Source organism: Pontibacter mucosus, assembly GCF_003054055.1.
In the GTDB taxonomy this organism is placed as follows: Bacteria; Bacteroidota; Bacteroidia; order Cytophagales; family Hymenobacteraceae; genus Pontibacter; species Pontibacter mucosus.
In genome coordinates this window covers 230,687-322,496 of sequence record NZ_QBKI01000007.1, presented here as the reverse complement: position 1 = coordinate 322,496, position 91,810 = coordinate 230,687, and the positions used below count along the sequence as shown (strand labels likewise).

Here is a 91,810-nt window from a genome sequence, read left to right as displayed (position 1 = left end):
GCCGCCCTTGCCAATGCCTCAGAGAGCTTAACACCTCCTCGGTCTACCTGATCGACTGCTTCCCCGTGGCCGTGGGTGACAACATCCGCATCCCCTGCTGCCACCTGCTCCAGGGCAAGGCCCACCGCGGCAAGTGCGGGAGCAAGCGGCGCTACTTCTACGGCTTCCGTGTGCAGGTGATCACCACCTCGGACGGGGTGCCGGTCCAATTTTACATCCATGCCGGCTCTTTTGCCGACGTCACTGCCTTCAAGGCCATGGAAGTAGACCTGCCTCCAGACAGCCAGCTTTACGCCGACGCCGCCTACACCTGCTATGAGGTGGAGGACCTGCTCAGAGAATGCGAGCAGGTGGAGCTTCGCTGCTGCCGCAAGGCTAACGGCAAGCGAAAGGATGAACCCTACATGGCCTTTCTCAAGGACTACTACCGCAAGCGCATCGAAACCACCTTCTCCGGCATCACCGCCTTCTTCCCCAAGAAAATCCATGCCGTCACAGCCGAAGGCTTCATCCTCAAACTCATCCTCTTTATCTTCGCCTATACCCTAACGCAAGTCATCGACTAGCTCGCAACTTGGGTTAATTAGAATTGAAAATACAAAACCAATACACTTATGCGAAATATTTAAATTGAAACTATATCTTGTCCTAATTTTATACTATAATTGACTTGTGTCATCTATGCAGTAAGGTTTAAATATATGACAAGACAATCTATTACTATACGTCTACAGTATTCCCGGACACTTTTCTGTATAAGCCTGCTCTTAGCTCTAAATTTATTTATGCTGGCAGGTACTTGGGTTGCCCAATTGTCAGAAACTGATCATAAAACAATGCTGCACCTGCTAAACCTAGCAAAAGAAAACACTATTGCCACATGGTATTCATCTAAGCTCCTCCTGCTAACTTCGGCTATATCGGCTGTTTGCTTTATGGCCGATCGGCAACGTGCAGGCTCCCTGCGGGAGAAAACACTGAGCTATGGCTGGGTATTTTTCAGCATTGTTTTCCTGCTTCTTTCTCTTGATGAAATTGGCTCTTATCACGAAACCATCGGGGATGCTTCTGTCTTTAACTTGTTTGGCAAACAAACAGGGTGGACGGTGTTTTATATTCTAATTCTGTTGGTGGGCGGGTTTATGCTTTCATTCAGTGTCGTCATCCTTGTCCGTTCAAAGCGTACAGCGCTGCTTTCATTTATTGGTCTGTTGCTGTTACTTAGCAACCCGCTGCAGGAAAATTACGAAATAAACTCCTACAGAGCTGCCCCCGATCCGGCCCAATGGGTAAGGCCCCTGGGACTGCTCTTACTTGAGGAGGGCTCAGAGATATTTGCCTCAAGCTGTTTTCTGCTCTCCACAGTTATCTACCTGCACTATGTAAGCCGACAGCAACCAAGCAACCAGGCCCTACCCACACCCTACATCAACATAAACCTACTGTTTAGCAGTAAATTAGCAAGAACCCTTGTATTTTGTGGTACAGTGCTGCTCACTGCCGGTTTGGTGGCCGTAGAGGTAGGTATCGGTGAAACCACCATCAGGGATGAAGGGATACCAAAGAACTGGTTTCCCAGTACATCTGCCTTTGCCGCATCCATAATTAGTACATACCTTTATCATATATCCCGCCAAGAGAAGGCCGTAATCAGGTATACTTACCTGCTATTGGCTGCACTCAGTATGTATATAGCCATGCTCTATGGCAGCAACCTTTATGCGCACAATTACTGGCTCACAGAAAAGGGAATGCTACTTGAAAAAGTAGCAGAGGCATTAAGTATAGCGGCAGCGGCATTTCTGTGCTACCGGATGTTGCTTTTATCAGAAGGAGCATGGAGTAGAACAGGAACTTTGGCTTGGACGCTTCTGGTGTCTGCTGCCTTTCTTTTAGAAATTTCGTATGCTGTTCCGCTAACTTTTTTGGCTTACGCTTGCCTGATGCCCCTACTTGTAGAACATGTTTATCGCTGGAAGCCGGAAATAAATGAACTCCCATCTGTGGCGTAAATGTCACAAACCGGGCAAAGCATAGCACTTTCAACTTCTGAAACTTAAGCCCCTTTGTCGTGAAAGTGCTATAGTTTCTGCCTGGCCCGATTTGTGACGTGTACTATTCCTCCCTAGGCACCATAGGCTGGGCGTTGTATTAATCCAGATCCCGATCCCCGCGCTTGAGCTCCTCTACGGAGCGCATCACCTTGTCCTTCAGGCTGATTTTATACTTCTCCAGCTTGTCGGCCACGGCTGGGTTGAAGGCGCCAACAATCTCAGCGGCCAGTATACCGGCATTGAGGGCACCATCCAGCGCCACGGTTGCTACCGGAATGCCGCCGGGCATCTGAAGTATACTTAGTACCGAGTCCCAACCATCGATGGAATTGGAGGATTTTACCGGCACGCCAATAACAGGCAGCGTAGTAATAGAGGCCACCATACCCGGCAAGTGAGCAGCCCCGCCTGCTCCGGCAATGATTACCTTCAGGCCGCGCTTGCGGGCGTTTTCGGCATACTCAAACATACGGTGCGGCGTGCGGTGCGCTGAAACAATGGTCAACTCATACGGTACACCCAGCGTTTCCAGGATCTCGGCGGCGGCATCCATCACTTTCAGGTCAGACTGGCTCCCCATGATGATGCCTACAAGTGGTTGTGTGTTCTTAACTTCTTCGGCCATGCTTATGCAATTACTTTGATGACGTTTTTAACGGATTCAGCACGTTGCTGCGCCTCTTCTATACTTTGCCCTAATACGGTAATGTGTCCCATTTTGCGGGCTGGTCGGGTAAATTTCTTGCCGTACAGGTGAATGTACACGCCTGGCACTGCCAAGGCTTCCTGCAGCCCCTCATATTTGGCCTCACCGTCGTAGCCCGGCTCGCCCAGCAGGTTCAGCATCACGGCGGCGCTCTGGATTTCGGTAGAGCCCAGCGGCAGGTTCAGGATAGCGCGCAGGTGCTGCTCGTACTGCGACGTATAGTTGGCTTTGATGGTATGGTGCCCGCTGTTATGCGGACGCGGCGCCACCTCATTCACCAAAATCTGCCCGTCTTTGGTCAGGAACATCTCTACGGCAAGTATACCTACCATGCCGAAGGCCTCAATCACACGCGTGGCAATCTCAATGGCGTGGCGCTGCAGCTTGTAAGCTACGGTGGCCGGGGCAAAAAGCGAATCCACCAGGTTGTGCTCCGGGTGAAAGCTTAGCTCTACTACCGGAAAAGCAGTCACTTCGCCGTTTTCGTTACGGGCCACAATCACGGAGATTTCCTTCTCAAAATCCACCAGTTTCTCCAGCACCGACGGCTCTTCAAAGGCTTTTCCAAAATCGGCCTCACCGGTCAGGCGGGTAACGCCACGGCCATCGTAGCCCTCGCGGCGCAGCTTCTGGAAGGCCGGCAGGAAATCTATACTTTGCTCCAGCTCCGACTTATCTTTCAGAAGTATAAAATCTGAGGTGGGAATGTTATGCAGGCGGTAAAACTCCTTCTGCAGCCCCTTGTCCTGAATGGTGCGCACGGTTTTAGCGTCCGGGTATACTTTTACCCCTTCCTGCTCCAGCTTTTCAAGCGCGTCGGCGTTTACGTGTTCTATCTCAATAGTGAGGATGTCGCACTGCTTGCCAAACTCATACACGGTGTCAAAATCGCGGAAGCTGCCCACATAAAACTCGTTGCAGATGTCTTTGCAAGGCGCATTCTCATCGGGATCAAGCACCAGGGTATAGAGGTTAAAATCGAGCCCAGCCTGCATCAGCATGCGGCCCAACTGCCCACCGCCCAGTATGCCCAGCTTTACTTCTCCTTTCATGTAGTGTAACGGTTTAGTTGATCTTCCCTCAAAAATACGGATTATGAGCGGAGCGCGAAGACAAAAAGAAACATTTCCCGACTACAGCCGGCATTCTTTTGATTTACATCCGTAATAGCCTATATTTAATGCTGCCCTATACTTTAGTAGCTGTTTTATACATGGAAATCATACTTGCCACTTTCACCGCGCTTTTTTCTGTAGTTAACCCTTTCGGAGCGATGCCGGTGTTCCTCACCCTGACGCAAGACGACACACCTGCCTACAGAAACCAGCAGGCGCTAAAGGCTTGCCTGTACATGGTGGGGATCCTGGCGGTGTTTTTTCTGGCGGGGCAGTATGTGCTCAACTTCTTCGGCATCCGCATCCACGACCTGCGCATCGCCGGCGGACTGATGATCATGCGGGCCGGTTTTGAGCTGCTCTCTCCGGGCGCCAGCAAGAAAAAGATTTCACCGGATGTGGTGGAGGAAGGGCAGCTGAAGGAGGATATCTCTTTCACGCCGCTGGCCATGCCCATGCTCTCCGGTCCGGGCGCCATTGCGGTAAGTATAGGTCTGTTCACCACATCGCTCTCCTATGTCGACATGGTCATGATCCTGATCGGGATTATACTTCTGGCGGCGGTCTCTTACGTCATCCTGCGCTTTTCGCACCAACTCACGCGCTACATGGGCAAGGCTGGCCTCTCGGCGCTATCACGCATCATGGGCTTCATCGTGCTTTCCATCGGGGTTAATTTTATCGTGTCGGCGCTGACGGCCTTGTTTTTTGCGGAGCGGTAGGTTTCCCGAAAGATAACCAGGTCCAACCACCCCTGCCCCTCCTTGGCTAAGGAGGGGAGTCTGTAATTACTTGGGCTGAAGTATAAGTTTCATAGCTTAAGCCTTTGCGCGGACAGGTCACGACCTGTCCCTACAAAGTATAAACCCACCTCCGGCCCCTCCGAGGATTGGAATTGTCAGCAACCGATTACATCCCCCTACCCCCTTCAAAGGGGGACTTTGGTCGAAGCTCCGTTAGCCATGGCTATCGAATACTTCCCAGCCTTTGGGTTGAGCACCTTGTGAGATCCGGTGCCCGTCAAGGGCATGCTGAGCGCGAGCGAGGCAAGGAGGGAACACAGCGCGATGCCCGAAGGCGAGGCCTCCCGGCCTGGGAGGGCAGAAAGTCAGCGATGCAACGTTAGGTTTGTGGGAACTAGAGGAACAGCGGTGTTTTGAAAGAATAGCTTGTGTCATGTTGCAGGAAGCAGCGGCTAGGAAAGTATAAAGTATAGGTTGGCAAGTATAAAAGTATAGCCAAAGTAAGGTATGGCTTTTCAAGCCAGTTGGGTTGCAAACCTAGCACCATAGTAGGCACGGGTTGCAAACCCGCGCCTACTATGGGTGGATAAATATAAACATCCTGCTCCCCAAGAATATATAATTCCCCCTATTCCACAGACAAAACCCACCCATTCGTCTAGAAGAAAACACGATCGCTTTGCTGCCTTTGCACGTACAGCCCAATTTGTGTAGTTTTATCAGGTATAAAGCCTTTGGCAAAAGGATTAAAAACTAAACCAAAAACAATGAGAAACAGATTAGTAGCCCTGTTGCTGCTCCTGGCTTCAGCCCTCACCCCGGCCCTAGCCCAGCAAAGCAGCCAGAACGACAAAATCCTGCCCTACCCTATCCACCAGAAAAAACTGGATAATGGCCTGAACGTGGTGACCGTGCCTTACAACAGCCCTGGCCTGGCCGCTTTCTACATCGTGGTGCGCGCCGGCTCGCGCGAGGAGGTGGAGAAAGGCAAAACCGGTTTCGCGCACTTCTTCGAGCACATGATGTTCCGGGGAACTGATAAGTATAGCAAAGAGGCCTACGGCGACATCATGAAGGAAATGGGCGCTGCGGCCAACGCTAACACCAGCATCGACCGCACCGTGTACCACATGACCGGCAACGCCGAGATGCTCGACAAGATGTTTGAGATTGAGGCCGACCGTTTCCAGAACCTGAAGTACACCGAGCACGACTTCAAAACCGAGGCCGGCGCCGTGAAGGGCGAGTACACCAAGAACTCGGCCAGCCCCTACATGCAGCTGTATGAGAAAACAGTGAGTACCGCCTTCAAAAACCATACATACGCCCACACCACCATGGGCTTTTTCGAGGATGTGGTGGACATGCCGAACCAGTACGACTACTCCCTCACCTTCTTCGACCGTTTCTACCGCCCGGAGTATTCCACTATTGTAGTGGTGGGCGATGTAACGCCTGAGCGCGTAAACAGCCTGGCCCAGCAGTACTTCGGCGACTGGAAGCGCGGCAGCTACAAACCCGAGATTCCGAAGGAGCCGGCCCAGAAAGAAACACGCTACGCGCACGTGCAGCAGCAGGGCTTCCCGCCTTACCTGAGCCTCAACTTTAAAGGCCCCGCTTTCTCCGACAAGGACAAAGACCTGCCTGCCCTGAGCATCCTGACCACCATCCTTTTTGCCGAGAACTCCGACCTTTTCCGCAAGCTGGTGGTGGAGGAGCAGAAAGCCCGCTTTATTGGCGGCGGTCCGCAGTTTGCCCGCGACCCGAACCTGATCCAGGTGTCGGCCTCCGTGCTAAAAGCCGAGGACATGCAGTATGTAAAGGATGAGCTGATGAAGGCGCTGAACGAGGCCAAAACCAAGCCGATAGACAAGCAGAAGATCGAGGACACCAAGTCGCGCATCAAGTATAGCTTTGCCATGAGCATGGACAGCCCGGATGCCATTGCCAACTCCCTGGCCCGCTTCATCTGGCTGAGCGGCGATCCGGAGTCGCTCAACAACATCTACAAAGTATACGACTCCATCACGGCGCAAGACCTGATGAACGTGGCCAAGAAATACTTTGTAACCCAGACGCTCACGGTAGGCACTATCGCCCCAACCGAGAAGTCTCCGGTAAAATAAGGCCTGGCCATACTTTAAAGTATAAATGACAAAGATTCGAGAAAGCATGAAAAAAATAGCTGCCTATATACTGCCTGTTGCCCTGCTGGCCGCCTCCTGCGCCAAGCAACCGCAGGTATCCCAGCAAACCACCGAAACAAAAACGGAAACCGCCGCACCTGCCACCGCCTTCGATGCCAACACGGCCTTTGGTCCGGACAAGGTGGTGGAGCTGCGCCAGCCGGAGTCTAACAAGGTCATCATCAAGCTGATGTTCAAAAACGGCTCCATGGCAGACCCGAAAGGCAAGGAAGGCCTGACCTACACGACCGCCCAGATGATTACCGAGTCGGGAACGAAGGAGATGCCCGTGTCGGCGATAAAGGACAAGATATTCCCCTGGGCCGCTGAGTACTACAGCAACGTGGACAAGGAGGTAACCACCTTTACCTTTGCCGTGCACCAGGACTTTATCAACGATTTCTACCCGATTGTGCGCGGTCTGATGCTCTCCCCTGCCTTTGCCGAGGAGGACTTCAAGCGCGTAAAATCGAACCAGCAGAACTTTGTGGATGAGGTGATCCGCGCCTCATCGGATGAGGAATACAGCAAAAAGGCGCTGGAAGACCTGCTGTTCCGCGGCACGAACTACCAGCACATGGTGGAGGGCAACTCGGCCAGCGTGCCCGGCATTACCCTGGAGGATGTGCGGAACCATTGGCAGAACTACTTCACCAGAAACAACGTGATGATTGGCATTGCCGGCAACTACAGCTCTGATTTCCTGAATAAGCTGAAAGCCGACGTGGCCCAACTGTCCGGTACACAGCCCAACATTCCGGTGGCCGGGGAGCCTAACCAGCCGAAGGGCGTTCAGGTAGAGATCATCCAGAAAAACAACGCGCTCGGCTCGGCTATTTTCACCGGAACGCCGATGCCCGTTACCCGCTCCGCCGACGACTTTGCCGCGCTGATGGTGGCCAACTCCTTCTTGGGCGAGCACCGCAAGAGCTACGGAAAACTCTACGACAAGATCCGCACCACCCGCTCCATGAACTACGGCGACTACTCCTACATTGAGTGGTACGACCGCGGAGGCTCTTTCCAGCTGCCAAACCCGGGTGTGCCGCGTACTTCTAACTACTTTGCCCTTTGGATCAGGCCGGTACAGATTGCCGAGGGCCTGAAGCAGCAGTATACCGAGCTGAGCGACATCAACGTGGGCCATGCCCATTTTGCCCTGCGCCTGGCCATCCGCGAGGTGGATAACCTGATTAACAACGGAATGACGCAGGAGGAGTTTGAGCTGACCCGCACCTTCCTGCGCTCCTACATGAAACTCTATATTCAGACCATGGAAAAACAGCTCGGCTTTTTGATGGACTCCCGCTTCTATGGACGCGAGAACTATATTGAGGAGATGGACCAGTTGCTGGCCAACCTGACGGTGGAAGAGGTAAACCAGGCCGTGAAGAAGTACTGGCAGACGGACAACATGTTCGTCACCATTGTAACTGACGACAGCGAGGCCGGTCCGCTGCGGGAGGCACTGCTCAACAACACGCCATCGCCGATGAGTTACTCTAATCTGGTGAAGGAGGGGCTGCCGCAGGAGGTTTTGGCCGAGGACGACGCAATCGCCAAGTATAAACTGAATGTAACCGAGGTGAAGATTGTGGACAGCAAGGACACCTTTAAGTAAGCCATACTTTATAACTCAAGTTGCGATTAACCCACCCCTAACCCCTCCCAAGAGGGGAATAATATTACACTTGCAGGAATTCCCCTCCTTGGAGGGGCGGGGGTGGGTTTACTCCTTCCCCTTCCCGCCAAAGTAAATCGCAACTTGGGTTTTATACTTGCCCGCTAAGTATAGAAAAGCCGAAGATGATACGTCTGCGGCTTTTTTGTTTCCCTATACTTAACTTCTTCAGCCTCAGACTAAAATTATCTTAATATAGAATATTCTATATTTGATTAAATCATATTTTTTAAGGTATTTACAACATTATTTAACACCAAGCTCCTAACACCTTATACTTATCTAACTGTTTAACTCATGAAAAAAGCCTTGAAAGTTACCGGCTATGTGGTCGTGGTGGCTATGATAGCCATTGCCTCCGGTATCATTTACCTGCAGTATGCCTTCCCGAGGGTGGATGCGGCCCCCAACCTGATCGTGGAGGGAACCGCAGAGCAGATTGAACGCGGCCAATACCTGGCCAACCACGTCACCGTCTGCATCGATTGCCACTCCACCCGCGACTTTTCGCTCCCCTCGGCCCCCCCTGTTCCCGGTACACTGGGTAAAGGCGGAGACAAGTTCGACCACTCCCTCGGCTTCCCGGGCGTGTTCTATGCCAAGAACATCACCCCCGACAAGGAAACCGGCATCGGTACCTGGTCAGACGGAGAGCTGTATCGTGCTATGACCATGGGCGTTAGCAAAAACGGAGACCCGCTTTTCCCGATGATGCCGTACGGCGCCTATAAGAACCTGACGACTGAGGATGCTTACGCCATCATCGCCTACATCCGCACCCTGGAGCCTATCCGAAACGAAGTACCCAAGTCCGATCCTGATTTCCCCTTCAACCTGATTCTGCGCACCATGCCATCCAGCGGCGTGTCCCATACACCCAAGGAGGCTGTGCTGGATAACGAGCTATCGCGCGGCAAGTACCTGGTAACGATAGCCGGCTGCGGCGACTGCCATTCCCCTAAAGATGCTGGATTAGGCGCCTTTGCCGGCGGCATGGACTTCCAGTTCCCCGACGGCTCCATCCTGCGCGCGGCCAACATCACCCCTGACAAGGAGACAGGCATAGGCTCCTGGACAGAGGAGGCCTTCCTGCTGCGCTTTAAAATGTACCAGGATGCTGATTTTGCCGATCGGAAACTGGGACCGGGCGAGATGCAAACGCTGATGCCCTGGAAAATGTACTCCGGCATGAAGGAGGAAGACCTGCGCGCCATTTACAAATACCTGCGAACACAGGTGCCGGCTAAAAACAAGGTAGAGCGCTTTACCCCGGCTGCTAAATCATAAAACAGCAAAAAAGAGACTATACTCCGAAAGCTGCCTGCACCTGCGGGCAGCTTTTTTTGTTGCAGGTCTGCCGGGGATGTCGTATCATCGCTGAAGGATAACTTTTACGCATGCAACTTTACCAAAACGAGGAGTCCAGGGCTCCTATAAACCTGGAATACGCCAGCTTCTGGAAACGGATGGCGGCTTTCTTTACCGATACGCTGATTATCTCCTTTTTCATGAGTCTCTTTGTGCTGCCCGTTATCGGCATCGACACCATCCCGGAGCTTACGGATATTGAAGGGCGGCTGAAACTGCAGGGACTGGTGTTCCTGGTGGCCTGGTTATACTTTGCCAGCTTCGAGAGTTCCTCCAGGCAAGCCACGCTGGGCAAGCAGGTTTTCGGCATTTTTGTAACTGATACGGAAGGCTACCGCCTCTCCTTTTTAAGGGCATCCGGCCGCTACTTCGGCAAGGTTGTCTCCAACCTCACGCTGTTGATAGGCTACCTGATGGCCGCTTTTACCCGCCGCCGCCAGGCCCTGCACGACAAGATTGCCGGCACACTGGTACTGCAGCACCCGGGCTATACCCCTGCAAAACCAACAGAAGAGTAACCCCTAATACGCCGTAGAGACTAGCAACATCGGTTACACTTTATACTTTGCGCTTGTTTAAAGTATAAAGTATACCCCGGAATTACCGTAACCCAGGCGGCATGCGTAAGTATAAAATACTACTCACCTGTTTTATACTTACGCATGCAGACTATCTATACCCAAAGCAAGTACAGGTCCGGGCTGGCTTCCCTGAGCACCCGCCTGCTGGCCTTTGGCCTGGATGTATTGCTACTTTTAACCTTGGTTGGAATAGTGGATTACTTTACGTTCAGCAGCAACGAAGAGGCTTTTTTGCTGAAGCCGGAGCGCTTGCTTTACGTGCTTCTGGCCTGGCTATACTTTGCCGGAACCGAAACCTGCCCCTGCCAGGGCACACTGGGCAAATACCTGCTCAACCTGCGCGTGGTTACTCCTAATGGGGAGCGCATTCGCTTTCGTGCCGCCACGCTGCGGTTTCTGCTCCGGCCCATCTCCGCCTTGCTTATCATCTTCCGGTTTATAACCGGTTATGGCCACAGCAGCCGCCGCACGTTCCACGACAAACTGGCCGGTACGCGGGTGGTTACAGCATAATCCCTTCATTTAGGCAAGCAGGCTTTTAGCATATAGTGACAAAAACAGCCCCTGCAACTCAGAGGCTACAGGGGCTGTGTCAAAAAGTATAAAATGCTGTTGAGATGAACCTACCCCCTACCCCTCTAAGCATACAAACCCTTACGTTACGGCTGGTACTCCCTTGAGGGGGCTACAGGGGTGTAAAGCCAGTGGCATTAGTATTCTACATAACCAACACCCCTCTAACTCCCCTCAAGGGGAGAGTCTAAAGATTACTATCCGAAGGTGCAGAGCCAAGAACTGAGGATTAAGTTACAGAACTTCACCTCTAACCGTTGCCTAGGTGCTAAGGGCTGCGTTGCACCCTCACGCAAGTATGTAAATCAACCTGAGCTATAGTATAGCCCTTTAGGGATTAACGCTGTAATGATCCGTTTCTACCGTAGCTTTTCCGTCCGGGGCTAACGTTACCTTGAAGAGGTAATCATACTCCTGCTCCGAAATATCAGGTACCGGGCGCTTGGCACCGAAGGCCTCCAAAATAGGCAGCAGCGTGTTCGAGTGCCCCGCAACTACCACCGTCTGCCCTTGGTGGTTTCTCAGCACGCGCTCTTTCAGACCTACAAAATCATTTGCCTCGTACTGCAGAATCTCCAGCGAGAGTGAATCCGATAAGGGCTTTAGCGTATGCTGGGTGCGGATGTACTTGGTGGCATACAAGGCACCGATGGGCTGCTCCTTTAACAGGTTGCCCAGCGCCTCGGCGCGCGCAAATCCCTTGGCAGACAAGCCAGGGTTCTGATCTTGGAGGTCAACAGTCTCTTTTTCGGCGTGGCGCACCAGGTACACCACAGTGGGTTGGGCAGCGTTATCCACAGGGTCCACCACGGCGCTGCTGCCTTCATGCAGCTCCGGCGACTGACGACAGGCTACCGTCAGCAGCAGCATCAGGAAAAATACGGGTTGTTTGAGTAAATTTTTTTTCATGTAAACGATTGTAGGTTAGATAATATAGTTGGCTTGTTTGTTCAGGAATGTACCAGTTGCTCGCCCGCTCCGGCCACATCCTCGGCATCCTGGGTGCGGCCTTTCTTCTGGAGCAGGCGTATCAGGCTTTGGCGCACCTCCAGTTGGTAAGGGTACAGCAGCAGCGAGTTTTCATAGGCCTGGATGGCTCTGTTTACCTTGCCCTCTGCCTCATACAAGTGTCCCTTTGCCGTCAGCACTTTCGCGCTCTCTACCACTGTTGCTGGTTTTGGCAGGGACTTCAGGGTAGTTTTCGCTTTATCGCCCTGCCCCAGCGCAGCAAACAGGGGCACCAGCAGGTGGCGGTCCGCCTCTTGCAGGGTTTTCTTGCCATCCAGCAGGGTTTGCGCAGCGGCACGGGCGGCCTCATTGCTCTGCAGTTGCAGCTGATACGTAGCCATCAGCGCCATGTAGTCTGTGCGCGGGTTGCCAGCCGCGGTAAGGATGCGCTGTGCCTCGGCCAGTGTTTCGTGGGCTTCCTTATACTTGCCTTGCGTCGCCAGCACCTCGGCATACTGCCGGCGCAGTTCGTAGTTCTGCGGTTTCAGGGATACCAGCCTTCTCAACTCCTGCTCTGCCTCCGGGTTAATGCTGGTGGTGCCCTTCAGCCAGTTGGCATAAGCCAGTGCCTCATCGCGGCGGTCGCGGAGGTAGGTGGAGATAGTCGGGGCGTTCTCTACGTAAGCCTGTGCCACGGCAATGGCCTCGGGCACCATGCCGTAGTGCACAAAAAACTCCCGGAAGCGCTGGTTCACCTGCGCCTGCATCAGCAGGTCGTCTTCCAGCTCAGCGGCTTTTTTGTAGAGCGCCATCTGGCTCACCAGTGCGTCGTGGGCGTTGAGTTTGCCATTGCGCTTCATGGTTTCCTGCAGCTCGGCCTCTGCCAGGTAAATGGGGGCATAGTCCGGGTTGATGCCTTTGGCTTTCTCCAGCCAAGCCTGGGCCTCCTTATACTTTTTCTGCCGCTGCTCCACGCCGGCATAGGCCAGCAAGGCTGGCTGGTAATTTTTATCCCAAACCAAGGCACTGTCTAAGTATAAAGTCGCTTTCTGCAGCTCGTTCTGCCGCTGTGCCCGGGTAGCCAGGTTCAGGTATACTTGCGCCCAGTTACTAGCCATGGCCTGTTTGTCGCCAGCCAGATAGGCCTTTTGCCGCTGCACCAGCCCATCCAGGAACGTATAAAGCTCCGGGTCCTTGGCTTTTAAATCAGCGGTGGTATTGATGGATTTATGGTTGAGCGGGTGCACCTTCACAGGCTCAAAATAAGCCGGGTAGGTCTGGGCCAGGTACTCGTGCTCGTTATTGGCCGAATAGTAATCCAGCGTGCGGCCCTGCTCCATGGCATTGTAGTAGAGGCGGCGCACGGCACGGTTCTCAGCATCGGTAAACACGCGCCCGTGGAACAGGTGCACATACTCATGAAGCACCACGTTGCGCTCCAGGTATGATCCGCGCACTACGTACTCAATGGCTGCGGCTCCGCTGCCCACACCCCGGATGTCCATCCACTGGCGGTTATCAAAAGTGGTAGCCTGCCTAAAATAAGGCGATTTCATGGCAATGGCCAGGTCCACGTGCAGCGGCGGAATCACAAACGTTTCGCCTTGCTTGGAGAGGAACGGAAAGTATACGATGCTCTCGTAAAGCTGCGACCACACCATCTTCTGCACCTCCTCGCCGGGGTAATAGGTCACATCCGGGAAGACCCTGGCAAAGTTTACCGGGTCTTTGATGACGGTCTGTTGTACCACCTGCTGCAGCGAGTCGTAGTTGTGCAGGTAGGTGAGTTGCTTTTGCTTGATAACGGCAGCCAGGGCATTGTGCGCCGGTCCATAGTGTTTCTTTTTCTGAAGGATACGCTGGAAAACAGCCTCGGCCGAATCCAGGCGCGCCTGGCGGTCCATCCCGAAGGCCATGTAATAGGCGGAGCCGCGCAGCATGGCCGGCAGCACCGAGGTTTTATACTTTTGCTGTACCTGCTCTATCTCCCCCAGGGCCTCTTTCAGCTTGTTCTCGGACAGGAGTTTATCCGCCTGCTGCAGCTCCTGGCGCACCTGCTCGTCCTCCGGCTGGGCGTAGTCGGCGTAGGTGAGGTTAGTATGGCCGTTGCCCCAATGCCAGTGCGTGACGTAGTGCAACGGGTTGAGCTCCAGGGCCAGCTCCCACTGCGCGGCCATGGCGTTGAGCTGGGTGGCATCCACGCGGCGCCAGATGGCGTAGCCGTAGTTAAAGCGTGCATCGGCATTGAAAGGGTTCAGGGTAAGGCTGTTGATAAGCGGCTGCTCGGCCAGCTCGGGCTTCTGGTTCCAGAAATGCACATCCGACTCCAGTAGCCAGGCCCCGGCACTGTTGCGGTTCCAGCCCTGCACCTTTTTGGCCCACACCAGCGCCTCGTCATACTTTTTCTGCAGCATCAGCACACGCCCCACCATCAGGGCAGCCTCCTCATCGGTCGGATTTTTTGTGAGCAGCTGCTCCGCCGTAGCCTTCGCCTTCTCCAGTTCCCAGGCCTGTACCTGCAGCCTGCCCTGCAGCAACAGCGCCTCCCGCTGCTGCGGACTTTCCTCCAGCACCTGCTTTACCAGTGCTTCGGCCTCGGCAAACCTGTTTTCCAGCATGGCCACCTCCGCCTGCGCCAGCTTTGTCGCGGTGCCGGCGGGGGCCTTTGCCAGCACCTGCTTTGCTTCCTGCAAGGCGCCCAGCTCCAGCAAGCGCAGGGCTTTTGGGGACGGGTCTATACTTGCCGCCAGCGCCTGCCGCCGCTCCTGCTGCAGCTTTTGCCGCACCGCCGCCACCTCGTCGGGGTGTTGGGCCAGGGCAGGCAGTGTTAGCAGAAATCCGAAAGTATAAACCAGTAATTTTTTATGGAAAGTCAACATGGGTATGGGGCACTATGCTATTGAATGCTAAAAGTATGACTTTCCGGCATTTGATAAAAGCATGCAGCCATTATCTTCCTGAGGACCGCAGCTGTTTCCCTATAATTCCCTCCTGCCGGTTTGCTTCGTAATGTTGTCACGGGCCAGCAATTCATCAAATTTTTTATGCTCTTCTATGTAGAACTCTTCACAGTAATTAGGCGTTCTAATATTCTTAAAGTTCAAATAAATATAATATTATTACATAATCTAAATATAGTAGAAATACCAGAAGTTCTTCAGAATTGCTACAGATTCCTGCCTGAATTTTGACCTCGTTTTTAGCTGCCACCTCTAAAGCATACATATGGGTGCAATACGGCGCATACTCGTTACCGGCAGTGCCGGGTTCATCGGCCATCACCTGGTGCTGGCCCTGCAGCAGTACGGCCACACGGTGGTGGGCGTGGATAGCCTGAACAGCTATTACGACCCGCAGCTAAAGTATAAACGGCTCGAGCAGCAGGGATTCTGCATAACTTCTGTAGCCCCTGAAACTCCCATCCAGAGTATAAAATCACCAAACCTATACTTCCAGCAGCTCGATATTTCAGACGCGGCGGCCCTGGAGCAGCTGTTCGCTGGCCAAGAGTTTGACGTGGTGGTGAACCTGGCGGCACAGGCCGGGGTGCGCCACAGCATCGACCACCCGGAGGAGTACGTAACAAGCAACCTGGTTGGCTTTGCCAATGTGCTGGAGTGCAGCCGCCGCTATCAGATAAAGCACCTGCTGTTTGCCTCTTCCAGCTCGGTTTATGGGCTTAACGAGCAGACGCCCTTTAGCACCAGCCACTGCACCGATGCGCCTATCTCGTTTTATGCTGCCACTAAAAAGGCCAATGAGGTGATGGCCCACAGTTACGCCCACCTGTACGGCATCCCCACCACCGGCCTGCGCTTTTTTACCGTGTATGGCCCCTGGGGCAGGCCTGACATGGCCTACTACAGCTTTGCCAAGGCCATTGTAGCGGGCACGCCTATCCGCATCTTTAACCATGGCGATATGCTACGCGACTTTACCTATGTGGACGACGTGGTGGAAAGCATCGTGCGGCTGCTGGACGTGCGGCCAGAGGCGAGTCCTGTGCCATTTAAGCTCTATAATATTGGAAACCATAAGCCCGAGCAGCTGCTAAACTTGGTAGCCATACTCGAGTGCCTGCTGCAGCGCAAGGCCAGGCTGAACCTGCAGCCCATGCAGCCGGGCGACGTGCAAACCACTTATGCCGATGTGGAGGAACTGGCCAAGGCAACTGGCACCACGCCGCACACCACGCTGGAAGAAGGGCTGAAGCGGTTTGTGGCCTGGTTCAGGGAGTACCATGGGGTGCCCGCGCTGGCAGTGCCCTGACGGCTTATACCTGCTGCTCATACTTCCTGCTATAGCTAGCCTCCAGGCGGCGCATGAAGTATAAAGAAAGCATCAGCCAGAGCAAACCGATTGCGTAACCGGCCAGCACATCGGTGGCATAGTGCACCCGCAGGTAGATGCGACTAAAGCCGATGAGCAACACGAGCAGCGTGAGCAAGAGCGTCAGCACCCAGCGCCATACTTCCGCGCGTACCGTGCGCCAAACGATGTAAATCAGAACCCCATAGAAGGCTCCGCCAATCATGGCATGCCCACTGGGGAAGCTCATCCCCGACTGCTCGAGCAGGGCTGTCTCGGGACGGGGACGCTCAAAGTAGCGTTTGAGGAGTTGGTTGAGGATGGAGGTGGAAAATGAGATGAGCAGTACCTTGAGCGCCAACCAGCGCCAGCCCCTGAAAAAGCTGAACACCAGCACCACCAGCGGCGGCACGACCAAAAGGTACTCAAAAGAGGCAAAGAAAGAGACGCCCCGCATTACCTGTGTCATGGCAGGCGAGGAAAACCGGTCGGCAAATGCGAAAAGGGCGGCATCGAGGGTATTGTCGCGGGCGACGAACACCAGGTGCGCCATAAAGAAAAAAAGCGCCAGGCAGAGCAACATGGCCAGGCCCAGTACCAGCACCTCGGCGGTGAGCAGCGCCAGCAGGCGCAGGAAAGTCTGGGTTAGCCGTTGCCTCATATTGTAGGAGGATACGGGCAGCGAAATAATGTAGTTAAAGTATAAACTTAGCTGCTGCAGCTGCTGTTTAAAAACATGCATTAAACCATAAATAAGTAGGCAGAATGCTTCATCGGAACACAGAGCAAATAACACTGACGGTACTGGTACCGGTTTTTAACGAGGAGGGCTGCCTGCAGCGCTTCCGCGAGGCCATGGATGCTTTTCTGGTGCAGGCGCCGGTGCCCACGCAGGTACTCTTCATAAACGATGGCTCTACCGATAGCAGCCTGGCGCTCATCCGCCAGATCTGCCAGGGCAGTGCGGGTTACAGCTACATTTCCCTGGACCGCAATCACGGTCTCAGCACGGCCATCAAGGCCGGCATCGACCACAGCCAAACCACGCACATCGGATACATCGACTCCGACCTGCAGACCTCGCCGCTGGACTTCCTGCTGTTGCTTGAGCATGTGCCAGATCATGAGATGGTGATCGGCATCCGGGCCAAGCGCAAGGATACGTTTATCAAGAAGATCTCCTCCAGAATTGCCAACGGTTTCCGCCGCTACATGATAAACGACGGCATTGTGGATACCGGCTGCCCGTTAAAGATCATGGACGCCGCCTTTGCCAAGCGTGTACCTTTTTTTGATGGCATGCACCGTTTCCTGCCCGCACTCATACAACTGCAGGGTGGCAAGGTGAAGCAGCTGCCGGTGCAGCACTTCGAGCGCTTTGCCGGTTACTCCAAGTACCACCTTTTCAACCGCCTCTGGGGCCCGCTCAACGATACGTTTGCCTTCCGGTGGATGCGCAAGCGCTATATAAAGTATGGTATTGCCGAGGAGTTTGAGAACCAGCCTGTAGCCAATGGACATCTCTGAGATGCTCATCTACGGCGTGGGCCTGCTGGCGCAGCTGCTGTTTTCGGCGCGCATCCTGATACAGTGGGTATCCTCGGAGCGGGCCGGGCGCGTGCTTTCCCCCGCCTCCTTCTGGACCACCAGCATGGTCGCCTCCATACTTTTAATGGCTTACGGCGCACTGCGCAGCGACATCGTGATTGTGGGCGGGCAGCTGATCTCCTACTTTATTTACCTGCGCAACATCAAGCTCAAAAATGTATGGGACGAGCTGGCCTGGCCCATCCGCTGGGGAGCACTGCTTTTCCCGTTCGTGGCTGTTGGCTGGCTCCTCTGGAGCGATACCTATAGCTTCAGCTATATCATGGAGCACAGTAAAATCTCCGGGGCGCTCATCGCCTGGGGTGGTGCCGGACAGCTGATCTTCACGCTGCGCTTTGTGTACCAGTGGTGGTACTCGGAGCGGCTGCAGGAGTCGGTTATCCCCATCGGTTTCTGGGTTATCAGCCTGGTAGGCAGCCTCATGATCATGTCCTACGCCGTGCTGCGCCTGGACCCTGTGCTGTTTTTAGGTCAGATATTTGGTGTAGCCGCTTATACTCGTAACTTTATGCTTGGGCTGCGTGAGCAACGTTCGGCCCCTGAACACTCTACACCTAACTAGCCCTGATGCTGCTTATCCGCAAAACGAATGCAGACCGCTCTTTGCTTGGCCTGCTGCTTGTGTTATTGCTGCTTCTGTTGTTTAACCTGGGAGGGTGGGGCGTGGTGGAGACCAGCGAGGCCCGCTACGCCGAGATTAGCCGCGAGATGTGGCAGAGCGGTGATTTGCTGCACCCGCGCCTGCTAGGCATTCAGCACTACCACAAACCCCCGCTTACCTACATCATCACCTCCTTCGGGATGGAGCTGTTTGGCCCTGATGCCTTCGGGGCGCGCATTTTCCTGCAGTTCTCGTTGCTGTTGCAAGTATGGCTCGTTTACCTGATTGCAAAAGTGCTTTTCGGAAATCCGCGGCAGGCCCTGCTGGCGGCTGTTTTATACTTTACCATTCCGGCCGTGCTCGTCTCAGCCCGCAACCTCACAACAGACTCCTTTCTGGCCACCTTTGAGCTGGCCGCCATTTTGGCCTGGCTAAGGTATAAAACTAGGGCAAAATCGGGTTGGCTATACTTTTTTTACCTGCTGCTGGCGCTGGCCTTCCTTACCAAGGGGCCTGTAGGGCTGATCTTTCCGGTACTGGTGGCCATTGGCCTTGGGGGAAATTATACTTCGCCTGACAACCATACTTCCCGATGGCACCACCTGCCGGCGCTGCTGCTCCTCCTGGCAGTGGGCAGCTCCTGGTACATCTACCTCATGGTTAAGGATGCGCAGTTTGTAGATTACTTCCTGTTTAAGCATACTGTGCAGCGCTACGCCAACCCCGAAACCTTTGGCCGCTCCAAGCCCTGGTGGTTTTACCTGGTACTGGCTCCCGCCCTGAGTTTGCCTTGGTCGGCTATACTTTTTGCACGCTTCCGGCACCTGCTGGAGATGCCGCGCCCGCTCAAGCGCCTGTTTATACTTTGGATACTGGTGCCGCTGGTCTTTTTCTCCTTTTCCGGGTCCAAGCTTATACTTTACATCCTGCCTATTTTTGCAGGTCAGGCGCTGCTGACTACCTGGCTTCTCATCCACATGCCAGAGAAAACCGCCAGAAAGGCCATGAACTATGGCCTGCTGTACCTGGTGGTGCTAACGGTAGCGCTGTTGGTGGCACCGCTGCTGCCTGTCGGCATCACGCTGCCCTGGCGGGTGCTCACCTTTCCGGTGCTTATACTAGGCGCCCTGGCAGTGCTCTGGACCGGCGAGCGGCTGCCGCAGCAGAAGCTGGTGTACGGTGCCCTGGTATTCACGGCGCTGCTCCTGCCCTACTCCACTAAATTGCTGGAGCACAACCCGCAGTTTACGAATGGCAGTCGCCCCATTGCCGAGGTAATCCTGGAGCACAACCTGGAGCAGCGGCCGGTGCTGGTGTATAACAGGCTGCTCCCTTCGCTGGCCTTCGAGCTTAACAAAAGTATCGTTTCAATTGATGACGGCAGCGACAAACTGGTGCGGGAAGTACAGTTTGAGAGCGACGAAAAGTGGCGCCAGGAGCTGCTGCAACTGAACCGCCCGGAGTCTATGCAGCGGCTGCAAGATCTGCTACAGCAGGAGCCGGTGCTGGTGGTAAAAAACGAGCTTCCCGAGGAGCGGCGATGGATGCTTAAGTACTTTGACGAGCAACGGCAGGTGGGTGAGTGGACGGTGTATTATTAAGGATGACATCGACACTTGCGCATTCAATTTGGAACAGCTCGGTGATTTTGTTTGCATTTACCGGGTCCAACCACCCCTAACCCCTCCTTATCCAAGTCGGGGAGTTTGTAGTTACTATTCCTAAGGTATAAGTTTCATAGCCTCAGTTCTCGCGCGGACAGGTCGCGATTTGTCCCTACAAAGTATAAACCCACCCCTTGCCACTCCCAAGAGGGGAATCTCTGTACACGATTACATCCCCCTACCCCCTTCAAAGAGGGACTTGGTTCAAGTTGCATGGCAAAAGCTATCGAATGATTCCCAGCCTTTGGGTTGAGCGCCTTCTAGATTTCCGGTGCCTGAAAGGCATTGCGACGTCAGGAGCAAAGGAAATGTAGACAGCGCGATGCCCTTATCGAGGGCCCCTACCCCCAAGGCGAGGCCTCCCGGCCTAGGAGGTCACCAAAGCCGGAAATGCAACGAGACGCTTGTGGGAACTAGAGGATGAACGGCAGCTAGCAAGGATAGCTTGGTTCGAGTGGAAGGGAGCAGCGGCTAGGAAAGTATAAACTGACAAGTTTAAAGTATAGCTTACGCGGACTTGGAAGTCCGCAGCAGCATTGGTTTCGGACAAGGATGTCCGAAACAGCGGTATAGCCGAAGTACAAAGTAAGGCTAAAGTATACCAGGCTATAAAAACAAAAAAGGCTGACCTCGAAAGATCAGCCTTTTTATGATTTAGTGTGCGCAAGAAAGGACTCGAACCTTCACACCTTGCGGAACTGCCGCCTGAAGACAGCGCGTCTACCAATTTCGCCACTTGCGCTTGATGCACTATATCAATTAACGTCCCAAAACCCTTTAACCCTTTGTTTATTGGGATTGCAAAAGTAATAGAAGCTTTCAGATAAGTCAATACCCAAACCAAAAAAATTATTCCTTTTCCTCCGTCTCCTCCAGCACCAAGGGCGTAATCTCCTTGCCCGAGTAGCGCTCCAGCCGGCGAAGCAGCGTCAGCCCGATCACAACCCACAGAAAACCAGCGGCAAAGCCGGCCAACACATCGGTGGCGTAGTGCACGCGCAGGTAAATGCGGCTGAACCCAATCAGGACTACAAAAATAATCAACAGCGCGATCAGCAGGTTACGCAGGTGCACATCCTTTACATTGTGCCACACCAGGTAAATCAGCAGCCCGTAAAACGAAGCCGCCACCATACTATGCCCGCTCGGGAAGCTCAGCCCGGAGGCGTCCACCAAGGGCGACATAGGCCGTTCGCGGTCAAAGAAATACTTCAGGAGAATGTTGAGCGTGATGCTGCCCAGCGCCACCACCGGCACCCTCACGGAATTCCAGCGGTGCTTGCGGATAAACAGGTAATAGGCCACCAGCGCCAAAGCCGCAGGCGTCAGAAACTGCCGGGATGCGAAAAAGGTAACGAACTTAATAAGCCCGTCCATGAAAGGACTGCTGAGGCTTGCCGCAAAGCCAAAGGCCGCCTCATCGAGCCATACTTCTTCGCCCTGCATTATCTCCCGGCCCAGCCACAGAAACACCACAATGCAGGCGATAAACAGCGCCCAAATAAAGACCAGCTCCACGGTAAAAAGCGCCGCAGAGGCCACCATCCGTTTATAGAAAGTGCGTATCATACTATCACGTTATCATCTTAGAAGCGTATTTAAATCCTGTTTCCTACAGAATACCATCATACGTAAACTATGAAAGAGAGCATCAGGTTATTTGTGGCTGCCCCTCTTCCGGCCGTTTTGCTGCAGGAACTGCAGCAGCATCTGCAGCAATTTACACACCCGGCGCTGCGCTTTTTGCCGCCCCAGAACCTGCACCTCACGCTCTTCTTCATCGGCAACGTGCCGGCGGAGGAACTACCAAGTATAAAAGAGCGGGTAGCGCGCGTGGCCCGGCAGCACCAGCCCTTTACGCTGCAGTTCGAGCAGACGGAGCCCAGCCCCAAACCCAGGCACCCGCGCCTGATATGGGCACGATTTGCCCCGCATACTTCCTTTGAGGCCCTGAGCAGGCACCTGACCAAAGAACTGGCTGCGCAGCCCCCAGCAAACCTGAAGGCCATTCCGCATATTACGCTGGCCCGCTTCCGGAAAGACAGCCAGCTGCCCCGGGAGCTGCCGCTGGTCATCTCAGAAAAGCCGCTGGAGCTGCCCGTGCAGGAGGTGGGCCTGTGGCAATCGGTGCTGGGCTCGCCCCATCCTACTTACTCGGTGCTGGAACGCTACCCGCTGGGCCACAACCCGCAGCTGCCAAATACAGTACAACAAGCTGCCATTTAAGTTTCTAACAAGCATATATGAACCAAGCAGAACTTACCGAGCTGGTAATGGGATTGAAGGACAAGGGCCTGACCGTGGCATTTGCCGAGAGTTGTACGGCCGGCATGCTGGCCTCGGAGTTTGTGCGGGCAAAGGGCAGCAGTGATGTGCTGAAAGGCAGCCTGGTGGTGTACCAGCCGGAGGTAAAGCAGAAGCTGCTGGGCGTTAAGAAACAGACCCTGGACCTCTATACGGCAGAATCGCAGCAGGTGACCAACGAGATGGTGATGGGCCTGAAGAAGATGCTGGGCGCCGACATCAGTGTGGCCACTACCGGCCTGGCCGGGCCTGGCGGCTCCGAAACCGAGGAAAAGCCCGTGGGCACGATGTTCGTATCCATACTTTATAACGGCAAGGCCGAGGAGTTCCGGGAGCACTTTGAGGGCAACACCGACAGTATACGCAAGCAGCTGGTCGATTACATCTTTCAGAAGTTACAGGGTATCCTGGAGCAGCATTACAAACGCTAATCCTTACCTTAGCGCCCGCACCAATCACTTATACTTTGCCCCAACTCCCTGATAGCGGATTTAATCGGGTTGCCCCTTTTTACGATGCCCTGGCGCGGCTGGTGTATGGCAATTCCCTGGAGCAGGCACAGCTGGCCCTGCTTCCCTTCGTGCCGCCACAGGCGCGCGTGCTGGTGATTGGCGGCGGCACGGGCTGGCTGCTGGAGCAGCTGCTGCAAACCGGCAAGAAGCTCGATATTTTATACGTAGAGGCCGCCCCGGCCATGCTGCAGCGCGCCGAAGGAAAGTATGGCAAGTATAAAAAACCGCATCCGTGCCAAGTCACCTTCCGTCTCGGCACCGAGCAAAGTATAAATCCCGGGGAGCAGTTCGATGTCATCTTCACTCCTTTTCTTTTAGATCTTTTCCCGCCGCAGCGGCTACAGGAGCTCATGAGCAGATTGGCAGCCGCTTTATCACCGGGTGGCCAATGGCTCTTCGCCGACTTCTGGCCCATGCAGCAGCCTACCCCCTGGTGGCAGCGGCTGTTAATCCGGGGCATGTATACGTTCTTCGGATGGCTCAGCCATGTGCAGGCCACGCAATTACCCGACTACAAAGCCCACTTCACCGCCTTAGGCTTCCGCGAGAAGTATAGCCAGGCTTTTTATGGGGGGATGGTGCAGGCAAAAACGCTGGAGAGAGTTAGAGAGTTAGAGAGTTTGGGAGTTTGGGAGTTGTAGAGACGCAATACCTGGCGTCTCTGGAGTTAGAGAGTTAAAAAGTTAGAAGGTTAGAAAGTTGAGAGGGTGTGGAGACGTTATACGGTGCACTCTATGGCTAAAGCATAGCAGAACAATTATCAACAATCTATTGATAACTGATAACTGTTAATTGCTAACTGATAAGAGTTGCTCCCCTATTTACCAATCCCTATATTTAACTTTCCAACTACACTGACCTTATAAATGAAACCAAAAGTATATGGCCTGTTGGGGCTGGCGATGGGGCTGATGATGCAACCGGCGCTGGCGCAGCAGCAGGTTACTTATGACTTGTCTTTTCCGAACGCAGCGCACCACGAGGCCGAGATAAAAGTTACATTCTCTGATATTCAAAGTGATACCCTGAAGGTACTGATGCCGCGCAGCTCGCCCGGACGCTATGCCCTGCACGAGTTTGCCAAGAATGTGTACAACGTCAAAGCCAGCAACGCGCAGGGGCAGCCGCTGCAACTGGTGCGGCTGAACGTAAACGAGTGGGGTGTACTCAACCACCAGGGCAAGGCCACTGTCAGCTATACTTTGTTTGCCGACCAGGCCGACGGCACCTATGCCGCTGTAGACGAGACCCACGCCCACCTGAACGCGCCGGCCAGCCTGATGTACGCGCGCGAGTTCGAGGAGGCACCGGCTTACCTCACCTTTCACATCCCGCAAGGCAGCAACTGGAAAGTGGCCACGCAGCTGCGGCATGAGCAGGGCAACACCTACTTCGCCCCCAACTTCCAGTACCTGATGGACAGCCCCATGGAGCTAAGCAACTTCGACTTTGCGGAGTGGACGGTGAATAGCGGCGGCAAGCCGCAGACCATACAGGTCGCGTTACACCACCATGGTACCAAAGAGCAGTTTGAGGAGTACGTGGCGCACACTAAGGCCATCGTAGCTGAGCAGCAGGCCGTGTTCGGGCAGCTTCCGGCGTTTGATTTTGGCCGCTATACCTTCATCGGCTGCTATCTTCCGCAGGCCTCCGGCGACGGCATGGAGCACCGCAACTCCACTATCCTGACCAGTTCGCGCCCGCTGGCCACGGCCATGGGGCCGCTGCTCAACACGGTGTCGCACGAGTTTTTCCATGCCTGGAACGTGGAGCGCTTACGTCCAAAATCGCTGGAGCCGTTCAACTTTCAGGAGGCCAACATGAGCGAGGCGCTGTGGCTGGCCGAGGGCTTCACGAGCTACTACGGTGACCTGACCATGGCCCGCGCCGGCATTTTCGACCTGAAAAAGTATGCTTCTGACCTGGCCGGAGACCTGAACTACGTGCTGCTCTCGCCGGGCGGACAGTACCACAGTTTGGTGGAAATGAGCCAGCAGGCGCCTTTTGTGGACGCCGCCCGCTCCGTGGACCCTGTGAACCGCCACAACACCTTTATCTCCTACTATACTTACGGCAGCATGATTGGCATGGGCCTGGACTTGACGCTGCGCCGTGACTATAACAAAACGCTGGACGACTTTATGCAGGCGCTCTGGCAAAAGTATGGCGCCACCGAAAAGCCTTATACCATGGCTGATGTGGAGGAAACGCTGGCACAGGTAACCGGCGATGCTGCCTTTGCCCGAAAGTTCTTCGCGGAGAGCATCTTAGGAAGTGAATTGCCCGATTATGCTGCACTGCTCGCGCTGGCCGGGCTAGAATTGAGAAAGTCCAAGCCGGGTGAGGCTACGGTGAGCATGCTTAACTTCACCTACAAGGATGGCGCGGCCACCATTGCCAACGGCACGTTTGTGCACACAGGCGCCTACAAAGCCGGCCTCGAGAAGGGCGATGTGATCCTGACCTTTGACGGGCGCAAGCTTAAATCAGAAAAAGAGCTGGAGAAAATTCTCAAAAAGCACAAACCCGGCGATGTAGTACCGGTTACCTTCACACGGCATGGCCAGACCCGCACCACCAGTTTTGTACTGGATGAAGTGCCGCTCTTCGAGGTAGTGCCTTACGAAAGTATAGGCAAGCAACTGACGCCGCAGATGCAGTCCTTCCGCGCGGGATGGCTGGGGGCAAAAGCTAAATAGCAGTGCCCGTATACTTTATGGCGGGCCGTCGCGTTTTGCATTTGAACCATCTAAGCCGTACCTTAGTATAAGATTTTATACTTGAGCCATTTCCACGTGAAAAATATACTTAGAACCCTACTGGTTGCCGGATTGCTGTATGCCGGGCCAGGCTTGGCGCAGAGCGTAAAGCCGAGCCTGGAGGCTGCGCCCGAGCCGGCTCAGACCACGCCTGTCCCGACGGCCACCGTAGAAAAGGAGCAAACAAAGGCGGAGAAACCCGCCTGGCAGGGTCCCAAGTTAAGCTACGGCCTGAACATGGGCGCCAGCTTCAGCAACGGCCTTGGCAGCGCCACTTACATGGAGCCTTCGGTGCGCTACCAGGTCAGCAACCGCTTTAGGATAAACACCAGCCTGGCTTACGTGCATACTTCCGGCTACAACGTGCCGGTTACCGGTCCTGAGGGCACCACGGTGCTTTACCGCAACCGCGGCGGCAGCCACTACATCGGCAGCGTGGGCGTGGATTACCTGGCCAGCGACCGCCTGATCCTGAGCGGCAACATCTGGCGCGATTTCTCCAACCTGCCCACCAACGACTTCAGAGGCGGCCTCTACAGCCCCGGTCGCATGGGCGCTGACTTCCGGGCCACTTATAAGATCACGGAGCACCTGAGTGTAACAGGCGGCATCCGTTATACCGACGGCGCCTCGCCTTACGGTAACCCATACTATGGCCCGGGCTACGGCAGCCGGTACGGGTACTGGTAAAGGGCAGCAGCCTCGAAAAAAAGTATAGCACGCTTCCCTGTTTTGGCGGGGAAGCGTTTTTTTCAGCCTTATAAGGCCTTATCCTAACCAAACTGACCGTTTTAGAAGTATACAGAGGGAATGAACGCAAAACGGAGAGCCTGGGCAAAGGTTTTAGCTACAGGCACCGCTCCCGAACGACTACTTAACGAAGACAAACGTTGCAACAGCATAACACACTTATCCGCCACCTGAAAAACGAGCGCCTCGAAACCATAAAACCCGGCTACCGAGGCAACAAGACCATTGATGGGCGCTTCGCCAATGGCAGCGAGCTCTATAACCCCGACTTCAGCAAAGTGCTGCGCTGGCAGCTGAGCCGCAACCCGCAGCGGGAGCAGAAAAAGCTCGACCACTACACGCCGCATGTGCAGCAGGGCAAGGCGTTTATCCATGATGACCGGGATATGCTCGTGTGGCTGGGACATTCATCCTTTTTCCTGCGCCTGGGCGGCATCACCTTTCTGACCGACCCCGTGCTCTTCGACCTGCCGCTGCTGAAGCGCCGCGTGGGGCTGCCCTGCCAGCCGGAGGACCTGCGCAACATCGATTTCCTGCTGCTCTCGCACGCCCACCGCGACCACCTCGACAAAAAATCGGTGCAGGTGGTTTTCCAGCATAACCCGCAGCTCAAGGCCCTGGCCCCGCTCCGTGTCGGCGACATCCTGCGAAGTATAGACCCGCACCTGCCTTACCAGGAGGCCGGCTGGTTTCAGAAGTATGACCTGGTGCCTGATGAGGTGGAAGTATACTTTATGCCTGCCTCGCACTGGCACCGCCGTGGGATCCGCGACATGAACAAGGTGCTGTGGGGAAGCTTCGTGCTGAAGACCAGGGAGCACACGCTGTACTTTGCCGGCGACACGGGCCTTGCCCCCCACTTCGAGGAGATAGAGCAGCTGCTGGGCCCTATGGATGTTTGCATGATGCCGGTGGGAGCCTACAAACCCTCGTTCCTGATGCAGAAAAGCCACCTCAGCCCGCATGAGGCCGTGAAAGCGTACAACCTGCTGCGCGGCGGCACCTTCATCCCCATGCACTACGGCACCTACGACCTCAGCGATGAGCCGCCAAGCGAGCCGGTGCGCCTGCTGGAGCAGATTGCCGCCTCCGGGATGCTACAGGGCCTGCGCATGCCGGCCATTGGCGAGCCGGTGCTGCTGGATGAGCTAATTTAGGGGTGGTGCCGGAACATAGTTTTGCTATATTTGTGGATTATAACCTCTAAGAACCTATAGCTTAACCATGTCCCCTACCCTTATCATAGGCCTTATTCTAGGCTATTTCTGTATTCTGATTTTCATCTCGTACCTCACCAGCCGCAACACCGACTCCGAGACTTTCTTTCTGGCGAACCGCTCCTCGCCGTGGTATGTGGTGGCTTTTGGTATGATTGGCACCTCCCTGTCCGGCGTTACTTTCGTGTCGATACCCGGCATGGTGGCAGGGGCGCAGTTCTCCTACCTGCAGTTTGTGATGGGCTATCTGCTGGGCTACCTCGTGATAGCCACCGTGCTGATGCCACTCTACTACCGCATGAACCTGGTATCGATTTATACTTACCTGGAAGACCGGTTCGGGTGGTGGTCCTATAAAACGGGGGCGGCTTTCTTCCTGCTCTCGCGCACGCTTGGGGCGGCCATTCGCCTGTTCCTGATTGCCGGCGTGCTGCAACTGGCCGTTTTCGATGAGCTGGGCATTCCCTTCTCCGTTTCCGTGCTGATCACCATTGCCCTGATCTGGGTTTATACTTTCCGGGGCGGGATGAAGACAATCATCTGGACGGATACTTTCCAGACCACCGCTATGCTTACCGCTGTCGGGATTACGATCTGGTTGATTTCCGACGAGCTGAACCTGGGCTTCCAGGGACTGGTGGATACAATCACGGCCAGCGAATACTCGCAGGTATTTTTCTGGGATGGCAAAGACAGCAAAAACTTCTTTAAGCAGTTCTTCTCCGGTGCCTTCATCACCATCGTAATGACTGGCCTGGACCAGGACATGATGCAGAAGAACCTGAGCTGCAAGAACATTGGCGAGGCCCAGAAAAACATGTTCTGGTTCAGCATCATCCTGTTTGTGGTGAACATCCTGTTCCTTTCGCTGGGTGCCCTGCTTTACATTTATGCACAGGCGAAGGGTATTGCCCTGCCGGAGAGAGGCGACGATGTGTTCCCATTCCTGGCCCTTAACCACTTCTCAGCCTTTGCCGGCATCGTATTTATACTGGGCATCATTGCTATTACCTACGCCTCCGCCGACTCTGCCCTTACGGCACTGACCACCTCCTTCTGCGTGGACTTCCTAAACTTCAAGGATCGTCCGGAGCAGGAGCGTGTACGCCTGCGCTATATCGTGCATGGTGGCATTTCCCTGGTCATGGGCTTGGTTATCATTATTTTTGAGATCCTCAACAACGACAGCGTGGTAACGGCCGTGTTTAAGGTGGCTGGCTATACCTATGGCCCGCTGCTTGGCCTGTATGCTTTCGGCATCTACACCAAGCGTGCCGTGCGCGACAGGCTGGTGCCGGCCGTCTGCATCATCGCCCCGCTGCTTACCTTCATTATCAGCTACAACTCAGCTGACTGGTTCTGGGGCTACGAGTTTGGCTTCGAGGTGCTAATCCTCAACGGCTTCCTGACATTTGTTGGCCTGATGGCCGTGTCGGCCGGGAGAATAGACGAGCTGGAGCTGGCACGCGAGCAACAGACGGCGTAATACTTACTTTATATAATATAAAGCGCCACCGCCTTCTTCTGTTTTCAGGGAAGGGCGGTGGCTTTTTTATACTATAAGACCTTTAGAACTGTATGAGGGTTTTGCAAAACCAAGACAACCGGTGCCTGCTAGACCCCAGCCCTCCCCTAAGAACAGGGAGGGAGTTTCTGCAATACCGGGTCCAACCACCCCTAACCCCTCCTTAGCCAAGGCGGGGAGCCTGTGATTACTATTCCTAAGGTATAAGTTTCGTAGTTGCGGATATTGCGCGGACAGGTCGCGACCTGTCCCTACAAAGTATAAACCCACCCCTAGCCACTCCCAAGAGGGGAATCATTTGCTGACGATTACATCCCCCTACCCCCTTCAAAGGGGGACTTTGGTTGAAGCTCCGTCAGCCACGGCTATCGAAACTGTTCCCAGCCTTTGGGTGGGGGTAGGGGCCCTCGTATAAAGAGCGCCTTGTGAGATCCGGTGCCCGTCAAGGGCATGCTGAGCGAAGCGAGGCAAGGAGGGAACACAGCGCGATGCCCGAAGGCGAGGCCTCCCGGCCTAGGAGGGCAGAAAGCAGGAGATGCAACGATAGGTTGGTGGGAACTAGAGGGATAATGGTGATTTGAAAGTATAGCTTGGTTCGGGATGGGGGAAGTATAGACCGGAAGTATAAATGCATTTCAGAAGCATAAAGTATAAGCTGGAAGTATAGCCAAAGTATAAAGTATGGTTTCTCAAGCCAGTTGGGCTACAAACCCAACATCATAGTAGGCACGAGTTGCAAACTCGCGCCAGCAGAAGAAGAAGGGTATAAAAGTATAGCCAAAGTATAATGCATGCTTGGGCCGTGTACCCAAGCATCCGGCTCCCATCCGCAACCCATCCAAGCCTCCTGAACAAACCCTCCTTACTTTCCCACATATTCCGTACCTTTGCAGTATTTTGCAGAGAGGTGGCATCTTATACTTGTTTTAACTGTTGTTATAGCGCCACACCTCTAAAGCGCCACGCCCCAGCTACAGGGGCGGGCGGGGCATTTAAACACTTTAAGCAGCTTACTATTAATGGCAAAACGCGGATTCGGGTCTGGCGGAGGCGAACAGGATAAGGAAGGCAGAAAGAAGATCACCAAGGAAAGCTTTCGCCGGGGCCTGAGGATTTTCAGCTACGTCCTACCTTACAAGTATAAATTTATTGTCGGCCTGGTGTTTCTGGTATTGTCCAGCCTCACGTTTATGGCCTTCCCGTACCTGGTAGGCAAGCTTTTCGACTCCTCAGCCGGCAACACTACAGGTCTGTTCCAGGACATCAACATGATTGCAATGGGCCTGTTTGCCGTTATTTTGCTGCAGGGCATTTTCTCCTTCTTCCGGGTATACTTCTTTGCGCAGGTGAGCGAGAACGCCGTGGCCAACATCCGCCGCGACCTCTACAGCAAGTTTGTGCAGCTGCCAATCTCGTTTTTCGAGAAACGCCGCGTGGGTGAAATCACCAGCCGCATCACCACCGACGTGGCCCAGGTGCAAGACGCGATGTCCATCACCCTGGCCGAGCTGTTCCGCCAGACCACCACGCTTATTGTGGGCGTCATCATCATCATGTGGACCTCCATCAAGCTGTCGCTGTTTATGCTGGCTACCTTCCCGGTGCTGGTGGCGCTGGCGCTGGTATTTGGCCGCAAAATCAAGATGCTCTCCAAGAAAACCCAGGATGAGCTGGCCAACACCAACGTGATTGTGGAGGAGACGCTGCATGCGATAAACACGGTGAAGGCCTTCACCAACGAGATGTTTGAAGTGGGCCGCTATCAAACCACCCTGAGCAAGGCCGTAAAAACAGCTATTGCCGGAGCCTACTACCGCGGGGCCTTCATCACCTTCATCATAGTGGGCCTTTTCGGCGGGATTATACTTGTGATCTGGTACGGAGCTACCCTGGTGGCCAACGGCGATATCGAGCAGGGCGACCTGGTTTCTTTTGTGCTTTATACTGTGTTTATCGGTGCCTCGGTGGGTGGTTTGGGCGATCTCTACGGCAAGGTGCAGGCCGCGCTGGGAGCCACCGAGCGTATCCTGGAAATACTGCAGGAGCAGGAGGAGCCTACCGATAAAAGTATAAAAGCCCTGAGCGAGATACCGCGCGTGAAAGGCGACATCAGCTACCAGAACGTGGCCTTCTCCTACCCTACCCGCCAGGACATTCAGGTGCTGCGCGACATTAACTTCAGCGTAAGGGCTGGCGAAAAAGTGGCCCTGGTTGGTCCGAGCGGTTCCGGTAAATCCACCATCATACAACTGCTGATGCGCTATTACGATGTGCTGGGTGGAAGTATAACCGTGGACGGAAAAGACATCCGCCAGATGAACTTGACGGAGCTGCGTGGCAACATTGGCGTGGTGCCGCAGGAGGTGCTGCTGTTTGGGGGCACTATCCGCGAGAACATTGCCTACGGCCGCCCGGAGGCTACAGAAGCAGAAATTATTGAGGCCGCCCAAAAGGCCAACGCCTACGACTTCATCAAGACGTTCCCGGAAGGGTTCGACACGCTGGTGGGTGAGCGCGGCATTAAGCTCTCCGGAGGCCAGCGCCAGCGCGTGGCTATTGCCCGCGCCATCCTTAAAAACCCCGCCATCCTTATACTTGACGAAGCCACCAGCGCCCTCGATTCCGAGTCAGAAAGCCTGGTGCAGCAGGCCATGGACGAGCTGATGAAAGGCCGCACCACCATCGTAATCGCTCACCGCCTGGCCACTATCCGCAAGGTAGATAAGATCCTGGTGATCGAGAACGGGGAGATTGTGGAGGAAGGCTCGCATGAGCAGTTGTCGCTGAACCCGGAAGGCATGTACGCCAACCTGCTGCGCCTGCAGTTCGAGCTAAGCTAGGGAAGTTAGAGAGTTGGGGAGTTTAGGAGTTTGAGAGTTGTAGAGACGCAATACCTTGCGTCTTTGGAGTTAGAAAGTTAGAGGGTTAGAAAGTTAAAAAGTTAGAGCTGGACGAAGTATAAAAGCCGCGGATCAGCTTCTGTTCTGTTACCATCCTGAAAGGATCTTGGTGGCTGGCAGAACAGGTTTAACAACTTGAGGAAGGGTCTCGCTGCTATGGGTTTTTTATACTTTAAGCTGATTCTGTTTTCATACTTGTCATATCTATAAAACATAAAATCCTGCTGCGGCACCGGCTGCAGTAGGATTTTATGTTTTATAGATATACTTTAGGCGATATTTTCGAATAAGCGGCCCATGCACCCTGTTATTAGCTCAGCTCTAAAGTATAGCACCCTTCTGTTCTCGTTTCTGCTACTGGCCCAGGTGGCACAGGCCCAGCGGCGGCCGGGTACCTTTACCGCCCGTAACGCCTATTACCTGGAGGTAAGCGGCTCCTCCGACACCTACTCCCTCAACTTCGACCGCATTGTGTACCAGTACTATAACTTTAAGGCCGCAGTGCGTGCAGGCGTCGGTACTAACCTGTTTTTTCAGGAAGGCGAGCCGGGAGTATACCCCATTGTGCCGGTAGAGGCTTTGGGCATGATTGGGGCTACCCAGAACCACGTGGAGTTTGGCCTGGGCTATACCCGTCGCTTTACCGATCATCCCGACCTGATGCAGAACATGTACTTTGCCCGCATCGGCTTCCGCTACCAGGACCCGCGCGGCGGGCTGCTGGTCAGGCTGGCTGTTACGCCTTTCGTCTCACCAGAGAACAAATCCGACACGCCTGGCCTGGCAGTGGTGCCTCGTTTTGGGTTAAGTATAGGCCGTAGCTTCTGAGACAAAGTATAAACTGTTACTCCAGGGCGGTCAGCTTATTCCTTCAGCAAAAACGGCTGCTTTTCAGCCTCCTCCAGCGTTAGCCCCCACTTTTCCAGGATCGGTGCCTCCAGTGCTTTTTCTCTATACTCATCGGGTGTCATAATCGGGATGCCGTACACAATCGGGTAATACCGCTTACAAGAAGGGCAGGTCAGGAGCCCCTCCAGAATATCCCCGTTCTCGTGCTGCGCAAATACCTGCGACTTCAGTTCATGCTTGTCCATGGGACAGCATAGCTTCTCTAAAAAAGACAGTTTCATACCTTATACTTGTTTATTGCTTCCTTATAAGCGGCGGTGGCTTTTTGGGCAGAAGCCGCGCTCAGTATCCCTGAGATTACTGCCACGCCGTTAAAATCGAGCTCCTGTAGTTTATCTATATTCTCGGTGGTGATGCCTCCGGAAAGGAACAGCGGCATCTGTGTGATTTTCTTGGCCTCCCGGATCGTGTCGGGCTGCACCAGTTCACAACTTCCGGCTGAGGGCGAGGGAAATACGGCGCAGAAAGAGACATAATCCAGTTGACGCTCCTCGGCCCACCGCACTACCTCCAGGTTGTTGCTGCAAGTAATGCCGCAGATAAAGTCCCGCCCAACCGCGGCTTTTATACTTTCAAAACACTCCGGGATGCTATCGAAGTGAGTGCCCGCCAGCCCCGTATCCTTCAGGAGTTGCCACTCCTCGTTTATCAGCACCGGCACCTGGTAGGCAGCAGCCAGGTCTACTAACTCCTGTATCAATAGCAACTTATCGGGGTAAGTATAGCCGACGGGCCAGTTGTTCCAGATCTGCAGCACGCTGGCGCCACCGTCGAGCGCTTCTCTTACCTTCTGCAGCAGCAGGAGCTTGTCCATACTTGGGTCCAGCACCAGGTATACCCCGCCGGTGATAGGTTTATACTTTCTCATTTCCAGCCAGCTTTAAAAGCGTTAAAAAATGCCTCCCAGTAGGGGTCCATGCCAGTAAAGGAAAGCGGCTTCTCCTCGTCTTGCTCCACAATTCTAAATCCTTCTTCCTTGGCGGTCAGTTCTCCCACCACTGTTGCCCTAATGGCCTTGGTTGCCAGATGGTTTATCAGCTTCTGCTCGCCTCCCCGCTTCACAGCCATGATCATGGAGCCGGCACCCACGCTAAAACGGTGGTCTATGCCGAAAAGCCCGGCAATTTGCTCCTGCGCCTCCCCCACCGGCAGGGTATCGTTATAGAGCCGCAAGCCACAACCGGCCGCATTGGCCATTTCGCAGATAGCGCCCACCACGCCGCCTTCGGTTACATCGTGCATGGCCTTCAGCTCCATATGGCTTTGAAGCACCTCTTTTGCAGCCAGGGCATCGGGCAGCGAGGAGGTCCGGTAAAAGTTCTCGCAGCCCTGCTCCCATACTTCCTTGCCGAGTTTATTTTTCACCGTTTCCGGAAAGCTCATGGCCAGTATAGAAGTTGATACCAGGGCCGTTTCCTTTGTCACGATCAGGATATCGCCCGGCTCTGCCCTGTTGCTGGTGAGGATCTCATCCAGCGGAGCCGTCAGAAACATGGTGCCGCCGCCGGAGATGGTGGAGTTCTGCCCCTCGATCTGCCCCGTGTGGCCGCCGGTGATGGAGACGCCAATCTCCTGGCAAAACCGGTGGATGTAGGTCCAGTATTCCCTGAAGTCTTCCAGCGACAGGCTGGTGGGCAGGTTGAGCACGAACTGCGCGTACATGGGGGCAAAGCCAGTGGAGGCCATGTCGTTGGCCAGCAGGTGCACCGACAGCCAGGCCGACTCCCTCAGCCCCAGCGAGGGAATAAGCGAGAGCGGATCGCTGGACACGGCCATGCCTAGGTTATTTCCCAGGTTGATGACAGCCGTATCTACCCCGAATTTCGGGCCTACCAGTACCTCCGCGCGCCTTGCACCGCTAAAAGGCAGCAGCACATCCTTAAATGTAGTAGCAGCTATCTTTCCGGAATTATCATCAAAAGCACTCATTTCACATTGTTTAAGCGTACATGCAACCCGAAGAAATCGCCGTAAGGCTGGTGCCACTGCTGCACCGGGAACCACTCCGGCAGCCCCGTGGCTGTCCACTCAACGGTGTAGTCCCGGTCGTGCAGGGCCTCGGCAATCACGGCCATCAGTTTTTTTGGCGTGTAGAACGTGGCCGTTACGTAGAAAGGGTTCTTGCCGAAGAGCTCCTGTATCCTTCTTCGGGCCACTTTGGGGGAGTTGCGGTTCATCATGCCGAACACGATGCCATACTTGCCCACCCGCGCCGCCTCCCGGATTACCTTCACCGGATCTTTGTAGTACTCGAAGGTGGTGATAAAAGCCAGGGCATCGAAGGTGTGGTCTTTGAAGGGCATGTGGTGCGAGTCAGCCAGCACCAGGTCGCCATCAAACAGGTGCACGCCCTGCCCCAGCATAAAGGGTGAGATGTCGCCGCCGCTGGCCTCAATGCCAATCTCCTTCCACCAGCGGGTGAAACGGGTGGTGCCACAGCCGAACTCGAGCAGGGTCTTCACGCGCTCGTCTTTCTTGATCAGCTGCCCGATCACTTTCTTCTGCCATACTTCGGCCCGCTTGTAGCGGCCTTCATACCAGAGTTCATAAGTGTCGGTGTGGTCGCGGTTAAAGAACCACTCCTCACGGCCCTGCCACTTGCGCAGGTCGCGGGTTACCAGGTCGAATTTTTGTTGTTGCAGATTGCTCACAGCAGGTATTTTAGGGTTATAAAATAGCCTGACTGTTTAAAGCAGATAGGAAAAGGGCAGGATAGCACCTCGCTAAGGCGCTAAAGGTTGATACATTTCCTACGCTGGCATTATCCAGATCAGGTGGCGGGTGTTATCTCAGCCTGGCAGCATTGTATGCCAAGCACCCCGTGTACTTTTGCTAAGATACGGAATTTATTTGGGAAAAACAGCCCTGCCCTCGGGAGGTTATACTTACGGCAACGGCACTCCTTCACCCTCAACTACTTTTTCTGATACAGGCCACCTTTTTTATACTTCACCGGCTGCCCCAACAGCAAATTTCGCTGGTTAAAGTATGAGATATTCTGTAATATTACTTCCTGAAAAAACCTATCCAAACAAAAGTATAAACATGAAAAAAGCATTATTCGGTATTGTCTTATCGGCGGCGCTTATGCTGGGCGCAGGCAACGTGCAGGCGCAGGGTATTAAGATGCCGGCTGCCAGCCCAAGCCAGAAAATTGAGCAGGCCGTGGGCCTTGGCACCATCTCGGTAGAGTATTCCCGTCCTGCCGTGAAAAACCGCCAAATCTTCGGCGACCTGGTGCCTTACGGCAAAGTATGGCGCACAGGGGCCAACGCCTCCACCAAAATCAAATTCTCGGAGGACGTAACCGTTGAGGGCAACAAGGTGCCTGCCGGCGAGTATGCGCTTTATACTATTCCGGACAAGAACGAGTGGACGGTGATCATCCACAAGAACACCAAGCACTGGGGCGATGGTGGCCAGGACTACAACCAGGCCGAAGACCTGGTGCGCTTTAAGGTGAAACCGGAGCAAAACCCGCGCAAGGCAGAGTCTTTCACCATCAATTTTGCCAACCTTACCGCTGATGCAGCCGACGTGGAAATCATGTGGGACAACGTGGTGGTGCCGTTTACGGTAAAGGCTGATGTGGACAGCAAAGTGATGGCGCAGATTGACGAGTACGTGGTAAAAGGCACCAACGTGAACCCGAACCTGTACGCGGCGGCGGCAAGCTATTACCTGGACAAGGGCCACGACCTGAAGCAGGCGCATGCGTGGATGAAGAAAGCCAACGAGAAGGACCCTAAATTCTGGAACGTGCACGCGCAGGCTAAAATCGAGGCGCAACTGAAAAACTACAAGGCTGCCATCAAAACCGCCGAGAAATCGATGGAACTGGCCAAGGCTGCCAACAACCAGGACTATGTGCGCCTGAACGAGAAGGCCATTGCCGAGTGGAAGAAAATGAAGTAAAGCGAGAGCCGCTTTTATCGTATAAAAGCCTCTGGGAGCGTACTTCCAGGGGCTTTTTGTTGTACCCTAAAGTATAAAGCAGTTGGAAGAGAAGAAGCATTCTGAAGAGCACCTGGGCCCGGCACGGGAGTACTGGTGGAACGAGGATTACCTGGAGTTGCTGGCCGAGCGCCTCTACATCCCCTACACCCAAACGCTGGTAGACATTGGCTGCGGCAAGGGCATGATGGGGTTCAGGTTCTCGAAGTATATGCCGGCTGGCGGAAAAGTATACGGCGTGGACTACGAGCCGGGCTACATAGCCGAGGCGCGGCAGCGGGCGCAGAGCGAGTTCGGGCACACCAACATCGATTATGAGTTTAAGGTGGGCTATGCCGATGATATTCCGCTGCCCGATGACATAGCCGACGTTACCCTCTGCCAGACGCTCCTTATCCACGTGAGAAACCCGAAGCAAGTCATCGCTGAGATGATGCGCGTGACCAAACCCGGTGGCTGGGTGGTGGCCCTGGAGCCGAACAACCTTGTGCCCAACCTCATGTTCGACCGCTACGGCGAAACCGACTACAACGTGGAGGCCATGCTGGAGGTGCTGGAGGTGAAGCTGCGCATCGAGAAAGGCAAGAAGAACCTGGGCGAAGGCTTCAACTCGCTCGGCGACGTGGTACCGGATCTGTTTCTGAAAGCCGGCCTGAGGGACGTGAAAGTATGGATCTCTGACAAAGCGCTTTCCATCATCCCGCCCTACGACACGCAGGAGAAAATCATGCGTGTGGAGCAGATGCTGAACTGGATAGAAACCGAGGCCATGGGCTACGACTACCAGGACAACCTTAACTACTTTATGGCCGGCGGCGGCGACAAGGATAAGTTCGACGCGTACTGGCAGAAGCTGCTTTACAACAAGATCATGCTGAAGGAAAAGCTTCAGAAGGAGGAATACGTGTCGGCGGGGGGAAGCTTGGTGTATATTGTAGCGGCGCAGAAGCCGAGGTAATGGGGTTGAGATGCCGATTTGTACTTTGGCTATACTTTCTGAGCTGCTGCTGGCGCGAGTTTGTAGCTCGTGCCTCAAATTTATACTTCCCTTAGCCGCCGCTTTCCGCAACTGAAACCAAGCTATCCTTTCTAGCTACCGTTCATCCTCTAGTTCCCACTTACCTATCGTTGCATCTATACTTGGCTCCCTCAAGGCCGGGAGGCCTCGCCTTCAGGCATCGCGCTGTCTACATTTCCTTTGCTCCTGACGTCGCAATGCCCTTTCGGGCACCGGAAATCTACAAGGCGCTCAACCCTAAGGCTGGGAACAGAATCGATAGCCATAGTCCTTACCATGCAACAAGTATAAAGTGTCCCCTTGAGGACAAGTGAGAACGGGAGTTCGAAACTTGCGAGCAAAGCTCATTAGGGGTGTTTACTTGTAGCGAAATCTTTTGCAATTGGCTTTACACCCCTGTGGTCCCCTTAAGGGGACAGTTCTGTAAACTTAACAGTCCTCTTCCCAGGAGAGGCTAGGTTTATACTTTGTAGGGACAGGTCGCGACCTGTCCGCGCGAGAACGGAGACTATGAAACTCATACTTCTGCCTAAGTAACTACAGGCTCCCCTCCTTGGATAAGGAGGGGCAAGGGGTGGTTGGACCCGGGACTGTTTTAGACACTCGCGGGACCTTTGAACACCGGAAAGCCTACTGTTTAAAGCAAGCGCAGCGCTGGAGTCTAGGAGTAGTCGGGCCCGGGACTGCAAAAGCGTTCTCCCCTCCTACGCAACCAACTCCTTCTCTTTCTTCCCAATCAGCGCCTGAAGTATAAACCCGAAGATTACCACCGCCACACAGCCGATCACGTTGAACCAGAGGAAGGCGATGTCGGTGAAGAAGTAGCAGTAGAGCACGACGGCCTCGGCCAGTATGGCACCGTAAAATACCGCGTTTCCTTTGATGCGCTTGAGGTAGAAGGCTACCAGGAAAATGCCCAGGATAGTGCCATAAAAAATCGAGCCGATGATGTTCACTGCCTGGATCAGGTTATCGAGCAGGGAAGCGTAGGTGGCGAAAAGTATGGCAATGAATCCCCAGCCTGCGGTAAAGAGTTTGGAGGCTTTCACATAATGAATTGGACTGCCATCCTGCTGCACCGAGCGCTTGTAGATGTCAATCACGGAAGTGGAGGCCAGGGCGTTCAGCTCCGAGGCAGTGGACGACATCGCGGCCGATAGGATCACGGCCAGCAGCAGCCCCACCAGTCCGGTGGGGAGGTACTTCATGATGAAGGAAATAAATACGTAGTCCGTGTCCTTGGTCTCGGCATCGGGCACCGCTTTCTGAATAACGCCTTTCACCTCCTCACGCACCTGCTTGCCTGCTAAAGTATAAGTATTCACCTGCTCCTGTGCGGCGGCAATGGCAGCTTCGTCCTCTGTTTTCAGAGCATCCACCAGCCCATGTACTGCCTGCTGCTTTTGCTTAAAAATGTCGTTATACTTTGTCTCCAGGCTGCGCAGCTCGTCGGCATGGGCGGTGGCGTATACTTTGCTTTTAGTGCCTTCGTTAAAAAATACCGGCGGCTGGTTAAACTGGTAAAACACGAACACCATCACCCCGATAAAAAGGATGATAAACTGCATTGGGATCTTGAGCAAGCCGTTGAACAACAGCCCCAGCCGGCTTTCGGCAATGGACTTGCCGCCCAGGTAACGCGCCACCTGGCTCTGATCGGTGCCAAAGTAAGAAAGCGACAGGAAAAGCCCGCCCGTAATGCCCGACCAGAAGTTGTAGCGGTCGTTCCAGCTTGTTTTCCAGTCCCAGGAGAAGTCCACCACATTCATTTTGCCCATCTTGCCGGCCACGGCCACGGCCTCGACAAAGCTAACGTTATCGGGCAGGTAGCGCACCACCATAAAGCCGGCGATGATCATGCCGCCCATCATCACGGCCATCTGCTGCTTCTGCGTCACGCTCACCGCCTTGGTGCCCCCCGACATGGTATAGGCAATTACCACCAGGCCTATTACCATGATGGTGGCCGTCAGGCTCCAACCCAGCATCGTGGAAAGTATGATGGCCGGGGCGTAAATGGTGATGCCCGCCGCCAGGCCACGCTGTATCAGGAAAAGCACGGCGGCCAGCGAGCGTGTTTTCAGGTCGAAGCGGTTCTCCAGGAACTCGTAAGCCGTGTATACTTTCAGCCTGTAAAAGATAGGGATGACCGTGATGGAAATGATGACCATCGCAATGGGCAAACCGAAGTAGAACTGCACAAAGCGCATCCCGTCTTCGTAGGCCTGCCCCGGGGTGGACAGGAAGGTGATAGCGCTAGCCTGCGTGGCCATAATCGACAGGCCGATGGTCCACCACTTCATGCTGTTGTCGCCCTTCAGGTAGCCTTCTATGTCTTTGCTGCCGCGGGTTTTCCAGATGCCATAGATAACGATAAAGCCCAACGTGCCCAGCAGCACTATCCAATCAAGAGGTCTCATTCGTAAAGTTTGGTGATGATGTAGAACAGCACAACCGTAAAAGCCAGGTTGCCCAGCACCAGCCAGTACATCCCGTTCCAGGTTTTAAAGAAAGGCGGCTTCTCAATGGGCGGCTCTTCGTCTACAGGGTGATTTTTCATTTTTGGACAAAGGATTTTGTGACAATAGACAAAGGACCGAGCTATAATAATAGTCTTTTGTCCTTTGTCCTAAAGTCTTATGTCATATCATTTTATACTTGACTTTGCTGCATTGCCGGAGTCTGTGCCTTTGCCCAGCGAGATCAGGTTGGCAAACAGGCGGTAAGCGCCGGGCACGCCGGCCGGTAACTCCCGGAAGAAGGAGTAGCCGGTGTAGATGTAGTGTCCCTCACCATACTTTGCCACCAGCAAGCCACCGTCGCGGGCCGGCTCGCCGGGATCGTTGGAAGAAAGGATAGCCTCATACTCTGAGCTCCACTCGTTCGGGAAGTATAAGCCGCGCTCCTGCACCCAGCCTTCAAAATCAGCCTTGCTTAGCTTGTTGGGCGTGTTCAGTACCGGGTGGCCGGGCTTCAGGAAGCGCACTTCGGCGTCCTCCACGGTTACCCTGTCGCGGGAAAGCTTGAGGGGATAAGGGCCAACCTCCGGGATGACGAGGGCATGGTTGGTATTATACTGCACGATCAGATTACCTCCCTGCCGCACATACTCCAGCAAAGTGGGTTGGTAGTGCCGTATCCTTTCCACAGTATTGTAGGCCCGTACGCCAAGTATAACTGCATCAAACTGCTTCAGGTAAGTCAGGTACATGTCGCTGTCCTTGAGCAGGGTTACCTGGTAACCGATCTGTTGCAGGCTGGCCGGGATGTCGTCGCCGGCTCCCATCAGGTAGGCCACTCGCTCCCCGCGCCTCTGCAGATCCAGCTTCACGATCCTGGTGCTGGCCTCCGGGAAGGTAACCTGCGCCGGGATATGCTTGTAGTTGATCTCGTTCAGCCCTTTGGTGTAGGCTTTACCATCTACAGTAGCAATGGCCTTTAGCTGTGCCTCCTGCTGCTTTTTAGGCGGATACACCATAAAGTTGATACGTTGCTCCCCCCCTTTGGCAGCCAGTTCGAAAGAGGCCGATGCGGGCTCGGTGCGCCAGCCTTTGGGCATTTCCAACCGCAGGTCGCCTTTTACGTTTTGCTTGCCGGCCTTCACCAGCACCTGCACCTGCTTCGGCTCCCCGTTAGCAAACATGAGCACCCGCTCGCTCAGGTTCACATAAACCGGGGGCGTGACCACAAAGGGCCTGTATACTTCGCCGTCCACCGGGTCGGTGCGCTTATACACCACCGGCACGGCCACCTGCAGCGGCTCCCCGGAGATTTGCAAGTGAAACGTCACTTCTGCCGCCGGCCTGTTCTCCGGCTGCCCCACCAGCTGCTGCTCGCTCACGGCAAACATCCCCAGCGAGCCTGCCTCCCGTAGCCAGTAAGGCTGTGAGTAAGGTGTGTTTTGGGGTAAGGTTTTGCCGGTGCTATACTTTAGCGGCTCGTTGTTTTTCAGGGGGATGTTCAGCGTGGTATCTGAGGCGGCAAAATTATACTTTATACTCTGCAGCGTCACCGGTACCTCCGAGCGGTTGATGGCCTCTACCTGCAGCCGCACCGGCAGCCCCGGCGCCATGCTATACTCGCTGGCGGTAACTTCCAGGAACAGCCCCATGGTCTGCTGCAGCACCTGCTCCAGCTCCTGCAGCTTGGTTTGTTTCCAGTAGCTCTCCGGAAGGCGCTGCATCTCTTTTCGGGCGGCAAGCAAAGCCGGCACGACGGCGGCAGGCTTTGTCGCATCAAAAGAGCTGATGGCCTGCTGCAGCAGCTGCTGTACCTTATCGCTACCCTTCACACGGCTCCAGCTGGTGTTGATACCCTCAAACAGCTCCTGCTGCGCCTTCTCCCCTGCCGTGTGCTGCAGGTACTCTATACTGGTGCCGCGGGAGCTGGCCGCTCCGAAGCCCTGGCTTTTGTGCATGCTGCGGCTGCGCGCGGCCACCTCGCCGTACGATTCGCCCAGCAGCGGGCTGTAACCGCCCACATCTACCTTCAGCAACTCCTTGCCATACTTCTCAAACTCTTCCTGGCTCCTGAACGACCATACGCCCGTGTTCCAGAGCAGGCGCTTGGGTTTCCATACCTCCAACTGTTTTAACTGCTCCGGAAAGCGCTTCGGGTCTGCGGCGGCCTTGAATGCTTCTTCGGCAAGTATAGCCGAGGCGCTGTGCTGCCCGTGCCCGGCACGCTCATCGGGCGGGAAACGGGTTATCATCACATCAGGCCTGAACTTGCGGATGACCCACACCATGTCGGCCAGCACCTGCTCCTTATTCCAGATCGTAAAGGTTTCTTCCGGGTTCTTGGAGAATCCAAAGTCGTTCGCGCGGGTGAAGAACTGTTGTCCGCCGTCTGTGCGCCGTGCCTGCAGCAACTCCTGCGTACGAATGATGCCCAGGTTCTCGCTGATTTCCGGACCAATGAGGTTCTGTCCGCCATCGCCGCGGGTGATGGAAAGGTAGGCGGTCGTATAAAGTTTCTCGTTGGCCAGGTAGGCAATCAGGCGGGTGTTCTCATCATCGGGGTGGGCCGCCACATAAAGCACCCGGCCCAGCACGTTTAATTTTTGCAGTTCCTGCAGCACGTCGGCGGCCGAGGCCCGTTGGGGAGCCTGCGCCTGCAGCGGCTGCCATAACATCAGCCCAAGGGAAAGAAACAGAAAACGGAACAGTAGGCGGTGTATCTTCATAGAGTTGTATATGAGCAGCTGATCGTGCGCCAGGCATAGCAAGGCCTTGTAAATCTAAGCATTTCTGTGAAAGTATCGTAGACACTCTTGTGCAGCACTTACAAAGTATGCAGGGCGTAAAATAACCGGCGGCATTTTGGGCGCCTGCCTGCTAGCCAGAAAGTGCATTAAAAAGGACTGAAAGCTATTTTTGGCAAATCAAGAAAAAAAACGAGAAAAAGTTAGATTAAAATCAGTAATCATCTATATTTGTACGAACTGAGCCCGCTGCTTTGTCTTTTTTGATTAACATTTGCTTTGTGCTTGCGTAATAGAACGCCTTAAAAACGTACCTTTGCAAGCGCGTTACATACCGCTTTATCTACCTATGTAACCAAGATATATGCCCAGCCAGCAAGCAAGCAACATCAACGACTTTGCGTTTGACTACCTGCGTAGCCACTACACTGCCCGCTTCGGGGCTAAGCTTGTTTTAGTTGATAAAGACGAACAAACCAGGCAGGGCCATGCGGCACAGGGCCTGTTCTCCCTCAAAAAGCAGGACAATACACCATTTATAGCCTCCCTTCATACCTTTAACTCTCCCCGGATTGCCACGGCCCTTACTACCTATAAAAAGAGCGGCCTGAGCAAACTGCGCTATGCCACTGCTTTTTTTGTTGCGCTGCTGGCACTGGCTGTGGGCTGGAGGCTGGGCTACACAGTTGCCGGGGCTATACTTGCCGTTGTGCTTTCCGGTGCCACCTTTATGCTGCATACGTACCTGGAGCAAAAACTGCGGATACACCGCCTGCTTCACCTGCTCGACGACCTGAAGAAAACTCCTGCCGATGAGCAGTGGCTGGGCCTCTCCATCAGCAGCATTACCCTCCGGCACAACCCGTTAGCCAAGCATTTTTTAGCTGCCTGTGAGCGGCGCGGCATCGGTATTATTACCGTGGGGCAACGGGCCAAGGTAGTGCTGATAAAAGAGCCAAAGCCAGCTGTTTGCCGCCGTGGCGACTTCCTTTCCCATTACCAGGCGGATAGGCGCATCCGGAAGGCGCTTCTGGGCGATTCCGTGCTCCGGGTGGCCTGATTTTATTTTAGCCTCGCTTTCCATAGTCCCTGATGCTGCCGTGCAATAACAGGGAAGCTTGCTGAGTACAAGTACAGAACCCTGCGCCTGGCCGCAGGCATACGATACGTATACCCTGTTGCTGTTTTCTGCGATACCATATGCGGCGTAGACGCTGATATACTAACTCCTTTGCCTGCCTATGAACATCCCGTTTATACTTTCCTTTTTGCGGCAACTGCAGCAGCACAACAGCAAAGTATGGATGGACGGGCACCGGGACGAGTATTTACAGGCCAAGGCATACTTTGTGGAGCTGACCGAGTACCTGCTGGCCCAATTGCAGCAGTTCGACCTGTCCTTGCATGGGGTTAAAGTACAGGAGTGCATCTTCCGGATTAACAAGAATGACTTCTCCAAAAAAGGCGAGGCACCGTATAAAGGGCATTTCGGGGCCGGAATATCGCCGGGAGGGCGCCACTCCGTATTTGCCAACTATGTGCTGGTGCTGGAGCCCGGAAACAGGTCGAGAATTGGGGGTGGTATACGTAAGCCCGGAACTAAGCAGTTGGAACTGATACGGGAGGAGATTGACTACAACCCCGGCCGGTTGCAGCAACTGCTGGATGAGCCGGCTTTTAAGAACACTTTCGGAGGGTTTAGGGGAGAGCAGACCAGGGTTACGCCAAAGGGATACGACAAGACGCACCCCGAACTGGACTTGCTCAGGTATAAAGGCTTTCAGGTGCTGCACTTCTTCAGTGATGAGGAGGTAAGCCAGCCTGGGTTCATCGAACGGCTCCCGGCCCTTTTCCGCCTGGTAAAACCGCTACACGACTTTCTCAACAACGCCATAGCAGAACCATCGTGAAAAAAGCACCATTTTACCTAATCTGTGTGTTGCTACTGCTAACACAGCTCTCCTGCAGGCAGGAGCCTAAACGCATGCCCGACACGCAACCCGATGTGTATGGCTACATCACGCACATAAAGTATACGGCCAAGAACGGCAGCAAATCCAGCGCCGTGGTAGCGGTGAAGTCGCTGGAGGACGTGGTGTCAACTTATAAGGATGCCAGCGTGCGGATAGATGAGCACACCCTGATGGAGAACGAGGTTGGTGAAAAGCTTGATATCGGCCAGCTGCGCGAGGGGCACCAGATACAGGCCTGGTTTGAAGGGGAAGTACAGGAGAAGGATCCCGTGCTGGGTTATGCGAAGGCAGTGCGAATCAGCCCGTAAAAAAGACCTCTCTGCACCATCCGCTACCCTCTAATAAAAGAAGGTAGCAGGAGTAATTCATTAAACTTTACAAATATTAAACTTAAGTATAGTAAGCTCAAGTTTAGCCATTTGTTACCCCAGCCCGTAAAGGATGCTTGGTGGACGGCGCTGCTGTGCCGCCTTTTACTCCTAATTGCGGCAAGCCGATGAAGACATCACCAAATGCGTGCGAATATGAGAAGGAAATAGCTGCATGGCCAAAGCCTATCCATTTGGCGCACCCCGGCGGCAATGTTTTTGTGACGCTACAGTTACACCCCGATTACATAGAGGCTAAATGGTATGGCCACATTACGAGCGGCGACGTTGTGACGGCCTCTAAAGTATACCTGGCGCTGCTGCAAACTTACCCTTGCCCGGATAAGCTGCTCAACGACAAAACCTTGGTAACCGGAGACTGGTCTGAGGCCAACGACTGGCTGGAGTTTGACTGGCTGCCGCAGGTGCTCTATGCCGGTTTGCACTACCTGGCGCACATCTACTCCAACAACATGTTCAGCAGGCTTTCGGCACGGGATTTATACTTGCGCATAACACCACGCCTGCAGATGCAGAACTTCAGCAACAGAGACGAAGCGCTGGACTGGCTTCTAAACCTCCCTCCCACTGTCATGGAGCAAACTGCCTGAGAGCTGCTGCTACGCAGCGGCTGCCTACAGGCTGGCAACCGCTGCCGGAGCTTCCACTGTAATTTCTACAGTGTCTAATACAACATCCATAACGGGCTCCTCCAGCGCTGCAGGGGCATGGTAGAGCACCAGTACTTGTTTTGGCTTTGCTACATGGTAACTCTCCTGAACGGCGAAACCAAAACCAAAAACTGAGGCGGCGATAAGAACGATGATTTTCATAGTTTTAAGATTTAAATTGTGTGACATTTTGTTCTTGCAAATCTACTCTATAGTACTTGGTATTGCAAAGTACTGTTACACCATTTACTACTTTATTATACAAACATCCAGAAAGTATCCGTGAACACCCCCGAATTACAGACAAAATGCATAGTATAATCCGGGCTTTTTAAAGGCTATTTTCAAGAAAAACTCATCCCTCGCCGTACCCAACCGCGCTAATCTGCAAGCGGATGACTTGCTTTGTACCACCGAGGCTGAAAAACACTTACCTTTACCCCTATTTTATACTTATGCAGCATACTTCAGAACTAAGCGAGGAGCAGGACCAGGCGCAGGAAAAAGGGAGCTTCAAGCGCGAAATCACCCTCTACGATGCCATTATGATTGTAACGGGGGGCATGATCGGCTCCGGCATCTTTATCGTTACCGCCGATATCTCCCGCACCGTCGTCAGCCCCGGCTACATGATGCTGGTTTGGCTCATCTCCGGCTTTCTTACCATGGTAGGCGCCATCAGCTATGGCGAGCTGTCCTCCATGTTCCCCAAAGTGGGCGGGCAATACGTGTACCTGAAGGAGGCCTACAACAAGATGGTGGCCTTTTTGTATGGCTGGACGCTTTTCCTGGTGATACAAACGGGCGTGATTGCGGCTGTGGGCGTGGCCTTTGCCCGTTTTACCGGCGTGCTCATTCCCTGGTTCAGCGAGGATAACGTGCTGCTGCAGGTAGCCGGATTCGAGTTTACCTCTGTGCAGCTGCTCACCATCATCAGCATCATTTTCCTGACCTACATGAACTCCTTGGGCGTGAAAAGCGGCAAGCTGATCCAGAACATCTTTGGCAGCACCAAACTGATAGCGCTTTTCGGGCTTATCCTTTTCGGGTTGCTGTTTGGTATTAACGACACGGCCATCGAGGCCAACTTTTCCGATTTCTGGGGAGCCAGCGGCTCTGCCACCCCGGTACCGACAGGTGCGGTGCTAATCTCAGCGCTGGGTATGGCCATGGTGGGCGCCCTTTTCTCCGCCGATTCCTGGAACAACATCGGGTTTTCGGGCGATGAGATCGTGAACCCGAAGCGCACAATCGTACTAAGCATGGTGATCGGCTCAGCGATTGTGATGGGCATTTACATGCTGATAAACCTGGTGTACCTGCTGGTGCTGCCGATGCACGGCTCTCCCGACGCGACCACCGTGGTGGGGCAAGGCATCACCTACGCCAGCAACGACCGTGTTGCCGCCGCTGTGGCCGAGGTAATTGGGGGCTACGAGGCTACCGTGGCCGTGGCCATCCTTATCATGATCTCCACGTTCAGCTGTAACAACGGCGCCATCCTTTCCGGGGCGCGGGTATATTATGCCATTGCCAAGGACGGGCTGTTTTTCGAACGGCTGGGCCGCCTGAACAAGAACGGGGTACCGGCCGCGGCGCTGTGGCTGCAGTGCGTGTGGGCCTGCCTGCTCTGCCTCACCGGCACCTTCGGCGACCTGCTCGACTACGTGGTGTTCGCCATCATGCTGTTCTACATCCTCACCATTATCGGCATCTTTGTACTCCGCAAAAAGCGGCCTGATTTGCCGCGCCCTTACAAGGCTTACGGCTACCCGGTGCTGCCCGCGCTGTACGTGATCCTCGCCTCCGCCATCTGCGTGATTCTGCTCATTTACAAGCCGGTGTATACCTGGCCGGGGCTCATTATCGTGGCCTTAGGGATACCGGTGTACTACCTGTTCGGCAGCAAGTTCAGCAAATCCAAAGTATAGGTTTATACTTCTAAAGTATAGGAAAGCCCGCAGCGCTTGCTGCGGGCTTTTTCTTTGCCGCTGCTTCTGCCCCAGGGTGCCCGGAAAGTATAAAACAGAACGCACTCCTGCCGCTCACGTAGTACATCCTAATAATCAGGAAAAGCTATATGAGCAAAGAAAAAGGTATTCCGCCCGGGTGGAGCTATAACCCAGCCTCCTGGGGCCAACGCATGCCCATTGTGATTGCGGCGATGGTAGGTTTTGCCATTGCCACTTACCTGGCCCTGTTCCAGCTGAAAGTGATAGACACGGTCTGGGAACCGTTTTTTGGCAATGGCAGCCGGAAAATTCTCACCTCCGAAACCTCTCAGATACTGCCCATTCCGGATGGCGCGCTCGGGGCCCTGGGGTACCTGGTGGATGCGCTGGCAGGTATTATCGGGGGTACCCGGAGGTGGCGCAGGATGCCCTGGATTGTAATTGCCTTTGGTCTGGCCGTTGGTCCGCTTGGATTTATCAGCGTGCTGCTGGTGGTGCTGCAACCGGTGCTCTACGATGCCTGGTGCACCCTTTGCCTGGTTACGGCGCTAATATCGGTGGTAATGATTGGCCCGGCCATGGACGAGATGCTGGCCAGCCTGCAGTACATGAAGCGGGTAAAAGACGCCAAAGTATCGATGTGGAAAGCCTTTTGGGGGTATAAGGAGGTACAGGGAAGAGTTATCTAAACATATAAAACGATGTGGGCACAGGTAATTAACGCAATACTTGGCATCTGGCTGATGGCTTCTGCCGCCATGCTCGGTTACGCCGATGCTAAAACCATCACCGACAACGAGCACATCCTGGGACCCGTGATCGCCAGCTTTGCCATCATCTCGTGGTGGGAGGCGACGCGCGTGGTGCGCCTTTATAACGTGCCGCTGGGGCTCTGGCTGCTGCTGGCGCCCTGGGTGCTGGGCTTCGACAATACCGCGGCCACGGTTAACAGCATGGTAGTGGGCGCACTGGTAACAGGCCTAAGCTTTGTGAAGGGCAAAATAGAAGACACCTACGGCGGGGGCTGGTCGGCTGTCTGGAAATCGGACACGCTGCACGCACGGGAGGCCCGCAAGCAGCCGCGTGTCGATTTGGACAAGTAGGTGTTTGGGATATCAACACAAAAGCACCAGCAGCACAGGCCGTTGGTGCTTTTGTGTTGATATAATCATGGTTCTTCCTTATCAGGTAAATAAAGTATACGCAGCTCATCTTTGTTATACTTTTAAAGTATAAATTTATACTTCGCATCGTTCTGATATCCTGAAACTATGACTCCCAGAGCAAAACGCGTAACCGTTGCCGCTGTACTGGTGCTGGTGGCTGCCACTTCGCTTCTGATACGTGCCGACATACCTGCCGGGGAACTGGAGGCAAAGTATAAACACCCGGCCTCCAAGTATAAAAGCATGGCCGGCGCTACCCTGCACTACCGCGACGAGGGCCGGGGAATGCCGATAGTGCTGCTGCACGGTACGGCTGCCTCGCTGAACACCTGGGACGGCTGGGCCTCTGAGCTTAGCAAAAGCCACCGCGTGCTGCGCCTCGACCTGCCCGGCTTTGGCCTCACCGGCCCAAACGCCACCGATACCTACACCATCGATTACTACTCCGGCCTGCTACTGCATTTCCTCGACAGCCTTGGCATTGAGAAGGCCCACCTGGCGGGCAGCTCCCTGGGCGGGCAGATAGCCTTCGACTTTGCCGCCAACCACCCCGGGCGGGTGCAGAAACTGATACTGATAGCCCCGACGGGCGTCACCAACGCCAACGACAAACGCATCTCCATGCCCTTCCGGATGGCCCAGACGCCGCTGCTCAGGCACTCGCTCAGGTATATCACGCCGCGCTTTATAGTAGCCCAGAGCCTGCGCGAAGTATACGGCGACGACAGCAAGCTAAGCGATCAGGCCATTTCCCTGAGCCACGACATGCTGCTGCGCGAGGGCAACCGGGAAGCCTTCATCGCCCGCATGAACACGCTGGACGCAGACAACCTGTATAAGCTGGCACGGGTGCAGGCGCCTACGCTTATACTTTGGGGCGAGGCCGATGCCTGGGTACCGGTTGCCGATGCGGCACGCTTCCAGGAAAGTATAAAGGACGCCCAACTCATCACCTACCCCGGCGCCGGCCACATCCCCATGGAAGAGCTGCCTCAGGAGACGGTGCAGGATGCGCTGCGGTTTCTGGGTCATGAGCTGGCAACCATGGAATAAGGTATTAGCAAAGTATAAAAGCCACCCCAAACTGTTCCTTCTGCCAAAAAACAGGTATCTTTCTCCCCTACAAGCATACCATGAGCAAAGCATACTTTATCAGTGGGCTGGGGGCTGATTGGCGCATGTTCCAGTACCTGAAGCTGCCCGAGTACATACCGCAGCAGTATGTGGAATGGGTAGCGCCGAAGCACATCGATGAGCCCCTGCACGAGTATGTGCTCCGGCTTTTAGACCAGATCACCGACCCCGATCCGATTCTGGTGGGCATGTCTTACGGCGGGCTGGTGGCTATAGAGCTGAGCAAGATCCTCAAGCCGCGCAAGACCATCCTCCTCTCCAGCATGGCAACGCACCACGCCCTGCCTGCCATTTACCGCCTGGTGGGCAAAACGCACCTGCACCGCTGGATGCCTCTAAAGCTCATGCAAAGTATACACCCGCTGGCACCGCTGTTCTTCGGGGCGCAATCCAAGCCAGAGAAGCAATTGCTGAAAAGGGCCATCCTGGAGATAGACGAGAAGGTGCTGCGCTGGTCGCTGGGGCAGCTGCTGGAGTGGCCGCAGGAGGAGGTGCTGCCAGGGCTGGTGCAGATACACGGCACCAAAGACCTCATCCTGCCGCTCTACGACAGACCTGATATCATTAAAGTGAAAAACGGCGGGCATCTGATGGTGCTGCGCCAGGCAGATGAAGTAAGTGCTATACTAAGCCGCATACTAGAAGAAACATGGATAAAAGCAGATACATCGTTACCACCACCAACGGGCGGCAGGTAGACCTTACGCAGGCACAGATTCTGCGCAGCAACAACCTTTACCCGTTCGGGCAGCACAACTATGCCATTTACGAGACACCTGAGGGCGTTTTTGTAAAAGCCATGAACAGCGGCGAGCGCGAGATAATGCTTACAAGCTATGAACTGATAGGCGAGCAGGAGGCCCGCCACTACAATCACCCCTACTTCCGGACAGACAATTAGCCTATGCAACTAAGTTTTTGGGAACAGGAAACCTACTTTAACCACATTGATGTACTCATCATTGGCAGTGGCATTGTGGGGCTGAACGCGGCCCTGCACCTGAAACAGCAGCAGCCGCAACTAAAGGTGCTCGTGGCGGAGCGTGGCCTGCTGCCAACCGGGGCCAGCTCCAAGAACGCGGGCTTTGCCTGCTTCGGCAGTCCCTCCGAGCTGTTGGACGACCTGGAGCACCACTCCGAGGAGGAGGTTTTCGGGCTGGTGGAGCGCCGCTGGAGAGGCCTGCAGCGCCTGCGCCAAAACCTCGGCGACACGACCCTGGACTACCACCGGTGGGGAGGTTATGAGCTGTTCGAGCCGCAGCAGCAGGAAGTGTACGAGGCTTGTCTGGACCAACTCCCCTACCTGAACCGGCAGCTGCAAAGTATACTCAACGAGCCGGAGATATTTCAACGGGCGGATGGGAAAATCGGCCAATTCGGTTTTAAAGGCGTGCAGCACCTGCTGCTGAGCACCGCCGAAGGCCAGATAGACACCGGTAAGATGATTCTGGCCCTCACGCAGAAAGTACAAAGTATGGGGGTGCTGGTGCTCAACGGGCTGGAGGTGCAGGCGCTGCAGGAGAATGCTCAGGACGTGCTGGCAACCACCGCGCAGGGTATATACCTGAAGGCCCGCGCTGTGCTGGTGGCCACCAATGGCTTTGCCCAAAAATTGCTGCCCCAACTGCAGGTACAGCCCGCCCGTGCGCAGGTGCTCATCACAAAGCCCATCAGCAACCTAAAGTTTAAAGGCACCTTCCACTACGACAAAGGCTATTATTACTTCCGCAACATCGGCAACAGGGTGCTCTTCGGCGGTGCCCGCAACCTGGCGTTCGAGGAGGAAACCACCATAGAACTAGGGCTAACGGAGCTGATTCAGCAACGATTGGAGCAGCTGCTGCATGAGGTTATACTTCCGGAAACGCCTTTCGAGGTAGAGCAGCGCTGGAGCGGCATTATGGGCCTGGGCACGGGTAACGCCAAAACCACGCTGATAAAGAAGGTAACAGACCGGGTAAGTTGCGCCGTGCGATTAGGAGGGATGGGCGTGGCTATCGGCTCCCTGGTTGGCGAGGAGGGCGCCGAGCTGGTGCTGCAGCAGGTATGAAAGCTTCAATAACAAACTCCACCCTCTGAACACAATGAGTATATCAAGGAGAGTCGCAAAGACTCTTAATACTTCCCCCTATATTGCCCTTTTAGTTTTTTGGGCGCTTGCAACTGCTATCAATGTGAACAAAGCATTTCACATAGATGACGTTTTCCACTTAGAGGCAGCTGAGTGGATTAAGCTCAACCCACTCCAACCGATGTCGGGAAAAATTAACTGGTATAACATCAGTGAGCCAATTTTCCACTTCAATCAACCTCCTGGGTACTTCTATTTCATAGCTACGGTAGGGGCTGTTTTTGGCTTCTCCGAAATCCCCTTGCACCTCGCACAAGGCGTGTTCAGCCTTCTTGCCATTATCTATTTTTACAGGCTACTATGCCTCTTCCAAAAGGATTTTGCATTGATAGGCACATGCTTTCTGGCCCTCGGACCTGCGTTTTTAGTAAATCAAAACCTAATGATAGATATCCCAATCCTGTGCTTATCTATCATCTTCATTTACCTTCTTGTGCAGGCAGATGAAGCAAATGAGGCAAATGAAGCAAGAAATGTTTACCTGGCTTCTATTATACTTACGATCGGTCTGCTCTTAAAATATTCATTACTGCCCCTCCTGCTGGTACTGGTATATGCAATATTCGAAAAAAGGAAGCCTCACTTAGTAAAGGCACTCCTAATCCCAGTGGTTGCGTTACTTGCCTGGGCAGGTTTAAACTATATGGAGTTTGGCAGTTCACACATGCTAGGGAGACCTAGAAATGATATTACCCTGAGCCTCATTAGTAATAACTTCATTGCATTTATACTCACAGTAGGAGGAGTTGCGCCTTTTTCACTTATGTTTATCAGCGCCTTCCAGAGCACGGAAAAGAAAAGGATAGTAATAGCGCTAGCTATCAGTGTTGCCATACTTGTGGTGGCTGCCTATGTCATGGTATATGGGCCCGTGGTGAGATCTATTCCCTATAGCCTGCTTTGGGCCATATTTGCATACAACGGTTTACTTGTTATCATCCTGTTTTTCTTTGCTGCAAGAAGAATGGTTCCTGATAGGAAGGCAGTAATAGTGTTTCTGTGGGGATTAGCGATGGGTGCATTTATTCTGATCTATTCACCATTTATGGCAACAAGACACGTGCTCCTGCTTCTCCCACCGTTTATTATACTTGGTGGATACGTCTATAGGAATACATTGCCTAAGGCCACTAAAGCATCAATTGGTCTCACCTGCTTTTTGGGTCTGGCACTAGGGATTTCCGACTGGGTTTATGCAGATTTTTACAGAAAAGCTGTTCCGATGGCTCTAATGCATGTGCCTACAAACAGCAAAGTATGGACTACAGGACACTGGGGATGGCAGTGGTACAGCAAAAAGGCTGGCATGGTGTTTTATGAGTACGATGTATCTGCTCCTCAAGCGGGAGATTATTTCGTTATTCCTGAAGTCATCGCAAAGCAGAAAGTATCGGATAACATTGTGCTAGAGAAAGAGGAAATTATAATCTACTCCCCCACCTTGCTGAACTTCTTCACTACTGCACATTTTGCCAGGTTTTATAACTCTTATTCGTACCAACTCCCTTGGTACCTATCTGTGGCCCCTGTGGACTCAGTAGGAGTGTATCGGGTTTCTGGAGTAGAATAGGTTTTCAGAAAAGAAAAGAGGCAAACTGTTCTGTTACAGCTTGCCTCCTCACATGGTATGCTGGCGTTGCATTACACGGTTACCCATTTTCTGGAAGTTTGGTGAGACATTGGTGTAATGGAGCGTTTTTGCGCTGCTTCCTGCTCAGCGCGGTAGAAGGCATTATACTCATCTTCCCCTAGCTCCTCCCGGAGCGCGATGTGAAAAAGTGCCATCTCGGGGTAGTACTTGTATTGCTGCTGGCGCTCCTCCGGGCTACTTCTGTTAAAGTCATAGAAACTCTTCATGGCTGGTACTGGATAATTTTAAGTATTTGGTTAGTAATAAATTAAACAACCATAACATACTCTTTCCCCATTGTTTAAGTTTTTGAGATTCTCAATCTTTACTTAGCTTCTGTCCAAAAAATGGCTGCTTCACTAAAAAAGGAGGTTTGTTTACTTCTTTTTTACACGTAACCCCTCAGAAGTATGGCTGGCACTGCTACAATTAAATCTTTCCGGCAGTCTTGTTGAGAGGTTAAACCATAAGTTATACTTTATACTCATATAGTATAAACAAATTCATCACGCCTTAAAACAAAACGAGCCCGACTTGCAGCTGGGCTCGTTTATACTTTGCTACTTAGGTCTGTTACCCTCCCTGTAGTGAAGGGCCTGTGCCAGGGTACAAGCTGCGATTACAGCACAAGTGCAGCCGGCAGGTTCATACTTCGCAAACAGTATTTAAAGGTTGGGCTGATTCTTACTCCAGCCCTAGCACCTCGGCGCCCTGTTCGAAAACAATGTCTACGGGTATGTTCGCTTTGGCCAGGCGGTCCAGGTCAGCCTGAAGCTGCGGACTGATCTGGCCCTGCTCATTCAGCAGTGTACCCACACCTGCATAATCGCCGTTGCCCTGCAGCGTCAGTATCTTCTCCGACAGCTTATTCATGGCCTCACGCATCTTGTCGTAGTTCACGCTGTACTTGCCCGTTGCCTCGTCCCGCTCAAAGGCGCCGTTGTCTTTAAAGAAATTGAAACGCACCATGTTCGCCTTGCCATGGGCACTGGCTGCCCCAAACCTAACCGAACGGAAAATACCAGCCAGGAAAGTAGTATAATACTCCTTCAGGTCACCTTCTACCTCGCCCTTCTCGTGCAGCTGCGTGATCATGTACAGCCCCAAGATATCGGCTTTGCCTTCTTCCAGCGCGGAGGCATGCTCTTTCAGAGCCTCGCGCACCGTGCCTTTTTTATTGATGGTGTTCTTGATGCCCAACCCATGCGCCACCTCATGGAACATGGTGTTGGCAAAAAAGGCATCGAAGGTTACGTACTGCTGCTGATCCTCTGCAATCAGTTCGTCCGCAATCGGCTCCATGATCTTGTCGAACTTGGCTTGCATGGCGTTCTTGAGCTGCAGGCGACGTGTGCCCTTCTTCAGCTGCACTTCCTCGTCGTTGGGCAGGTTAATGGCGATGGTCTTGCTGCCCGCATTGCTGTCGCCGGCATAGTATACTACGTCGTAGGCGTTCAGGTCGGAGTCGGTGCCGGGGCTTTCGGTTTTATACTGTGCCGCAACAGGCAGGCCACGCTGGAGCTCTGGCAGGAAGGCAGCATACTTGGACAGCCGATCGCTCCACTCCATATCCTTCACCAGCACGTAGGCCTCGTGGGCCGCTTTGTAACCGAAGAGCTTGTCCTCATACGTCTCAATCGGGCCAATCACGATGTCCAGCTTATTTGTTTTCATGTCCATCCATGCCAGGTCGGATGGCTGGTAGTTGTCGTTCAGCATGGCCTCAGCACGCAGGGTCAGGTATTTTTTCAGGCCGGCGTCCTCGGCCAGGGCAGCAGCCTGCTTCAACAGGTCCGACACGCGCTGCACCTGTTCCTTAAACTCCACATGGTAGGGCACTGTGATCAGCTTGCCTCCCGCATCACGGCGCAGGAGCGTATACTGGCTGGCTTTGTCGGGGAGGTTGGCTTGCTCGAACTCCTCCTTCGTCATATCGGTCGGGTAAAAATTGGCGCCGTCCGGCTTCGGCCCTACCCCGGGTATAAACGGCTCGTTGTTGTTCAGGCGGTCCCAAGGGCCATAGTTTATCTTCACATACTTTCGGGCAGCCTCGTTGTTCAGCGCGGCCAGCAGCGAATCACCCTTGCCGTACGCTTCATACCAGAACAGGCCGTTCATGATGTCCGACGCCTCGATCAGCAGCGGGATCATCTTTTTCTCGTTCTCACTCAGGTGGCTCAGGTCTGAGGTAAGGCGCACGGTTGTATAGGCATCCAGCTTCCGCTGCAGTTCGTCTGAGGCAGAAGTCTCAGTTGTGGCCTCGGTGGTTTCGGAGCTGTTGCCGCTGCAGCCAAAGGTAGCTGCGGCTATGGCCGAGGCGAAAAGTATGTGGCGTGGTTTCATGGGGTTAGTTTAGGATTAGTTTGATGATGAAGATAATGTTTTTTGGGTTTACGACAATGGAGGGGTTGTTCTTCGGTTATACTTTCTCAAGATGTTTACTGATACCAGTTTCAAAGCAACTTTGAATGTACCCTATACTTAGGCGATACCTTATACTTTGGCTATACTTTTATACTTTGGCTATACTTTCATAGCCATTGCTTCCTTCTATTTGAACTAAGCTATTCTTTCTAACTGCCGTTCATCCTCCAGCCCCACAAGCGGCTCGTTTCATCTCGGGCATTGGTGCCCTCAAGGCCGGGAGGCCTCGCCTTCGGGCATCGCGCTGTCTACATTTCCTTTGCTACCCTTCGGTCGCAATTTCGCTGAAGCGAAACCAGAAATCTAGAAGGCGCTCAACCCAAAGGCTGGGATAGGTTCTATAGCCACGGTTTCTACTGTCATCTCGACCTTCGGGAGAGATCTGATTAGAATCCCAGATAGATCTCTCGCGCTGCTCGAGATGACAGGTAAAGGAGTAAGTATAAATTCCCCTCCTTAGACAAGGAGGGGCCAGGGGTGGTTGGATCCGGTTCTACCAAACTCCCTCCCCTACTTAAGAGATGGCTGGGACTCACATCCAGCCATGTGAAGGACTTGGCACTAAAAGAAAAAGGGAAGCAACCGCAGCTGCCTCCCTTTCCCAAAGTATAAACAAGTATAAAACATTCCCTAAAACAGGCCAAACAGCTCGCGCTGGATCTTCTCGATAATCACGCCTAAATCCTCGGGGTTGGCTACAAAGTCCAAGTTGTTGACGTCTACCACCAGCAGCTTGCCCAGGTCATAGTTACCCATCCAGGTGTTGTAGTGCTCGTTCAGGTTGCGCAGGTAGTTAATGCTGATGTTGTTCTCGTAGTCGCGGTTGCGCTTCTCTATCTGGCCGATGAGTTTCGGCAAGTCGGCCTTCAGGTAGATCATCAGATCGGGCGCCTTCACCATGCTGATCATCGACTGGAACAGGGCGTGGTAGTTCTCGTAGTCGCGGGTGCTCATCAGGCCCGACTGGTGCAGGTTTTTGGCGAAGATGTGGGCATCCTCGTAGATGGTGCGGTCCTGGATAACATCTTTGCTGGCGGCCTGTATCTGCTGCACCTGGTTAAAGCGGCTGTTCAGGAAGTAAACCTGCAGATGGAAGGCCCAACGCTCCATGTCCTCATAAAAATCCTTCAGGTAGGGGTTATTGTCTACTGCCTCCAGGTATAAATCCCAGTTAAAGTGCTGAGCCAGCTTGGTGGCCAGCGTGGTTTTGCCGGCGCCAATGTTGCCCACTATCGCGATGTGCATGGTAATTCTGTACTTTTAAATATAAGGGCCACAAAAGTAAGCTATTTTAACAAAGCTTTATCTACAAGTTGCCCACGGGATTATCAACATTACGAAAACGCTATACTTATACTTGCAAACGATCGGGCACCCCGGTTTTTTAATGCCCAAATAGTAGGCTGGCCCCTTGCAACATATAAATAAGCGCTGTTATGGTGAATCCCTTACTCTTTAATTGCCACAGCCTCCTTTCGTGTTCTGATCCTTGAAACCACATGAGCACCGACTTCTTTGCCCTGCATCGCCCCGTTCACGATAGCCGGCATAAAGTGGATGCCCCCGTACAAGCGGCTGATCGCTGCCTCCTCGGCGGCTTCCTCAAAGGAATTGAAGGCTCTGGCAGGCAAGCCGAAAGCAACCTCTGTAGAGTCTATATACTGGAAGGAAGGGCCGTACAGATCGGTCAGGACAACGGCGGCGGCGTTGGAGATCACACTATGCCCGCTGGGGTACTCCGGGAAAGGGGGCGTTTGCAGTAACGGTACCCACTTCTCGTCAAGCAGCATGTTAATGGCTGTTTCCGGCCGTATGCAGTCACTCCGGTATTTTTCATCCCAGCAACTGATAAACCCGTCGGCCAGCGAAACAGATACCCGCAGGTACGTCTCCAGGGTTTGCATCATGTCAGCCTTTGCCTTCCGCGATGCGATGCCCGCGATACCCAGCCAGTGTCCGCCCGGGGTGATCTTCTTGGTGGCATACATCACATGCCCTGTGGTATGCATCACAAAGGGGTTGCAGTCCCAGAAACTTGCAATCTGCCGCTGCTCCTCCGTCAGGTTGCTGGTAGCTTCGTAAACAGCAAGTACATCTTTGTAAAAGTCGCTTTCCTTATCGGTGTCGAATGCAACTGCTGTTCCGGGTGCAAACTGGCTGCTGGAGTCCAGTACAAAAGGTCGAATCCTAGACCAGAAGGGCTCCACGGCATCCATGTAAGCCGGGGGCGTCGGCACCCAGCGGCCGGGGGCCTGAGACACCGTGTGGCGGTAGCCCCTGGTCTGCTTGTAGCCATCCTCTGCCGCATAAGCCAGAATACTTTTTGCTGCTGCCTGGCCATACCGCAGCGATCGGTTGAATACATCCTTCGGCACCCTCATTTCCCTGTATTGCTTATAAAGCTGCGCTTCATAGGCGTCGAACATGTCGGAGGAAAAAATAAGGCTGCGGCTCACCGTCAGGAAGGCATGCAGGCTGGCCAGCGGAAAACAGTATACCGAATCGGGGGTGGGCTGCGGTATACCTTTAAAGCCATTCAGCTGCCCTTCCAGCGACTGATAGGCCGGGTAATCATGCAGCAGCACCTCATAGGCGGCTATCTGAGGGTAAGTATAGATTCTGCTGGCAACGGGCGGGGAGAAAATATCGTGCATGATGATATCGGTCAGCTTGTTAACCGACTGGTGCACGAACTCAGGATTAGCAGCAGCCCGGCTGTAGTCTGCGTTTTTGTCCTGGCAGCCGGCCACAACTCCCCAAACAAGTAAAAGGAGGCTAACAAGTGTAAAGGGCTTCTTCATTGCCTTCAGATTTATGTTGATGAATTTAGGAAAACCGTTGCAACTAATAAACTGCTCCGCGGCTAGTTGCGGTTAAGGTTACCCCCGACAGACCGCTCTGCTTTGCTGCCTGCTGCCAGATACTCTCCCGCAGAACCCGGTTCCAGCTTCCTGAGGAGCTGCAAGGGCAGCTTGTTGCGCGCCACCAGCATCAGCTCCCCTTTCCCCGTCTTCAGTTTTTTGATATCGCGCACCTCGCCCTGCAGCAGGAACCGGCTCTCGGTGGCAGGTATTGCCCTGAAGCCCCCTTTGCCATCGCCCGCCAACAGCACGCCATAGCTGCCATCGTACCTGCCCTGGTAAGTGCTCACCCCATAATAATTCCCGCCGGCCAGGATATCCAGATGCCCGTCGTGGTTCACATCCTCCACATAAAAAGAGAAGATTTTGGAGACCTGCGCCTCCCGGGGCAGCAGGTGCTTTTTGAAGGTACCATCGCCCCTGTTCTCCAGGTATAACGACTCAAATGTGTTCACCTCCAGTACCTGGGCGCCTTCAAGCTCCCCTTTGTCGAAAAGCGCATCTATTGTTTTGCCAGCATACCCATTATAGGTAGTAAACTTCTTGTTGATAAGCGGGATTTGCTTCCCCAGCTCATCTTTTGTGGCCACAGGGTACCAGTCGTTGTGCAGGCGGTAGGCTAGGATGTGGTCCAGTGTTTCGTTACCGTCGATATCCTTGACATACATTCTGAGGGCGGTATCCTCCCTCTTCCTGAACTTCGTATTGGTGCCGAGGTTGCCCACTATAAGGTCCAGGTCCCCGTCGTTGTCAAAATCTGCCGCTTTCACCGTTTGCCAGAAGCCTACATACTGGTTCAGCTCTTCCTGGTCAGTTACTTTCACCAGCTTGCTGCCCTGGTTTTCAAAGACCGTTACCGGCATCCAGTCCCCTACCACCACCAGATCAGCATCGCCGTCCTGGTCATAGTCAAACCATGTGGCGTCTGTCACCATACCTGCCAGGCGGAGCCCGGGGGCCAGTTCATCCGTTCTGTCCGAGAAATTGCCTTTTCCGTCGTTAATGAGCAGGTAGGAGCTGGGCGAACGGCCGTACTGGTATGCAAGCACCCTGCCTCCCACGAACAGGTCCAGGTCCCCGTCGCTGTCAAAGTCAAAGGCCCTGACGCAGCTCTTGTTATCATACATGGGAGGCAAGCCCTTGCTTCGGGTAAAGTTTCCTTTTCCGTCGTTGAGGTAAAGCCGGTCGAACTGCTCCTTCATCTCGCCATAAAACTCATTCCCGCCGCTTACCACGTACAGGTCCGGATAACTGTCGTTGTTGGCGTCAAAGAAGATGGCGTCTACATCCTCATACACCGAATCTGCCTGGAAAAGCGCCTGATTAGAAAGAACAAACCGTCCGTCCGGCTGCTGCATAAAAAGCGAGCCGGCCTGCCACTTGGCTCCCCCCACGTAAAAATCATCCAGCCCGTCCCCGTTCACATCCGCAACAGCTATCTTAGGTCCTTCCGTAGAGGTTTGGAAGGGGATCAGGCTTTCCCGGTAAAACTCGAGGTAGTTGTTCTCCTGGTGCGTGAAGTTTAACTGGTAGGCGCTTGTCACATCTTCGTACAGTGGCTCGTGCTTTGGGGCGAAGTGACTGTAATAGACATGGGCCTCTTCCCGGGCAGCTGACTGCTCGAGCACCAGAGTTGTGTTGGCCTGTATATTTGTTCGCAGCTCGACCTGTTGGTTCCCCCAGATCACGACCAACGTATCGACAACATCCTGCTTGCCAAGCCCAAAGTTCAGTACGGGCTCCACAGAAGACATGAAACCGCGTGTAGGCATCAGCTGCTGTACCTGTATCCCTTCCTTGCCCTTGAGCAGCACTTTGGCACCATAGCCGAAGGCGTTCGGCTTAGCTCCTCTTAGCTGCACTTTAAGATAGTTGTTGCTGTTTAGCTCATTGCCGTTGTTCCTGTAAATGCCGGCAGGTTGGTTGATGTTGTTGGTGATCAGTTCCAGGTGGCCATCATTGTCCAGATCGGCATAAACGGCCCCGTTTGACACGGTTGGCTCCGCGAAGCCCCATGTCAGGGATTTGTCCTGGAAGCGCAAACTCTCAGTTCCTTTGTAGAGGTAGTTGTGCACTTTCCCGTCCGGCATCATGCTGATGCCTTTCTGATCCAGTGACTTCGATATTGTAGAGGCATGTAGCATGGAGTCGGAGGAGGCAAACTTGATATAATCCATGTTGTTAGGCCGGCGCACAATACCGTTTGTAATAAAGATATCTTTGATGCCATCGTTGTCGTAGTCGGCCAGCAGGGTGCTCCAGCTCCAGTCGGTGGCCGCTACACCGGCCATTAACCCGATGTCGGAGAACTTCTCCCCCCCATGGCTCAACTGCAGGCAGTTACGGCTGTACTGGTTAAAATACCCGAACTGCAGTTTATACAGGAAAATATCCAGCGGGTCCTCTCCCATCGAGGTTTTCTCCACCACTTCATCTTCCGGGTACATATCCAGTGTCATCAGATCCGGGTAGCCATCGTTGTTCATATCGGCGGCGTCGCAGCCCATTGAGAACCGGCTCAGGTGCTGGAAATGCTCCTTTACGCTCTCCGTGAAGGTGCCATCTCCATTATTGAGGTAATAGTAATCGTCTTCATGGAAATCGTTGGACACATAGATATCGTCCCAGCCGTCGTTGTTCATATCGGCCACCACTACGCCCAGTCCATAACCCATCGCGGCACCGTATATGCCTGCCTGCTCGCTTACGTCCTTAAATCTGACAGCCTCTCCTGCTGCAGCCTCCCCATCGGGAGCGATCAGCTGGTTTTCGAATAGGATGTCACCCGCTTCGTTGCTGCGGAGGTTCCGGGTGCTTACGCGGTCGTAGCTCCGGGAAGTATGCACGGCATGGTTGAGCAGGTATACATCCAGGTCCCCGTCGCGGTCATAGTCGAAAAAGGCCGCCTGCGTAGAGAAACCTGTGAAATCCAGGCCGTAGTCAGCGGCTCTCTCGGTGAAGGTCACTTTGCCGTCCGCGCCGGCCCCGTTGTTAATGTATAGCTCATTGGCGCCTTCCATGCCCTTATAATCGCTCACCGCACATACATAGATGTCCAGCAGCCCGTCGCCGTTCACATCGGCCATCGCCACGCCCGTTTGCCAATCAGAATAGCCCTCGATACCGGCTGTTTCAGAAATGTCCTCAAACGTAAAGTTTCCTTTGTTCAGGTACAGCTTGTTTCTGCCCTGGTTCGAGACAAAGAACAGATCCACCAACCCGTCGTTGTTCACGTCTCCGGCAGCTACGCCGGCGCCATTATAAAAATACAGGTAGCTTAGGATGTTCAGCTTGTCCGTGTCCTGCACCTGGTTCACGAAGCTGATGTGGGTTTGCGTAGAATCCAGCGCTACAAAGAGCGCACGTTCCCCATCGGCCGCCCGGGTCTGGCAGCCTGAAAGTGAGAATGATACCGTAACTGCAATCCCTGCTATAGTGAGCAGCTGGTTAATATGCTTGGTTATCATGGGAGTGTGTTTCATGGGCTGACAAACTAAACAACTACCGGCACGCCCTTATCGGGCTGCTATTTTACGCCACTTGTTTTGAAGGCCAAAAACCTGCAGCGGAGCATTATTCTTGGCCAGGAGGAAATAAACCTCTCCGTTAGCCCCGACCACCTGCCGCATCCGGCGCACCTGCCCTTTGGAGAAAAAACCAGTCTCTTTCGGCTTTCTCACCTCAAACCGGCCGTTGCCTCTGCCTTCCAGCAGCAGGCCATAGTTGGCATCGTACTGCCCAATCTCCGGCAGCACATCGTAAAAATTGCCGGCCAGCAGCACATCCAGATGCCCGTCCTGGTTATAATCTACTGTTTCGATTGCATGTATGGAGGAGAACTGTACTTCTACAGGCAGCGCTTCCAGCGAGAAATTCCTATTGCCCTGGTTTATCAGAAGGGATGAATTGGGGTTAACCACCTTTTTTACCACGGCCTCCCTCAACTCCTCCTCCGGCAGCACCTCATGAAGCTGTTTGCCGGCATAATCCTGGTGTTTTACAAACCTCCTCTTGATACTGGGCACCCGCTTTTGCAGATCCTGCTTCAGTACCATCGGGTAAGCCTTGCCATCTTCTGCATAGCAGTTGATGATTTGCTCCACCGTGCCGTTACCCTCAAAATCGTGGACGTACAGTTCAACGGGCTGCTTCAGGCTGGCTGCCATCCGGCTGTTCCTGCCCAGGTTTCCAAGTATAAAATCGGTGTCTCCATCTCCGTCCAGGTCGGCAGCCTTAATGGTATTCCACCACCCGGCTGAGTTAGGCACTTCGGTCTTAGAGTTGAGCTTCTGCCCTTTCTCATTCAGGAATACAGTGACCGGCATCCAGTCTCCCACCAGGATAAGCTCCGGGTATTTGTCTCCGTTTACGTCAGCCCAGACCGCATCCGTGATCATGCCCAACTCATTGGACGGCAGGTACCGCTTGGTGTAGTTCTTAAAGTTGCCGCTTCCGTCGTTCACATACAGATAGCTGGGCGGATCATAGCCGTAACTGCCCGGAATCATGCGGCCACCCACAAACAGGTCTATGTCGCCGTCCATGTCGAAATCCGCGGCTGCTACGCAGGAAGCATTGGTCTCCAGGTTGGGCAGCCGGTCCTCTTTGGTAAAATTCCCTTTCCCGTCGTTGATGTAGAATCTGTCCAGCAGCTGGGGTGCCCCAGGCATAAACTCATTGCTGCCCGTCACCACGATCAGGTCCAGATCTCCATCCCCATCCGCGTCAAAAAACAGAGCGGCTACGTCCTCAGAATCCTTGTCTTCTTCGAAAACCTGGCAGCTGCTCTCCACGAAAGTACCGCTCTTCTGCTGCAGAAACAGTTTCTTGGTTCCTCCTGCCGCTCCGCCTAAGTATACATCCACCAGCCCATCGCCATTCACATCGCCCGTTGCCAGTGCGGGGCCTTGGGTAGAGAGCATCTGCTTTAGCAGCCCGTCTCGGTTGTAGTCCACAAACCTGCTTTCCTGGTGCACGTACTCCAGCTTTAGGGCGTTGGTAGCATCATAAAAAGGCTTGTCCGGGATAAGTGCTTCCGGTATGTGTAGCTGGTCTGCCTGCCCGTAATCCAACAAGAGGTCCTGATCCGCCTTTACCTGTTGCAGCACCTGCATCTTGTCGTCCGGCCAGATTACCCGGACCGAGTCGATCTGCGCCTCTTTCCCCAGCCCAAACACAAGCGTCAAATCTACAGATGATTCAAACCCGCGATTGGGCATCTGCTGCAGGTATAATGTTCTCTGAGGCTGGTGCACGTACACCTTGGCGCCTATCCCATGCAAATTTGCCTGCCCCCCTTTCAGCTTTACGCGGAGGAAATGATGTTTAAGCGTTTCTGTGGCTTTGTTCCGGTAAATGGAGACCGGCATGTTCACGTTATTCACTACCAGGTCCAGGTCCCCATCGTTGTCCAGATCCCCGTAGGCGGCCCCGTTGGAGAAGCCGGGCGCGCCCAAACCCCACACGCCAGCGTGGTTCACAAACTGCAGGTTCCCCTGGTTCCGGAAAGCGTAGTTAGGGATAGGCGTGGAGGTCATCTTATCGATCAGCCCCTTGTTGTAGCTGTACCCACCGCCGCCTTCTGCCGCTTTACGCATGGTTTCCTCACTGCCAAGGAAGTTTACAAAGTCCTGATCCGTCAGGTCTTTGTAAATGCCATTGGCTACGAAAATGTCTTTCAGGCCATCGTTGTCCATGTCAAAGATCAGCGCACCCCAGCTCCAGTCTGTCGCATGCACTCCGGCCAGCCGGGCTACCTCGCTAAAGGTGTTGTCTCCGTTGTTGAGATGAAGCGTGTTCATCATGTACTGGACATGGAAGTCGCGGGCCAGCTTGATCTGCTGCAGGTCATAGTTCTCGTACGAAGAGGTTAGCTTCAGCCTCACATCATCAGCAGGCAGCATATCTGTCACGAAGATGTCCAGGTTGCCGCTGTTTGTCAGGTCTGCAATGTCTGCCCCCATAGAGGAAAGACTTTCATGGGGCATCCATTCCTTACTGGCCTCGGTAAATGTGCCGTCCTGATTGTTGATGTAGAGGTAGTCCCGCTCGTAAAAATCGTTGGAGATAAAGATATCCAGCCAGTTGTCGTTGTTCACATCACCAATGGTGATCCCCAGCCCGAAGCCTATCAGGCTACCATAAATACCGGCCTCCTCACTTACATCCGTAAAACGGCCATTGTCGTTTCGGAGCAGCTTGTCTCCCCCCAGTCTGTTGCGCTGCTCCCGCAGATTTGTAAACCCCAGGTGGCTGACCGGGTAAGAGCTGTTATTTAACAGATAGACATCCAGGTCACCGTCGCGGTCATAGTCAAAAAAAGTGGCGTGGGAAGAGTAGCCTTCATCATCGAGCCCGTAGGCGGCGGCTTGCTCAGAGAAAGCGGGCACCCCTTTATCCGAGATGCCGGTATTAACAAACAACTCGTTCTTACGGTTATCCCCATTCACCTCACCCGCATTGCAGACATAGATGTCCAGCAGCCCGTCGCCGTTCACATCAGCCATGGTCACGCCTGTGCTCCATGCCTGGTTTCCTGCTACGCCGGACTCGGCGGTGACGTCTTCAAAGATGAAGTTGCCTTTGTTCAGGTACAGCTTGTTTTGGCCTGTGTTTGAGGTCAGGTAGATATCTGCCAGCCCGTCGTTGTTCACATCGCCGATGGCCACCCCCCCACCGTTGTAGAAATTACGGTAGTTGAAGATGTTCATCTCCTCACTACTTTCCACCTGATTGATGAAGCTGATATTAGTGGCCGAAGGGGGCATTTCTTCGAACAGCGCAGTCTCTTGCTCCCGTGAATTTTCGCTACAGGCGATACACGTGGCAAGGATAAGGGTGGTGGCTGATGCAGGTATTCTCATGGGGTCGAAACAAGAAAATGGGGTACCGCTAAAACTTAAATTTTCCCAGGGTGCAGACATATTCCGCACCTTGGGAAAATTGCGTAATTCAGCACAGGATCAATATCCTGGATTCTGCGTCAGGTTAGGATTGTTGGCCAGCTGCTGAGCGGGAATAGGGAACAGCGCCCTGAATGGCTCCGTGTTGGTTTTGAACTGCCAGGTGTCCTGGGTATACCTGCCAAAGCGGATCAGGTCGTTTCGGCGCCAGCCTTCCCAGGCAAATTCTCTGCCGCGCTCGTTTAACAACTCATCCAGGGTAATGGAGCCTAGGGCGCTGACGCCAGCCCGTTCCCGTACCTGATTTACTAATTCAAGCGCAGCTGTGGCATTTCCAGTTCTTAGCAGAGCCTCCGCTTTCATCAGCAATACATCCGCATAGCGGAATACCACGAAGTCGTTGTCCTGGTCTGTTCGGCTGTTGTTAGGCTGCACCTCATACTTCACGCTGCGTACGCCTTCATTTTCAAAAGCCCGTTCCAGCGATGTAATCTCTGGAGTGATAATCAACTCTTTGTTACGATTATCGACAACGTCTGTAAACGTAATAATATTACCCGTATTATCCCGTTGTGGCCCTACCAGCCACATTGACTTGCGTTCATCGTCATCAGAAAACAAATTATAAAACTCTGCTCTGGTAGCAAATCCATTCCATGGGTTGGTGTTCAGACCATATACGGGTCCGTGAGCATAGTGCAAAGTTCTCATTTGCCAGTTCATTCCTCCTGCCAAGATCCTGTCGTAAGGAATGGTAAAAATATTCTCCGCGTAAGTTGACGGGTCATTGCCATTATTCACTTTAAAATTGCTCAGGAAGTTTGGGTTGAGACCGTAGCCAACCTGTGAGTTGATCACTGCATCCGTCGCAGTGATCACGTCCTGCCATCTGGGCGTACCTGTATACACTTCGGCGTTCAGGTACAACTTTGCCAGCAGCGTGTTGGCAGCTGCCTTTGTAAAGCGACCGTATAACTCCAAAGAGTTTCCCTCTTCCAAGGTAGGCAATGCCTCCTGTATTTCTTTTTCCACAAAGGCAAAAACCTCAGCCCGGGAGCTCTGCGGCGGGTTTCCTGGAGGGGTCTCTTCAGTTATGATAGGCACATTGCCATACATATCCAACAGCCAGAAATAGGCAAAGGCGCGCAACATTCTTACTTCTGCCACAAGAACATCTTTCCCTTCTATTTGTAACTCACTGGTGGATAGTGTAATCAGATTTAAGTTGGCGTTGGCTATCACGCGGTAAGCCCATTCCCACGACCCGTTGACCTGACTGGGCGAAACAGAGGTCCATTCATGTCTGGCCATCTGCTGCCAGGCAGCATTGTCATACCAGTTAGGCCCGCGGGTAGGCACTACCAATTCATCAGATGTTGCCTCGAGAAAGATTAAAACCGGGTCTAGGAAGCCGCGGAGTTCAGCATAAGTGGCTCCCACTGTGGAGCGTAACTCTGCCTCAGTACGAGGAAATTTAGAGGCCTCTGCCTGATCAAAAATCTCAGAATCAAGATCCGTGCAGGCCTGGATAGCAAATCCTGTTGCCAGTGCGGATGCGACAGCTAAAACCTGCAAGCGCTTATATGTTCTCATGATAGAATCAGTTTATAAATCATACCTGTAACAGTTCAACTGTACATTTATTAAAAGGTCAGAGAAACTCCAAGGGTGAAGGTGCGGGTTCTTGGGTAGAATGAGAGCGGTTCTATACCAGGTGACAAACCTGCTGCCTGAATATCGCCTGCGTTTATATCCGTACCTCCTACAGCCCTTCTGATGACAGAGGCTTCTGCAGGAGTCAGGTTAGCGCCACCTGCGCCGCCGCCGCCACCTGGCTGTACCCCTGCTGATTGCGAGCCACCATAAATATCACGGGAGGTTCCAAGTCTTGGCTCAGGGTCTATGCCGCGGTAATTCGTTATAACAAAGGTGTTGTTACCGGCAATGTAAACAGAAGCGTTGGTAAGGTATTTCCAGATAGTAGGCAGACGGTAAGAGAGGCGGAAGTTATCCAGCCGAACAAAGTCGCCATCTTCTACCCATTGGTCATAAAAAGCAGGTGATATACCTTCGGGTATACCGGTGCCGAAGGCATCTTCCACCACGTTGTTGCTAGGGAATCGGTTCGGGTTGGCCGAATAGATATAGGGCCCGTTCACGATCTGGTGGCCCAAGGCACCTCTGAACAGGAAGTTGAGGTCGAAGCTTTTATAGGTAAAGTTGTTTCCCCAGCCAAATATCAGGTTCGGGTTGGCATCTCCCAGCAGTGTACGGTCCTCACCGAAGGGGTCATTCCCGCCGCCGCCAAAATCTTCCCACTGATAAATGGGCTCCCCTGTATCACTGGTGCCATAGCCTCTCAGAACCGGTCCATAGAACTGGCCCACCGGCCGCCCTTCCAAGAGGGCCACAGGTGCTGCTATACCGCCCTGCCCACTGCCAAAGCTACCATAGGTTCTGGGGCTGGTAGGGTCGTACTGGAACAGGCCTGAACTGAGCGAGACAACCTCATTTTTGTTATGCGACAGGTTGATGAGTGTGCGCCACTGGAAGTCGCCTGCGTCTACGGCCAGGTAGTCCAGAGCCAGTTCAATACCCCTGTTATTGATCTCTCCCACGTTAGCCAGGATGTTGGGTGCCACGGCTGTCAGGTTCTCGGATCCATATCGTGTACCAATGGCGATCGGGTATTCAAACAGCAAGTCCTCAGTGTCTTTGTCGTATAGTTCCAGCGATCCATTCAGGCGGCCACCCAGGAAGGCGAAGTCCAGCCCCACGTTCCACATTTTAGATGTCTCCCATTTCAGATCCGGGTTGGCATTCTGGAGCGGCCTGTAAGCCCCGATGAATTGTCCGCCTGATTGATAAGTACCACTTCGCGCATATAATGGGCGGGCCGCATAATCCGGAATACCTTCTTGGTTACCTGTAACGCCGTAGCCTATGCGCAGTTTGAGGTCATCGATAAAATCAACACCTTGCAAAAAAGCTTCTTCCTTCAGGCGCCACCCTACAGAAAGTGACGGAAACCAACCCCAACGATTGTTCTCACCAAATCGCGAAGAGCCATCCCGTCGGATGTTGGCGGTCAGCAGGTACCTGTCGTTGTAAGAATAGTTAATACGTCCTATAAAGCCAATCAGTATAGCCTCCGACTGGTGCGAACCTACTTCCCGGTCTAATGGATTATCACCTGTACCGATGTTGTTATACCCGAATACGTCGGGGAATCCTCTGTTAGCCGCAAACAAGCCTTGGTTTGAAAGCTTCTGGTAGGTATAGCCACCCAGCACATTAAAGCTATGTGTACCAAACGCTTTGTTATATTGCCCGGTTAACTCCAGTAACCGGTCAACAACTTCTCTTTCGGAGCGGAACCCGAAGGACACGTTGTTGTTATTGGCACGCCAGGTACTTGGCCGGAAAAAACCATAGAGGCTGTTATAACTGTTGATTGAGGTGTTCACGCCAAACCGAAGACCTTCAAATGGCTCCACAAAAACTTTTAGGTTGCCAAGCGTTAGCCTGTCCCTGGATTCATTCGTGATTTGCTCCATACGGGCTAATGGGTTCTCAATCTCGAAACCACCCGGTATACGATTGCCATTGAACTCATCAAAGCCCGCTACGCCGGGCTGCAGGTAGGTACCCTGGTCATTATAGACAGGGAAGGTGGGATTGATTCTGCCGGCCAGCAGGAAAGGGAAGTAGTCAACGTAATCCTTGTTACTTACCTGTTGAGAGAGCAGCAGTTGTATTTCCAGCTTATCATTCAGGGCTTTCTGCACCAGGTTCAGGCGCCCGTTCAGGCGATCGAAGCCGGAGTTGACCGCAATACCTGGCTGGTCCAGGTATACGACCGAGCCACGGTAGGTAAAGTTTTCAGTGCCTCCTGAAACAGCGACGTTATGGTTGTGGCTGATAGCCGTACGCGTTAACTCATCAAACCAATCGGTGCGGGCGCCATAATCGTTGGCCGACACGTCTAACCCCTGCTCCCTTAGCCTGTCCACGTACTCATCTGCCGATAGGAAAGGTAAGGTTCTGGCCACTTCTTCTACGCCCACATAGCTATTTACTTCTACTGTGACCTTGCCTGCCTCACCACGCTTGGTGGTGACAATGATTACCCCGTTGGCACCTCTTGAGCCATAAATTGCAGATGCAGAGGCGTCCTTCAATACGTCAATCGACTCGATGTCTTCCGGCGCCACTGTGTTCAGATCAGCCCCGGCCACCCCGTCTATCACGATCAGCGGCTCACTGTTGGCACTCAGGGAAGAAGTTCCTCTCAGGCGGATTGCCGGGCGGTTATTGGTCGGATCGCCACCGGCAGACACAATATTAAGTCCGGCCACTTTCCCCTGTATGGCCTGCATTGGGTTGTTAACCACACCTGAGTTCAGGTCCTTGGAGGTTACCGTAGCCGTAGCCCCGGTCACGTCAGCTTTTCGCTGGGTACCATAGCCGGTTACCACCACTTCCCCTAAGGCTTGTACATCAGAAGCAAGCGTAACATTGATAACAGACCGGTTATTGATGGCTACCTCCTGCCTTTGGTAGCCCAGGGAGGAAATAACTAAGGTGCCGTTGGGATCGGGTACGCTGATCGTGAAGTTACCTTCTGCATCCGTGGTTGCTCCCACCGTGGTACCCATCAAAAGAACGGTAGCCCCAGGTACGCCTTGCCCCTTTTCGTCTGAAACTCTGCCGCTAACGTCAAACCGCTGCTGCTGCACCAAGGCAGCAGCACTTGCGTTGCCGGCAGCTTCTGCCAAAGGCACCTCCTGAGAAAGGCCTAGGGTTACCAGCAATACTACAAATACCTTCTTTTTCGACAGGAGCTCTAAAAGAATATTTTGATGAGGCACATCTGAGTTAAAGTATATCTTTCTCATATAATGGCTTTTAGATGTGATAGTTTAAATAATAGGAAACACACAGCCAGTCGTATCTTCAAAAGCTCTGTTAAAGCATGTGATGCAACAGGTCTGTCATACTTTGTAAGGGTTTGATATCCATATAGGGCATCCGGCTAAGCACACCTCGATTCCAATCTTGTATATACCTGGCTTTTAGCGCCTTTCCACCCATACTCCTATAAATATCATTATTATTACAAATACCATCTAAAGGCAAAAAAGTTGTATTTAAATATTTATTTTCATAAAAAAAATATGATTAAATACTTGTCTGTTAAAATTTTAACAGAAATATTACTAAAAGCCTATTATTATTCCTCTGTTAATGCCCTATCGAATCCTGGTTAAAGGATCTGTCTCGCCAATGGCTGTTTTATACCTAGTAAACCAGTTGCTTATTTAAAGTGCAGCTATGCTTATAAATTTACTACACATTGATTATCAACTAAATATACTTTAAAGACTTTTGGTGATGGCAGGAACATTCATTATTGTTGCTACCTATTTGAACGCAAGGAAAGGGGACGTAAAAGGATAAGGCAACAGAGGTAGCAGTAGATGAAGGAATGGTATTTAGGAAAGAAAACGGAGCATATCGTATGCCCTTGGTGCTGCGCTTAGCAAGGTCGGCTTCTACCAACAAATGAAAAATATTGACGTTTATTGAATAGTAAATTATGTTATTGTCTCAACTGAACACCTAGACAACAGCAAAATTTTATTTTTAAACCAAACTTAATATAAGTTATGACAAAGGGACATAACCAGGACAAGAACAAGTCGCAGAAGCCCGAGGCAAAGAAGCAGGGAGGCCAGGAAGGCACCCGCAGCCTGGGCGACCAGCAGAAAGACAAGAGCCCGAACCAAGGCCGCAACGAAAAGCGCGACCAATCTGGCGGAACAAAAGGCAAGAACTCCATTTAGAAACAAACTAACCAGAAACAGGCAGCCCCGGCAGGTTATACTTCTGCCGGGGCTGCTGCCTTTTTAAACTTTAAACTTTATACTTAGCGGCGCTCTTTTCTACGGTCCTCGTAAGCGTCTTTGGCCTGGCGGCTCTTCTGCAGGGTGGTAAACTCTACCTGCAGGGCCGCAATCCTGATTTTATCGCCTGCACTCAGCAGGTCCAGCACATCAGCTTTGCGGCTGTTGAGCTCACCCATCACAAACTCGGCGTAGGCCCAGTCGCGCAGGCTCCAGTCCTGGCGGTAGCCCCGGGTATACTCCAGGGCACGGGTGAAGGCATCGCGCAGGTGCACCGGTTTTATACTTTTAATCGTGGTGGTGCCCGTCATCTCGCGCTCCCAGCGCTCCAGCTCGCGCCCGTCCAGGTCCACCAGCTCGCTCTCGTGGCGCTGCTGCCAGGCGGCGTACTGCTCTTTGTAGCCGTTATACTCGCTCCTGGACTTCTCCGACAGCTTTCTCGTGTTGCCGTCCAGGCTGTAGGTGAGTTCTTTAAACTCTTTTTTGACAGTGGGCCACTCGGCAGCGATTGTGCTATCGGCCTGGCTGCTGCGCTGCTTCATCCAGGTGCGCAGGTCGGCCAGGTCGCGCTCCAACTGCGATTGCGCCTGCACCACGCCAGCCGCTGTTACCGTCAGCAGGATGGTCAGCATCCATCTAAGGGTTCTCTTCATAGTTGTATCAGCTATACTTATAAACTTTACTAAGGCTCATCCGTAAATATTGTGCCAGAATAATATTCCGCCGCCACTTTATTTCCGCCGGCCAGGAAACAAAATGATAACATCAACCGCGGCGGCTTGTTTCATACTTATACAGGCAAACCTCGTTTAAACTTAGTAAGCATCCAAAAAGTAACGTCACAAAGTATGGCGTGGGGACTATTTTATGAGTAAAAAGGCAAAAGGCAGCTTCCATGAGACCGTTATTTCGATCAGCAACAGCGATGGGGCCACGCTGAGCGTGGACAGTTTCCCGTTCAAGTCAACGCTGAGCCTGGAGCCGCTCATCACCTACTGGGAGAACAAGCTGAAGACCGACCCCAAGTGCAACGCCTCCCGAATCCGTGAGTTGATACGAATGCTGCGCAGCAGCCAGGCCCTGGCAGGTTCTATCGAGGACGAGGGCGTGATGCAACAGCACCTGGACACGCTGAACGTGCTGATGGGGGAGATTTTTCCGAGCGCCCTGTGGGAGAACGACATCAAAGCCGTGACGGCGCCGTTCAGCTTCCACCGTTTCTATGCCACGCCGAAGCTCGAGGAACTGGACCTGCTGGCTAGCGCCGATCCCTGCAACCGCCTGCCCCTTGACCGCCAAACACTGCTTTACCGGCTCACCCTGCAGGCCTACACCATTATACTTACCAAGTTCTACAACGCCAACTTCATGGTAGATGAGCCCTTCGTGTTTACCGTGCACGATAAGTTCACGAACCTGCCACGCCACTACAAGGTAGACATCGACCTGAAGTTTATGGAAGTAAAGGCCATCGGGGAGATAAAACCGCTCACGGCCCAGCAGATAAACTACCTCATTAACCGCTACCACGACCTGGACCTGTGGATGCAGGTGATCCCGCCCGATAACTTCGAGTTCAGCGGCTTTGCCATCCACGACTTTACCGACGTGACGATGGAGGAGACCATCTCCTCGCTGCGCTACGACCTGCTGGACAGAGACTCGGTGAGCTCAGAGGAGGGTTTTCTGAGCCTGCAGGAGAAGCTGCGTGTGCTCTTTGGCCTGCCCGGCATTCAGCTCGGCTTCGCCTCCTGCCCCGACCTGCGGGAATTTGACACGGGCTATGCCCGCCGCATCTGGAAAGGCCTCATCCTGACCCACGACTGTGACCTCTCGCTGAAAGACATGAGCGGCTCCATCTACGAGCCCGTGCTGCGCGAAGGGCATACCGTGGTGGTGGAAGACCTGCAGGAGCTGCAGCATACCACCCGCATCGAGCAGCGGCTGCTGGAGCAGGATATCCGCAACCTCATCATCGCGCCCTTGCAGTACGAGGGCAAAACACTGGGGCTGATGGAGCTGGCCTCGCCTATCCCCGGTGAGCTGAACGCGCTGTCTACCATCAGGCTGAAGGAAATACTGCCGTTGTTTGCCCTGGCCATTAACCGCAGCCTCGACGAGCTGCGCAGCAGCATCCAAAGCATCATCAAGGAGAAGTACACGGCCATCCACCCCATTGTGGAGTGGCGCTTTACGCAGGCAGCCATTAACCTGCTCGAGAAGATGGAGCGCAACGACAGCCCGGAGGTGGAGCCCATCATTTTCCGCGATATCTACCCGCTCTACGGCTCGTCGGACATCCGGAGCTCTGCCACCGAGCGCAACAAGGCCATTCAAGGCGACATGCTCGAGCAGCTGGTGCTGGCTAAGGAAGTTATACTTACCGTGAAGGATAAAATGCCCCTGCCCATACTTGACGAGCTCATCTTTAAGATCGACAGCCTGTCGCAGGGTATTTTGCATGAGCTTTCCTCCGGCGACGAGGTGGCCATACTGGACTTCCTGCGTTCGGAAATAGAGCCGCTCTTCGGCTACTTTGCCAAAAAGGACCCGGCCTCCGTGAAGCCGATAGAGGCATACCGCCTGGCCATCAACAACCCTTACAAGGCCGTTTACAACAAGCGACGTGCCTACGAGGAAAGCCTGTTCATGATCAACGAAACCATCTCCGGCTTCCTGGACCGCGAGGAGGAGAAGGCGCAGCAGATCTTCCCGCACTACTTCGAGAAGTATAAAACCGATGGTGTGGAGTATAATATCTACATAGGAGCCTCGCTGCTCAACACCGGAAGCTTCCAGCCGATATACCTTAAGAACATGCGCCTGTGGCAACTGATGCTTACCTGCGAGATAGCCCGCCGCACCCACAAACTACGCAGCAGCCTGAAGCTCCCGCTGGAGATCACCCAGCTCATCCTGGTGCACGCCGACCCCATCTCGATACGCTACAGGCTCGATGAGAAGAAGTTCGACGTGGACGGGGCCAACAACATCAGTTACGAGATCATCAAAAAGCGCCTCGACAAGGCCACCGTGCGCGGCAGCGAGGAGCGCCTGACCCAGCCCGGCAAGATAGCCATTGTGTATACCCAGCAGGGGGCCATGCAGGAGTACATGCGCTACATCCACTTCCTGGTGGCGGAGGGTTATATTGAGGAAGAAGTAGAGCAACTGGAGGTAGAGGATTTGCAGGGAGTGCAGGGACTGAAGGCGCTGCGCGTAACCGTAAACCTGATAGAGGAACTGCGCCACAACATAGACGCCGGCGACGAGCTGCTCAGCATCGCCCGGTCGGCCAGCCTGAACTGAAAAGCAAAGTATAAAATATACCAAATATCATATAAATTAAATTTTTTAAATTTTTTCTAAGTCGGACATATCTATCCAAACAACTTGTATTACAATAACTTAAATACAAGATTCAACCTACACCAACCTACCCATTCCTATATATTTTACAAACAAGTGCAATTTTTTTAAAATGAATGGCGTTCTCAGTGAGACTTGCGGGAAAAGGCATCCGGTAAGCGTTGTTTCATCATATTTCAACTTTTAGCCCAATGACACTGAGAAACAAATTTATGCCTGCTATGCTGATGTTAGGCGTGGTGGCGTTTAGCTCTTGCGAAAAGCAGGAAGACGAATCAATCCAGCCTACGCTGGAGCGGAAGGGAGTTATCACCCACATTATGGCAGACTCTGCCGAGGTTACCTCCTATAATTTTGCAGGCTCTAACCTGAGCCAAATCAATCACTACGACGTGGAAAGCGGCGAGCTGGAAAGTTTTGAGAAGTATGAGCGCGACCAGAAAGGCCGTATCCTGAAGAGCAGCTCCTATGCCGCCGGCACCAAAGCGCTGCTTTCGGAGCAGACCTTTACCTACAGCACCTCCGGCGAGTTGACCAAAAGCACCATGGCCTACTACAACGGCAGCAAGCTGGAGTACACCGCCTACGCCACCTATGATTACGACGCCAACAACAAGCTGGAGAAAAAATCAGTTTTTGAAGGAAAAGAAGGGGAGGGAGAAGGCAAACTGAAGTCTTACACCACGTATGAGGTGCTGCCCAACGGCAACTACGCCCAGGAGAAGCAGTACGTGATAGACGACAACAACGAAGCCAAGTTGTTCTCTACCACCACCAACTCCTACGATGGTAACGTGAACCCGTTCCACAACCTGACCGAGCCCGGAACGGCCAGCAGTCCCAACAACCTGACAGCTTCCACCACCGTGGTACACAACAGCAAGAAAACCTACAAGTACAGCTACACTTACACCTACGATGAGCGTGGCTACCCGCAAACCCAGACGGTAACGTCGCCAAGCGGCAAGCGTGTAACCTACCAGTACCTGTACAGCCATTAACAACTATTAGCCAAATTTGCAGCAGCGGCCCCTATTACAATAATATGGGGCCGCTGCTGTTTTATCCCTGTCGCGGCTTGCTCCTTTTGCAGGAATTCCGGCAACAATGAGTATATTGCTCTACAAAAAACAATGCAACACCATGTCTAAAACGAGAATTACAGTAAACAATAACGGATCGCTCCGCATTGAGGGCGAGGATTTTGAGATTGTAGATAAGGACGGGAACGTATACGGCCTGGGCGGTCGCACGCTGGTATCTATCTGCCGCTGCGGTCTGTCCAAGAACAAGCCCTTCTGCGATGGCTCGCACAAGGGCCATTTTGAGCACAACGCCGAAGCCTTCGACCTTCCTCCCAAAAAAGTATAACCCATAAAGTATGGCAGAGCGCCTGGTTACCATTGCCACGTTTCATGAGCTTACCGAGGCCCACATCCTGAAGGGCCGCCTGGAGGCAGAAGGTATACTTTGCTTTCTGGGGGATGAGCACATTGTGGGGGTGCAGCCCTTTTACTCGGTGGCAGTGGGAGGCGTGAAATTGAAAGTGTCGGAAAGCGACGTGATGGAGGCCAAGGCCATCCTCGCGCGCATCCAGGAGGGCACCAGCCAGTTTGATTACGACACCATCGAGCTGGCACCGCCCATGCAGGAGCATGCCCCGGCACGCACCTGCCCCAACTGCGGCTCCGACAACGTGGCAGAGGAAAAGTATAACAAGACGGTTTTCTCGCTTAGTTACCTGTTGCTGGGTTTTCCGGTGCCCTTCCGCAGCCGCAAGTATAAATGCTACAACTGCGGCCATTTCTGGAAAGCGAAGAAATAAAAAGGGAGCCTGTTGGGGCTCCCTTTTTTGTTGAAGTATAATAGCGTCTGGTCTTAGCCCACCAACTCGTTTACAAACTGCACGTACTCGGCGCGGGCCGCTTCCTGGCTTTTGCCCTCCTGCTTTTTCCAGGCATCCCACTTGGCAATGTTTTTAAAGTCGAAACCGCCCGGGCGCTCGGTATTCACGTCGCCTTCGGTGGCCTGCTTGTACAGGGCGTACAGTTTCAGCAAAACGTCGTTGCTGGGGCGCTCAGTCAGGGTTTTGGATTTAGCTACTGCGTTTTCAAATTCTTCTTGTGTGGCCATACTTGTCAAACTAGGTTGTTTTAAGATAAGGCACAATATACAAAAAGTACTCGGCATGCATAACGTTCACACCTGTTTTGTTTGCGCCTTATTTTGCATAAATTGAGGCTCCCATAGCAGTTTCTGCTCCCGGAAAGTATACTACCAAACTAACATCAACCTATGAAATACCTCAAACCCAAGGCGGCCGCCTCTGCGTCGCTTCTGGTGGCCTGCCTCGTAGCAGGCTCCGGCTGCTCGTCCACTACCACCGACAGCGCCACCACGGCCCAAACCGCCACCGCTGAAAGCACTTTGCCGCAGCCGCCGGTGGCTAAAAAGGTGCCCAAAGAGCTGACCACACACGGCCATACCCGCATCGACAACTACTATTGGCTCAACCAGCGCGAGGACCCGGAGGTGATTGCCTACCTGAACGCCGAAAACGACTACACCAAGCAGGTGCTGGGCCATACCGAGGAGCTGCAGCAAAAGCTCTATGATGAGATTGTGGGCCGCATCAAGCAAAACGACGAAACGGTGCCCTACAAGGACAACGGCTACTGGTACTTTGTGCGCTACGAGGAAGGCAAGGAATATCCTATCTATGCCCGCAAAAAAGAAAGCAGGGAAGCCAAGGACGAGGTAATGCTCAACGCCAACGAACGCGCTGCGGGCAAAAAATACTACGCTGCCGCCGGCCTAAGCGTGAGCCCGAACAACCAGCTGCTGGCCTTCGGCGAGGACACTGTGAGCCGCCGCCAGTATACCATCCGCTTTAAGAACCTGCAGACCGGCGAGCTGCTGCCAGATGCTATTCCGAACACTACCGGTGGCGCCGTGTGGGCCAACGATAACAAGACGGTATACTATTCGGTGAAGGATCCGGCGCTGCGCTCGTTTAAAATCTTCCGCCATACTTTAGGCACGCCCGCTTCGCAGGACAAGGAAGTATTCCATGAGGCCGATGAAACCTTCAGCACCTACGTGTTTAAGACCAAGTCCGATAAGTACATCATTATCGGCAGCCACAGCACCATGGCCCAGGAGTACCGCTACCTAGACGCCAACAATCCCAATGGCGGCTTTAAGGTGATACAGCCACGGGAACGCGGCCTGGAGTATAGCGTAGACCACTTCGGTGATAACTTCTACATCGTGACCAACAAGGATGGCGCCACCAACTTTAAGCTGATGCAGACGCCAGTGACCAAAACAGGCAAGGAGAACTGGAAAGAGGTGATTCCGCACCGCCAGGATGTACTGCTGGAAGGCATCGAGATTTTCAAGGATTACCTGGCCCTGCAGGAGCGCAAGGATGGCCTTACGCAAATTCGCATTAAAGGCTGGAAAGACGCCAAAACCGACTACTACATCAACTTCGAGGAAGAGGCCTACACCGCCTACATCGGCAACAACCCCGACTTCGACAGCAAGGAGCTGCGCTTCGGTTATACGTCGCTCACTACCCCCTACTCTACCTACGACTATAACATACAGACGAAGGAGCGCGAGCTGCTGAAGCGTGACGAGGTAGTAGGCGATTTCGACCCGAACAACTACGAGGCCAAGCGCATGTACGCTACCGCGGACGATGGCACCAAAATCCCGGTGTCGCTGGTATACCGCAAAGGCCTGACGCTGGACGGCAATAACCCGACGTTACTTTACGCCTACGGTTCTTATGGCAACAGCATGAACCCAAGCTTCAGTTCGGTGCGCCTGAGCCTGCTGGACCGCGGCTTTGTGTATGCCATCGCCCACATTCGCGGGGGCCAGGAAATGGGCCGCCAGTGGTATGAAGATGGCAAGATGCTGAAGAAGAAAAATACCTTCACTGATTTTATCGATGCCTCTGAGTTCCTGATTGAGCAGAAGTATACCAACCCGGACAAGTTGTTTGCCATGGGCGGCAGCGCCGGTGGCCTGCTGATGGGTGCAGTGATTAACATGCGTCCGGAGCTGTACAAAGGCGTAATTGCCGCCGTTCCGTTTGTGGACGTAGTAACGACCATGCTCGACACAAGTATACCGCTGACCACCGGTGAGTTTGACGAGTGGGGCAACCCGGCCAACAAGGAGTACTATGATTACATGCTATCCTACTCGCCTTACGACAATGTAGAGGCCAAGGCATACCCGAACATGCTCGTAACCACCGGCCTCCACGACTCGCAGGTGCAGTACTGGGAACCTGCCAAATGGGTAGCCAAGCTGCGCGAGATAAAGACCGATGACAACATGCTGCTGCTGCACACCAACATGGAAGCCGGCCACGGCGGCGCCTCCGGTCGTTTCCAGCGCTACAAAGAGACAGCCCTGCAATACGCGTTCCTGCTGAACCTGCTGGAGCAGCAGAATCAATAGTGAGAAAGTATAGCAAGTACAAAAAAGAAGGAGGCGGGCTAGTTAGCTCGCCTCCCTTTTTTATAATTAGGTAGTCACCCCTCTGGCGCAAGTCTTCAGACTTGTGTCCTATAATGATGTTGGGCTTGTAACTCAACTGGCTTGAAAAGCCATACTTTATACTTTGGCTATACTTTTATACTTGAGCTATACTTGCTGGTTTATACTTTCGCTAGCGCGAGCTTGTTGCTCGTGTCTTTTTATACTTACCGATTTATACTTTCCTAGCCGCTGCTTTCTTCCACTGGAACCTAGCTATCCTCTCTAGCCTCTGTTCATCCTCCAGACTTACGTAGGCTATTGTTGCATCTCTGGCTTTGGTGCTCTCAAGGCCGGGAGGCCTCGCCTTCGGGCATCGCGCTGCTTTCGCTTCCTTTGCTCCTGTCGTCGCAATGCCTCGCTACCGCTCGTCACCGGAACCTCTCGAGGCGCTCAACCCAAAGGCTGGGATAAGGTCGATAGCACACGCCCCTGTTGTCATCTCGACCTTTGGGAGAGATCTGGTTAGAGTTCCAGATAGATCTCTCACGCAACTCGAGATGACAGAAAAAATAAGCAAGTACGAACTGTCTCCTTGAGGACAAGTGAGAACGCGAGTTCGAAACTTGCGAGCATTGCTCATTAGGGGTGTTTATACTTTGACTATGCAACTTATACTTCAGCCAAAGTAACGACAAACTCCCCTCCTTGGACAAGGAGGGGCCAGGGGTGGTTGGACCCGGTACTGCAAAAAGTATAGATGAGAGCACCTTCCTCTCAACCCCTAACCCCTCAACTACGACTTCGGTGAACCCTTCAGCCCCAAATCCCTAACCCTGCTCCGGACCTGCTTCATGAACTCCTCTCCTGGGTCTACTTTTTGGGTTCTGTAGCCGGCGTCAGCCTCTTTCCAAAGCGGGTGTCCCTCGAAGTCCTGATACTCATAATGCCCGATCAGGTACTCAATGTCATACTTGCTTTTGAGGTAGCGCACCAGATCCTCATTGGCTTTCAGTTGGGCCTTGGTCAGGCCTTCCTTGCCGCCTCCCACATTCTCCACACCGATGGCGCAATGGTTAAGCCCGATAACGTGGCGGGCAAAAGCCGTGTCCGGAAGCTGGCGGTAAACGGTGCCGTCGCGGTCCACCAGAAACTGGGCAGACACGTTCAGGTTACTGGCAGAGCCGATTTCGGTACGCGCACCGGGCAGAAGGGTCGGGTTCATGGCTGCGAAAGACCGCTCCAGCGTAGGAATGGCTGTCCAGTGCAGCACGATGATCTTGGGCTCAATGTAGGGCGCATCCTTCTCGATGTTGTGGCGGTTCTTCATGTACTCGAGCGAGAGCTGCTGCCGCTGCTCATCGAAAACGATGGGCTTTTCAAGTATCTGGAAGGCAGGACCGGCGCAGGAACTGAGGAAGTATAAACCCAACGCGCTGGCTTTTGACGCCATTCCTCTGAAAAACCTGAAGTGTACTTTCATGAAAATATAAGTTTTATGATTGGTAACGATTTACTTTATGGTTACGGGTACATAATGCTCCTTTGCCCTGATAGCCTCTGTCAGAGCCTCCTCCGTTTTCCCCAGTTTCTCTAACAGGATGGCCCTGTTCTGGTGGCACTGCGCCGCCACGTAGGAGTCCGGGAACGAGCGGGCCGAGCGCGTGAGCAGCTCGTAGGCCTGTTGCCACGAAGCCGTATCGGGCTGCGACATTAACTCCAGGCCTTCCTGGTAATCCCGATGCCATGATTTTGCAATCTCGCTCATGCGCTCGGCTTCCTGAAACGCCCGGAAAGGCGGAAAGCTCACTGCTGAGTTTTTCGGGGCAACCTTTGGCATCGGTTTTGAGAAAAATACTTCCAGCGCCTCAACATAAGCCTGGGCTTCCCGGCGGTTATACTTTTTCTTCTTCAACCTTTTCTCTTCCGCCGCATTGGTAAAGAAGGATGCCTCCGCAATAATGCCTGGTATGCCATAAGTATCACGCAGCACCTTGGTACCGGCTGTAGCGAAAATCGTGTGATCTGACGCCAGGCTTACCGGCGTGTTTCCTTTGTAGAGATGCCTGGCAAGTGCCTGTGCCACATCAATTCCTAACGCTATGCTGGCAGCGTTTTCGGTGGCATTGCCATGAAAGTAGATGATCGGAAAGTTTACCTCCGGGTCTGCTGTGGCGTTGTGGTGCACCGACAGGAAAACGTCTGCCTTGTTATCGATAGCCAGCCGGGCGCGGTCTGCCAGCGGAATGTTATCATCCGCCGTGCGTGTCATCACGACCGTCGCGCCTTTTTTCTCCAGCATCTTTTGCAGCAACAAGGCTACCCGCAGGTTAATCCACTCCTCCCGCTCCCCCATGGGCCCCGCTCTATAGCTGTCAGTAGCCGCCGTACCACCATGCCCTGCATCCAGGCAGATAACCTTGCCGGCGATCGGGCTGGTTTGCTTTTGCGCAAGTATAGGCTGGCTTAGAAAAGCACCAAGTATGATTACCAGCAAAAGTGAAAGGTATTTTGGCATAAGGACGGAGTATAAAGTATGACTGCCGGTTATTTAATGAGCTTCGGGTCCACGTAAGTGCCGTAGCGGGTGGCGTTGCCCATGCGCCAGAAGTACTGGTACAACACCTCCGACAATTCCTCTACAGTGCGCTCTGCCTGTCCTTTCACTTTGTAGCTCTCCATCACGGCCACCACATACGGCCGCTCGGGCAGCAGCACAATCGCCCACTCCGTCGAAACGCCGTTCAGAATGCCCGGCTTAAAGGCAACCGGCACGTTGTCGGGCAAGCCCGGGGCCAGCCTGCTTGTCTGCCGGTCGGTTTTGGAAAGTATGGAGACAATCTCTTCGGAGGTAGCTTTGTTGATGAACTCGCCTTTGTAGAGTAACTGCAGGATTTTGGCGGCATCTGCCGGGGTCGAAATGTTCTCCTCTCCCCTACCCGAGGCGGCTGCGTTGATCATCCGGCGCTGCAACAGCGTGTGCTTTGCCCCCAGCGAGCGAAGCATGGCATTGGTCTCCTGCATACTTACCAGATCGATAAGCGTATTGGTGGCCGTGTTATCGCTCAGCGTGATCATAAGGATGCCTAGGTTGCGAATGCTCATCGGAGGCGGGCCATCAAGATCCTTGAGCACGCCGGTTCCTCCCACTGCATCTGCCGCTGCCACTTGTCTGGTGTCGTTCAGCGAAAACTTTCCCTCGTGCGCCTGCTTGTACATGCTCATCAGCACCGGAATCTTTATGGCGCTGGCCTGAGGAAACACAACCTCCGCGTTAAATGAGAACATATCGCCATTGGTAAGATCGACAGCCACAAGCCCCGTAACAGCCGGAGAACGGTTGATGATCGCAGCCAGTTGTTGCTCGGTTTGCTGCCGCAGCACCTTTTGGGCAGAGGTTTGTGCCATCGCATTTATACTTATACAAAGGAGTAGCAGCACCAGGCTACTGCAGGAAAGGATTCTCATACTTAAATATAGTAAAAAGAAAATCCCCCTGGAAAGGGGGACTTTTTAAATTCCTTGTCGGCAACTGACTGTTCAGCAGAATGAATGGTTTGTTTACCTGCTGCTCCCCCGTACGTTAGCTTACCTTTAAAATAACCTTGCCAAACTGCTTGTTTTCCTCCAGGTAGCGTACCGCTTCCGCAGCCTGCTCCAGCGGGTAAACGATGTCCACAATCGGCCGGATCTCCTTCTCGCTTACCAGCCGCACCATGTTGGCAAAGTCCTGGGCGGTGCCCATGGTGCTGCCAAAAATGGACAACTGTTTCCAGAAAATCTCAGCCGGGTTGAGCTGCCCTATCATGCCGGTGGTGCCGCCATAGATACCGATACGCCCGCCGGGCCGGGCCAGCTTCACCAGCTGCACAAAGCCCTCGCCCGCCGCGCTGTCGATTATCACATCAAAACCATCCGTTTCGGCTTTCAGCTTTTTCCCCCAGTCCTCGGTTTTATAGTTGATGCCGCCGGTCACGCCCAAATCCTTGGCCAAGGCAATCTTCTCGTCTGTGCCCGAGGTAACCCATACTTCGGCGCCGGCCGCCAGGGCAAATTGTATGGCAAACAGCGCCACGCCTCCCCCGGCGCCTGTTACCAGCACCCGCTCGCCCTGCTGCAGGTCGCACTTGGTAAACAGGGCCCTGTAGGCTGTAACGCCTGCCAAGGGCAGGGCGGCGGCCTCCTCAAAGCTCAGATGCAACGGCAGTTGGTACAAGCTCTCAGCCGGCACTTTTACGTACTCAGCGAAGGCTCCCTGCTTGGGCATACCCAGTATGGTGTACTCGGCCGAGTGCACCCGCGGGTTATCGCCCCAGTCGGCAGAGGGGTCCACCAGCACCTGCTGCTGCAGCCATACTTTGTCCACGCCCTCGCCCAGCTCCGTCACCACGCCCGCACAGTCGGAGCCAAGTATGGCTGGATATTTTTTAATAAAGTAGCGTCCCTTCTGAATCCATACGTCGCGCCGGTTCAGGGCGGCGGCCTTTACCTGCACCACCACCTCGCCCGGACCGGCAACGGGTTTCTCCGTCTCTATCAGGGTAAAAGGCTTGTTGATATCCTCTAAGTATACTGCTTTCATACGGTATGTTTTTGTGTTGATACGCACTAACGCAGACAAAGATAAGACATCAGGTCAGAGTTGAAAGCAGGCCATCCGTTGTCATTTATACTTGCAGCGCCTAACTTGCGGGCATTGCTAACGCTATACTTTATGCCTAACTCCTACCATATCCGCCAGGCCACTGCCACCGACATCCCGGTGCTGATGCAGCTGGCCGGGGCCACCTGGGGCCCTACGTACCGCCGTATACTTTCCGAAGAGCAGCTGGACTATATGTTTGAGGTGATCTACAGCCGGGAGGCGCTGGAGGAGCAGATGCGGCAGGGACAAACGTTCCTGTTGCTGGAAAATGAGGGAGTGCCCGTGGGTTTTGCCTCTTTCTCGGTAAAAGATGAGCAGGCAGCCCTGTACAAACTGAACAAGATATACCTTCTGCCACAAGAGCAGGGCAAGGGCGGCGGCAAGGTGCTGCTAGAGGCGGTGGAGGAACGCGTTAAAAAGCTGGGAGCCAAATTACTTGACCTGAACGTAAACCGCCACAACCCGGCAAAGGGCTTCTACGAGCGCTGCGGCTATCAGGTGCACCTGCAGGAGGACATCCCCATTGGGCCCTACTGGATGAATGACTTTGTGATGCGGAAAGCCTTGTAATACAAAAATGGCGGCCTTAAGGCCGCCATTTTTACTTACTCACTTTAAACTTGTACGGTATTAGCGGTGTGCGATTGGGTCTGCATTACCGTCAGGGTCATTTTTAACATAACCGTCTGTGGCAATGTTGCCCAGCAGCAGCAGGCCAGCTACGTGCGGAGAGGCCATGGAAGTACCACTGATGGTGTTATAGCCGCCACCTTTCCAGGTAGACAGGATGCTTACGCCCGGGGCGCAGTAATCCACCGGAGGGTTGCCATAGTTAGAGAAAGAGGCAAAGCGGTCGTTGCTGTCCATCGCCGACACGGTATAGATATTGGCATGGTTGGCGCGGGCCGGAGATGAGTTATTGGCATGGGTGCTCTCGTTTCCAGCTGCCAGGGCAAACTTAATGCCTTTAGAGGCTGCCGCCACCACAGCGTCATCCAGAGCCTGCGAAACTGGTCCGCCCAAGCTCATGTTCGCCACGTCGCCGGACTTACCGTTAGCGGCCACGTAATCCACGCCTGCAATTACGCCGGAGTAAGAACCGCTGCCACGGGAATCGAGTACTTTAACGGCTACCACAGTGGCGTCGTAGGCTACGCCTATCACACCCACAGTGTTATTTTTTGCCGCAATGGTACCGGCTACGTGCGTGCCGTGTCCGTTACCGTCATCAGCCGATCCGGCATCTCTGCCCGAGGTAAACACGGTTATACTTCTGGCCACGTCCACGTTCAGGTCCGGGTGGTCCAGGTCGATACCTGAGTCGATAACCCAGGCTGTTTTACCGGCACCGCTTCCGCTACCCACGCGCGTAATGCCGTAAGGCACTGTTTGTCCGGCAGAGCCGCCACCACCGGTGCCCGGCTTGGCGAGCATCACAATTCTATCCGGCTCCACGTAATCCACACGCGGGTCCTGGCGCAGTTTCGTTGCCTCTTCTGCCGTAATCTTCACAGCAGCTCCTTTAATAGCCTGACCGAAGGCCTGCTCCACGTTCGTTTGGCTGATGCCGTTCTCAGCCAGGATGTTTTTGCTGAAATCGCGTACCATTTCTACACGCTGTGCATAAGTGGCGGCCTCGCTCATACGCAGCTTGGCACCATCCTTATATACAACAATGTACTGACCAGGTATAATTGCACCATTTTCACTTTCTGCCCTAAATTCAGCAACCGGATCTGCGGCATCAACCGACTCGTTATCACAGGCTGTGAAGGTGCAGGAAAATGTAACTGCTGCTGCTCCGAGCATAAGGGAGCGCATTACACCCTTGAAATGTAATTTGTTTTTCATGTGAGATAAAATTAAGGTGAGATAAAAATTTATTAATAAACAATGACTACAAACTATAAATACAGGATGTTATCTGCAAATATTTTAATATAATTATTTATCAACACTGCAGAAAAGGCGCTTCAGTTAAAGTATAGCGGCATTCTTAGCAAAGGCAAATTGTATCATTTCTCCGGGTTCGCCCTAGCGCCAAATCTTTACATCTCCTGTGTTATAACAGAAGTGCCCACGCTTTTACGCACTTGAATTTTACCGGGACAACATCGAATTAGCAAAGCGGCTAACTTCACAAAACATTACAACTATATAAATGATTAATAGTATTAATAAATGGTAGGATTAACTTAAAAAAGCTATCTTTAGGTAAACAAGAAAGTATAAGCACTATGAGAAAACCGTTCTTACTCCATCTTGGCCACTCTGTGTTGCTGGCCTTTTGCCTGCTCCTGTTAGCGGGCTGTAACAAAACCACTGACGAGACGGGCAGTGAGACCGCTGAGGCCCCTAGTGAGGAGCCGACGCTGGAACTATTAACCTCAGAGAATGTGGTTGCTAAGCTGGAGGAGTTCGGCAAAAATAATCCAGACAGCCTGGCTGTTATCGGCACGCGCCACGGCGACATCAAGGTGCGCCTGTACAAGGAAACGCCCCTGCACCGCGCCAACTTTGTGCGGCTTGCCAAGGCGGGTTTCTACGACCAGGGCGAGTTTTACCGCGTGGTAAAGGGTTTTGCCATCCAGGGCGGCGACTCGGATGAGCGCACCATGAAGCAAGGGGCCTATAAGATCCCGCAGGAGTTCAACCCGAAGTACATCCATAAGCGCGGCGCGCTGGCCATGGCCCGCTACGGCGACGACCGTAACCCGGAAAAGGAATCGTCGTCCCACAACTTCTATATTGTCACCGGGGAGTCGCTGGATAAGGAACAGCTGCTGGCTTTTGAGCAGAAGCACGGCATAGATTATACGCCTGAGCAGGAGAAAATCTACTTATCTATCGGCGGCGAGCCCGGCTTAGATACTGAATACACGGTATTTGGGGAGGTAGTGGAAGGCATGGATGTGGTGGAGAAGATTGAGCAGGAGCCGGTGGATGCCTCGGAATGGCCACGCCAGGTGGTGAAGCATACTATCAAGATTGTGAATGAGTAACCAGGTTTATACTTGTGATGATAGTGGAAAGTGCGCTGCAGTGTTGCAGCGCACTTTTATTTTCTGGCTGACGAGACAGCTTTTCCTGCTGGATAATAGGGCCTAGCTCTGTCGAAGATTTATACTTTATATTTTGGCTATACTTTTTACTTTTTCTGGCACAAGCGTCCGCTTGTGCCTTTTTACTGTCATGGCGCAAGTCTCTAGACTTGTGTCCTACCATGGTGTCAAGTTTGCAACTTGACTGGCTCGCAGAGCCATACTTATACTTGGGCTGTTCTTTTATACTTGCCGGTTTATACTTTTTCATGGCTGCTGCTTCCTTCCACTTGAAACAAGCTATACTTGCTGGCCGCTCAAGATGACAATAGGAGTAGCAGAACTCCCTCCCCTGTTTTTAGGGGAGGGTTGGGGAGGGGTTAGGGGTGGTTGGACCCTGCACTACCTAAACAAAGAGCCAGCATGCAAGCCTGGAACAGCAAGGCTATACTTTATACTTCAACCATACTTACTGATTCGAGCCACATTCATACTTGCCCGGTTATACTTAATACCTGCTCTTATACTTCCGCCACATTTATACTCACCCTCCGCTATCCTTCCATCTACACAAAACAAAAACCCGCCCCGGCTACAACGTATAACCGGGGCGGGTTTGAAAGTATAGGCAGTTGGGTGTTACTGCACTTGGCGGTTCTTCACGTATTTATCTAGCCACTGGTCCATTTCCCAGAGCATGTGCAGCACCGACTCTTTGGCGCGGTAGCCGTGGCTCTCAGCTGGCAGGAACACAAGGCGGGTTGTGGCACCGTGGCCTTTCAGGGCGTTGTAGAAGCGCTCGCTCTGCACCGGGAAGGTACCTGAGTTGTTGTCAGCCTCACCGTGGATAAGCAGGATCGGCTCATTCACTTTGTTGGCAAACGAGAACGGCGACATCTGGAAGTATACTTCCGGGGCCTCCCAGTAAGAGCGCTCCTCCTGCTGGAAGCCAAATGGCGTCAGCGTACGGTTATAGGCACCACTGCGGGCGATACCAGCGGCAAACAGGTCAGAGTGGGCCAGCAGGTTACCGGTCATAAAGGCACCGTAGGAATGGCCACCCACAGCCACGCGCTTCGGATCGGCCACGCCCATTTTCACCACTTCATCAATGGCGGCCTTGGCGCTGGATACCAACTGCTGCACGTAGGTATCGTTTGGCTGCGCATCGCCTTCGCCCACAATCGGAATGTCGGTGCGGTCGAGCACGGCATAGCCTTGCGTTACCCAGAATAGCGGAGAGCCCCAGCTGATGCGGGTAAACTCGTAAGGCGAGCTTTTCACCTGGCCGGCAGCAGCAGCATTCTTGAACTCACGCGGGTAAGCCCACAGCAGCATCGGCAGCGGACCATCCTCTTTCTTATACCCTTTCGGCAAGTATAGCATGGCTGTCAGGTTCACACCGTCCTCGCGCTTATACTGCAGCATCTGCTTCTGCACGCCCTCCAGTTGCGGGGCCGGGTGCGGGAACTTGGTTACCTGCGTCAGCTTCTTGCTTTTCAGGTCGCGCACAAAGTAGTTCGGCGGGTCATTCTCAGACTCTCTTCGGGTGATAATCTTCTTGCTGTTCAGGTCGATGATATCCACCGGGCGCTCATAGTAAGGCGCTTCGGATCGCCACAAAATATCCGCCTTCCTCGATTTGAGGTTAAACTCGCTGACAAAAGGGCGGTTTCCTTCCGGCGAGCCGCCCTCGGATATCATGTAGATGTGCTGCTTTTTCTTGTCGGTCAGCAGCACATTGCGGCCATACTTGTTCCTGGTGAATACTGGAGATCCAGGGTCGTTGTAGTTATCCTCATAAGATCGCTCGATGAGCACTGTGGCTTTGGCAGCAGGCTTGGCAGGGTCTACCAGCGTGTTGCGCTCAGTGCGGGTTTTCCACCAGCGCTCGCTCACGATGGCCAGGCCCTCGCCCCACATCACGCCACGGTAGCGGTACTTGGTAGCGGCCAGCTGGGCAGGTTTTCCGCTGAAGGGAGCGTCCAGCATGTACACATGGTCGCGCACGGCGACCTCCTTGTTGGCATCGCCGCCGTCCTGCGCCTCTGCCCAGTAAAGCGTGGCGGGCTTATCAGGACGCCAGTTGTAGCTGCGCGGGCCTTTGGCCACGGCGTCAAACGCGATGGGAATATCTTCGGCCAACGGCAACTGCGCCAGCTCTTTTACCACCTGACCGCTGCGGTTCCATACTTCCACCTTGTAAGGGAAGTAGTAATGCGGCACCAGGTATGAGTAGGGCTTCTGGATAGTTTGCACCAGCAGGTACTGCCCATCCGGAGAGGCATCTATACTTTTAACAATACCTGGCTTGCCAACCGGCTCCTGCTTGCCGTCTATACTTACCAGCTTCAGCTGCGTCTGCATGTAATAGTCGAACAGCTGCTCGTCGTAGCGGTTCTTCAGCAAATCCTGGTAGGTGCGCGAGGGCTTGGCTTTGCCGATGTTTTCCTGAATGGTGGGCCCGGAGGGTACGTGGGTGGCCTGCGGCATCTGGCCACGTTTTTCGTCCACAAACTTCACTACCAGCGTTTTGCTGTCCGACAGCCACTCAAACGGGCGGCCACTGTAGGCATCGTTGATAACGGCCTCCGTCAGTTTTTTGGCCTGTCTGGTGCCAAGGTCGGCTGTCCAGAGTTCTATGCCGTTGGCTTTGGTGTGGGTAAAGGCAATATACTTCTGGTCCGGCGACCAGGTAATGTTGGAGAGTTGCGCCTGCTGCGGCAGGCCTTTTATCTCAAACTCTTCGGCATTGCTCACCTTCTTCAGCTTGAGGCCGTTGTAGTAGTTACCGCGGCTCGGGCCATTGGTGGCTGGGTTGATGCGCATGCCAGCCAGTCTGCTTTCCGGCGCCGACACCTCTTCAATACTTGGATAACCCGGGCTCTCCAGGAGCAGCATCCACTCACCGTTGGCGCTTATACTTACCGCCGGTGTACTGGGTGCCTCAATAATTGCCGCAATGGCCTCGGGCGGGCGCTGGTACCCGGAGTTGGCGTCCTGCGCCATTGCCACAGGAGCGCTGCCCAGCAGCAATGCAAACAGCACGCTGGAGGCGAGGCGCTTTACTGCCTTTGTTTTTGTAAGGTTCATACTTATAGGTGAAAGATTTTTACTCTAATTCAGACTGTGAAAAAAGCTAAAGGTTTAAAATTAACTTATAAGACATTTAATATATTAAATATTATCTTAAGTAACCATACATAACCTAATAGCTATATCTCATGAAAACAAGTCTTCTCCTTTTTGCAACCGTTGCCTTAGCACAGCTACTGTGTTCGCTCAAAGCATACCCAAACTAGAAGTAAGTCCTGGAGAGACCTATATGGTAGCAGCTGACAATATCCTACAGGTAGATACTTTGATAATGCACGACAAAGCCACTATACGCTTTTCGTCTACCCGGCAAGGTGTGTTGAATGCCAAGACAGCCTATATCGGAAAGAAATGCATCATTTCAGCACGCGGGCTGGATGGAGCAAATGGCAGCACAAACGTAGCTGGCCAAAACGGAGAAGTCGGCGGAAATTTAAGCCTGCAATTGCACTTTGAGCAGTTGGGAAGCTTAACTATAGATGTAAGAGGAGGAAAAGGCGGGAAAGGGGCAAATGGAAAGCATGGTAGGCCTGGCATTCCCGATCGCCACGAGACAAAAATTAAAAGAGATGCAAATGGTAAGGTGACAAGATTTGAAGAATTTGTTCCGGGCATACTTGGCACAAATGGTACTGACGCAACGATGGGAGGCAACGGAGGTGATGGAGGCAATACTATGCTTATGTACAGCACCAATGGTTTTATTGCCAACTTTAATCGGGATATCCATTCCAACAATATTAATATACTTTATAACGCAGGAGAGAGTGGTTGGCCGGGTACCCCTGGTAAAGGTGGCTTTATGAGCGTAGATGGTATACTTATACCATCAGAGTACAGGTCCGGCAGAGATGGTA

General features: G+C 53.4%; 76 protein-coding genes, 1 tRNA gene and 1 riboswitch (1 of these 78 only partly in view). Of the genes, 46 read left to right on the top strand and 31 right to left on the bottom strand.

The window, feature by feature from the left end; genetic code table 11:
* Together C8N40_RS15220 and C8N40_RS15215 are read left to right on the top strand one after the other, a co-directional pair.
* On the top strand, positions 1-566 hold a 566-nt coding region (locus C8N40_RS15220; RefSeq protein WP_146173578.1), incomplete at its 5' end, for an IS982 family transposase.
* Positions 567-785: 219 nt separating this feature from the next.
* The gene (locus C8N40_RS15215) at positions 786-2,012 is read left to right on the top strand and encodes a hypothetical protein (protein WP_108212699.1); all 1,227 of its coding nucleotides are present in this window, start codon (positions 786-788) and stop codon (positions 2,010-2,012) included.
* Between the two features lie 139 nt (positions 2,013-2,151).
* Here the strand turns inward: C8N40_RS15215 and purE are convergent, their stop codons facing one another.
* Together purE and C8N40_RS15205 are read right to left on the bottom strand one after the other, a co-directional pair.
* Entirely contained in the window at positions 2,152-2,679 is a 528-nt protein-coding gene (gene purE / locus C8N40_RS15210; protein WP_108212698.1) for a 5-(carboxyamino)imidazole ribonucleotide mutase, read from the bottom strand.
* A 2-nt stretch (positions 2,680-2,681) separates the two neighbouring features.
* Entirely contained in the window at positions 2,682-3,812 is a 1,131-nt protein-coding gene (locus C8N40_RS15205; protein ID WP_108212696.1) for a 5-(carboxyamino)imidazole ribonucleotide synthase, read from the bottom strand.
* A gap of 161 nt (positions 3,813-3,973) precedes the next feature.
* On the opposite strand from C8N40_RS15205, the gene C8N40_RS15200 reads away from it, so the two are divergent.
* From C8N40_RS15200 to C8N40_RS15175, 6 genes are all read left to right on the top strand, one after another.
* Complete coding sequence (locus C8N40_RS15200; RefSeq protein WP_108212694.1) at positions 3,974-4,597, top strand: MarC family NAAT transporter; 624 nt, start codon at positions 3,974-3,976, stop codon at positions 4,595-4,597.
* A 788-nt stretch (positions 4,598-5,385) separates the two neighbouring features.
* Complete coding sequence (locus C8N40_RS15195; RefSeq protein ID WP_108212692.1) at positions 5,386-6,744, top strand: M16 family metallopeptidase; 1,359 nt, start codon at positions 5,386-5,388, stop codon at positions 6,742-6,744.
* A gap of 46 nt (positions 6,745-6,790) precedes the next feature.
* Positions 6,791-8,425: a M16 family metallopeptidase gene (locus tag C8N40_RS15190; protein WP_170114118.1), complete on the top strand. Its 1,635-nt coding sequence runs from the start codon at positions 6,791-6,793 to the stop codon at positions 8,423-8,425.
* 357 nt (positions 8,426-8,782) lie between these two features.
* Positions 8,783-9,772: a c-type cytochrome gene (locus C8N40_RS15185; protein WP_108212688.1), complete on the top strand. Its 990-nt coding sequence runs from the start codon at positions 8,783-8,785 to the stop codon at positions 9,770-9,772.
* A gap of 110 nt (positions 9,773-9,882) precedes the next feature.
* Complete coding sequence (locus C8N40_RS15180; RefSeq protein ID WP_108212687.1) at positions 9,883-10,371, top strand: RDD family protein; 489 nt, start codon at positions 9,883-9,885, stop codon at positions 10,369-10,371.
* A gap of 144 nt (positions 10,372-10,515) precedes the next feature.
* On the top strand, positions 10,516-10,947 hold the full coding sequence (locus tag C8N40_RS15175; RefSeq protein WP_108212686.1) for an RDD family protein: 432 nt from the start codon (positions 10,516-10,518) through the stop codon (positions 10,945-10,947).
* Positions 10,948-11,337: 390 nt separating this feature from the next.
* On the opposite strand, the gene C8N40_RS15170 is transcribed toward C8N40_RS15175, so the two are convergent.
* Positions 11,338-11,916, bottom strand: a complete 579-nt coding sequence (locus C8N40_RS15170; protein ID WP_108212684.1) for a phosphoglycerate mutase family protein — start codon at positions 11,914-11,916, stop codon at positions 11,338-11,340.
* 41 nt (positions 11,917-11,957) lie between these two features.
* Positions 11,958-14,834 carry a tetratricopeptide repeat protein gene (locus C8N40_RS15165; RefSeq protein ID WP_108212682.1) on the bottom strand — a complete coding sequence of 959 codons (2,877 nt, stop codon included), beginning with the start codon at positions 14,832-14,834 and terminating at the stop codon, positions 11,958-11,960.
* Between the two features lie 346 nt (positions 14,835-15,180).
* On the opposite strand from C8N40_RS15165, the gene C8N40_RS15160 reads away from it, so the two are divergent.
* Positions 15,181-16,224: an NAD-dependent epimerase/dehydratase family protein gene (locus C8N40_RS15160; RefSeq protein ID WP_108212681.1), complete on the top strand. Its 1,044-nt coding sequence runs from the start codon at positions 15,181-15,183 to the stop codon at positions 16,222-16,224.
* A gap of 4 nt (positions 16,225-16,228) precedes the next feature.
* Here C8N40_RS15160 and C8N40_RS15155 read toward each other — a convergent pair whose 3' ends face one another.
* Positions 16,229-17,005, bottom strand: a complete 777-nt coding sequence (locus tag C8N40_RS15155) for a phosphatase PAP2 family protein (protein ID WP_108212679.1) — start codon at positions 17,003-17,005, stop codon at positions 16,229-16,231.
* Positions 17,006-17,028: 23 nt separating this feature from the next.
* On the opposite strand from C8N40_RS15155, the gene C8N40_RS15150 reads away from it, so the two are divergent.
* Genes C8N40_RS15150 through C8N40_RS15140 form a run of 3 tightly spaced genes read left to right on the top strand, consistent with a single transcriptional unit; the run spans position 17,029 to position 20,073 of the window.
* Complete coding sequence (locus tag C8N40_RS15150; RefSeq protein WP_108212677.1) at positions 17,029-17,790, top strand: glycosyltransferase; 762 nt, start codon at positions 17,029-17,031, stop codon at positions 17,788-17,790.
* On the top strand, positions 17,777-18,433 hold the full coding sequence (locus C8N40_RS15145) for a lipid-A-disaccharide synthase N-terminal domain-containing protein (protein WP_245905143.1): 657 nt from the start codon (positions 17,777-17,779) through the stop codon (positions 18,431-18,433). Before C8N40_RS15150 ends, C8N40_RS15145 begins: the two co-directional genes overlap by 14 nt.
* 5 nt (positions 18,434-18,438) lie before the next feature.
* Complete coding sequence (locus tag C8N40_RS15140; RefSeq protein ID WP_108212675.1) at positions 18,439-20,073, top strand: ArnT family glycosyltransferase; 1,635 nt, start codon at positions 18,439-18,441, stop codon at positions 20,071-20,073.
* 723 nt (positions 20,074-20,796) lie between these two features.
* Here C8N40_RS15140 and C8N40_RS15135 read toward each other — a convergent pair.
* Positions 20,797-20,878: transfer RNA gene (locus C8N40_RS15135), tRNA-Leu, on the bottom strand.
* Positions 20,879-20,985: 107 nt separating this feature from the next.
* Positions 20,986-21,705: a phosphatase PAP2 family protein gene (locus tag C8N40_RS15130; protein WP_108212674.1), complete on the bottom strand. Its 720-nt coding sequence runs from the start codon at positions 21,703-21,705 to the stop codon at positions 20,986-20,988.
* A gap of 69 nt (positions 21,706-21,774) precedes the next feature.
* Here C8N40_RS15130 and thpR point away from each other — a divergent pair, with 69 nt between their 5' ends.
* The 9 genes from thpR (at position 21,775) to C8N40_RS15080 (ending at position 32,931) form a co-directional block, all read left to right on the top strand.
* Positions 21,775-22,362: an RNA 2',3'-cyclic phosphodiesterase gene (gene thpR / locus C8N40_RS15125; RefSeq protein ID WP_108212673.1), complete on the top strand. Its 588-nt coding sequence runs from the start codon at positions 21,775-21,777 to the stop codon at positions 22,360-22,362.
* 17 nt (positions 22,363-22,379) lie between these two features.
* Complete coding sequence (locus tag C8N40_RS15120) at positions 22,380-22,871, top strand: CinA family protein (protein ID WP_108212671.1); 492 nt, start codon at positions 22,380-22,382, stop codon at positions 22,869-22,871.
* 35 nt (positions 22,872-22,906) lie between these two features.
* Positions 22,907-23,593, top strand: coding sequence for a class I SAM-dependent methyltransferase (locus C8N40_RS15115; protein ID WP_108212669.1), 687 nt, complete (start codon positions 22,907-22,909; stop codon positions 23,591-23,593).
* Positions 23,594-23,818: 225 nt separating this feature from the next.
* Positions 23,819-25,651 (top strand): M61 family metallopeptidase, encoded by a 1,833-nt coding sequence (locus C8N40_RS15110; protein ID WP_108212667.1) that lies wholly within the window; start codon positions 23,819-23,821, stop codon positions 25,649-25,651.
* Positions 25,652-25,747: 96 nt separating this feature from the next.
* Positions 25,748-26,401, top strand: a complete 654-nt coding sequence (locus C8N40_RS15105) for a hypothetical protein (protein WP_245905142.1) — start codon at positions 25,748-25,750, stop codon at positions 26,399-26,401.
* A 200-nt stretch (positions 26,402-26,601) separates the two neighbouring features.
* Complete coding sequence (locus tag C8N40_RS15100) at positions 26,602-27,618, top strand: MBL fold metallo-hydrolase (RefSeq protein ID WP_108212665.1); 1,017 nt, start codon at positions 26,602-26,604, stop codon at positions 27,616-27,618.
* 67 nt (positions 27,619-27,685) lie between these two features.
* Positions 27,686-29,164, top strand: coding sequence for a sodium:solute symporter (locus C8N40_RS15095; RefSeq protein WP_108212663.1), 1,479 nt, complete (start codon positions 27,686-27,688; stop codon positions 29,162-29,164).
* Between the two features lie 1,058 nt (positions 29,165-30,222).
* Complete coding sequence (locus C8N40_RS15090) at positions 30,223-32,043, top strand: ABC transporter ATP-binding protein (protein WP_108212661.1); 1,821 nt, start codon at positions 30,223-30,225, stop codon at positions 32,041-32,043.
* A gap of 357 nt (positions 32,044-32,400) precedes the next feature.
* Entirely contained in the window at positions 32,401-32,931 is a 531-nt protein-coding gene (locus C8N40_RS15080) for a hypothetical protein (protein ID WP_245905141.1), read from the top strand.
* Between the two features lie 35 nt (positions 32,932-32,966).
* On the opposite strand, the gene C8N40_RS15075 is transcribed toward C8N40_RS15080, so the two are convergent.
* Genes C8N40_RS15075 through C8N40_RS15060 form a run of 4 tightly spaced genes read right to left on the bottom strand, consistent with a single transcriptional unit; the run spans position 32,967 to position 35,663 of the window.
* Positions 32,967-33,233, bottom strand: coding sequence for a Trm112 family protein (locus C8N40_RS15075; protein ID WP_108212659.1), 267 nt, complete (start codon positions 33,231-33,233; stop codon positions 32,967-32,969).
* Positions 33,230-33,880 carry a thiamine phosphate synthase gene (locus C8N40_RS15070; RefSeq protein ID WP_108212640.1) on the bottom strand — a complete coding sequence of 217 codons (651 nt, stop codon included), beginning with the start codon at positions 33,878-33,880 and terminating at the stop codon, positions 33,230-33,232. Before C8N40_RS15070 ends, C8N40_RS15075 begins: the two co-directional genes overlap by 4 nt.
* On the bottom strand, positions 33,877-34,941 hold the full coding sequence (locus C8N40_RS15065) for an AIR synthase-related protein (RefSeq protein WP_108212637.1): 1,065 nt from the start codon (positions 34,939-34,941) through the stop codon (positions 33,877-33,879). The genes C8N40_RS15070 and C8N40_RS15065 overlap by 4 nt, the downstream gene beginning before the upstream one ends.
* Entirely contained in the window at positions 34,938-35,663 is a 726-nt protein-coding gene (locus C8N40_RS15060; RefSeq protein ID WP_211318121.1) for a class I SAM-dependent methyltransferase, read from the bottom strand. The genes C8N40_RS15065 and C8N40_RS15060 overlap by 4 nt, the downstream gene beginning before the upstream one ends.
* Positions 35,664-35,741: 78 nt before the next feature.
* A riboswitch (TPP riboswitch) is annotated at positions 35,742-35,844 on the bottom strand.
* 213 nt (positions 35,845-36,057) lie between these two features.
* Between C8N40_RS15060 and C8N40_RS15055 the strand changes: the two genes are divergently transcribed.
* A complete protein-coding gene (locus C8N40_RS15055) occupies positions 36,058-36,927 on the top strand; it encodes a DUF2911 domain-containing protein (protein WP_108212635.1) in 870 nt (289 codons plus the stop codon).
* A gap of 82 nt (positions 36,928-37,009) precedes the next feature.
* Positions 37,010-37,924 (top strand): class I SAM-dependent methyltransferase, encoded by a 915-nt coding sequence (locus tag C8N40_RS15050; protein ID WP_108212633.1) that lies wholly within the window; start codon positions 37,010-37,012, stop codon positions 37,922-37,924.
* 764 nt (positions 37,925-38,688) lie between these two features.
* Here C8N40_RS15050 and C8N40_RS15045 read toward each other — a convergent pair.
* The 3 genes from C8N40_RS15045 to C8N40_RS15040 all read right to left on the bottom strand — a co-directional run bounded on the left by C8N40_RS15045 (position 38,689) and on the right by C8N40_RS15040 (position 43,169).
* Complete coding sequence (locus C8N40_RS15045; protein WP_108212630.1) at positions 38,689-40,404, bottom strand: sodium:solute symporter family protein; 1,716 nt, start codon at positions 40,402-40,404, stop codon at positions 38,689-38,691.
* Positions 40,401-40,544: a hypothetical protein gene (locus tag C8N40_RS22715; protein ID WP_170114117.1), complete on the bottom strand. Its 144-nt coding sequence runs from the start codon at positions 40,542-40,544 to the stop codon at positions 40,401-40,403. The genes C8N40_RS15045 and C8N40_RS22715 overlap by 4 nt, the downstream gene beginning before the upstream one ends.
* A gap of 87 nt (positions 40,545-40,631) precedes the next feature.
* Complete coding sequence (locus C8N40_RS15040; RefSeq protein WP_108212627.1) at positions 40,632-43,169, bottom strand: PIG-L family deacetylase; 2,538 nt, start codon at positions 43,167-43,169, stop codon at positions 40,632-40,634.
* 382 nt (positions 43,170-43,551) lie between these two features.
* On the opposite strand from C8N40_RS15040, the gene C8N40_RS15035 reads away from it, so the two are divergent.
* The 4 genes from C8N40_RS15035 to C8N40_RS15020 all read left to right on the top strand — a co-directional run bounded on the left by C8N40_RS15035 (position 43,552) and on the right by C8N40_RS15020 (position 46,139).
* Complete coding sequence (locus tag C8N40_RS15035; protein WP_108212624.1) at positions 43,552-44,247, top strand: hypothetical protein; 696 nt, start codon at positions 43,552-43,554, stop codon at positions 44,245-44,247.
* Between the two features lie 181 nt (positions 44,248-44,428).
* Positions 44,429-45,097, top strand: coding sequence for a DUF2461 domain-containing protein (locus C8N40_RS15030; RefSeq protein WP_108212621.1), 669 nt, complete (start codon positions 44,429-44,431; stop codon positions 45,095-45,097).
* A 74-nt stretch (positions 45,098-45,171) separates the two neighbouring features.
* The gene (locus C8N40_RS15025) at positions 45,172-45,468 is read left to right on the top strand and encodes a DUF3221 domain-containing protein (protein ID WP_170114116.1); all 297 of its coding nucleotides are present in this window, start codon (positions 45,172-45,174) and stop codon (positions 45,466-45,468) included.
* Positions 45,469-45,656: 188 nt separating this feature from the next.
* Positions 45,657-46,139, top strand: a complete 483-nt coding sequence (locus C8N40_RS15020; RefSeq protein ID WP_245905140.1) for a hypothetical protein — start codon at positions 45,657-45,659, stop codon at positions 46,137-46,139.
* A 24-nt stretch (positions 46,140-46,163) separates the two neighbouring features.
* Here the strand turns inward: C8N40_RS15020 and C8N40_RS15015 are convergent, their stop codons facing one another.
* On the bottom strand, positions 46,164-46,361 hold the full coding sequence (locus C8N40_RS15015; protein WP_092099737.1) for a hypothetical protein: 198 nt from the start codon (positions 46,359-46,361) through the stop codon (positions 46,164-46,166).
* A gap of 293 nt (positions 46,362-46,654) precedes the next feature.
* Between C8N40_RS15015 and C8N40_RS15010 the strand changes: the two genes are divergently transcribed.
* The 8 genes from C8N40_RS15010 to C8N40_RS14975 all read left to right on the top strand — a co-directional run bounded on the left by C8N40_RS15010 (position 46,655) and on the right by C8N40_RS14975 (position 54,152).
* A complete protein-coding gene (locus C8N40_RS15010; protein WP_108212610.1) occupies positions 46,655-48,130 on the top strand; it encodes an APC family permease in 1,476 nt (491 codons plus the stop codon).
* A 149-nt stretch (positions 48,131-48,279) separates the two neighbouring features.
* Complete coding sequence (locus tag C8N40_RS15005; RefSeq protein ID WP_108212608.1) at positions 48,280-48,840, top strand: vitamin K epoxide reductase family protein; 561 nt, start codon at positions 48,280-48,282, stop codon at positions 48,838-48,840.
* A 12-nt stretch (positions 48,841-48,852) separates the two neighbouring features.
* Complete coding sequence (locus C8N40_RS15000; protein ID WP_108212607.1) at positions 48,853-49,254, top strand: SPW repeat protein; 402 nt, start codon at positions 48,853-48,855, stop codon at positions 49,252-49,254.
* A 168-nt stretch (positions 49,255-49,422) separates the two neighbouring features.
* Positions 49,423-50,370: an alpha/beta fold hydrolase gene (locus tag C8N40_RS14995; RefSeq protein WP_108212606.1), complete on the top strand. Its 948-nt coding sequence runs from the start codon at positions 49,423-49,425 to the stop codon at positions 50,368-50,370.
* Positions 50,371-50,450: 80 nt separating this feature from the next.
* Positions 50,451-51,149 (top strand): alpha/beta hydrolase, encoded by a 699-nt coding sequence (locus C8N40_RS14990; RefSeq protein ID WP_108212605.1) that lies wholly within the window; start codon positions 50,451-50,453, stop codon positions 51,147-51,149.
* Positions 51,101-51,352: a hypothetical protein gene (locus C8N40_RS14985; protein ID WP_108212604.1), complete on the top strand. Its 252-nt coding sequence runs from the start codon at positions 51,101-51,103 to the stop codon at positions 51,350-51,352. The genes C8N40_RS14990 and C8N40_RS14985 overlap by 49 nt, the downstream gene beginning before the upstream one ends.
* A 3-nt stretch (positions 51,353-51,355) precedes the next feature.
* Complete coding sequence (locus tag C8N40_RS14980; RefSeq protein ID WP_108212603.1) at positions 51,356-52,501, top strand: NAD(P)/FAD-dependent oxidoreductase; 1,146 nt, start codon at positions 51,356-51,358, stop codon at positions 52,499-52,501.
* Between the two features lie 34 nt (positions 52,502-52,535).
* Positions 52,536-54,152 (top strand): ArnT family glycosyltransferase, encoded by a 1,617-nt coding sequence (locus C8N40_RS14975; RefSeq protein WP_108212602.1) that lies wholly within the window; start codon positions 52,536-52,538, stop codon positions 54,150-54,152.
* 71 nt (positions 54,153-54,223) lie between these two features.
* Here the strand turns inward: C8N40_RS14975 and C8N40_RS14970 are convergent, their stop codons facing one another.
* The 8 genes from C8N40_RS14970 to C8N40_RS14935 all read right to left on the bottom strand — a co-directional run bounded on the left by C8N40_RS14970 (position 54,224) and on the right by C8N40_RS14935 (position 71,297).
* The gene (locus tag C8N40_RS14970) at positions 54,224-54,439 is read right to left on the bottom strand and encodes a hypothetical protein (protein ID WP_108212600.1); all 216 of its coding nucleotides are present in this window, start codon (positions 54,437-54,439) and stop codon (positions 54,224-54,226) included.
* Between the two features lie 457 nt (positions 54,440-54,896).
* On the bottom strand, positions 54,897-56,555 hold the full coding sequence (locus C8N40_RS14965) for a dipeptidyl-peptidase 3 family protein (protein WP_108212598.1): 1,659 nt from the start codon (positions 56,553-56,555) through the stop codon (positions 54,897-54,899).
* A gap of 711 nt (positions 56,556-57,266) precedes the next feature.
* Positions 57,267-57,881: a deoxynucleoside kinase gene (locus C8N40_RS14960; RefSeq protein ID WP_108212597.1), complete on the bottom strand. Its 615-nt coding sequence runs from the start codon at positions 57,879-57,881 to the stop codon at positions 57,267-57,269.
* A gap of 203 nt (positions 57,882-58,084) precedes the next feature.
* Entirely contained in the window at positions 58,085-59,437 is a 1,353-nt protein-coding gene (locus tag C8N40_RS14955) for a vanadium-dependent haloperoxidase (protein ID WP_108212594.1), read from the bottom strand.
* Between the two features lie 62 nt (positions 59,438-59,499).
* Positions 59,500-62,964, bottom strand: a complete 3,465-nt coding sequence (locus C8N40_RS14950; RefSeq protein ID WP_108212592.1) for a VCBS repeat-containing protein — start codon at positions 62,962-62,964, stop codon at positions 59,500-59,502.
* Between the two features lie 48 nt (positions 62,965-63,012).
* Positions 63,013-66,360, bottom strand: coding sequence for a VCBS repeat-containing protein (locus tag C8N40_RS14945; protein ID WP_108212590.1), 3,348 nt, complete (start codon positions 66,358-66,360; stop codon positions 63,013-63,015).
* A 99-nt stretch (positions 66,361-66,459) separates the two neighbouring features.
* Positions 66,460-67,992 carry a RagB/SusD family nutrient uptake outer membrane protein gene (locus tag C8N40_RS14940; RefSeq protein WP_108212588.1) on the bottom strand — a complete coding sequence of 511 codons (1,533 nt, stop codon included), beginning with the start codon at positions 67,990-67,992 and terminating at the stop codon, positions 66,460-66,462.
* A gap of 50 nt (positions 67,993-68,042) precedes the next feature.
* Complete coding sequence (locus tag C8N40_RS14935) at positions 68,043-71,297, bottom strand: SusC/RagA family TonB-linked outer membrane protein (RefSeq protein WP_108212587.1); 3,255 nt, start codon at positions 71,295-71,297, stop codon at positions 68,043-68,045.
* Between the two features lie 771 nt (positions 71,298-72,068).
* Here C8N40_RS14935 and C8N40_RS22710 point away from each other — a divergent pair.
* Positions 72,069-72,245: a hypothetical protein gene (locus C8N40_RS22710; RefSeq protein WP_170114114.1), complete on the top strand. Its 177-nt coding sequence runs from the start codon at positions 72,069-72,071 to the stop codon at positions 72,243-72,245.
* A gap of 83 nt (positions 72,246-72,328) precedes the next feature.
* Here the strand turns inward: C8N40_RS22710 and C8N40_RS14930 are convergent, their stop codons facing one another.
* A complete protein-coding gene (locus tag C8N40_RS14930) occupies positions 72,329-72,958 on the bottom strand; it encodes a hypothetical protein (RefSeq protein WP_146173576.1) in 630 nt (209 codons plus the stop codon).
* A gap of 214 nt (positions 72,959-73,172) precedes the next feature.
* Here C8N40_RS14930 and C8N40_RS14925 point away from each other — a divergent pair, with 214 nt between their 5' ends.
* The 4 genes from C8N40_RS14925 (at position 73,173) to C8N40_RS14910 (ending at position 77,499) form a co-directional block, all read left to right on the top strand.
* Positions 73,173-75,614, top strand: coding sequence for a GAF domain-containing protein (locus C8N40_RS14925; RefSeq protein WP_108212584.1), 2,442 nt, complete (start codon positions 73,173-73,175; stop codon positions 75,612-75,614).
* A gap of 251 nt (positions 75,615-75,865) precedes the next feature.
* Positions 75,866-76,675 (top strand): hypothetical protein, encoded by an 810-nt coding sequence (locus C8N40_RS14920; protein WP_108212583.1) that lies wholly within the window; start codon positions 75,866-75,868, stop codon positions 76,673-76,675.
* 142 nt (positions 76,676-76,817) lie between these two features.
* Positions 76,818-77,045 (top strand): CDGSH iron-sulfur domain-containing protein, encoded by a 228-nt coding sequence (locus tag C8N40_RS14915; RefSeq protein ID WP_108212581.1) that lies wholly within the window; start codon positions 76,818-76,820, stop codon positions 77,043-77,045.
* Positions 77,046-77,055: 10 nt separating this feature from the next.
* On the top strand, positions 77,056-77,499 hold the full coding sequence (locus tag C8N40_RS14910; RefSeq protein WP_092099753.1) for a putative signal transducing protein: 444 nt from the start codon (positions 77,056-77,058) through the stop codon (positions 77,497-77,499).
* A 53-nt stretch (positions 77,500-77,552) separates the two neighbouring features.
* On the opposite strand, the gene C8N40_RS14905 is transcribed toward C8N40_RS14910, so the two are convergent.
* A complete protein-coding gene (locus tag C8N40_RS14905) occupies positions 77,553-77,807 on the bottom strand; it encodes an acyl-CoA-binding protein (protein WP_108212580.1) in 255 nt (84 codons plus the stop codon).
* A 162-nt stretch (positions 77,808-77,969) separates the two neighbouring features.
* Here C8N40_RS14905 and C8N40_RS14900 point away from each other — a divergent pair, with 162 nt between their 5' ends.
* Positions 77,970-80,153 carry a S9 family peptidase gene (locus C8N40_RS14900; protein ID WP_108212578.1) on the top strand — a complete coding sequence of 728 codons (2,184 nt, stop codon included), beginning with the start codon at positions 77,970-77,972 and terminating at the stop codon, positions 80,151-80,153.
* 141 nt (positions 80,154-80,294) lie between these two features.
* The gene (locus C8N40_RS23330; protein WP_281259530.1) at positions 80,295-80,420 is read left to right on the top strand and encodes a hypothetical protein; all 126 of its coding nucleotides are present in this window, start codon (positions 80,295-80,297) and stop codon (positions 80,418-80,420) included.
* 547 nt (positions 80,421-80,967) lie between these two features.
* Here C8N40_RS23330 and C8N40_RS14895 read toward each other — a convergent pair.
* From C8N40_RS14895 to C8N40_RS14880, 4 genes are all read right to left on the bottom strand, one after another.
* Entirely contained in the window at positions 80,968-81,654 is a 687-nt protein-coding gene (locus tag C8N40_RS14895; protein ID WP_245905139.1) for an N-acetylmuramoyl-L-alanine amidase, read from the bottom strand.
* A gap of 30 nt (positions 81,655-81,684) precedes the next feature.
* On the bottom strand, positions 81,685-82,689 hold the full coding sequence (locus C8N40_RS14890; RefSeq protein ID WP_108212577.1) for an N-acetylmuramoyl-L-alanine amidase family protein: 1,005 nt from the start codon (positions 82,687-82,689) through the stop codon (positions 81,685-81,687).
* Between the two features lie 29 nt (positions 82,690-82,718).
* Entirely contained in the window at positions 82,719-83,639 is a 921-nt protein-coding gene (locus tag C8N40_RS14885) for a serine hydrolase (protein WP_108212575.1), read from the bottom strand.
* A 115-nt stretch (positions 83,640-83,754) separates the two neighbouring features.
* Entirely contained in the window at positions 83,755-84,753 is a 999-nt protein-coding gene (locus tag C8N40_RS14880) for a quinone oxidoreductase family protein (protein ID WP_108212574.1), read from the bottom strand.
* Positions 84,754-84,858: 105 nt separating this feature from the next.
* Between C8N40_RS14880 and C8N40_RS14875 the strand changes: the two genes are divergently transcribed.
* A complete protein-coding gene (locus tag C8N40_RS14875; protein WP_342749983.1) occupies positions 84,859-85,386 on the top strand; it encodes a GNAT family N-acetyltransferase in 528 nt (175 codons plus the stop codon).
* A 60-nt stretch (positions 85,387-85,446) separates the two neighbouring features.
* Here the strand turns inward: C8N40_RS14875 and C8N40_RS14870 are convergent, their stop codons facing one another.
* Positions 85,447-86,667 (bottom strand): S8 family serine peptidase, encoded by a 1,221-nt coding sequence (locus C8N40_RS14870; RefSeq protein ID WP_108212571.1) that lies wholly within the window; start codon positions 86,665-86,667, stop codon positions 85,447-85,449.
* 386 nt (positions 86,668-87,053) lie between these two features.
* Here C8N40_RS14870 and C8N40_RS14865 point away from each other — a divergent pair, with 386 nt between their 5' ends.
* Both C8N40_RS14865 and C8N40_RS22465 read left to right on the top strand, forming a co-directional pair.
* Positions 87,054-87,818 (top strand): peptidylprolyl isomerase, encoded by a 765-nt coding sequence (locus C8N40_RS14865; protein ID WP_108212569.1) that lies wholly within the window; start codon positions 87,054-87,056, stop codon positions 87,816-87,818.
* 462 nt (positions 87,819-88,280) lie between these two features.
* Positions 88,281-88,532, top strand: coding sequence for a hypothetical protein (locus tag C8N40_RS22465; RefSeq protein WP_146173575.1), 252 nt, complete (start codon positions 88,281-88,283; stop codon positions 88,530-88,532).
* Here C8N40_RS22465 and C8N40_RS14855 read toward each other — a convergent pair.
* A complete protein-coding gene (locus tag C8N40_RS14855) occupies positions 88,497-90,950 on the bottom strand; it encodes a S9 family peptidase (RefSeq protein WP_108212567.1) in 2,454 nt (817 codons plus the stop codon). The genes C8N40_RS22465 and C8N40_RS14855 overlap by 36 nt on opposite strands.
* Before the next feature lie 181 nt (positions 90,951-91,131).
* On the opposite strand from C8N40_RS14855, the gene C8N40_RS14850 reads away from it, so the two are divergent.
* Positions 91,132-91,810, top strand: the 5' portion of a protein-coding gene (locus C8N40_RS14850; RefSeq protein ID WP_211318120.1) for a hypothetical protein. Its footprint extends 38 nt past the window's final position; the window shows 679 of its 717 coding nt (coding positions 1-679); it begins with the start codon at positions 91,132-91,134; its stop codon lies off the right edge, out of view.

Excerpts from the sequence above, each read along its gene's own strand:
- C8N40_RS15185 (WP_108212688.1), top strand. The coding sequence starts at position 8,783 with ATGAAAAAAGCCTTGAAAGTTACCGGCTATGTGGTCGTGGTGGCTATG.
- C8N40_RS15025 (WP_170114116.1), top strand. The coding sequence starts at position 45,172 with ATGCCCGACACGCAACCCGATGTGTATGGCTACATCACGCACATAAAG.
- C8N40_RS14885 (WP_108212575.1), bottom strand. The coding sequence starts at position 83,639 with ATGAGAATCCTTTCCTGCAGTAGCCTGGTGCTGCTACTCCTTTGTATA.
- C8N40_RS14960 (WP_108212597.1), bottom strand. The coding sequence starts at position 57,881 with ATGCACATCGCGATAGTGGGCAACATTGGCGCCGGCAAAACCACGCTG.
- C8N40_RS14870 (WP_108212571.1), bottom strand. The coding sequence starts at position 86,667 with ATGAAAAACAAATTACATTTCAAGGGTGTAATGCGCTCCCTTATGCTC.
- C8N40_RS15180 (WP_108212687.1), top strand. The coding sequence starts at position 9,883 with ATGCAACTTTACCAAAACGAGGAGTCCAGGGCTCCTATAAACCTGGAA.
- C8N40_RS15195 (WP_108212692.1), top strand. The coding sequence starts at position 5,386 with ATGAGAAACAGATTAGTAGCCCTGTTGCTGCTCCTGGCTTCAGCCCTC.
- C8N40_RS14935 (WP_108212587.1), bottom strand. The coding sequence starts at position 71,297 with ATGAGAAAGATATACTTTAACTCAGATGTGCCTCATCAAAATATTCTT.
- C8N40_RS14930 (WP_146173576.1), bottom strand. The coding sequence starts at position 72,958 with ATGAAGAGAACCCTTAGATGGATGCTGACCATCCTGCTGACGGTAACA.
- C8N40_RS15045 (WP_108212630.1), bottom strand. The coding sequence starts at position 40,404 with ATGAGACCTCTTGATTGGATAGTGCTGCTGGGCACGTTGGGCTTTATC.
- C8N40_RS15110 (WP_108212667.1), top strand. The coding sequence starts at position 23,819 with ATGAAACCAAAAGTATATGGCCTGTTGGGGCTGGCGATGGGGCTGATG.
- C8N40_RS15170 (WP_108212684.1), bottom strand. The coding sequence starts at position 11,916 with ATGAAAAAAAATTTACTCAAACAACCCGTATTTTTCCTGATGCTGCTG.
- C8N40_RS15140 (WP_108212675.1), top strand. The coding sequence starts at position 18,439 with ATGCTGCTTATCCGCAAAACGAATGCAGACCGCTCTTTGCTTGGCCTG.
- C8N40_RS15065 (WP_108212637.1), bottom strand. The coding sequence starts at position 34,941 with ATGAGTGCTTTTGATGATAATTCCGGAAAGATAGCTGCTACTACATTT.
- C8N40_RS14965 (WP_108212598.1), bottom strand. The coding sequence starts at position 56,555 with ATGAAACCACGCCACATACTTTTCGCCTCGGCCATAGCCGCAGCTACC.
- C8N40_RS14955 (WP_108212594.1), bottom strand. The coding sequence starts at position 59,437 with ATGAAGAAGCCCTTTACACTTGTTAGCCTCCTTTTACTTGTTTGGGGA.
- C8N40_RS15030 (WP_108212621.1), top strand. The coding sequence starts at position 44,429 with ATGAACATCCCGTTTATACTTTCCTTTTTGCGGCAACTGCAGCAGCAC.
- C8N40_RS15120 (WP_108212671.1), top strand. The coding sequence starts at position 22,380 with ATGAACCAAGCAGAACTTACCGAGCTGGTAATGGGATTGAAGGACAAG.
- C8N40_RS14900 (WP_108212578.1), top strand. The coding sequence starts at position 77,970 with ATGAAATACCTCAAACCCAAGGCGGCCGCCTCTGCGTCGCTTCTGGTG.
- C8N40_RS14985 (WP_108212604.1), top strand. The coding sequence starts at position 51,101 with ATGGATAAAAGCAGATACATCGTTACCACCACCAACGGGCGGCAGGTA.
- C8N40_RS14990 (WP_108212605.1), top strand. The coding sequence starts at position 50,451 with ATGAGCAAAGCATACTTTATCAGTGGGCTGGGGGCTGATTGGCGCATG.
- C8N40_RS14970 (WP_108212600.1), bottom strand. The coding sequence starts at position 54,439 with ATGAAGAGTTTCTATGACTTTAACAGAAGTAGCCCGGAGGAGCGCCAG.
- C8N40_RS15165 (WP_108212682.1), bottom strand. The coding sequence starts at position 14,834 with ATGTTGACTTTCCATAAAAAATTACTGGTTTATACTTTCGGATTTCTG.
- C8N40_RS22715 (WP_170114117.1), bottom strand. The coding sequence starts at position 40,544 with ATGAAAAATCACCCTGTAGACGAAGAGCCGCCCATTGAGAAGCCGCCT.
- C8N40_RS22710 (WP_170114114.1), top strand. The coding sequence starts at position 72,069 with ATGACAAAGGGACATAACCAGGACAAGAACAAGTCGCAGAAGCCCGAG.
- C8N40_RS15160 (WP_108212681.1), top strand. The coding sequence starts at position 15,181 with ATGGGTGCAATACGGCGCATACTCGTTACCGGCAGTGCCGGGTTCATC.
- C8N40_RS14865 (WP_108212569.1), top strand. The coding sequence starts at position 87,054 with ATGAGAAAACCGTTCTTACTCCATCTTGGCCACTCTGTGTTGCTGGCC.
- C8N40_RS15205 (WP_108212696.1), bottom strand. The coding sequence starts at position 3,812 with ATGAAAGGAGAAGTAAAGCTGGGCATACTGGGCGGTGGGCAGTTGGGC.
- C8N40_RS15150 (WP_108212677.1), top strand. The coding sequence starts at position 17,029 with ATGCTTCATCGGAACACAGAGCAAATAACACTGACGGTACTGGTACCG.
- C8N40_RS15005 (WP_108212608.1), top strand. The coding sequence starts at position 48,280 with ATGAGCAAAGAAAAAGGTATTCCGCCCGGGTGGAGCTATAACCCAGCC.
- C8N40_RS15090 (WP_108212661.1), top strand. The coding sequence starts at position 30,223 with ATGGCAAAACGCGGATTCGGGTCTGGCGGAGGCGAACAGGATAAGGAA.
- C8N40_RS14890 (WP_108212577.1), bottom strand. The coding sequence starts at position 82,689 with ATGCCAAAATACCTTTCACTTTTGCTGGTAATCATACTTGGTGCTTTT.
- C8N40_RS15200 (WP_108212694.1), top strand. The coding sequence starts at position 3,974 with ATGGAAATCATACTTGCCACTTTCACCGCGCTTTTTTCTGTAGTTAAC.
- C8N40_RS15000 (WP_108212607.1), top strand. The coding sequence starts at position 48,853 with ATGTGGGCACAGGTAATTAACGCAATACTTGGCATCTGGCTGATGGCT.
- C8N40_RS15155 (WP_108212679.1), bottom strand. The coding sequence starts at position 17,005 with ATGCATGTTTTTAAACAGCAGCTGCAGCAGCTAAGTTTATACTTTAAC.
- C8N40_RS14940 (WP_108212588.1), bottom strand. The coding sequence starts at position 67,992 with ATGAGAACATATAAGCGCTTGCAGGTTTTAGCTGTCGCATCCGCACTG.
- C8N40_RS15080 (WP_245905141.1), top strand. The coding sequence starts at position 32,401 with ATGCACCCTGTTATTAGCTCAGCTCTAAAGTATAGCACCCTTCTGTTC.
- C8N40_RS14905 (WP_108212580.1), bottom strand. The coding sequence starts at position 77,807 with ATGGCCACACAAGAAGAATTTGAAAACGCAGTAGCTAAATCCAAAACC.
- C8N40_RS15035 (WP_108212624.1), top strand. The coding sequence starts at position 43,552 with ATGCCCAGCCAGCAAGCAAGCAACATCAACGACTTTGCGTTTGACTAC.
- C8N40_RS14980 (WP_108212603.1), top strand. The coding sequence starts at position 51,356 with ATGCAACTAAGTTTTTGGGAACAGGAAACCTACTTTAACCACATTGAT.
- C8N40_RS14995 (WP_108212606.1), top strand. The coding sequence starts at position 49,423 with ATGACTCCCAGAGCAAAACGCGTAACCGTTGCCGCTGTACTGGTGCTG.
- C8N40_RS15130 (WP_108212674.1), bottom strand. The coding sequence starts at position 21,705 with ATGATACGCACTTTCTATAAACGGATGGTGGCCTCTGCGGCGCTTTTT.
- thpR (WP_108212673.1), top strand. The coding sequence starts at position 21,775 with ATGAAAGAGAGCATCAGGTTATTTGTGGCTGCCCCTCTTCCGGCCGTT.
- C8N40_RS14895 (WP_245905139.1), bottom strand. The coding sequence starts at position 81,654 with ATGAAAGTACACTTCAGGTTTTTCAGAGGAATGGCGTCAAAAGCCAGC.
- C8N40_RS15055 (WP_108212635.1), top strand. The coding sequence starts at position 36,058 with ATGAAAAAAGCATTATTCGGTATTGTCTTATCGGCGGCGCTTATGCTG.
- C8N40_RS15015 (WP_092099737.1), bottom strand. The coding sequence starts at position 46,361 with ATGAAAATCATCGTTCTTATCGCCGCCTCAGTTTTTGGTTTTGGTTTC.
- C8N40_RS14925 (WP_108212584.1), top strand. The coding sequence starts at position 73,173 with ATGAGTAAAAAGGCAAAAGGCAGCTTCCATGAGACCGTTATTTCGATC.
- purE (WP_108212698.1), bottom strand. The coding sequence starts at position 2,679 with ATGGCCGAAGAAGTTAAGAACACACAACCACTTGTAGGCATCATCATG.
- C8N40_RS15040 (WP_108212627.1), bottom strand. The coding sequence starts at position 43,169 with ATGAAGATACACCGCCTACTGTTCCGTTTTCTGTTTCTTTCCCTTGGG.
- C8N40_RS15020 (WP_245905140.1), top strand. The coding sequence starts at position 45,657 with ATGAAGACATCACCAAATGCGTGCGAATATGAGAAGGAAATAGCTGCA.
- C8N40_RS15145 (WP_245905143.1), top strand. The coding sequence starts at position 17,777 with ATGGACATCTCTGAGATGCTCATCTACGGCGTGGGCCTGCTGGCGCAG.
- C8N40_RS15095 (WP_108212663.1), top strand. The coding sequence starts at position 27,686 with ATGTCCCCTACCCTTATCATAGGCCTTATTCTAGGCTATTTCTGTATT.
- C8N40_RS14910 (WP_092099753.1), top strand. The coding sequence starts at position 77,056 with ATGGCAGAGCGCCTGGTTACCATTGCCACGTTTCATGAGCTTACCGAG.
- C8N40_RS15215 (WP_108212699.1), top strand. The coding sequence starts at position 786 with ATGCTGGCAGGTACTTGGGTTGCCCAATTGTCAGAAACTGATCATAAA.
- C8N40_RS15070 (WP_108212640.1), bottom strand. The coding sequence starts at position 33,880 with ATGAGAAAGTATAAACCTATCACCGGCGGGGTATACCTGGTGCTGGAC.
- C8N40_RS15010 (WP_108212610.1), top strand. The coding sequence starts at position 46,655 with ATGCAGCATACTTCAGAACTAAGCGAGGAGCAGGACCAGGCGCAGGAA.
- C8N40_RS14975 (WP_108212602.1), top strand. The coding sequence starts at position 52,536 with ATGAGTATATCAAGGAGAGTCGCAAAGACTCTTAATACTTCCCCCTAT.
- C8N40_RS14945 (WP_108212590.1), bottom strand. The coding sequence starts at position 66,360 with ATGAGAATACCTGCATCAGCCACCACCCTTATCCTTGCCACGTGTATC.
- C8N40_RS14920 (WP_108212583.1), top strand. The coding sequence starts at position 75,866 with ATGACACTGAGAAACAAATTTATGCCTGCTATGCTGATGTTAGGCGTG.
- C8N40_RS14880 (WP_108212574.1), bottom strand. The coding sequence starts at position 84,753 with ATGAAAGCAGTATACTTAGAGGATATCAACAAGCCTTTTACCCTGATA.
- C8N40_RS14915 (WP_108212581.1), top strand. The coding sequence starts at position 76,818 with ATGTCTAAAACGAGAATTACAGTAAACAATAACGGATCGCTCCGCATT.
- C8N40_RS15190 (WP_170114118.1), top strand. The coding sequence starts at position 6,791 with ATGAAAAAAATAGCTGCCTATATACTGCCTGTTGCCCTGCTGGCCGCC.
- C8N40_RS15075 (WP_108212659.1), bottom strand. The coding sequence starts at position 33,233 with ATGAAACTGTCTTTTTTAGAGAAGCTATGCTGTCCCATGGACAAGCAT.
- C8N40_RS14855 (WP_108212567.1), bottom strand. The coding sequence starts at position 90,950 with ATGAACCTTACAAAAACAAAGGCAGTAAAGCGCCTCGCCTCCAGCGTG.
- C8N40_RS22465 (WP_146173575.1), top strand. The coding sequence starts at position 88,281 with ATGCAAGCCTGGAACAGCAAGGCTATACTTTATACTTCAACCATACTT.
- C8N40_RS15175 (WP_108212686.1), top strand. The coding sequence starts at position 10,516 with ATGCAGACTATCTATACCCAAAGCAAGTACAGGTCCGGGCTGGCTTCC.
- C8N40_RS14950 (WP_108212592.1), bottom strand. The coding sequence starts at position 62,964 with ATGATAACCAAGCATATTAACCAGCTGCTCACTATAGCAGGGATTGCA.